Source organism: Streptomyces sp. NPDC098781 (genome assembly GCF_044759995.1).
In the GTDB taxonomy this organism is placed as follows: domain Bacteria; phylum Actinomycetota; class Actinomycetes; order Streptomycetales; family Streptomycetaceae; genus Streptomyces.
This window is the reverse complement of sequence record NZ_JBIWAK010000009.1, coordinates 1-115,343: the sequence shown is the minus strand read 5'-3', so window position 1 is coordinate 115,343 and position 115,343 is coordinate 1. Positions and strand designations below refer to the sequence as shown.

The window sequence follows — 115,343 nt, the reverse complement described above, 5'->3', positions numbered from 1 at the left end:
GCACGGTACGGGTGTTGGCCCGCGCCGACGAGTCGTCGTACGAAGGGGGCCGTATGGGCGAGGACCATCCACTGGTCTGGTGCCGTGAACAGGGAGCCGGACGCGTCTTCTACACGGCCCTCGGACATGCCGCCGACGCGTACGAGGACCCGGCCTTCCGGGCCCACCTCCTCGGCGGGATCACCTGGGCGGCGAACTCGGGGCGGGCGTAGGGGAGGTCCTCCTCTACTCGCCCCGTGGCCTGGGCATCGCGTGGAACTGGGGCCCGTAGGTGCCCCGGGTGCCGGGGACCGTGGTCTCCATCAGCTCCACGGCCGGGTCCTCCAGTCCCCGCATGGTGCGGATGCCCGCGCCCAGACCGCGGGAGCCGGCCCCGGCCCAGGCCGAGTCCAGGGAGTCGAGGACCGTGCTGTACATGGCGTCGAAGCGGAACAGCAGCCCTCCGACATGGGCCGAGGTGTTGCGGTAACCGCCCACCGGGACCGGGGTCATGGGGCGCACGTCGGGGAAGGGCACGGGCGGGCCGACGAACCTCCAGCCGTCGTCGGTGTGGCGCAGTTCCCTGCCGTGGTAGATCTCGCCGAAGGCGTAGTAGTGCGCCGGACGGTCGTTCGAGAAGGTGTCGAGCGGGGAGCTGGCCGTGCCCTCGCCCTGCTCCCTGATGATCTCGATGGCGTGCTCCACGTCGTCGAGGTCGCGCACCGGCCGCAGTTCGTCGGAGTCGATGTGCTGGGTCACCTGACCGCGCACCGACAGTTCCGGCCGCACGGTCCGGAACGCCCGCTGCATGGCGTCGTAGAACTCGCCGACCGTGGGGGAGGCCTGGGCGTTGCGGGCCAGCGACTCCTCGGGCGCCTCGATCGCCATCATCACGTCCCGCACGAAGGGCCTGGTGAGGCCCGACAGATAGACGGTCACCCCGGCCCGCACACCGCCCGGCAGCGGCCCCGGGTAGACGGGTGCGGCGGCCTTGATCTGCGGCCTGCCGCCCACCGCCACCAGCAGGTTGCAGACGATGCCCAGGTGGTACATCTCGTCGCCGACGATGCGCCGGATCATCCGGGCCACCTCGCTGCGGTGGTCCTTCACCGACCACCAGCCGCACAAGTACGGCGGAATGGTGGCCAGTTCGAGCCCCACGGCGACCTGGAGGGCCGACCTGAGCCAGGCGACCTGGCGAGCGTCCTCGGGGACGGCCAGCAGCCGCGCGACCGACCCGAGGCCGGCCGCGGCGAGCGGTGCGACCTCCGGCGCCGCTGCCGCCTGCGCGGGACCGGCGACCACGGTCGGTGCCCCCGCCGCCACCGCGGCCGACGCCAGGAAACTCCTGCGCCTGAACGGGGCAACCGCCGACTCGTCCGGCTCTTCGCTCATACCCGTCTACCTCGCCTCAGCTCATAGGGACGGTCCCGCCTCGGCTCCACGCACCGCACCCGGGACCCCTCCGACAGCTCGCGAAGCTAGCAGCGATCACCGCTGCCACCAGGGCACACGTGCCGAGCGGCGCATCGACCACCCTGTCGGGCCAACGCGGGCGCGTCAGGCGTGCGAGGCGGCCCCGTCTCGCGGCCCGGCCGTGCTGGACCGCCGCACCAACCGGGTCGACAGCTCTGTCCGTGTGCTCTCCGGCCGGTCCCCGTCCATCATCCGCACCAGCAGTCGCAGCGCGGTCGCCGCCATCTCCGACAGCGGCTGGCGGACGGTGGTGAGGGGCGGGGAGATCCAGCGGGCCTCCGGCAGATCGTCGAAGCCCACCACGCTCATGTCCTGCGGCACCCTCAAGTCCCGTTCCGCCAGCGCCTCGTAGACCCCGAGGGCCATCCGGTCCGAGCAGACGAAGACCGCCGTCGGCGGCTCGGGCAGGTCGAGGAGTTCCAGCGTCCGGCGGCGCGCGGCACCCTCGTCGAAGCCCGCGTGCCGGACGTACTCGGGGCGGTGCCGCACCCCCGCCGAGGCGAGCGCCGAGCGGTAGCCGGCCACCCGGGCGGCGCTGCACATCTTGCGGTGATGACCGGCGATCACGGCGATCCGTCGATGGCCCAGGGCCAGCAGATGCTCGGTCGCCGTCACACCGCCGTGCCAGTTCGCCGCGCCCACCGACACCACACCGGGCGGCGGTTCCAGCACCGGGTCGATCATCACGAACGGGATGCGGTGCTGGTCCAGCCAGGCGTACTGCGAGTCCGTCAGCTCGGCCAGGTTGAACAGTACCCCCGAGGAGCCGCGTGCGACGAGCTTGTCCAGCCAGCCCCGCTCCGGGCGCGCACCCCGCGTCCGGGTCAGCCCGGCGGACACCACGACCTCCAGGCCCGCGTCATGGGCCGCCGCCTCCACCCCGTGCAGCACGGCCCCCGACCACGAGGTGTCCAGCGCATGCACGACGAGGTCGACCAGCCCCGGCGTCTTCGCCGCATCGAAGCGGGGTCGGCGGACATAACCGAGCCGGTCCAGCGCCTCGGTGACCCGGCGGCGCGTCTCGGGGGCCACGTCCTCCCGGCCGTTGACCACCTTGGAGGCGGTCGGCACGGACACCCCGGCCGCGCGGGCCACGACCGCGAGGGTCGGACCGGCGGTCTCCCTCGCGCCGCCCGTACGGACCATGGGAAACCGCCTCTCTCCGGCCCGCCCGAGGGCCAGGGCCTGGAAAACTCACGACGACCGTGCCGCGGATCGTAAGCCGGGATAGTAAGCGCTTCCTGTCCGCGTTCCACCACCTTAGGTTCACCGCGACCGGTCCGGAAGGGGCGAGGGTTCGCAGGAGCGCGCGCGGTCCGCCACGACCGCCCCACCCTCACGCGACCCGCGTCAGATCCACCTCCCGCACCTCGTGCACGAGCGCACCCCCGCCCGCCACCCGCTCCAACTCCTCCACCACGATCCGCCCCAGGCGCTCCAACTCGTTGCCGAGCGAGCCGGCGATATGAGGAGTCAGAAACACATTGGGCAGTCGATACAGCGGCGACCCCGCGGGCAGCGGCTCCGGCTCGGTCACGTCGAGCACCGCGTGCAACCGCCCCGACACCAACTCGTCCGTCAGCGCCCCGGGATCGACCAACGCGCCCCGCGAGGTGTTGATCAGCACCCCGCCGTCCCGGATCAGAGCCAGCCGCCCCGCGTCCAGCATCCGATACGTCTCCGGAATGTCCGGCGCGTGCAGGCTGACGATGTCACTGCGCCGCAGCAGCTCCTCCAACGACACCGACTCCGCACCGAGTCCGGCGGCTTCGGAGGCCTCGACGTACGGATCGTGCAACAGCACCGTGAAGTCGAACGGCCGGAGCAGCTCCAGCAGCCGTCTGCCGATCCGCGACGCCCCGATGACGCCGACCCGGCGACCGACGTTTCCGGTCCCGGCGGTCTCTTCACGCGTCGGGTAGGTGTGCGTACCGCGGAAGCGCTCCCGGTGGCCGAAGGCGTCCTTCCCGGCGAGCAGGATCATCGCCAACGTGTACTCCGCGACCGGCAGCGCGTTGCCGGCCGCGGCACTGGAGACGGTGATCCCGGCCTTCCACAGCGCCTCGCCCACCAGGGGGCGGACCGACCCGGCGGCGTGCAGCACGGTGCGCAACCCGGGCGCGGCCGCGAGGACGTCGGCGTCGAGACGGGGGCACCCCCAGCCGGTGATGAGCACTTCGGTCCGGGCGAGGGCCTCGGTCGCCGCCGGGTCGGTGAAGTCCCGTACGACGAGCGTCGGATCGAGCTCGGACGCCTGTTCCAGCCGGGCCATCAGGGGCGGTGGGAACAACAGGGGGAGGTGCACCGGATCCATCGCGAACACGGCCCTCGGCGGGTGCGGGGTGGGCATGACTCTCCTGGGGCAGGGTCGACACACGGAAACGGAAGCAGTTCAGAAAGCGCCTTCTACCGTAGGTCCGCCGCGTCGGTCAATCGTGCGGGGTGAGTGCGGGAGCCCGCTCGCGTGGCCGTATCCGTGCACGGACGGTGACGGCCGCTCCCACCGGCAGGAACGCCGCGCCGGTACGCCGAACGGCCCTCTCACCCACCCATCCGCCGGAATATCGGGCCACAATGAGTTGCTCTGATCTTCACGGTGCACGAGCGCGGTGAGGAGGCTGGTGGACATATGACGGCAGTCCAGGCAGACCCCGTGGAACCCGTGGTGAGCACGCCCCACGGTGCCGTACGGGGCCGGTACGAGAACGGCGTCGCGGTGTTCCGGGGCATTCCCTACGCGGCGCCCCCCTTCGGCCCGCTCCGGTTCCGGCCGCCCGTGCCTCCCGAGCCCTGGGACGGTGTGCGCGACGCCGGAGCCTTCGGGCCGACCCCGCCGAAACCGCCGTACTCCGAAGCCTTCGCCCAGTATCTGTCCGACCCGGTCGTGCCCGGCGACGACTGTCTCAACCTCAACGTCTGGACCCCCGAGCCCGGCCCCGGCGCCCGGCTCCCGGTCATGGTGTGGCTGCACGGCGGCGCCCTGACCCGTGGCTCCTCGGGTGTGCCCGTGTACGACGGGCGGCCCTTCGCCCGCGACGGGGTCGTCCTCGTCTCGGTCAACTACCGGCTCGGCGTCGAGGGCTACGGCTACTTCCCCGACGCCCCGGCCAACCCCGGCCTGCGCGACCAGCTCGCCGCCCTCGAATGGGTGCACGAGTCCATCGCGGCGTTCGGCGGGGACCCCGACAACATCACCCTGTTCGGCCAGTCCGCCGGCGCGATCAGCATCGGCGCACTGCTCGCCGCACCGCGGGCCCAGGGCCTGGTACGCCGGGCGATCCTCCAGAGCGGGCCGCCCGAGGCCGCCGAGCGGGACAAGGTGCGGCGGATGGTGCGCCGCATGGCGAACCGGCTGAAGGTCCCGGCCACCGCCACCGCCTTCGCCGAGGTCGACCGTGAGCTGCTGCTGCGCACCCAGGCCGAGGTGGGCCGGCTCAGCAGCCCCGTGGTGGGCGGCCCGGCGTTCGGGATCGTCGTCGACGGCGACATCGTGCCCCGCGATCCCCTTCAGGCGCTGACGGAGGGTGACGCCGCGGCCGGCGTCGACCTGATGCTGGGCTGGACCCGCGACGAGTACCGGCTGTGGCTGGTGCCCGGCGGGCTCCTGGAGCGCGTCGACCGGCTCGGCGCGGTCGCCCTGGCGGGAGCCATGGCCCGCTGCCACGTCGGCGCCGACGTGCCCCGCGGCTATCGCGCCCTGCACCCGGAGGCCGGCACCGCCGAGATCGTCGGCCAGATGGTCACCGACCACCTGCTGCGCATACCCCTGCACCGCCTCGCCGACGCCCACCCCGGCCCGGCGTACGTGTACGAGTTCGCCTGGCCCTCCACCCTCCCCGACCTGGGCGCCTGCCACGCGCTGGAGCTCGGTTTCGTCTTCGACACCGGCGACGTCCCCGAGTCCCGCAAGCTGGCCGGCGAGGGCGCCCCGCAGGAGCTGGCCGAGGAGATGCACAAGACCTGGGTGCGGTTCGCGCGCGAGGGCGACCCCGGGTGGCGGGCCTGGGACGACTCGCATCCGGTGCGGATCTTCGGCGACGGCGCCACCCACACCGCGCACGGCCCGCGCGACGCCGAGCTCGCCCTGTGGAAGGCCGCCGTCGCACACCCGGAGCCCACGCCCACCACCCCGGCGGACGGCGCGCAGACCCGCGCCACCGAGATGCGGTCCGTCGTACGGCGGCTGCGGCTGCCCGGGGCGGTCCGCCGGCACTGACGGCGGGACGAGCCCCTCGGGGCCACGGCCGCTACCGCAGCGTCCGCGCGATGGCCCCGACGGCGTCCGGACCCACCCGGCAGCACCCCCCGATCAGCCGCGCCCCCGACGCCCGCCACCCCCGGACCCGCTCGGGAGCGAAGGTGGAGCTGCCGGCCCAGGCGCGGGCCTCGGCGTTCCAGGACTCACCGCTGTTGGGGTAGACGACCACCGGCTTGCCGGTGACGCGGGCGGCGATCTCCACGGCGGCCTCGACGTCGTCCGGCGCGCAGCAGTTCACGCCGACGGCGATCACCTCGTCGGCGTCGGCGGCCAGGGCGAACGCCTCCTGAAGCGGCTGCCCGGCGCGGGTGCGCTCCCCGGCGACGGAGTACGACAGCCAGGCCGGCACCCCGAGCCCGCGCACCGCCCGCAGCAGCGCCTCGGCCTCGTCGGCGTCCGGGACCGTCTCCAGCGCCAGCACATCGGGGCGGGCCCCGGCCAGCACCTCCAGACGGGGCCGGTGGAAGCGCTCCAGCTCGTCGACGCTGAGCCCGTACCGCCCCCGGTACTCGGAGCCGTCCGCCAGCATCGCCCCGTACGGCCCGACCGACGCGGCCACCCACAGCGGCCGGGTGATCCCGCCGGCCTGCGCCCGCCGTACCGCCTCACGGGCCAACTCCACGCTCAGGGCGATGAGTTCGGCCGCACGCTCGTGCCCGATACCGCGCCCCGCGAAGCCCTCGAAAGTGGCCTGGTAGCTGGAGGTGATCGCCACGTCCGCACCCGCCTCGAAGTACCCGAGATGCGCCTCGGTGATCGCCTCCGGCCGCTCCGCGAGCAGCCGCGCCGACCACAGTTCGTCACTCAGGTCGTGCCCGGCGGACTCGAGCTGGTTGGACATACCGCCGTCGAGCACGACGGTCCCGGTGGCGAGGGCTTCGGCGAGGGTGGTGGTGCTGGTCATGGGCTCGACGGTAGTCGAGGCGGGAGGCGTCCGCCGGGGCGGCTCCGGCGTCAGGCCGCGTGCCGCCCGCCCCGTCGTCGACCCCGTCGCCTCGGCTTGGCCGCCGGTACCGCGAGGCCCACGAGCAGCCCGGCGGCCAGCACGTACGGCCACCAGCCGAGGCCGCCGGCCGCCGCGCTCGCCGTGCGGGAGCCGGGGGAGGCGAGCGGGTCGTCCGCGGTGCGAGGGGTGGGGGAGGGGTTGGTGGTGATCGCCGTCAGGACCACGTCGTTGCCGTCGCCGCCCCGGTAGGAGATGCGGTAGGCGGTGTCGCCGAGCTGGACTTTCCTGCCCTCCGGGAGGCCGGTGAACGTGCCGGTCGTCCGCGCGCCGCCCCGGTGGTCCAGGACCGTGATCCTGCGGGCGGGTGCGGTTGCCCCGGCGGTGGCGGTGAGGTCCACGCTCCCGGCCAGGCGGACCGCGCCCGTCACCTTCAACGGGCCGTCGCGCAGCACCAGTTCGCCCTTCGCTGACTGCGAGTAGTTGCCCGAGACGGTCAATCCGCCCACGACCACGCCGTCGTTCGTCACGGCCCCCTTCACGGTGCCCTTGCCGGTCAGCCTCGTCGACAGCCGAAGACCCGAAGTCCCCGCGTCGAGGCGGGAGTTCGGGGAGGTGAGCGTGATCGCCTCGCTGCGGGCGAGGGTGGCGCCGTCGCGCAGTGCCAGCGTGCCCCGCTCGATCGTCGTCCGGCCGGTGTACGTCACCGCCGTGCCCGTCAGCGTGGTCGTCGCGGAACCCGACTGCGTGAGGGACCCATTGCCGCCGATCCGCGAAAGGACCAGCGGCCGGCCGACGTTGTTCAGCACCAGCGAGCCGTCGTTCACGACCTGGTGACGGGCGCCCCGCGTGTACAGCCCGCCGTCGCCGCCCGGTCTGCCGCTGCCCAGCCGCAGCACCGCGCCCTTCTCGACGGTCGTCGAGCCGTCGTAGTGCTGCACGGCGGCGAAGGTGACGTCGTTGCCCTTCGTGCCCTCGATGACGATGTCTCCGGCGCCGGGCGCGGACAGCGTGTCGTGGAACCTGCCGCCGCCGATGGGCGCGCCCAGCGTGACGGGGCCGTTGTAGTCGAAGGCGAGCCGCGAACGGGAGCGTGCCGCCAGCAGGTTGATGTAGACGGTCTCGGCGGTGCCGGGCAGGAAGAAGTCGTCCGTCGTCCCGTCGCCCCACTGGACGTTCGCGCCCTTGATGTTGGTGCCGCGCTTGTTGACGTTCTTCGGCGCGGGCGTCCAGTTCAGGGCCGGGTCGCTGAGCGAGGGATCGGTGTCGCCGCCCTGGTCCGACCAGCTGTACCGGCCGGTGAGGACGACCTTGCCGCCCGGCCGGGACTGGACGTTGATGTCGCTGCCGTACGCGCGCTGATAGAAGTCCATGCCCAGGGTGACCGTCCGGCCGAGCGGGGTGTCCACGGTCCAGGTGCCCTGGTTGAGGACCTTGCGCACGTTCGGCAGCGAGGCCGCGAACTCGGGCCGGCCGGCGTTCGCCTGTGTGCCGTTGTCGATCACTCCGGAGAACGGTCCGGACGTGAGGTCCCAGGTGCCCCACAGGAACCGGGGCTGGGTGATGAGGCCGGTGCCGCTGATCGTGCCCAGGTTGTAGGCGCTCTTCAGGGACAGGCGCAGGGTGCCGTCGACCCGGATGTTGTCCTGGTTGAGGCGGAACGCCGGGGTGCCGTAGGGGAAGTGGCCGATGAGCCCGGTCGTACCGCCGTCGCCGTACTGGAGGGTCGCCCCGCGTTCGACCGTGATCGCGGGCGGGTCGGGGCGGGCCGTGGTCACGTACGGGTGGTTGCCGCCGAGGACGCTCACCCTCTGCCGCTGCCGGGACTTCGGCAGCGTGAAGTCGCTGTCCCTGGTCAGGATCAGCGTCCCGGTGCCGCGCACGGTGAGCGTGCCCTCGCCGCGCAGGACGCCGTCGTACGTCGTCGTCCCGGGCGGCACCGACACCACCGTGTCGCCGCCCAGCGTCACGTCCCGGCCGGCGAGCACATCGGCGGTGACGTCGCGCGGGCCGGCGGCCACCGCGGGGGGAGCGGTGACGGTGAGGGCGGCCATCGCGGCGAGAGCGCCGGCTGCCGCCGCTGACTTGTGGGTGAGGCTGCGCACGTGATGGGAGACGGGTGGGACGGGGTCGGATAACAGAAATTCGCGACCCGCGGGGAAAGCGCTCTCCCTCGTCCCGTCGAACCCGTTGACCTCCTCGTTGCACGCCCTTACCTTTTCGGCGTTCGTAATGACAGATCATGTCCGCAATTTCGAACACTCCCCCCTGAGAACCCCGAGAGGCAGTCTCCGTATGAGCCGCGAAGACGACCTGCCCGAAGTCCAAGTCCCCAGCCGCAGACTGCTGCTGAAGAGCGCCGCGGCCGCCGGTGCCCTGACCGCCGCCGCGGCCGTCCCCGGCGTCGCCCACGCCGCGCCCCCGAGGCCGGCCCCCTACCGAAATCCCCTCGTCGAGCAGCGCGCCGACCCCCACATCCACCGGCACACCGACGGCCGCTACTACTTCACGGCCACCGCCCCCGAGTACGACCGCATCGTCCTGCGCAGCTCCCGCACCCTGAACGGGCTGTCCACGGCCGCCGAGTCGGTCATCTGGCGGGCCCACGCCACCGGCGACATGGGCGCGCACATCTGGGCGCCGGAACTGCACCGCATCGGCGGCAAGTGGTACGTCTACTTCGCCGCCGCGCCCGCCGAGGACATCTGGAGCATCCGCATCTGGGTCCTGGAGAACGCCCACCCCGACCCCCTCAAGGGCACCTGGGTGGAGAAGGGCCAGGTGAAGACCGCCTGGGAGACCTTCTCCCTGGACGCCACGACCTTCACCCACCGAGGCACCCGCTACCTCTGCTGGGCGCAGCACGAACCCGGCATGGACAACAACACCGGTCTGTTCCTGTCGGAGATGGCGAACCCCTGGACCCTGACGGGACCTCAGATTCGGCTGTCCACACCGGAGTACGACTGGGAGTGCGTCGGCTTCAAGGTCAACGAGGGGCCGTACGCCCTCAAGCGCAACGGCCGCGTCTTCCTCACCTACTCGGCGTCCGCCACCGACCACCACTACTGCGTCGGCATGCTGACCGTCGACGCCGACGCCAACCTCATGGACCCGGCGAGCTGGTCGAAGTCCCCGACTCCCGTCTTCACCAGCAACGACACCACCCGGCAGTACGGCCCCGGCCACAACTGCTTCACCGTCGCCGAGGACGGCCGCAGCGATGTCCTCGTGTACCACGCCCGCCAGTACAAGGAGATCGTCGGCGACCCGCTGAACGACCCCAACCGGCACACCCGCGTCCAACGCCTCGGCTGGAACCCGGACGGCACCCCCGACTTCGGCATACCCGTGGCGGACACCGTGAAGGAGAGCGACTGAGATGAGACGTGCGTACGCGGTGCTGCTCGCCCTGTGTCTGGCCCTGGCCGGCGCCCTCGTCACCGCCGCCCCCGCCCAGGCCGCACCCCAGACCGTCACCACCGGCACCCAGTTCACCGACACCTCCGGCAACCCGGTGCACGCCCACGGCGGCGGTGCCCTCAAGGTCGGCACGTACTACTACTGGTTCGGCGAGCACCGCAACGCCGACAACACCTTCCGGTACGTGGACGCCTACCGCTCCACCGACCTGAAGAACTGGGAGTTCAGGAACCACGTCCTGACCCAGTCGAGCGCGTCCGAACTGGCCACCGCCAACATCGAACGCCCGAAGGTCATGTACAACGCGGCCACCGGCAAGTTCGTCATGTGGATGCACAAGGAGAACGGCACCGACTACAGCGAGGCCCGTGCCGCCGTCGCCGTCTCCGACACCGTGGACGGCGACTACACCTGGCAGGGCAGCTTCCGCCCGCTCGGCCAGCACATGTCCCGCGACATCACCGTCTTCGTCGACACCGACGGCACCGGCTACATGGTCTCCGCCGCCCGCGAGAACTACGATCTCCAGATCTACCGCCTGACCGGCGACTACACCGGCATCGCCGCCCTGGTCGCGGACCCCTGGCACGGCGGTCACCGCGAGGCCCCCGCCCTGTTCAAGCGGAACGGCGTCTACTTCATGCTGACCTCGGGCGCCACCGGCTGGAACCCCAACCAGCAGCAGTACGCCACCGCCACGAACATCGCCGGCCCGTGGACCGCGATGACCAACATCGGCGACGCCACGACGTACGGCTCGCAGACCGCGTACGTCCTTCCCGTGCAGGGCACTTCGACCACCTCGTACCTCTACCTGGGCGACCGCTGGGGCAACTCCTTCGGCGGCACCGTCAACGACTCCCGCTACGTCTGGCTGCCGCTGACCTTCCCCTCCTCCACCTCGATGTCCCTGTCCTGGTCGCCGGAGGTCACCGTCGACACGGCCACCGGCACGGTCAGCGGCACGAGCGCCACGTACAACACGCTGATCGCCCGGCACAGCGGACGCTGCGCCGACGTCACCAGCCAGTCCCCGTGGGCGGGCGCCCAGATCAAGCAGTACGACTGCAACGGCGGCGGCAACCAGAAGTACTGGTTCAAGTCCGTCGGCGGCGGCTACTACCAGCTGATGACCCGGCACAGCTCCCTGTGCGTCCAGGAGAACGCGACCACGGTGACCCAGGAGAACTGCAACGCCTCCGCGACCGGCCAGCAGTGGTCGGTCAGGACCACGGGCAGCTATGTGAACGTCGTCTCCCGCGCCACCGGCGAGTGCCTGGACGTGAACGGCGCGTCCACCGCCAACTCCGCCGCCGTCATCACGTACACCTGCGGCAGCGGTACCAATCAGCAGTGGACACGCGGAACATGAGACGCCGTCAGGTGAGCAGGTCGATCGCGTCGACCGCCGTGCCCGCGCTGAGATAGCCGGTCGCCCCCGAACCGCTCACGACGTCGATCCTCAGCACGTTGTACTGGCCGGTGTCCGTCTTCCAGGCGGACGCCGGCACGCTGTACGTGAACGTGTGGTTGTTGCCCCGGTAGGAGCCGTTGGTCAGCGACCGGGTGCTCGGCTGGGTGGGCGGGGAGGGGATCGCGGACGTCCACGTGTCGTTGACCGTGATCTGGGGGCGGCCGTTGGCGTACGCCGTGGTCACCCCGATCCGCAGGGTGTGCGCGGCCGCCGCCTGGGCCGCCGTCAGCTTGAAGTACACCAGGATTCCGCTGTTGACGTCCTTCCAGAGGTAGCAGGGGAAGGACGCCGTCTCGTTGTTGCCGACGACCACGTTGCCGGTCCAGGACGCGGCCCGGACATCGGACGGGTGCGCGTACGTCATCAGGTCGGCGTTCTTGAAGCCGCTCGGCGTGCCGTTCCAGTCGCCGATCCGCCAGATCGCGCTCGCGTTCCCCGGGTCGTTCGACGACGGGATCGCGATCGTGTTGAGCGTGGTCGTGCCACCGGCCGTGACCGTCACCGACCCCGTGTACACAGCGAGTTCGCCCTTGAAGACGGTCAGCGTGTACGTCCCCGGCAGCACACCTCCGATGGAGAAGTATCCGTCCGAGGCGCGCGCCGAACCCCAGTACTGCGCCGCCGAGTTGGCGAGCCCGACCGTGTACGGGTACGCCGTGTTCCGCCCGGAGATCCCGACCCCCGCCACCTTGCCGCGCCCGCTCGCGCCGACGTACCCGGACATGCCGAGCGAGTCCGCCCACGGGGTGGTGAGCGTGCCCGGGAACAGCGCCGAGGAGGGCGCCCCGCCGTCGGTGAGGGCGATGACGTACGGGCCCTGGAGGCCGAAGCGCTGGGCCTCGGTCTGGTTCTGGCCGTAGTACAGGATCTCGTACAGGCCGCCGCCGTCCGCGCTCTGGTGCCGCAGCAGGGAGCGGTAGAACGGGCCGCCGGACGCCTTCTCGTGGTTGCTGCGCACGATCCACAGGCCGACGCCGCCGCCGGACCAGCCGACGTAGTCGTAGTCCGTCACCCGGAGCCTGGAGTAGTGCTTCGAGCGGGTCTGCCCGTCGGACTTCGCGAACACGTCCGAGGCCTCGACGGCGGTGGGCGCGTAAGTGTAGGAGTCGGGCTCGTCGTTGAGGAACAGGCCCTTCTTCACGCGCAGGATGTAGCGGGTCGCGGACACGGACGTGTCGGCCTTGTTCGTCCACAGGTAGACGTTGTTCTCGCCGCTGCGGGCCGCGTAGTAGTGCCGCAGCGTGCCGTACGCGACCGAGATCAGGATCGTCGAGCCCGACTGTGTGAGGGACACGGTGGAGGTGCCGAGGCCGGACTCGATGTGCGAGTTCATGCCGCCGTAGCCCTGGTACTCCGTGCCGCGGTGGACCAGCGAGGTCAGATCGCCGTTGGTCTTGCTGACCTTGAAGACCAGGTCGGCGCCGGTGTCGACGACGTAGTTCGAGCCGTCGTCGCTCCAGCCGAAGGCCGCGGCGCGCGCGGTGCCGGCGAGGGCCGCGGAGCCGGCGGCGGCCGTGGCGCCGAGGACGAAGGTGCGGCGGCGAACGGATCTGCCGTGGGATCCGGACATGGGGGTGCCTCCTTCGGGGCGTGGGGGTGCGGGTGCTGTGCAGAGTGACAGTTGAATCGATTTCGCGAAAGGGCTTGCGCTGGCTTGGTGCTGGGCAGTTCACGGAGTCGGTGCGGTCGTCTAGAAAGCGCTTGTGGAAGCGTGTACGGTCCAGGGCGCACGCCGGGTCCATCCGAGCGAGGAGTCGCGTATGAGACGTTTCACCATCGCCGCGCTGGTGGCGGCCACCCTGGGCACCGTGCTGACAGCGGTGCCGGCCCATGCCCGGGTGCGGGGCGACTGCACCGGCAGCACCTGCCACGTCGATGTCCCGCCGGGCACCTACGACGTCAAGGTCCGCCTGGGCGGCGAGGCCGCGTCGAGCACGAGCGTGACCGGCGAGACGCGCCGCGCCCTGCTCCCCGAGACGGCCGTCCCGGCGGGCGAGCGCGTCGTCCGGAGCTTCACGGTGAACGTCCGTACGCCCGAAGGTGAGCCCACCGGCCCCGACGGAACTCCCGGCCTGGACCTGGTGTTCGGCGGCTCCGCCCCCGCACTCGCCGACATCGAGGTCACCCCGGCCGCCCACGCCCGCCGGCTCTTCCTCGTCGGCGACTCCACGGTCTGCGACCAGCCCGGCGACCCGTACTCCGGCTGGGGCCAGCAGTTGCCGCGGTACCTCCGCCGGGGCCTGTCGGTCGCCAACTACGCCGACTCCGGCGAGAGCACGGTCAGCTATCTGGCCGACGCCCGTCTGTGGGGCACCGTGCGGGCGCGGATCCGCCCTGGCGACCTGGTCCTGATCCAGCTCGCGCACAACGACAAGACGACCGACGGGGCGACGTACCGCGCGAATCTGGAGACACTGGTGGCGGGTGTGCGTGAGAAGGGAGGCGAACCGGTTCTCGTGACCCCGATCGTCCGTCGCTGGTTCAACGCCGACGGCACGCTCGACAACGACACCGCCCTGCTCGTGAACGGCCTGGGCGTGGACCACCCCGCGGTCGTCCGCTCGGTCGCCGCCGCCCGGCACGTCCCCCTGATCGACCTGACGGCGAAGAGCAAGGCCCTGGTGGAGTCGCTCGGCGTCGAGGCGTCCAAGGCGCTGTATCTCTACAACGAGAAACGGGACAACACCCACACCTCGGCGCACGGCGCCACGGTGTACGCGGGCCTGGTGCGCGACGAACTCGTCGCCCGGCATCTGGTGCCACGGGGCCTGGTGCGGGTGGGATGAACCCCTGGGGCGCTCCGACCGGAACCGGGGCGCCCCAGGCCTGGACCGAGCCGCCCAGAGAGAGGCCCGATGGACCTGCCCCCCGACGACCGCACCCTCAGCCCCCGCACCGGCTACACCCGCGCCCACTGGGAGGCCGCCGCCGACGCCCTGCTCGCCGCCGTCGAGCCGTACGCCACCGAGGACCGCGCCCTCTACCACCTCCCCGGCGACCACGAGAGCTGGTCGGGGCGTCTCTCCGACGGCCTGGAGGGCTACGCCCGTACGCTGCTCCTCGCCGCCTTCCGCCGGGACGAGACGGCACTGGAGCGCTACGCCGACGGACTCGCGGCCGGGGTGTCCGGTGTCTGGCCCCGGATCGAGGACCGCGGCCAGCCGCTGGTCGAGGCCGCCTCGATCGCGCTCGCGCTGCGACTGACCCGGCCACTGCTGTGGGACCGGCTGGACGACCCGGTGCGGCAGCGGGCGGCGGCCTGGCTCGGGGACGCGCTGACCGCCGAAGCCTGGCCCTGCAACTGGGAGTTGTTCCCGGTGACCGTCGGCGGCTTCCTCGACGAGATCGGCCACGAGCCCGAAGAGTCCCGCAAGGCGATCGACCGGGGCCTGGCCCGCATCGAGGACTGGTACGTCGGCGACGGCTGGTACACCGACGGCGACGGCCGGAAGTACGACTACTACAACGGCTGGGCGATGCACCTGTACCCGGTGCTGCACGCCTGGCTCGCGGGCGACGCACGGCTCCTGGACCTGTACGGCGGCCGGCTCTCGCGCCATCTGGCCGACTACGCCCGGCTGTTCGGCGGCGACGGCGCCCCGCTGATGCAGGGCCGGTCACTGACGTACCGCTTCGCGACGACGGCGCCGCTCTGGCTGGGCGCGCTGAGCGGGCACACGCCCCTGCCCCCCGGTGAGACCAGACGGCTGGCCTCCGGCGCGCTGAAGTACTTCCTGGAACGCGGCGCCGTGGACGCCGACGGTCTGCTGACCCTGGGCTGGCACGGCCCCGACGAGACGGTCCTGCAAGGCTATTCGGGCCCCGCGTCCCCTTATTGGGCCGGCAAGGCATTCCTCGCCCTGCTACTCCCGGCCGACCACGAGGTCTGGACGGCCACCGAGGAGCCGGGCCCGGCCGAGCGCACGGACGCGGTGACCGCCGTCGCCGCGCCCAACTGGCTGCTCCAGTCCACGAGTTCGGACGGGCTGGTCCGGCTCCACAACCACGGCAGCGAGGACGTCCGCTACGACCCGTACTACACGCGCCTCGCCTACTCGACGGTGACGGCGCCCTCACCGTCGTACGACAACAGTGTGCTCGTCGGCGCCGATCCGGGCCGTACGGACATCGTGCCGCTGGGCGTGGGGGAGGGCTGGGTGGCCTCGCGGCACTCCGTCGGCGACGGGGTCCGGGTCACCAGCCTGGTCCTCGCGCGCGGGGCCGTCGAGGTGCGGGCCCATCTGGTCGCGGGCGCCGAGCCGGGGACGCCGGTGCGGGTCACCGGGTGGGCCTGCCGGGACGGCGTGCGCGCCGAGTTGCGCCCGGTCGCCGGCCTGAGTCGCGAGTCCTCCGGCGTGACCGGCGACGGAGCCACCCTCTTCGTCGCCCTCGTCCGTCTGACGGCCGAGCCGGATCCCGCGCCACTGGACGAGTTCGTGTCCGTGCGCGTCGACGACGAGGGCGGGATGCGCGTCCGCTGGAGCGACGGGCACGAGGTGCGGGCGCGGCTGACGGACGGGGAGGGCGTCAGCGTGCGGGGCTGAGCGGTCACGCCTCCGCGCCCGGCCGGCCGCTGTCCTGGAGGGCCGTGGTCCGCCCGGCGAGGATCGCGCGGTCGAGGCTTCTGGCGACGGCGGGCAGGTCTCTTGGGGCGCCGTCGGGGTCGGTGGGGCCCAGCCGGTCCAGCAGCAGCCGTGCCTCCAGCCGGTGGGCCTCGGCGTCGGCCAGGACGGCCGCTGCGTCGTCGATGTGGAGCGCCAGCTCGCCCAGCAGGCGGTCACGGTCGACGAAGTCGCCGAGGCCGCAGTCCAGGCCGTCGTCCTTGAGGCTGTCGGGGTAGGGGGCGCGGCTCCAGGCCCCGTCCTCGTACCAGTAGACGCACCCCAGTTCGTACCCTTCGAGCCGGTCGCGCAGCTCCCCGTGCGGCAGCCAGTCGGGGCAGCCCGCCAGCATGTCGATCGGCGGCCTGTGCCACTTCACGTCGCTCGACTCGTCCTCGCCGTAGAGCACGAACCGGCCCTCGCCCCCGCGCGACAGGATCCACCAGGTGCAGCCGCTGTCGTCCCGGTGCAGGCCCGCCCCGTCGATCCAGTGGCCGGTCCGGTGCACGGCCGGGCGCTCCTCCGCCTCGGTGGTCGCCTCGACGGCCGCGAGCAGCGCCCACCGCGCCCACAGCACCTCGCCCGGCGGAAGGTCCTCCGGGCGACCCGGTCGGTGAATGGTCATGCGTGCCCCCGTGCGCGCTCGTCGCGATGATGATCAGCGCAACGATACGGCCCCTGACCGAAGGCCGGCCGTGGGCGCCGGCTCGCTTCGGCCGGGACCGAAGTGACCCGGGCCTAACGTTTCCCTCGGGACGGACACCGCCCGGAAGAACGCCACCCGACGCCGCAGGGAGACCGCCGTGACCGCCACCTTCGCCCAACTCCACCACGGCGACGAGATCCTCCTCCTGCCCAACGCCTGGGACCACGCCTCGGCGCGCGCCCTCGCCGCCGAGGGCTTCCCCGCGGTCGGCACCACCAGCCTCGGTGTCGCGGCGGCCGTCGGCCTGCCCGACGGGGCGTCGGAGACCCGCGACGAGACCCTCCGCCTCGCCCTGGCCCTCGGCTCGGGGCCGTACCTCCTCTCCGTCGACGCGGAGGACGGATACAGCGACGACCCCGACGAGGTGGCGGAGTTCGCCCGGCAGCTGACGGCCGTCGGAGCCGTCGGCATCAACCTGGAGGACCGGCTCGGCCCGCCCGCGCTGCACGCGGCGAAGATCGCCGCCGTCAAGGCCGCCGCACCCGGCCTCTTCGTCAACGCCCGCACCGACACCCACTGGCTGGGCGGCGACACGTCCGAGACACGGGACCGGATCGACGCCTACCAACAGGCGGGCGCCGACGGGGTGTTCGTGCCGGGGCTTACCGAACCCCGGGAGATCGCCGCCCTGGTGAAGCACGTCGACCGTCCGCTCAACATCCTCTACAGCGCGGCCGGTCCGACCCTCCGACAGCTCGCGGACCTCGGCGTCCGCCGGGTCAGCCTCGGCTCGCTGCTCTACCGGCGGGCGCTCGGCGCGGCGCTGGAGACGGTCCGGGACATCCGGGCGGGACGCACGCCGGACGGGTCGGCCCCGTCGTACGGCGATGTGGACGCGCTCGCCCGCGGGAGCGACGCGACTCACAGCGGCCGCCGGTAGGTCCCTGTTAGCCTTGACTCTTTCCCGGGTATCACACCCTTTGGACTCATCACCGGCGAGGGACCGAGGAACCATGGCCATGGACATCCCCGGCGACAGGCGACTGGCGGCCGCCGTCGTGATGGACGACAGGCAGCGGGTGCTTCTGGTGCGCCGCAGTGAGAAGGAGCGGTTCCTGCCCCGGGTCTGGGGCGTTCCCTGCGGGAAGCTGGAACCCGGTGAGAGTCCCGAGGACGGTGCCCTGCGCGAGCTGAAGGAAGAGACCGGCCTGCTCGGCGAGATCGTCCGCAAGGTCGGCGAGTCGTCCTTCCTCAGCGACTACCGCGGCCACGAGATCAAGAACTGGCAGGAGAACTTCCTGGTCCGGCCGTTGACCAGGGCGCTCACCCTGCCCGAGCCCGACCAGGACGCCGCCTGGCTGGCCCGGGCCGAGCTGACCACCGTGGACATCGACGAGTACAACCTCGACATCGTCCGGCAGGCCTTCACGGAGTTCTGAGCCGGAGTCCTCCGGCAGGGAGTTCCTCACAGAGTCCGCAGTCGCTCCGCCAGCTCCCGCAGCGCCCCCAGATACTCCTCCGTCGTCAGCGGCACCTTCGCCACCGCGCCCGGATGCGGGCCGGCCGCCGTGAACACATCGGTGTGGCGCCGCCGTTCGGCACCCGTCTCCAGGAACAGCGTCACCGTCGGCGCGTCCGTGTCGCACCAGGCCCGGTGCAGGGTGTGCGCGGGCAGGGCGTAGGAGCTGCCCGCCGTGTACTGACCCACATGCGTCAGCCGCAGCCGCGCCCGGCCGGCGGGCCTCAGCACCCAGTCGGCCGACCTCTCCGCCAGCGACTCCGCGTAACGGGCCGCCGCGATACCGCCGTCGTCCGCGTCGTCGACCTCGTACAGCTCCATGGCCAGCCGGCCCCGCACGACATGGGAGGCCAGCGGCGAACGGTGGTTGTGGATGTCATCCTCGCCGATCGCGCCCGCACCCGGATGCCAGACATGCGCGCGCAGCATCTGCCGCGGACCGCCGTCGATCAGCAGCAGCTTGTCGAAGCCCAGGACATGACGGTACGACAGCCGGGCGCACGCCTCCGGGTCGCCGGCACCGGAAGCGAGTTCATTCACCAGCTCCAACAGCCGGTCGGGGGCGCCGAGTTCGGCCACGACGGCACGGGCCGCGGTCACCAGGTCGGGCTCGGGCAGTTCGCCGTCCAGCGATCCGGCCAGCAGCCGCCGCGCCGCCAGAACCTGCCGACCGCCCATGCACTCACCCTCCAACGCCCGCTCTCCCCATTCGAGTTGGGACCCGCACTCAGCCCTCCGGCTGATACATCCATACGGCATGCGCGCGCAGCGCCGAAAGACCTTGATAGGTCATCCACATCGGCCGCCGCAGCTCGGTGGTCTCGCTCCGCCCCCACAGCCAGATGCCGTCCGTCTGCCCCGCCCACACCGCGGCCACGGCACCCTCCAGCCGGACCCGCAGCTCCTCCTGAAGCCCCTCCGAGCGGGCGATCTCCAGGGCACCCGGCGTGAACAGGGCGCGGGCCACCCAGGAGGCGGTGAAGTGCCGTACGTTCAGCACCTCGTGGCGTGTGGGGTCGTCGGTGCGTGGGCGGCGCACCTCCTCGTGGAGGTTGGCCAGGTCCGGGCAGGTGTCGTGCGGCGCGTCCGGGCAGGACAGCAGCCAGCGGATGCCGTCCTCGCGGGCCGCGCGGGCGCGGGCGGCGCGCGCGTCGCCCTCCTCGCCCAGGACCCGGGCGGCCCGGTCCAGGGCGACGACCGCCTGCGCGGTGTGCAGCGGGGACGGCCTGCCGTACGGCGGCTGGAGACGGTAGCCCCAGCAGCGCAGATGGTCGCGGCGCGGGTCGCTGATCGCGCCGTCCGCGAGGGCCTCGCGCAGCGCGGGCAGGATCTCGGAGCGGGGCGCGGCGCGCAGCAGCCCGCGCAGCACCGTCGTCACGACATGGGTGGACTCCCGTCCGGCCCGGTCGAGTTGGCGGGTGAAACCGTCGGTGCACCGGTCCACCTCGGCCGTGAGCCGCTCGGCGGACGCGCCCGCGCGGGCCAGCGCCCCCAGCACCAGCGCGGTGACCTCGGGGCGCGCCTCTGAGCCCTGCGACCGCGCCGACCAGCCGCCGTCCGGGAGCCGCAGCCGCCACAGCGTGTCCACCAGTTCGCCGGTGCTCAGCCGGCCCTCGGGCACACCGAGGTCGAGCATGATGTGCAGGCCGTACGCGGTGCCGACCGGAGTGGGCCGCGACGGGGTGTCCTCGCCCAGGGAGTGCGGCCAGCCGACGAGGCGCCCGCGCTCCGGGTCGGTCACCACGGACACCTGGTCGACCAGGGTGTCGTAGGCGGCGGCGAACACCGCGGGGAGCGGCCCGGGTGCTCCCGGCGCCAGGGCGGCGGGTCCGACGGTGGTGACCCGTCCGCTGTCGGCGGCGGAGGCCGTCCGCGCCCGTAACAGCGCCGCCGCCAGCCAGGCCGCGACGAAGGTGCCGAGGCCGCTGACGCCGGAGATCACATACCGGGCGGCCGAGCCGTCGAGGGAGTCGGGCAGCACACTGAACAGGAACTGGAACACGCCGTACCCGGCGGCCGCGGCGCCCAGGCCGCCGAGCCAGCCGACGAAGCGCGCCGGAGGAGAGGTGTCCGGGGGTTCCTCGTCGGCGGTGGGAGGGGTGGGGCCGGGCCGACGGGACCTCAAGGGGCCGCGTCCGAGCTGCTGTTGGGACAAGACGCGCTCCCTCCCCCGTCGTGGCGGTGTGTGACCTCCGCGAAGCTTCCAGTCTAAGTGGTCAGGGTGACAACTGGGGCGGTCGCCCGTCGGGCTGCTTCCGTGGCCAGTTGGTGAGCGTCACGTGCAGGGCGTCGACAGCGCGCTCCCAGGACACCCGCACGTCCCGGGGAGCACCGAAGGCGCCGGTGGACTCCAGGGCACAGAAGCCGTGGAAGGTGCTGCGCAGCAGGCGGACGGCGTCGGTGAGGTCGGGTTCGTCGAGGCCGTAGGCGCGGAGCATGCCGTAGGTGATCTCGGCGGTACGGCGCATGGCGGGGGAGTCGGCGACGAGGGTCTGGTCGATCCGGATCTGGGTCGCCGCGTACCGTCCCGGGTGCCGCAGGGCGTACTCCCGGTAGGCGTCCGCGAAGGCGGCCAGCGCGTCCCGGCCGGCGCGCCCCGCCACCGCCACGGCGATCCGGTCGATCATCTCGCCGCCGGCCAGCAGCGCGACGCGCGTCCGCAGGTCCTGGAGGTTCCTCACATGCGAGTACAGGCTCGCGTCCTTCACCCCGAACCGCCGTGCCAGCGCGGACAGGCTGACGTTCTCGAACCCCACCTCGTCGGCGAGCTCGGCGGCGGCCGCGGCGAGCCGGTCGGGGGTGAGTCCTGCGCGGGCCATGGGGGTGTGTCCTCCGACTTCCTCCGGATGCGGAACCTAAAGCGCCTAGGCACGATCCTAGTGCTCTCGACCCGAGCCGGAGGAACGTCTCGCCACGTCACCCGATCGGCGCGTAGAGCACCCCCAACTTGTCGATCTCGTCGCCCGACCGTCCCGTGAACCCGACGATCTGCCGGCCCGACGGCGCGGTGAAGGTCTTCGCGTCCGATGTCGCCGTCCCGGAGGACAGGGTGCGGCCCTTGTCCGTGGTGAAGGCCGCCGAGAAGATCCGCGTACGGCCGTCCTTCTGGCCCTGCGTCAGCTTCACCGAGGTGAGGTGCTCGCCGGAGGTCAGGGTCAGGGACGTCGCCGTGCCGCCCGTGCCGCCGTGGGTGAGGGCCGGGCCCGCGTCGTGGGTCAGGGACACCGCGTCCAGGCGGGAGCCGCCGCGCAGGGTGAGGGTGCGGGGCGCGGGTGTGGCCGGGAGGTCGTCGGCGTCGTTGAAGGCCGTGCCGTGCGGGCCGCCGAAGAAGTCGCTCGCCCTCAGGGACGAGTTGAGGGTGTAGGAGAAGTCGACCGTGTGCGGGAAGTGGTCGGAGAGATGCTCGCCGTCCGCGCGCAGGAACTTCGCCCAGTCGTTGTGGTACTGGGTGGCGTTCAGGGTCAGCAGATCGCTGCCCCGGTACAGGACCTTGTCCACCACCTCGCACGCGTCGGTCGGGGCCGTCGCGTCGCACACCAGCGCGTCACTGCCCGCCGCCGGGGGTGTGCCGCCCCTGACCAGCTGGACCCAGGCGTCGGTGAGGCCGTTCTCGCCGGCCAGCGTGCGGATGTTGTCGCCGGTGCGCGTGTAGCGGGTGTTGGTGTCGCCCATGACGATCACCGCGTTGCCGGAGGAGTTGGCCTGGATGAAGTCCGACAGCTGCTCGACGTTGGCCCGGCGGGCGGCGAGTGCCGCGTCGTCCGAGTCGGCGTTGGTGTGGACGTTGTACAGGTCCACGAACACGCCCTCGGCCAGCCGCACCCGGGCCAGCGAGAAACCCTTCGGGGTGAGGCAGTTGGTGCCGGTGCAGTCCTTCCACTTCACCCGCTCGAAGTCCTCGAACGCAAGGTCCGAGAGGGTGTTGAGGCCGTCGCCGAAGCCCGCGCCACCGCTGGTCGCCGTGCGGTACGGGTGAGTGTCGTTGGCGTACAGCGACGCGTGGTAGTTGAAGTCCTCCTGCACGTTGACGATGTCGTACGGAGCCAGGCGCTGTCCGATGAGCGGGGTGTTCGTCTCGGGGTCGCTGTCGCCGAGGCCGAGGGGGAGGCCCGCGATGTTGTACGTCAGGACGTTGAAGGAGCCGGAGGTGGCGGCCGTCGCGGGGGTCGCCGCGGTGGCGGTGAGGCCGGTGAGGGCGAGCGCGGCCGCCGCGATCGTGCCGATCAGTCTTCTCATGGTGGGGGAGTCTCCGGGGATGACGAAGAAGTTGAACGCTGAAGGTGAGCGATGTTCAGGTTCGATGTCAACCAGGCTGACGTACAAGGGTCGTTGGGGAAACAGTGAGCGGCGGGGCGTTCCGCCGCGTCGGTGGCACTCGGTGGCCATGCGTCGCTTGTTCAATGTTCATGTTTCGCCTTGATCCTCCACAGGCGGCGTAACAGCGCCGTATGAAGGCAGCCGCCGGCACACAGCGGCATCCCAGGAGGCGTTCATGGGACACGGGCACTCGCACGGCCATCACCACCACGGGCACGACCACGACCACACGCACGAGGCCGGGGCCGCCGATCTGCCCGCCGCCTTCGACCCCTCCGTGCCCGACGAGGCCCTGACCCCGGAGCAGCAGTCGCGCCGTACCCTGCTGCGCCGGGCCGGTCTGATGGGTGCCGGGCTGGCCGCCGCGAGCGTCGTCGCCCCGACCGCCGCCGCTGCCGCCGCGCCGGCCGCGTCCACCGCCTCGGCTCCGGCCTCCGGCGGCCGCCGCGGCAACGGCTTCCTGTGGCTGGCCGGTGACCACCACATCCACACCCAGTACAGCAGCGACGGCAAGTACCGCGTCGTCGACCAGGTCCGCCAGGGCGCCAAGCACGGCATGGACTGGCTGGTCATCACCGACCACGGCAGCGTCACCCACGCCAAGATCGGCGTCGACAAGGTCAACCCCGACATCCTCGACGCCCGCGACGCCTACGAGGACACCCTGGTCTTCCAGGGCCTGGAGTGGAACATCCCGGGCGCCGAGCACGGCACCGTCTTCGTCCACCCCGGCAAGAACGAGGTCTCCGTCCTCAAGCAGTTCGAGACCGACTACGACGGCAGCGTCAAGGGCGCGAGCGACTCCACGCCCGCCAACGAGGCCCTCGCCATCGCCGGACTCGACTTCCTCGCCGAGCAGGTCCAGCGCCGCAAGGTCAAGGACGCGCTGATGCTCGCCAACCACCCGGCGCGGCGCGGTGTCGACTCCCCGCACGAGATCCGCAACTGGCGTGACGCGGGCCGTACCCGCCAGATCGCCATCGGCTTCGAGGGCGCCCCCGGCCACCAGGCCGCCGGCCTGCCCGCGCCGATGGGCCCGGGCCGCGCCCGCGGCATCTACGACAACAACCCCAGCGCCAACTCCTTCGCCGGCTACCCGCTGGAGAGCTACCGCACCTGGGGCGGCTTCGACTGGATGACGGCGACCGTCGGCGGCCTGTGGGACAGCCTCCTCGCCGAGGGCAAGCCGTGGTGGATCACCGCCAACTCCGACTCCCACCAGGTCTACGCCGACACCGCCGCGCGCGGCGGCGGCAACTTCGAGGCCAACGGCCGCTACGACGACCCGGTCTACGCCGGCCAGATCGACATCACCCAGGGCGACTACTGGCCCGGCCAGTACAGCCGTACGCACGTCGGCTCCGACGGCTTCTCCTACGCCGCCGTCATGGAGGGCATCCGGGCCGGCCGCATCTGGGTCGACCACGGCCGGCTGCTCAGCGGCCTCGACGTCCGCGTGACCGGCGGCCACCGCTGGGCCACGCTCGGCGGCGCCCTGCACGTCCGCAAGGGCACCGACGTCAAGCTGACCGTCGACGTGGCGATGGCCGGCGGCCCCAACTGGGCCGGGTTCGTGCCGAAGCTGGCCCGCGTCGACGTCATCCAGGGCGATGTCACCGGACCGGCCAAGGACAAGGACACCTTCACCGCACCGACGGCCAAGGTGGTCAAGTCCTACGAGGTGAACAAGTCGTCCGGCACGGTCCGCCTCACCTACGACCTCGGCAGGGTCGACCACCCCGTCTACGTCCGGGTGCGCGGCACCGACGGCAACCGTGGTGCCGTCGGCGCGATGGGCGCCGCCGTGGACCCGGCCGGCCCGGCCATCGACGTCGTCGGCGACGCCGACCCGTGGCGCGACCTGTGGTTCTACTCCAACCCGGTGTGGGTCCTGCCCTCGTGACACCGTACGTTCTGACCGTCGACGCGGGTGTCAGGGACCTCCGCTCCGCCGACCACCTGCTCCACTCCCTGGCAGCCGAACTCGCCCTCCCCGAAGGCACGTTCGGCTGCACCCACCTGGTGCGGGGAGAGCGCCCGCGGGTCGCTCTCTCCCTCACCCTCCCGTCCGAGCCGCTCCTGCGTACCGCCCAGGAGCGGCTCGTGGCCGGGGGGTACGAGGTGTCACCGGGGCTGCCGGACGCGGTGGGCCGGGCGGTTCTCTACCCGGGCGTGACGGCGCTGACCGGCACCCTGACGATCGCGGAGGTGCTGTCCCTGTCCGCGATCGACCGTGTGACGGTCCTGGGCACGCCGGGCCGACCCGCCGCCGACGCATGCGTCCTGACGGGCGATCACGTGCGCCCGCAGTGGCTCGACGGCCAACTCGTACTGACCGCGATGCCGGCGGTGGGCGGGACACTCGTACCGTTCGAGGTGCCCGATCCCACGCCGTGCTGCGCCGATCACTGAGGCGCTGTTCCGCGACGGCCGCCGACGCCCGTAGGGTGCCAGGCGTTCGATCGACGTCCGGTGCCGCGGACCGACGGGGGGCGGATGACGCACGAGGCGAAGCGCGAGGGACGGGCCGGCCCCGACCGTCCTCGCACGCCTCCCGCGTCCCCGTCGGACGACGCTCCTGTCAGCCGTTCACCCCCGTGTAGTGCCTCAGCGCCCACCGCCACAGGGCCCGGGCCCCCAGATACGCCACCAGCCCCAGCAGCGGCGACGACGCGGCCAGCCAGTGCGGGACCGCTGTGGCGTGGCCTGTCAGGGTCGCGGCCGGGAAGTATGCGACGAACGCCAGGGGGAGGGCGAAGGTGAGGAAGCCGCCGACCGCCTTCGGGAGGACGTTCAGGGGGTAGCTGCCGAAGGTGCCGAGGAGTTCCTCCAGCCAGCGGCCCCAGTAGTCGGCGGCCGGGTAGCGCAGGCACGCGGAGGCCACCGCCGTGAACAGGGCCGCCTCCAGGAGCATGCCGCCGACGACCGCGGCGATCAGGTAGAGGACCCGGCCCGCCGTCCAGTCCAGGGTGCTGCGGCTGAGCGCGCCCGCCATCAGGCCCGCCGCGACCGTCAGGTCGCCGATCGCGTTGGTGGGGAAGTGGTCGAGCTGGACTTGGCGGTGCACCGGCATCGGGCGCAGGAGATAGATGTCGATCCGCCCCTCCTGGACCTGGCGGCCGATGAAGTGCATCCGGCCCAGCAGCAGGACGAACAGACCGTGGGCGAGCATCCGGATCGCCGGGATCAGCAGCACGTCCGCACTGTCCCAGCCGCCCATCCCGGTGAACCGGGCCAACAGCACCGTCGCGAACACGATCACCGACATCTGCCAGATCGCGCCTATCGCGATGTTCAGCAGGAACTCGGCGCGGTACTCCATCGCGGCCCGGATGTTGAGCAGCGAGACGCGCCACACGATGCGCAGAGCCTTCAGCGACATCTCAGCCTCCCTGCGCGATCACGCGCCGCGCGGCCCGCCGCCACACCCACCGGGTGAACAGCGCCAGCACCAGCACCCAGCCCGCCTGGACCGCCAACTGGGCCCCGGCGTCGGACAGTTCGATCCGGCCGACGTAGATCGACAGCGGCACGCTCAGCGTCGCCTGGAAGGGGAGGAAGCCGCTCACCGTGATGAACCAGTCCGGGAAGAACCACAGCGGCGCGTACACCCCGGACAGCAGGTTCTGCGCGAAGATCAGGATCAGCATCGCGGAGTTGTTGCGGATGGTGAAGAAGCACATCTGGTCCAGCAGGAGCATGACGTAGTACAGGACGCACTGGCCCAGCAGCATGCTCACCGCGAACACCCCCGCCACGGCGGCCGACTCCGGGGGCTCCACCACTCCCGCGGCCAGACACACCGCGTATCCGCCCAGCGCCCACGCCAGCCCGTACACCTGCTCGCCGAGCGCGCGCAGCGCGTAGTAGCGCTGCGGCGGCAGCGGACGCAGGTACCAGTAGACGATCGTGCCGAAGTGCATGTGCTGGAGCACCGTGTCCCGGCCCGCGTGCTGGTCCAACTCGCGCAACCGGGAGGCCAGTACGGCCAGCACGGCATAGGTGACCGCCTGGTCGCGGGTCAGTCCGGCGGTCGTACCGGTGTGGGCGTACAGGCCACGCCACAGCGACGCCACCAGGACCACCTGCACGGTCAGCCGCAGCAGGACGGCGGTCATCCGGGGCGGTGTGTGCAGCTCACCGAGCGGCGTCACGCGGGCGGCCCGCCAGCCGTGCGGGACGGCGGCCACCTCAGGCTCCCTCCGCCGCGGGACCGGCATGGACGTACGCGGCGCGCATCACGTCCTCCAGGTCCGCCTCGTGCAGGGCCAGGTCGGTCACCTCGTACCGCTCGATGACGTGTTTCAGCGCCTGGTGCACGGTCGGCGCGTCGGGACCGTCCGGGCCGAAGACGGCCTGCGGGCCCTCGCGGCGCAGCAGCGCGATACCCGGCAGCGCGCCGACCTCGGCGTGCGCGTCGGCCAGTGTCACCCGCACCTGCCAGGTCGAGCCGAACTTGCGGCGGATCTCGTCGAGCGTGCCGTCCAGGACGAGCCGCCCGTGGTTGATGAGCACCACCCGCTCCGCGAGCCGCTCGACCTCCGTCATGTCATGGGTGGTGAGCAGGACCGTACGGCCGCGCTGGGCCACCTGGTGCCGCAGGAACTCCCGCACCTGCTCCTTGACCACCACGTCCATGCCGATGGTCGGCTCGTCGAGGAAGACCACCGGCGGGTCGTGCAGCAGCGCGGCCGCCAGGTCCGAGCGCACCCGCTGGCCGAGGGAGAGATGACGGACCCGGGTGCCCCAGAAGGAGGACAGGTCGAGGAGGTCGTCGAACTCCGCCAGGCGCGCCGCGTGTTCGGCCTTCGGCACCTCGTAGATGTCCCGCAGGATCGCGAACGACTCGCGCACCGGCAGGTCCCACCACAGCTGGGTGCGCTGCCCGAACACCGTGCCGATGTTACGGGCGTTGCGCTCGCGCTCCTCGTACGGCACCACACCCGCGACGCTGCACGAGCCGGACGTCGGGGTGAGGATGCCGGTGAGCATCTTGATGGTGGTGGACTTGCCGGCGCCGTTCGGGCCGAGCAGGGCCAGGAGTTCGCCGGGAGCGACGGAGAAGGTCACGTCGCGCACGGCATGCTTGGCGACCTTCTCCGGGTTGACGAGTGAGCGGAGCGCGCCGGCGAAACCGGGGCGGCGGACGGTGGTGTGGAAGGTCCGGGACAGGCGGCGTACCTCGATGCTGCCGGCCAAGTGGCTTCAACTCCCTAGCAAAGAGCGCAGGTCGCGGCCGGCCGGCAAGGCTGCCGGCCGGCCGCGGGCGACGTCACGACGATTGCGGAAAGTCGATCAATCGGTCGATCGATTCATGGTGTCCGCCTGGTGGTCTTCACTCGGCGGCCGAGAACACGAACGAGAACTCCGCCGGCTCGGCCTTGAGGAAGTACTGCGGCAGCGGACCCGGCCCGCACGACTGCGAACCGATGCCGTGCTGGCCGTGGTCGAGGTTGACCCACACGGTGTCTCCCGGGACCAGATCGGTGAGGTGCCGGGCGGCGTCCAACTGCTCGTTGGTCCAGGGCCGCGCGCTGAACCAGAACTCCGGCTCGCCCTCGATCCTGAGCCCGCCGAGCTCCACCCAGCGCACATCGGCCCGGGCGCCGTTCTCCTGCGGACGGACGTACGGCGTCTGGAGTTCCCCGACGCTCGCGTCCCACTGGAGATGCTTGGCCGCGGCCTTGGTGTCCGGGTACGCCTCGCCGCCACTGCCGAACCAGGCCGCGGCACCGGTGGACGCCGCCGGCAGCCCGAACCGTACGCCCAGCCGGGGCAGCGGCACCTTCCAGTCGCCCTCGGGGACGACCGACACGGTCAGCCGCAGCAGGGTTCCGTCGGACGTCCACCGGTACTGCGTGCGCAGGCCCACCTCCCGGGCGGCCGGCGCCACCCGGGTGCGGACCGTCAGCGCGTCGGCGTCGGCCGTCACGCCGTCCAGCCGGTGCCGCATCCGGTGCAGGCCCAGCTTCCGCCACAGCAGGCCGTACCGGGTGTCGTCCTGCCAGGAGGCACCGTCGTCGTTGTCGGTGGTGGCACGCCACACGTCGAGGCGCAGCCCCGTGACGTCCACCCCGCCGATGGACCGCAGGGTCCCGGTGCGGGCGTCGAACACCGCCGGGCCGAGCACGATCCGATCACCGTCGGCCGTCGGCCCGGCACCGGTGGCCGCCGCAAGCGGCGCACGCGGGGCGACGGTCCGCTGTGCCCACGCCACCTCATGTCCCCTGCCCGCCCAGGAGGTGTCCGCGGCGAGCAACGCACGCACGGTCCACTGGACCTCCTCGCCGTCGCCGTCGGGGGCGGGGGCGGGCAGCTTGACCTCGGCCGACTCACCCGGCGCGAGCGGCGGCACGGGGAGCGGGTGCGCGCCCGTGGGAGCTCCGTCGACCTGGTACGAGAACTCGAACTCCAGGTGGGAGAGGTCGGCGAAGTCGTACGCGTTCGTCACCCGTACCGTGCCGTCCGCCCCGTCACCCTCGATGCGGACCGGCTCGATGACCTTCTTGTACTCGACGAGCCCGGGCGAGGGAGTCCGGTCCGGGAAGACCAGCCCGTCGCAGACGAAGTTGCCGTCGTGCAACTCCTCGCCGAAGTCGCCGCCGTAGGCGTAGCCCAGCTCGGGGTGCTCGATGCCGTGGTCGATCCACTCCCAGACGAAGCCGCCCTGGACCCGGTCGTGGGCCTCGAACAGCCGCTGGTAGTCGGCGAGGCCGCCGGGGCCGTTGCCCATGGCGTGGCCGTACTCGCACAGGATGAAGGGGAGTTCACGGCGCCGGCCGGTGCCGCCGTCCAGGTGCCGACCGATCTTGTCGACCTCGGCGTGGGAGGCGTACATCCGCGAGTACACGTCCGTGTCCCGGCAGGTCGAGTCGCCTTCGTAGTGCACGAGCCGGGAGAGGTCCCGGCCGTGGATCCACTCGGCCATCGCGGTCAGCCCGCGACCGGTGCCGGCCTCGTTGCCGAGCGACCACAGGACGATCGACGGGTGGTTCTTGTCCCGTTCGACCATGCGGGCCGCGCGGTCCAGCAGGGCCGGGGTCCAGCGGTCGTCGTCGACGGGGTTGTCCCGCCACCCCTGCTCGGTGAAGCCGTGGGTCTCCAGATCGCACTCGTCGACGACCCACAGGCCGTACTCGTCGCACAGGTCGAGGAAGGCCGGGTGCGGCGGGTAGTGCGAGGTGCGCACCGCGTTGAGGTTGTGCCGCTTCATCAGCAGCACGTCCTCGCGCATGGTCTCCAGGTCGAGGGCACGGCCCTTCTCCGGGTGCCATTCGTGCCGGTTGACGCCCTTGAACAGGACCGCCTTCCCGTTGACCTTGATCAGGCCGTCCTCGAGGACGACCGTACGGAAGCCGATGCGCAGCGGCACCCGCTCGCCGGGCGTGATCAGCTCGCCGTCGTACAGCCTCGGCGTCTCCGCGGACCACGGCTCGACCGGGACCGTGACCCGCTCACCGGTCGCGACATCGATGTCGAGGCCGGGCACGGACACCCGCCCGTCGACGTCGGAGTCGACGCGCAGGGTGCCCTCGCCCGTGGTGTGGTCGTAGGAGGCGTGCACGAAGAAGTCGTCCGCGCCGCCTTCCGGGCGGTGCAGCAGGGTGACGTCACGGAAGATGCCGGGCAGCCACCACTGGTCCTGGTCCTCCAGGTACGAGCCCGCCGACCACTGGTGCACCCGCACCGCGAGCACGTTGCCGGCCGGCTTCAGCAGTTCCCCGACGGCGAACTCGTGCGGCAGCCGGGAACCCTTGAACTCGCCGAGCTCGGTGCCGTTCAGCCAGACCCGGGCGCAGGACTCGACGCCGTCGAAGCGCAGGACGGCGGTACCGTCGGTCGGCCACTCGGCCGGCAGGTCGAAGACGCGCAGGTGGTCGCCGGTCGGGTTCTCGGTCGGGACACGGGGCGGGTCCACCGGGAACGGGTAGAGGTGGTTGGTGTAGATCGGCCCGCCGAACGCGCCGTCGCCCTGGAGGACCCAGTGGCCGGGGACCGTGACCTCGGCCCAGTCCCCGGCGTCGTAGCCCTCCGCCGCGAACGAGTCGTCCTCGGCGTCGGCGGTCGCCGACAGCCTCAAGCGCCAGTCGCCGTTCAGGGACAGGGACTTCGCGTCCGAGACGGCGTACCAGGCACGGGGCGGCAGCGCCCCGGTCCCGGGGGAGACGTCCTCTACGTAGTCGACGGAGGGGGAGGTGCGGAAAGACATCTGTCTCCTTGCTCAGCCCTTGATGCCGGTCTGTGCGATCCCCTGGACCAGCCAGCGCTGGAGGAAGAGGAACACGAACACCAGGGGCAGGATGGAAATGGCCGTGGCCATGAAGATCAGGTGGTAGTTGACGGTCTGGTTGGTCATGTACGACGACAGCGCGACCTGGACGGTCCAGGCGCTCGGGTCCTGGCCGATGACCAGGGGCCACAGGAAGGCGTTCCAGCCGTTGATGAACGTGATCGTGGCGATCGCCGCGAAGAAGTTCAGCGAGTTCGGCACGACGACACGCCAGTACGCACCCCAGTAGCCGAGCCCGTCCACGCGTGCCGCCTCCTCCAGCTCCTTCGGGAACCCCAGGAAGTACTGCCGGAACAGAAAGCACGTGAAACCACTGAACAGGCCCGGAATGATGAGTCCCCGGTAACTGTCCACCCAGCCGAGGGACGACACGAGGACGAAGCTCGGTACGAAGGTGACGGCCGTGGGAACCATCAGGGTCGACAGCACGGCGTAGAACACCTTGTTGGCGTGTCGGTACGGGATGCGGGCCAGGCCGTAGCCGGCCATCGAGCAGATCAGCAGGATGCCGGTGGTGTGCAGGACGGCGACGACCACGGAGTTCCACAGGGACCGGGCGAAGTCGACGGTGGTGTCGTCGAAGGGCTCGGTGATGTTGCCCCACTGGATCTGGGTGGGGAACCACTTCCAGTTCTCGCCCGTGATCTCCGGGTCCGTCATCAGCGCGTTGCGGACGATCAGATAGAAGGGGATCAGGAAGAGGAGGGCCGCGACACCTGCCGCGACGTACAGGCCCGTGTTGCCGATGACGCCGCCGCCGCGCCTGTTCTTGGCCGGCTCGGTCGCCTTCCCGAGGTCGGGTGCTGTGGTGGTCACTTGGACTCCTCACCCCTTCCGAAACCCATGAGCCTGCCCTGGAACAGTGTGACCACGCAGATCAGGAGGGTCAGGACGACCGCGCCCGCGCTGCCCACGCCGTAGTTCTGGTTCTCCCCGAGGGCCATCTTGTACAGCTCGACCAGCGGCGGCTGGCCCCAGGTGGCCTTGGAGAGCAGGTTGAAGAACTCGTCGAAGGCCTGGTAGGCGGCGATGAGCAGCAGCAGGATCACCGCGGTCGAGGTCGCCCGCAGCTGGGGCAGTGTGATGTACCGGAAGGTCTGCCAGCCCGGCTTGGCGCCGTCGATGGCGGCGGCCTCGTACAGCTCCCGCGGGATGTTCTGGAGCGCCGCGAGGAACAGGATCATGTAGAAGCCCGACTGGAGCCACAGCCGTACGGTCACGATGACCAGCCAGTACCAGGGCGGGTCGGGGACCGCGAGCCAGGCGATGTTGTCGATGCCGAACCAGCCCAGGACGGTGTTCGCCAGGCCGAAGCGGACGCCGTTGAAGAGCGACATCTTCCAGATCAGCGCGGCCGCGACATAACTGACCGCGGTGGGCAGGAAGAACACCGACCGGAAGAACGCCCGCATGAACCGCAGCCGGTTGACCAGCAGCGCAAGGCCCAGCGACATGGCCCAGGTGGCGGGCACGATGAACGCGGCGAACACGGTGAAGGTGACCAGGGAGTTGCGGAAGTCGGTGTCGGTGAGGATCTGCCGGTAGTTGTCGAAGCCGACGAACTCGCTCGGCGTGACGGTGAAGCGTGCCTCGAAGAAGCTGAGCCAGACGCTCCAGCCGATGGGCACGAAGACGAAGATCACCAGGCCGATCAGGAACGGCCCGGTGAAGAGCCAGAAGTTGAGGGTGCTGTTCGCCCTGAGGCCCCGCCGCGGCCGGTGCTCGGAGACCTTGGCCGGGGCGGGGGAGGCGACCCCTTGTGTGGTGGTGGTCGACATGTCGAGATCCGTCCGGCGGCCTATCCGAAGAGCTTCTTGAGCTCGGCGCCGACCTTCTTCTCACACGCGGCGAGCTGTGCCTTCGGGTCGTCGTCCTTGCGGACGGAGTTCGCCATCACGTCGTTGAACGCGGCGATCATGGCCTGGGTCCAGCCGATGTTGTCGAAGTGGCCGAACTCGTTGAACAGCTTGACGCCTTCGGCCGGCAGACCGGACTTCAGCTTGGTCGCGGACTCGGCGAGGGAGGTGCGCGGCGGGATGTGGAAGCCGTAGGAGGTGGCGAAGTCCTCCTGGTACTCCTTCTGGTCGATCCACAGCCACTTGACGTACTCCTTGGCCGCGTCGACGTTCTTGCCCTTGGCGTTGACGAACATCGACCAGCCGCCGTTGTACACCGACTCCTTGCCGGCCGAGCCGACCTTCGGGAAGGGGAAGACGCCGATGTCGTCGCCGAGCGCCTGCTGCATGGCCGGCATGGCCCACATGCCGCACCACTGGATCGCGGTCAGGCCCTGGGTGAACGCCGAGGGGTCCCACCACTCGGTGGGGGCGCCGAGCAGCAGGTTGCCGCTGGTGAACAGCGAGCGCAGCTGCTTCAGGCCGTCCGCGACGGCGTCGGTGTTGAAGGCGGGCTGGTTGTCCGCGGTGAGGGTGTCCGCGCCTGCCGACCAGATCAGGTTGTGCTGGACCGGGGTGAGGTCGCTGCCGAGGAAGGCGCCCTTGACCTTGCTGGTGGTGAGCTTGTCGGCGGCCTCGATCAGCTCTTCCAGCGTGGTCGGCACCTCGACCTTCGCCTTCTCGAACAGCGAGGGCCGGTAGAAGAAGAACTGCGGGTCGTCGATCATCCGGACGCCGTATATCTTGCCGTCGACCGTGTGGGACGTGATGTCGGCCTGGTTGAAGTCGCTCTTGACCGGCTCGATGATGTCGGTCAGGTCCGCCACCTGGCCGCTCTTGATGAGCTGGATCTGCGGGTGGAACTCGAAGACGTCCGGCGCGTTCTCCGTCAGCAGCGCGGCGAACAGCTTCTGCTCGAAGTTGCTGCCGGTGATCCACTGGGTTTTCACGGCGGCCTTGTCGTAGGCCTTCGCGTACTTCTTGACGGCCTGCTCGACGCCCGCCTCGCCATAGGCGTGGAAGTACTGGGTGAGGCCGACGCCCGAACCCGACCCGCCCCCACGGCCGTTGTTGCCGCCGCACGCGGCGAGTCCGCCCGCGGCGGCCAGGCCCATCGCGGCCCGCAGTACGGTTCGGCGGTCCCAGTTGCTGTTGCTCAGTGCCGACATGTTGACGTCCTTGTCTGGAGTGCGGCTGCGACTGCGGCGATGCGCCCATGACGGGAGCGGCTCAGCGCCAGATGGCTCAAACGGGGGTGCGGTGCCGGACGTTAACCTTCGGCTAAGGCTTCGGCAAGGGGTTGGACGAAGTCTGCGTGAAGCGTTGCGCGACGTTCGGCATACCGGACGCGAGGGGGGTGCGGGCCGTCGTACCGGGAGCCCGCAACCCCCTTCGCCGACCGGGGAGTTACTGCCGGAACCAGGCCTGGTTGGCGCCGCCGTTGCAGGTGTACACGCCCACCCTGCTGCCGTCCGCGGTCGCCTGTCCGCCGACGTCGAGGCACTTGCCGGTGGCCTCGCTGACGGTCTGCCCGTTGGAGTTCAGCAGCCAGCGCTGCGCGGCGTCACCGGTGAAGTCGGAGGTGGCCGCCAACCCCGCGCTCCCCACCGTCAGATAGCCACCCAGGCCCTTCAGCGCGCCCCGCCGGTCGTACGACCACGACTGCTCGGCCCCGCCCGTGCAGGTGCCGATCGCCGCACCCGAGGCGTCCGCGGTCAGGCACTTGCCGGACTGCTCGCCCTGCCAGGCACCGGTGATCGCCGAGGAACCGGCGTACGGCTTCTGGTCGAGGACGTACGTCGTGATCGAGCGGGCCGGCAGTGACGCGGAGACGGTGCCGCCCTTCACTGAGGGCCTCGCGACGTTCGCCCAGTTCTCGTCGGCCGACGTACGCACCGCCTTCGCCGCCCGCAGCGGTGACCTGCTGTTGAAGTGCAGATTCAGCGCCGTATCGGTGGTGTTGTGGTTGTTGACCACGACCACCCACTTGCCGTCCCGGTCGTAGGCCGAGGCCTCCACACCGTCCGGCAGCCCCGTCACGCCGTGCAGGACCGAGCCCGGCTTCACGAACTTGCTGTACTGCCCGAGCGCGTAGTACCGCTTGGTGAAGTACAGCGTCTGGTTGCCGTTCGTCGCGTAGTTCGGGTCGTAGTAGATCAGGCCGTCGTTCCAGCCCTGGTCGTTCTTGGCGAGCGGGTCGGTGCCGATCATCTCGGACAGCGCGACCCACCAGTGGAACGCCGAGTCGTGCGCGGTCGCGAAGTCCTTGTGGATGATCCGCGACAGGCTCAGACCGCCGTCGATCGTGGGATCGTACTCCTGCGCCCAGCCCGTGCCGCCCTTGCCGAAGCAGCAGATCTCGGTGGACCAGGACGTCTTGCCCACCGACTTCGACGTCTCGTACACCCGCGCCCGGTCGGCGTCCGACGGGTTGTCGTAGGTGTGGTGGGCGAGCTTGTCGACGTACTGGGCGGTGCCCGGCTCGTCGATCCAGCGCGGGACCTCGTCGTTGAACTTCACCGTGCTGGTCGACTCGTCGGCGATGATGCCGGTCCGCTGCTGGCGCGCCCGCAGCTCCGCGCCCAGCGTGCGCACGATGTCGTCGCGCTGCGGCACGTCGACGAGCATGCCCTCCTGGCCGCAGGAGTCGAAGCTGTTCGTCGGCTCGTTGAACGGGCTGATGTAGTCGATCTTCACGCCCTGCCGGGCGAAGTGGCCGGTGACGTCCGTGACGTACCGCGCGAAGTCCTGCTCGTTCTCCGCCTTCAGATGGCCGCCGCAGCTCTTGCCGTTGGTCTTCCACTCGGCGGGCGCGCTGTTGACGAAGGCGATCAGGTCCTCGACGCCGTACGCGGCGGCGGCGTACAGGAACGTACGGCCCGCCTTGTCCTTGCTCCAGTCGTACGAGCCGTCGTCGCGACGGAAGTCCTCCGGCGCGCGCGGGGCGTAGGTCACGCCGGTCCCGCCACCGCCGATGTTGTAGCGGTAGGCGCTCAGGTCCAGACCGTTGGAGGAGAACAGCAGCCTGGCGACCCGGGCCTGGACCTTCGGGTCGAAGTTCTTCAGGTCGTTGACCCACCACGCGCCGGACGCGCCGATGTTGTCGATGGTCTGGGCGGCGTGCGGGGAGACCTCCGCCGCCGGGGTTCCTGCGGCGCCGGCGGGCGGGGCGGATATGAGGGGGCCCGCGACGGCGAGCGCGGCGGCGGCCGTCAGCAGAACCGATCTTCTGGGGCGGGGGGTTTCGGGGTGGGGGTTCCTGGAGCGGGGCAGAGTCACGTGCATCCCTTCCGTCGTCACGAAGGTGGTGCGGTACGGCTCCTTGCGGGGGTGGTGCGTTTCACGGCGGTCCTCTGTCCCACGGACTGGAGTGCGCCCTCCAGCGCGAACGTCGCCGCGCCGAGGCACACCGGGTCGGTGGGGATGGGGGAGAGCACGATCTCGGTGGCGGCGAGCGGCCGCCGCAGCGCGTGCCGGGCGACGGCCTCGCGCACCTCGTGCAGCAGCGGTTCGCCCAGGTTCGCGGCGACCCAGCTGCTCAGCACGACGACTTCGGGGTTGAACAGATTCACCAGATCGGCGATCCCGGCGCCCAGGTAGCGGGCGGTGTCCCGGACCACCTTGACGGCCACGGGATCCTGCGCCGCGACGCCGCGGGCCAGCGCGTCGATCGTCGCCGTCTGGTCCTCCGGGTGCAGCAGCGGGCTGTCGGCGGCCAGTTCGCGCAGATTCACCATGATCCCGGGCGCGCCGACATACGTCTCGACACAGCCGTGGTTGCCGCAGTGGCACAGCCGGCCGTCCAGCACGAGCGTCGTATGGCCCCACTCGCCGGCGCTGTTGCTCACGCCCCGGTGCAGTCCGCCGCCGAGCACGAGCCCGGCGCCGACACCGGTGCCGAGGTTGACCACGACGGCGTCCCCGCGGCCGCGCGCGGCACCGAACCACAGCTCGGCGACCGCGCACGCGCGCAGCGGGTTGTCCATGTAGAGCGGGTAGGCGACCTGCTCGGCGAGCAGGTCGAGCAACGGCACGTCGTGCCAGTCCCAGTTGGGCGCGTACTCGGAGACGCCGGTGTCCCGGTCCACCTGCCCCGGCACGCTCACGCCCACGCCGAGCACCCGCGCGCCCTCCACGCCGGCCTGCGCGACCACCGAGCCGACGGCGGCGGCGACATGGCCGACGACCTGCTCGGGGCGGCTCTCGCCGGGGCGCATGTCCTCGGCGGCGCGGGCCAGGACGCCGAGCGCGAGATCGAAGAGCTCGACGCGGACGTACGTCTCCGCGATGTCGACGCCGATCAGCGCGCCCCCGCCGGAGTTGACGGCCACCAGCCCCCGGGGACGGCCGCCGGCCGAGTCCTCGAACCCGACCTCCGTGATCATCCGGAGGTCGAGCAGCTCGCCCACCAGAGTGGCGACCGTGGCGAGGGACAGACCGGTGGCGGCCGCCAGCTCCTGCCGTGAGGTGGGCGAGGACGCGATGATCTGGCGCAGCACCTCGTAGCGGTTCGCGGTGCGGATGTCACGAGAGGTGCGCTTCACCGGAGGTGCCCCCGTCCCTTCAGTCCAGGCCGGGTCGTCGTCGGCACCGGCGCGGCGGCAAGGCTATGGGGTGCGCGGGCTTTCTACAAGGGGTTAGGAAAGGGGCTGTAGAAAGTCTTTCCGCTGGAAGCGCACGGTGTGGGGGGCTGACGCGAATCAGTCGGGCCGCGGTCGGGCCTCAGCCGGTCTTCCGTTGGGCTTCGGTCGGCCTCGGTCGCGCGTCAGGCGCCGAGGATATCCCGGACGAACGCGTTGGCGAACTTGCCCGCCGGGTCCAGCTCCCGCGCCAGCGCCCGGAAGTCGCCCAGCCTCGGATACCGACCGCGCACGACCGGGGCCGGCAGCGCGAACACCTTGCCCCAGTGCGGACGGGGCGCGAAGGGGTCCAGCGCCTCCTCCAGCCGCCGCACCACCGGCAGTACGGCAGCGGTGTTCTCGATCCAGGTGAAGTGCAGGGCCACGGTGTCCCGTCCGTGGGCGGGGCTGAGCCACTGCTCGTCGGCCGCGACCAGGCGTACCTCGCAGGTCTGGAGGACGGAGGCGACCGTCTCCCGGATGCCGTCGACCGCGCGCAGCGCGTCCAGGGCGTGCTCGCGCGGCAGCATGTACTCCGACTGGAGCTCGGCCCCGCTGCTGGGCGTGAACTCCGCCCGGAAGTGCGGCAGTCGCTCGTGCCACGGCCCCGGCACCCCGAACTGCTCCGTGCAGTTGACCGCGGGCATCCCCGGCACCGGGTGCAGCTTCTCGGTGGCGGGCGCCGCCCACGGGAAGTCGGGCAACGGCTGGTCGGTGCGCCGCTTGAGCCACACCTGCCGGAAGCCCGGCGCCCGCCAGTCGGTGAACAGGCTCACGCTGTACGCCGACGACATCACCGTCTCGAAGGTCGCCAAGTCCAGTGTGCCCAGGGGCAGTTCGGTGAAGAGGTGCTGCTCGACGGCGAAGGACGGCTCCAGGTCGAGGGTGAGCGCGACGACGACGCCGAGGGCACCCAGCGAGGTGACGGCGCCGCCGAAGCGCGGGTCGTCCCGGCCGACGGTCACCACCGAACCGTCCGCCGTGACCAGCTCCACCTCCCGTACGGACGTGGCCAGCGAGCCGTTGCCGATCCCCGAACCGTGGGTGCCGGTGGCGACCGAGCCGGCCACCGAGATGTGCGGCAGCGAGGCCATGTTGGGCAGCGCCAGTCCGTGCGCGTCCACCGCGCGGGCCAGTTCGGCGTACCGCACACCGCCGGCGACCCGTACCGTACGGGCCGCCCGGTCCACGTCGATCACCGGCGGCAGATCGGCGATCGACAGCAGGACGCCCTCGGGGCCCGGCTCGGCGATCCCGTTGAAGGAGTGCCCGCTGCCCAGCACCCGCACCTGCTCGCCGCCCGCGACCAGGGCGCGGATCGCGTCGACCGAGTACGGCCGGTGCAGTTCCTTGGCGGTGTAGGTGATGTTGCCCGCCCAGTTGGTGATCGTCTCGGTCATCCTCGCCGTCCTCCACAAGAGTGCCTGCGAGCCGACCCTCTCATCCGGGACTGCTTCTGGTGGAGACCGCTTTCCCGATCGGTTGGGCCGGGGAGACGCGCGGCTGTCGGTGGCGGCGGTTCGGCCGGGCTGGTGTGCGCGTTGTCGGCTCCGGGGGGCGGGGGAGGGGGATGCGCGCGGGGCGTGCGCTGCTGGAGTTGCCGGCGGTTCAGCCCAGCGCGATGGGCCGGTCTGCGCGGCCGGTTCGCTGTTGCCGGCTCGGCCCGGTCGTCAGGTGCCCGACCCGGGCGGCGGCCGGCGGACCGTTGGCCCCGTAGGGGAGGGGCGCGCGGATGGCCGATGTGTCTGGAACGGGGTCCGAGCCGGGCGCGCCAGGCCCGACCGGAGCCGCCTCCGACCCGTCGAACCACCTGCGGGGACCGCCCCGCGTGCACGGCCCGCGCGTCACCGTTGCCCGATCGGATCGGTCGGCTGATCCGCGCGGTCGGCGTCACCGTCGACCCGGCCCAGCCGTGAGGTGCCCGACCCGGGCCGCTCCGGGCGGTGTGGACGCGGTCAGGACGCTCGGTGGCGCGGCGCCGGGCGACCCGGCCGCGGCGGGCCGCACCTGCACCATCGGCCCTGGTGCTGCACCAGCATCATCGGCTCTGGTGCTGCACCCGCATCGTCGGCCCTGGTGGGGGGAGACCACCCCGCACCGACGGCCGATGGGTCCGGGACGCGTCCGATCGCGCCACCTTGCTGTAGGCCGCCGCGCCGCCCCCGGCTCGGCCAGAGCCGCTCCCCGCACCATCGGACACCCGCAGAAAGACCGCCCGCGCACAGACGGCCGATGCGCGCCGCCCAGGGCTCGATCATGCCGCCCCCGCACCCCCGGCCCGCCTGACACGCCCCCTCGGAGGCCCCCCGATGCGGCCTCCGCTCAGGCAGGGGCATACCGTGAGGAGTCGTACGCCTGACCCGGGAGGAGATTACGGATGGGCAGCCGCACCGCACTGGTCGAGGATCTGATGGAGCGATTCCCGCACGTTCCGCGGGAAGCCGTCTTCAAGGAGGATCTGCTCCGGGGTGGGGTCGCCTTCGACCCGTCCGCCCTCAGCGACAACGAGTCCGGCGAGGTCAAGCCGAAGTCGTACTTCATCTTCTCCTTCGACCACGGCACCCTGCCCGAGCTGGGCGAGGCCGCACTGCGCCGCCCCCCGGAGGAGATCATCCTCACCGGCGGCCCCTACGACCTGCGGCGCACCGTCGTCTCGGTGCGGGTGAACCCGTCGTCGCCGTATCGCGTGGCGGCCGGTGAGGACGGGATGCTCGGCCTCTACCTCGACGGCAAGCGGATCGCCGACGTCGGTGTGCCGCCGATGCCGGAGTACTACCGGCACACCCTCGCCAACGGCAAGTCGGTCATGGAGGTCGCCCCCACCATCCAGTGGGGCTACCTGATCTACCTCACCGTCTTCCGGGTGTGCCAGTACTTCGGCGCCAAGGAGGAGTGCCAGTACTGCGACATCAACCACAACTGGCGCCAGCACAAGGCGGCCGGCCGCCCGTACACCGGGGTGAAGGACGTCGAGGAGGTCCTGGAGGCCCTGGAGATCATCGACCGGTACGACACCGCCAAGGCGTCCACCGCCTACACCCTCACCGGCGGCGCGATCACCAAGACGGTCTCCGGCCGCGACGAGGCCGACTTCTACGGCCACTACGCCAAGGCCATCGAGGAGCGCTTCCCGGGCCGCTGGATCGGCAAGGTCGTCGCCCAGGCGCTGCCGCGTGACGACGTACAGCGGTTCAAGGACTACGGCGTGCAGATCTACCACCCCAACTACGAGGTGTGGGACGAGTACCTCTTCAAGATGTTCTGCCCGGGCAAGGAGCGCTACGTCGGCCGCGACGTGTGGCACAAGCGGATCCTGGACTCGGCCGAGGTGTTCGGGGCGCGCAATGTGATCCCCAACTTCGTCGCGGGTGTGGAGATGGCCGAGCCCTTCGGCTTCAAGACCGTCGACGAGGCCATCGCCTCCACCACCGAGGGCCTGCGCTTCTTCATGTCGCAGGGCATCACGCCCCGCTTCACCACCTGGTGCCCCGAGCCGACGACCCCGCTCGGCAAGGCCAACCCGCAGGGCGCGCCGCTGGAGTACCACATCCGGCTGCTCCAGGCCTATCGCCGCACGATGGAGGAGTTCGGCCTGTCCTCGCCCCCCGGCTACGGCCCGCCCGGCCCCGGCAACGCGGTGTTCTCGGTGAGCTCGTTCATGGACAGCCTGCCGGCTGAGGCCGAGGAGACGCCGGCGGTCTAGCCGATACACGCTGAGACACAGAGCGTCCGCGTCCGTACAAGTGGCTGCACTTGTAGGGGCGCGGACGCTCTGTCATGACATTTGAACACGGCGCTTGTCAGTTGTGTTGAAAACGTGAAAGGCTCATGTCCTGCCGCGAGGTTCCCCCCAACTCCATTGCCAATATGGCGAGTTGACCTCGCATGTGGATGCAGGAGACTCATGCCCGACCTGCCGACCCCCCAGGACGCCACCGAGGCAGCGCTGTTCTCCGAGTGCTGGGACGCCGTGCTGTCGTACGCCGACCTGTGCACGGCCGGGTCCTCGGCCGCCAAGCAGCTGGCCGCGGAGGCGTTCTCCGCCGGGATATGCGAGGCCCGTGAGGCCGAAACCGCCACCTTCCGCAGCGCCGGCCGCCGCCCGGCCCGGCTCCCCCGGACACCCCTCCTCCTGACGGCCGTACGCACCACCGCGGCCGCCTGGGAGGAGAACGGCCGCGGCCACGAACTCGACCCCGACCTGCGTCTGTGGCTCAACTCCGAGAAGGCCGCCCGCTACACCGGCCCCCCGCTCCAGCGCCCGCTCGCCCTGCGCGGACTGCGCGACATGCAGGAATCGGACGCCGCGCTGCTGTGGCTGGCCGAGGTGGAGGCGCTGCCGCAGACCGTGGTGGCCCGCCGGCTCGGCCTCGACCCGGCCACCGTCGCCGACGAACTCACCCAGGTCCGCGGCCTGTTCCGGGACCGCTGCCAGCGCAACCACCTCGACACACCGATGGACGCGCGGTGCCGCAGCTACGCCCGTCTGCTCGACGCCGTCACCCGCTCGAACGGCGCCGACACCCCCGACGACCTCTCCCGCCACCTCGCCACCTGTGTGCAGTGCGCCGAGGCCGCCGCCTGTCTGCGGCTGCACGGCGGCGGTCTGCCCGGGGCGCTCGCCGGCGGAGTGATCGGCTGGGGCGGCCTCGCCTATCTGGAGCGCCGCCGCCGGGCCGCCGAAGTCCGCCTCGGCGCCGGGCGCCCCGGCTCCGCGGATGCCGACGCCGGCCCGCCGAACCCCGCCGCGCACAAGGCACGCGTCGTGCGCAGCGGCCTGCTCGTCGCCGCCGTGCTCGTCTCCGCGCTCGCCCTCGCGGTGTCGATGATGCCGGGCGGCTCCACCGGCGACGGCACCGTGGCGGGCGGCGACCCCTCCGACCGCCAGCCGGTCGCCGACCCCGGCTTCTCCCTGCCGGTCACGGCCGCCACCCAGCCGTCCACGAACTCCCCGGAACCCTCGGCGAGCGCCCCCGACGCCGACGAATCGCCCGAGCCGAAGAACCCCGACCCGGGCCCCCAGGGCACGACGTCGACCACCGCCCGCGGGCAGGACCCGGACGCCGAACCGTCCGCGACCCGGCCGCCGACGTGCAGCGTCGACTACGACCTCGTCAACGAATGGCCCGACGGCTTCCAGGCCACCATCACGGTCACCACCGAACAGGCCCTCGACGACTGGCGCGTCGCCTGGTCGTTCCGGGACGGCCAGCAGGTCGGCCAGATGTGGGACGCGAGCTTCGCCCAGAACGGCTCCCGGATCACCGCCCGGGCCGCCGACTACAACAGGACGGTCCCCGCCGGCGGCACGCTCGCCTTCGGCTTCCTCGCGTCCTGGGAGGACGAGAACTCCCCGGGGCACGACTTCACTCTGAACGGACACGACTGCGCGTAAAACCGGTTGACGGCCCTTCCCGGGGCCGGGCTAGAGTGACGGAAGATCAGGCCGGTGGCCGGTGGCCACCACCGTCGAGCGAACTTGAGTGAGGAGGTGTCGACCGATGGCTGTCATTGCGACGAGCGCTGCCCGCATCCAGTTCATCAAGTCCACCTCCGTGGCCGCCGGCTGATCCCACCCTCTCCGCGTCCTGAGTACGCGGCGCCGGGGCCACCCTCGTGAAGGGTCACCCCTTGACTTCCACCTCCGTTTTCTCCGCGTTGGCTCCCTACGGCTGGGACTCCGCCTGGGCCGACGCGTTCACCCCGTACGACGCCGAGGGGCTGCTGCCCGGGCGCGTCGTGCGGGTCGACCGTGGGCAGTGCGATGTCGTCACCGCCGACGGTCTCCTGCGGGCCGACACCGCGTTCGTCACCCCGCACGATCCGCTGCGGGTCGTGTGCACGGGAGACTGGGTCGCCGTCGAACCCGCGGGCAGTCCGCGGTACGTACGGACGTATCTGCCCCGCCGGACCGCCTTCGTGCGCTCCACCTCCTCCAAGCGGTCCGAGGCGCAGATCCTCGCCGCCAACGTCGACCACGCCATCGTCGCCGTGTCGCTCGCCGTCGAACTCGACCTCGGCCGTATCGAGCGGTTCCTCGCGCTGGCGTGGGAGTCGGGCGCGCAGCCGGTCGTCGTGCTCACCAAGGCCGACCTGGTGCCGGACGCGGTGACGCTCTCCCATCTCGTCCAGGACGTCGAGACCACGGCGCCCGGAGTGCCGGTGCTCACCGTCAGCGCGACGCTGGGGGACGGGCTCGACGTCCTCACGGCGGTCGTGGGCGGCGGTACGTCGGTTCTGCTCGGACAGTCCGGCGCGGGCAAGTCCACGCTGGCCAACGCGCTGCTCGGCGAGGACGTCATGGAGGTCCGGGCCGCGCGAGACGTCGACGGCAAGGGCCGCCACACCACCACGACACGCAACCTGCTCGCCCTGCCGGGCGGCGGCGTCCTCATCGACACCCCGGGGCTGCGCGGCGTCGGGCTGTGGGATGCCGAGACCGGCGTCGGCCAGGTCTTCTCGGAGATCGAGGAGCTGGCCGGGTCCTGCCGCTTCCACGACTGCGCACACGAGAGCGAGCCGGGGTGCGCGGTGCTGGCCGCGATCGACTCCGGTGAGCTGCCCGTGCGGCGGCTGGAGAGCTACCGCAAGCTGATGCGCGAGAACCAGTGGATCGTCGCCAAGACGGACGCGAGGCTGCGGGCCGAGATCAAGAAGGACTGGAAGCGGAAGGGGGCGGAGGGGCGCGCGGCCATGGAGGCGAAGCGGGGGCACGTGCGGTGACGGTCCGGGTGTCCGCGGAGCGGGCGGTCGTCCTGGCCTTCGTGTCCGAATCCCGCTAGCACCACCCCCTCGGCACGGCGGACACTGGACACCGTGATGGACGAGGACACCAGGTACGAGGCGGTACGCAGCCGCGACGCGCGTTTCGACGGCGAGTTCTTCTTCGCCGTCGAGACGACCGGCATCTACTGCCGGCCCAGCTGCCCGGCGGTCACCCCGAAGCGGCACAACGTGCGGTTCTATCCGACGGCCGCCGCAGCGCAGGGCTCGGGTTTCCGGGCCTGCCGGCGGTGCCGCCCGGACGCGGTGCCCGGCTCGGCCGCGTGGAACGTGCGGGCCGACGTGGTCGGCCGTGCCGTGCGGCTCATCGGCGACGGAATCGTGGACCGGGAGGGCGTGGCCGGGCTCGCCGCGCGGCTCGGCTACAGCGCCCGGCAGGTCCAGCGGCAGCTCACCGCCGAGCTCGGCGCCGGCCCGGTCGCGCTCGCCCGGGCGCAACGCGCGCACACCGCGCGCGTGCTGTTGCAGACCACCGGGCTGCCGATCACGGAGATCGCGTTCGCGGCCGGGTTCGCCAGCGTGCGGCAGTTCAACGACACCATCCGCGAGGTGTACGCCTCCACCCCGAGCGAGCTGCGCGCCGCCGCACCGAGCGGTGGACGCCCCGCGCGGCCTGCCGCCACCCCCTCGGCCGGGATCCCGCTGCGGCTCGCGCACCGGGGGCCGTATCAGGCCGGTGCCGTCTTCGACCTGCTGGAGGCCGAGGCCGTACCCGGCGTCGAGCAGGTCTCAGGCCCCGCCGGCCGGCGCACCTACCGCCGCACCCTCCGTCTGCCGCACGGCAGCGGCATCGTCGCCGTCGAGGAGAGCGCGGGCGCCGTGGGCAAGGACACGCGTGCGGCGCATCCCGGCGGCTGGCTCGACGCCCGGCTCCATCTCACCGATCTGCGCGATCTGACCACCGGGGTACAGCGGCTGCGCCGGCTGTTCGACCTCGACGCCGATCCCTACGCCGTCGACGAGCGGCTCGGCGCCGACGCCCGGCTCGCCCCGCTCGTCGCCGCCCGGCCGGGACTGCGCTCACCCGGCACCGCCGACGCGGAGGAACTCGCCGTACGGACGCTGGTGGGGCCGCAGGCGGCCGAGGAACTGGTGCGGCGGTACGGCAAGGCGCTCGACGCGCCCTGCGCCGGCCTCACCCACCTGTTCCCGGAGGCAGCGGTCCTCGCCGGCGCCGAGCCGCACGGCCCCCTCGGTACCCTCACCGCGGCCCTCGCCGACGGTGCCCTGCGGCTGGACCCGGGCGCCGACCGGGACGAGGCGCAGGGTGCGCTGCTGGCCCTGCCCGGCCTCGACGCCCGTACGGTCGCCGTCATCCGCACCCGTGCCCTCGGCGACCCGGACGTCGCCCCACCCGGCGTCGACGCCCCCGACAGCTGGCGCCCCTGGCGCTCCTACGCCTTGCAACACCTGCGTACAGCAGGGGAGTTGGAGTAATCATGATCGTCACGACCCCCGTCCGCTGGACCGAGCTCGACAGCCCCCTCGGCCCCCTCCTCCTGACCGCCGACCCCGCCACCGGCGCCCTGACCTCCGTCTCCGTGCCGGGTCAGAAGGGCGGCCGTACCGTCCAGGAGGGCTGGCGGCGCGATCCCGCGCTCTTCCACGCGGCCGAGGAACAGTTCGCCGCCTACTTCGCCGGTGAACTCAAGGACTTCCAGCTGGAGTTGAGCACGGCGGGCAGCGAGTTCCGGGAGCGGGTCTGGGCCGCCCTCGACGACGTTCCCTACGGTTCCACCACGACCTACGGCGAGATCGCCGCGCGCATCGGCGCGCCTCGCGCCGCCGTACGGGCCGTCGGCGGGGCGATCGGCGCCAACCCGCTGCTGGTCGTGCGCCCCTGCCACCGGGTGATCGGGGCCGACGGGGCGCTGACCGGTTACGCGGGCGGCCTCGAACGCAAGATGCGGCTGCTCACGCTGGAGGGCAGGCTCTAGTCCGCCTCCAGCCCCCAGCTGCGCACCCACCGCGGATGGATGCGGATGACCTCCTCGCTGTAGTGCGGGCCCAGCCCGTGCGGACCGGTGAGGAGCTCCGCGTCCCCGCGGACCTCGATCCCGCGCACCCGCCACGGCCGTACGCTGGCCAGGTCGTCGACCACCAGGGCGACCTTGGGGTTGCCGCGCAGGTTGCGCCACTTCTTGGTGGTGCCCATGGCGCGTCCGCCGATCAGGATCGTCCCGTCGTCCTGCGGGAAGAAGCCGACCGGGTTCGCCTGCGGCTGCCCGGCCGGGTCCACGGTGGCCAGCCGTCCCAGTCGCTGTGACGTCAGGTACGCGCGTTCCGCCTCGCTGAAACCCGTCATACGGCCAGCGAAACACGCCCGCGGCGGCGGCGCATCAGCCGCTCGCCCTACTGCCGCGGACCTACTCCGCGTCCAGCCCCCAGCGCGGCGCCTCCCCGTTCGCCCGCACCGGCGCGATCGTCAGGTCCGGCCGGACGCCCCGGGGCGTGATCAGCGCCGAGTCGCCCGCGCGCAGGGCGATGTGGATCGCCCCGTCCCCGGCGTCCGAGTGGCGCAGCGGCCGGCCCCGGCCGTCCCGCACCTCGACGGGGCCCGTGATGCCGTGCCGGACCACGCAGGGTGCCCCCGCCTCGCTGGTCAGCCGTACCCAGCGGGTGACGCCGGCCTCGCGGACCGCCGACAGCAGGAAGGCACCCTGGGTGCGGAAGCCGTGGACCGTCACGTCCGCCCAGGCGGCCGGGACGGCGGGGAAGACGCGGATCGTGCCGCCCCAGGACTGGCAGACCATGTCGTGCAGGGACTGGGCCGCCGACAGCGGAGTCTCGATGACCGGGCCCGACTCCTTGTACATGGTGTTGGGCTGGACGAAGCGTGACATCAGCTCCTCCAGGTACCGCAACGCGTCCTCGCCCTTGCCCAGCAGCGCGGACATCGACGCCGCACCCGTGAAGGTGTAGCCCTGAAGGGCGCCCTCGAAGCCCACCCAATGGGCCAACGACCGTTCGATCAGGGCACGTTCCTCGGACGTGCGGCCGGTCAGCTCGTACAGCGGGTACACCGCGAGCAGATGCGAGTAGTGGCGGTGGGACTTCGCGAAGGGGATGTCCGCGCCGATCATGAAGCCGTTGGAGTCCGTCGGATAGGCCGCCCTGCGCGCCAGGACCTCGCGCCAACGCGGTGCCAAGGCATCGTCCACGCCCAGGAGTTCGGCCGCGTCGAGCAGGGTGCGGCAGCCCCAGGTCAGGAGCATCAGGTCGTAGTTGCAGTCCCGTGAGTCGCCGCCGTACTCCGGGGAGAACGTGGCCGGCAGATGCAGCTTTCCGTCCGGGCCCGGCTCCAGGAAGTGCAGGTAGTAATTGATCGCCTTGCGCAGCAGCGGGTAGAGGACATCCCGGAGGATCGACTCGTCCATGGTGTGGCGGTAGCTGAGCCAGACGTTGTGCAGTGCCCAGGTGAGGTTGCCGACCTCGGGGGTGGGCGGGTCCTGGCCCGGGATGCCGACGCCGTACCCGGTCAGCGGGTCGGCGGCGCTGTTGCGCAGGGTCGGGTCCGTGGTGCGCGGGATGCCGAGGGAGTCGGCGCGGTACGGGGGCGGCGTCTCCTGGGCCAGGTTGTCCCGGAGCTCGCTCAACGACCGGGTGATCGCGTCCAGTTCGAGGTGGTTGGAGCCGTGGATCAGCCAGTACTCCAGCTGCGCGTTGAGGTTCCACCAGGTGTTCGGCCACGGGGTGGGCTCCAGCCAGGGGCCGCTCGTCGCCATCACGGGGGCGTCGCGGCGTGCGGCGGAAGCGGTCTTGTAGAGCTGGATCCAGTAGAAGCGCTGCATCCGGGCGTCGGGCAGCGACAGGAAGCTCTTGCGGTAGTAGGCGTGCCACCAGGCGCGGTGCGTCACCGCCAGCAGGGAGTACGGCAGCGGGCTCGTCCGGCGTACGGCCGTCAGCGCCCGGTCCAGTGCCGTCGAGCCGGGGTGCGAGTGCGCGACATGGACGTACAGCGTGCGTGCCCGGCCGGTGCTCCGCTCCCGCCACGCCGTCACATGCTGTCCGCCCGCCAGCAGGGGCTGTACCGCCGCCGAGACACCGTCGTACTCGGCGACCTCGGCGGGCGGGTTGCCCCGGTAGCCGTCGGGGAGGGGCTTGAAGGCCGCCCGGGGGCTGATCGCTTCCGCCGGGTGGAAGACCCACCGGAAGTCGCGCTCTCCCGCGCTCGGGGTGACCTCGACGGCCAGGACCGAGCGGTCGTTGTGCACGAGGGCGCGCAGCGCGAGGGTGCCCCGGTCGGTGGTGAGCGTGCCGGTCAGCTCCGCGTCGCGCAGGCCGAGCCGCCAGTGCAGGCCGGTGATCGTGCCCACCGGCTCCAGCGTGAAGTGGCCGATCGGGAGCCGGGCCAGTCCGAAGAGCGAGCCGAACTCGGGGCGGTGGTCCTGGACCTCGGAGTGCTGGACGTTGAAGCGCACCGCGCGGGTGGCGGCGCCCGGCTCGGCGTAGATGCCGGAGCCGAGGAAGCCGTTGCCGAGGAACGGGCCCTCGTACCAGGTGGCCGGCATGCGCCGCCAGACGAGGTCGGCGTCGTCGAGGACGGCGCGCCAGGGGTCGGATTGGGCCTGCGTCCGGGTCTCGGGGACGGCGGCGCCCGCCTGCGCGGGCAGTCCGCCGGTGAGGAGGGTCCCGCCGAGCGCGGATCCGGTGGCGAGGACGGTACGTCTGGACGGGCGGGGCATGACGCCTCCATCTGTACGTCGATACATCGGAGCTATCTAGCGATGCAACGTAGAGAAGTGGCATGGAGTCGTCAATCGCCTGGAAGACACCCGATGTATAAGCGGCCGATGTATCCGACCGTCAGCCCCAGATCACGGCCCCCAGCCACGCCCCCGCGATCAACTGGCACGTGAACAGCTCCGTCAGCACGCTCGACCCGCCCGACCGCATCGCCGTCCGCAGCGCGGCCCGCGCCTCGCCGTGGCGGCCCAGACGCAGCCGTTCCCCGAGGTAGATGCCGCCCATGAAGCCCGGGATCGAGCCGAGCACGGGGACCAGGACGAAGCCCAGGAGGGACCCCACCCCGGCGTACACCACGATCCGGCGGCCGGCCCAGTTCGGGCGCAGCCGTCGCGGTGGGAGCGCCCAGCGCACGACCTGCGAGAGGAACAGCACGACGGTGGCGCCGACCAGCACCCACCACGCGACCGGCTGGGGATCCTCCAGCGCCCACCACGCGACCGCGGCCCACACCAGCCATGACCCCGGCACGCCGGGCACCAGCACTCCGCACAGGCCGAGCAGGAGGACCAGGCCGACCAGCAGGAGGTCCCACACTCCCATCTGACCAGACTGCCGGAGTCCACCGGAACGCGCAGATCAGCGATCACACCGTGGGGCCGGCCTCACCCCTGCCGGTCCCGTGCCACCCACCCCCGCTCGCAGGCGTGCCACCCCAGCTGCAACCGGGTCGTCACCCCGGTCAGCTCCATCAGCCGCTTCACCCGGCGCTGCACGGTCCGCAGCCCCAGGTCCAGCTGCTTGGCCACGCTCGCGTCGGTCAGGCCGGCCAGCAGCAGGGAGAGCACCTCGAGATCGGTGCCGTCAGGGCCGTCCGGCTGCTGTTCGGTGAGGCCGGCGGGGCCGAGGCTCAGCGGCAGGGCGTCCCGCCACACCGACTCGAACAGGCCGAAGAGCAGCTCCAGCAGCCCGCTCGCATGGACGACCAGCGCGGCCGGCTCCGCGGTGTGCGAGGTCAGCGGCACCAGGGCGAGCGTCCGGTCGGCGATCACCAGCTTGGTCGGGACCCGCTCCACCACCCGCACCCGCTCCTCGCGGCCGAGGGCGGCGGACAGCTCGGTGATGCCCTGCGGCTGGTCGAGGACCGAACGCTCCAGGACCACGCGGTAGCGCACACCGCGATCGGCGGCCCGCTCCTCCGCGTCGTTCTCCGTCCCCGTGACGGCGACCGGGCTGCCGGTGACCAGCGCGCACACCTCGTCGCTCGCGCCGAGCTGCAACTGGAGGAAGCGCTGCGACACCGCGGCCGCGCCGATCACCACCTCGACCAGGTCGTGCACGGCCGGCTCGGTCGCTCCCGCCCGGTACTCCTCGGCGAGCATCGCCGCCGCCAGTTCCGCCTGCTCCAGCTCGTGCCGCTGCTGGGTGAGCAGCGCGCCCAGCGCCACCCCGGGCGGAGCGGCGACCCAACGGCCGGGCCGGGCGGAGGACTGCGCCGCCAGCCCGTGCCGCTCCAGCCGGCGCAACGCCCGCTCGGTGTCGTGCTCACCGAGGGTCAGCCGCCGCGCGAGATCCGGTACGTCGGCCGCGCCCACGGACACCAGGGCCCGGTACGCCGACTCGTGCGTCTCGTCGAGACCGATGGCTCCCAGCATCTGGCCGCGCCCCTCCCCGAGCGAACACCCGTGTCCGGTCCGTGGCGGAAAACGGCCACGGCGCAAAACCGCCTCCGCACATCATCGCGGTACCACCCGCCACTCTGCCAAGGTGTCGCCACCGCAGCATCAACCACCGTCCGCATTGCCCGACTTGGGTCTCCTCGGCCTGCGCTTTCGCGTCCACGGGCAGGCGGCAGCACGGGAAGAGGGCGATCTTGGGGAGAGCGATATCGCGAACGGCACTGGGCGCGGCCACCGCCGTGATCCTGGCCGTGACGCCCGCCGTGCCCACGCACGCGGCCGACACCACGCCGAGACCGCCGACCGGTGCCCGGGCCACCCCCGGCGCCGGTTCCGTGGTCACCCTGGTCACCGGCGACCGCGTCCTCGTCACCCGGGACGGGGCCGTCGCCCTGCCCGGCCCGGACGGCAGCACCCCCTTCACCCAGACCCGCCGCTCCGGCGACGACCTGTACGTCTACCCCGAGGGCGCGACCGCCGCCCTCGCCGCCGGCCGCGTCGACGAGGAACTGTTCAACGTCACCGGCCTGGTCCGCCAGGGCTACGACGACGCGCACCGCGCGACACTGCCGCTGATCGCCACGTACGACCGCTCCGTCGCCCGCTCCGCCCCGCCCACCCCGCGCGGCGCCGAACGCGGCCTCGTCCTCGACCCGGTCGACGGAGTCGCCCTGGAAGCCGACAAGAAGAAGGCCGCCGACTTCTGGGCCGACATCACCGACTCCCGCTCCCGCGCGGCCGGCGACCTGAAGAAGCTGTGGCTCGACGCCAAGGTCGAGGCCACCCTGGACCGTTCGACCCGCCAGGTGCACGCCCCCGAGGCCTGGGCCGCCGGATACGACGGCAAGGGCACCGAGGTCGCCGTCCTGGACACCGGCGTCGACACCGAACACCCGGACCTCGAGGGCCGTGTCACCGCGTCGAAGAACTTCACCGACTCCCCGGACGCCGACGACCACGACGGCCACGGCACCCACACCACCTCCACCGTCGGCGGCACCGGCGCCGCGAGCGACGGCAGGAGGAAGGGCGTCGCCCCCGGCACCGCGCTCCTCAACGGCAAGGTGCTCGACGACTCCGGCTACGGCGAGACCTCGTGGATCATCGCCGGTATGCAGTGGGCCGTCGACCAGGGAGCCGACGTCGTCTCGATGAGCCTCGGCAACCCGGCGCGCACCGACTGCACCGACCCGATGGCCCAGGCCACGGAGGAACTCGCCAGGACGAGCGAGCACACCCTGTTCGTCGTCGCCGCGGGTAACACCGGCCCCGGCACCAACACGGTCTCGTCCCCGGGTTGTGCGCCGAGCGTGCTCACCGTCGGCGCCGTCGACCGGGACGACGCCACGGCCGTGTTCTCCAGCCGGGGCCCGGCGTACGGGTCGCACACCCTCAAGCCGGAGATCACCGCGCCGGGCGTCGGCATCTCCGCCGCGCAGGCGGGCGGACGCGGTGTGTACGCGTACCGGTCCATGAGCGGTACGTCGATGGCGACCCCGCATGTCGCGGGCGCGGCGGCCGTCGTCCGCCAGCGTCACCCGGACTGGAGTGCCCAGCGGATCAAGGCGGCCCTGGTCTCCTCCGCGGACGCGGGCATCCCCGGCGACGTCCGCGAGAGCGGCGGCGGGCGCCTCGACGTCCGGGCCGCGACCGACCAGAAGGTGCTCGGCGCACCCGCCCTACAGGCCGGCACCTTCAACTGGCCGCAGGACGCGAGCGACCGCACGACGGTCGCCGTGCCCTACACCAACACCACCAACAGGGCGGTGGAGTTGAAGCTGTCGGTGTCCGCCGTCACCGGCAACGACGGCTCCGCCGTCCGCTCACCCCTGGCCCGCCTCGCCGCCCGCAAGGTCACCGTCCCGGCGGGGACGACGGTCGAGGTCCCGCTGCGGATCGACCCGACGGCGACGCTCGAGCGGGCCCAGTACGGCGACGTCACCGGCCGAGTCCTCGCCACGGCCGACGGTGTCACGGTCGCCACGCCCTTCGCGCTGTACGTCCAGCCCGAGACGGTCACCCTGCGGGTGAAGCTGGTCGACCGGCTCGGCGAGGCCGCCGGCGGTGCCTCCTCCGTCGACCTGATCGGCACCGACGACGCGAGCGGGGAGCGCCGCTTCAACGAGGGGGCCGCGGACCAGACGTACCGGATCCGCCCGGGCTCCTACTTCCTCTCCGCCTTCGTCACGACTCCCGAGGCCGAAGGCACGCTCCTGGACTCCCTCACCTGTCTCGGCCGGCCCCAGCTGGAGATCCGGGACGACACGACCGTCGTCCTCGACGCGCGCAAGGCCCATCGCCTGAGCGTCAGGACCGACCGGCCGACCGAACTGCGGGGCGCCACCCTCGGGTTCGCCCGCAGTTGGGACGACACCTGGCTGCACGCGGGCACGGCGGCCGGCGGACGCGAACTGCGCGGCTACTACGCCGCCGTCACCGGCCGGGCCACCGACGGGGACTTCGAGTTCGACAGCTTCTGGCGCGCGGCGGCACCGCAGATCACCGAACTCGCCGTAGTGGGCGGCCGGTCGCTCCATCCGACCACCGCGTCCTTCAGCTCGGCCAACCTCGACGGCACCGGCCGCGCAGCGTTGTTCGACGCCAAGTCCGGTACGGCGGAGGAACTTTCGGGGGCCGCCGGGAAGATCGCGCTCGTCGGCGTCCCGGACGGCGGAAGCGCCTACGAGATCGCGACACGCGCGAAGGAGGCGGGCGCGCTGGCCGTCCTCGTGCACCGGGACGAGCCGGGCCGCTGGTACCCCTCGGCCGGATTCACGGGGGGCCCGCTGCCGGTCCTCGCCGTCCCGGCCGACGAGGCGAAGGCCCTGCTCGCGGCCAGGGACGTCACCCTGCGCTGGACAGCCACCGCCAAGAGCCCGTACGTCTACAACCTGGCCTTCCCCGAGCAGGGCCCGATCGGCGGCGACCGCGCCTACCGCGTCCGGGACCGCGAACTGGCGGCGACCACGGCGACGTACAGGTCTATGGCGGGCGGCGGCACCGACCACGTCGACCTGACGGCCATGACCCGGCCGAACGGACTGAGCGGCTACTTCGGCGCGCTGGAGACGGTCCCCGCCCCCTTCCGGCGCACCGAGTACCACTCGCCGGGGACGACCGGCTGGGAGCACGAGGTCTCCAGCAGCTTCCCCTGGGGCGAGTTCATGATCGACCCCAACCGGACATACGCGAAGGGGGAGCGGCGCGACGAGGAGTGGTACGGCGGTGTCCTCGCCCCCGCCGCCCCGCTCGACGCCGACGGCCGCCCCGCCCTCGCCGCCGAACGGCAGGGCGACCTGATCGGCGCGGCACCCGGCTTCTGGGGCGACGGACAACACCAGGGCGTGCAGGGGAGCTTCGGCGACATCGGGAGCATGACACTGCGGCGGAACGGCGAGACGGTCGGCGAAAGCCCGTACCCCTTCGGGGTGTTCACGGTCCCCGCCGAGGAGTCCATCTACGAACTCACCCTCTCCACGGCGAAGATCGGGCCCCCGGCGCGCGCCTGGAACCGCTCCACCGGCACGACCACGACGTGGACCTTCCGCTCCGCCCGCGACGAGGACACGTACTCGCAAGGCATCCCGCTGCTCTTCCCGCGGTACACGCTGCCGGAGGACGGGCTGAAGACGCTCCCCGCCGAGGACGGCCGGAAGATCACCCTCACGGCCACCGGCCACGCGGGCCACGAGCCCGGTGAGCTGACGCGGGCCCGGCTCGCCTACTCGTACGACGAGGGCGCGACCTGGACCGAGGCACGGACCGTGCCGAAGGACGACGGGACCTGGACGGCGGTGGTGAACCACAGCGGAGCGACAGGAAAGGCGGTCACACTCAGGACCGTCCTGACCGACGCCGACGGCGCCTCGGTCACCCAGATCGTGACCCGGGCCTACGACGTGCGCTGACGCGCGCGGAGGGGATCTGGGCCCGGGTCACCCAGCAGTCGCCGGGCGGTTCTCCCGTGGGGGGTGGAGCCGTCCGGCGACCTGTTTTTCCCCGGCGTTCCGCCGCTGTTTCGCAAGACTGTTCACCCTGTCACCCGACGAGCCGTCAGAGGTGGCGTTCGGGGGCCGGATTTTCCGGATGCCCCGTTTTCATCCGCGCCCCGCGGTGGACAATTGGGGGCATGAACCAGCAGGGGGGAAGGCCCACCGGCCGCGAGGACGACTGGTGGGGGCAGCTGTACGGTGACGTCACCGAGGACACGGGCCCGACGACGGCGCCCGACTCACTGGACGACCGGTTCGCCTCGGCCGCGGGGGCGGTGAACCAGCGGTCGGGAACGGGCACGCCGGTCCCCGCCCCGAGAGCGGACGCGGACGCCGTACGGCGTCCCCCGGCGTTTCCGGCCGGTCTGCCGAAACCGCCGGGATTCACGGTCGAGACACCCCCGGCCGACGCCTTGCCGCCGCCGCCGGCACCGGTCCCCGAGCGGCCCGCCCCCACGTCCGCGCCGCGCCCGGTCGACTACGTCGGCGACGGCCCGCCCACCTACGCCGCCGAACCCACCGCCCTCCCGCCGGCCGACCCGGACGACCTCGACGATCTGGTCGCCGACACCGTGCTCGACGGCGCCCACTACGGCACCTCCACCCTGCGGGCCGTCTCCCTGCGCGGCGACTCCGCCCGCTACCGGGGCGAACCCCGCCGCGACTCCCTGCTCACCGCCCGCTTCGGCACCGGCGACCACGCCCTGCTGCTCGTCGTCATGGCGACCGGCGCCCGCGCCACCCCCGGCGCGCACCGGGCCGCCGCCGAGGCCTGCAACTGGATCGGCCGGGCCATCGGCCGCAGTCACGCGCGGCTCGCGGAGGACATAAGGGCCGCGCGACGCGGCGACCTCAAGTCCGGGCTGCACCGCCTCACCGACCGCAGCCTCGGCAAGCTCCGCGCCAGCGCCGCCGAACAGGGCGTCGAACCCGAGGAGTACGCGGCGACCCTGCGCTGTCTCCTGCTCCCCGCCGACCCCGAGTGCCGCACCCGCGTCTTCTTCGGCGTCGGCGAGGGCGGACTCTTCCGGCTGCGCAACGGCGAATGGCAGGACATCGAGCCCCGTGTCACCGACGCAACCGGTGAACCCGTCGTCGGCTTCGGCTCACTGCCCGCCGAGACACCCGAGGGCGACCGCCTCACCATGGACCTCGGCATCACCACCCCGCCGAGCCCCTACGACGCGACCCCCGAGCCGCCCCGCGAGCCCTTCCGCTTCCGTGCCTCCGTCGCGCGCCCCGGCGACACCCTCCTGATGTGCACGAGCGGCCTCGCCGACCCCCTGCGCGGCGAACCCGAGCTCGCCGCCCGTCTGACCGGACGATGGTCCGGCCTCGAACCGCCGGGACTCGCCGAGTTCCTCGCCGACGCCCAGGTCCGGGTGAAGGGGTACGCCGACGACCGTACGGCGGCCGCGGTGTGGGAGGCGCAGTGAGCCGTCCGCGCTCCTACTCCTCCCACTCCACCCAGGCGCGGGTCGAGGTGTCGTAGGCGTAGTTCGGCAGCCCCTTGGTGCTCGTCGTCCGGAACGGGCGGCCGTGGTCGTCGACGCGGACCGTGCCGGTGCGGCCCTGCGACGACCAGTCCAGCTCCAGGTACCAGGTGCAGTCGCAGCTCACCGTCCGCGCGTCGACCAGCAGCACCTCCGGATCCTCGGCGGACACCCTGTACGGCAGGCGCATCGCCGGGATGGTGACGCCCGTGTCGTTGCCGTCCACCGGGCGGGCGATGGGCCGGTCCTTGTCCAGGTCGACGGAGAAGTAACGGGGCGTCAGCGCTCCGCCGCAGCCGTGGTCCATGGCGTAGTTGCTGCCCTCCATGGGCGCCGAACGGCCCACCACCCGTACCCGCAGCGCGTCCAGCACGACGGCCGTGGACGACCGGCCCTGCACCGTGATCCTCACCAGGGTCTGCTGCCCGTGCACGGCGTTCTGCGTCCCGGCCCAGGTCGCGGCGTCCTGCGGGTTCGGCGGCGGCGGGACCTGCCCCGGCGGCTTGGCGATGACGTAGTCGTGACCGCAGCCGGCCTGCCAGACATGGGAGTCGGTGCTCCAGGTGAGGGGCACACCGGTCGACGGCCGCTGCGGGGTGGCCTTCTTCGAGGGCCGGCCGGCGGTCTCGGTGGGCTTCGCCGGGGACTCCTTCGAGGCGCCGGCCGAGGGCGAGGCGGTGCTGGGGGAGGGGCTCGGGGAGTGGTCCGACTTCGGGCGCGGGGTGCCCGACTCGGTCGTACGGGGCGGATCGACGGCCTGGACGGAGTCGCCGCCCTCGGAGCGGTCGTCCGGGAGGGCGGAGAGACTGCCGAGGGTGGCGAGGAGGGCGGTGGCGACGGCCGCGGAAACCAGCAGCCGTCGGCGGTGGAACCAGGGCTGACGGGCGGGGCCGGCCGGTGCCGGGTCCTCGGTGGGAGTGCCGGCCGCGTCCGAGGGGGCCGCGTCCGCCGTGCCGGCAACCGCCGCGGGGGCGGCCGCCGGGCGCGAGCGCTGCCGCGCCGCCACCGCCAGGATCCAGCGGCGGTGCAGCTCCAGCCGCTCCTCAGGTGTCGCCCCGCACAGCGCGGCGAAGCGCTCCACGCGGGCGAAGTCGACGGGCACCGCGTCGCCGGCGCAGTAGCGGTGCAGCGTGGAGGTGTTCATGTTCAGGCGGCGGGCCAGCCGGTCGTAGCTCCGGTCGGTGCGTTCCTTCAGCCGTCTCAGTAAGGCGGCGAACTCCTGGACGTCGTCGTCCTGTGCTTCCGACACTGTTCTCCCGTGTCCTCCCCGTCCCGGGACGGCATCCCAGGCACTCCATGTACCTGCACGTCAGAAGGGCTGGGATGGTTCCACCGTCGCGGATCGGGCGACGGCGCTTGCGGCCCACCGCTGTGACGGCTGATGCTCTTGGTGTCGCCACCGACCAGGGGGCCGGACGGACCAACCGGCGTCGGTGACGACCCACTTCCGTGCGTTCATCCACTGACGCACTTCAGGCACTCATCTCATCCACGGGGGACACCCATGCCCAAGCGCACCCGAGCCGGCGTGCTCGCCGCAGTCGTCGTCGGCCTCACCGCAGGCGCCGCACTCTCCACCGCACCGGCCGGCGCCGCCACGAAGGCGCCCGCGCCGAAGTTCCTCGCGGCGTCCGAACTCCCGCCGCACCCCTCCTCCACCTGGACCGCCGGCAAGGTCACCGACGGCGTCCCGGAGGAGATGCAGTACTGCTTCGGGGAGGCCCTGCTCGCCTACGACTCCCGCTTCCGCACCTTCCGCACCGACCTGGACACCGGCGCCGAGCAGCTCAACATCGTCGTCGGCGACAACGCCAAGGCCAAGGCCCTCGCCACCCGGCTCGACAAGGAGGTCCGGCGCTGCGTCACCCGCATGGACGCCGACCCGGAGATCGAGGCCGACTACAAGGCCTACGGCACCCTGCCGGTCGAGGAGGGTGCCCGCGTCCACGGCTTCGCGACCCGGGCCTCGTGGGGCGCCATGGACATCCACCTGGTCTCGGTCGGCCGGGACGGCGGCACCGTCACCGTCGTGCAGTGGGGGCAGATGGGCGACTTCACGGACGCACCGGTGAAGGCCTTCAAGAAGACGACCACCACCGCGGTCGACAAGCTCTACTGACCGACCCGCCCCACGACCACCACAACAGCGGGGCCGCCCTCCCGGACGGGGGTCGGGCGGGCGGCCCCGCCTCGGTGCCAGGGACGGGCCGCCAGCCGAATCCGGGTCCGGGACCCGCGAGTTCCGGCCAGTTTCACAGGTTGCGGAAAGGTGGCCGGAGGCAGGCGGTTCGCTCTCCGTCGTGCAGGAGAGAGGTTCGCTCCGCCTACGGCCTCGACCGCTCCGCCGCTCGGTCGGGTACGGCACCGGTGCGGCAGGACGGAATCGGCGGTCGGGCCGATCCTCCCCGGGCGGGCCGCCCACGGAGGATCGGCCCGATGTCGTGCGGAACCGCGGTGGACGGCCCTCACGCACCGGGATGGGATGCACCGCCCCGCCTCCGCCCGCCGCGAGCGGGCCGACGTTCCGGAAGCCGGGCCGTGCCCGGTGAGGGACGCGGCCCGGCCGCGGCCTCCGGCCGTCCCGCGACGGCCGACGGGTGACGTTCCAGGTTTCATCCATTGGCCTGGACCGGCCCAATCGTGGCCGAACACCTGGTCGTTGACGATTCGACATGACTGGCGCCGATCCCACTGGGAATGGTTCCCGTGAACGTGTTCGAGCCAGGAGGGGAACCGACATCGGCACGCGGGCGGGGGTCATGAAAAGGCATGCACGAGGAGGCGGTCCCTTCATGTTCGGGGGCTCCTCGGTGGAAACAGTGGAGGACAGGGCCGCGAGCGCCGGGGATCACGCTCAGCCGCCGCAGCTCAGCCGCAGACTGGGGCGGGCGGATCTGCGGGCCGTACCGGAGACGCGCCGGGCGCTGCGCGAGCTGTTACGGCACTGGGGAAGGCCCGGACGATCGGACATAGCCGAACTGCTCACCAGCGAACTCGTCACCAACGCGATCGTGCACACCGACCGGGAGGCCCTGGTGACCGCGACGGTCGGACCGGACGGACTCCGGGTGGAGGTGCGGGACTTCGTGGCCCGGCTGCCCCGACCGCGCGTACCGGCCGCCGACGACGGTACGAACGGCCGAGGCCTGATCCTGGTCGAGTCCCTCGCGGACGCGTGGGGCGTACGGGCGCACGGGGTGGGGAAGGCGGTGTGGTTCGAGCTCGACGCGGACGCCGCGTGAGCCTTCGTACCGCCGCCTCAGGACAACGGGAAGGGGCGCGACCCGAGCCTCGGGTCGCGCCCCTTCCCGTCGATGAGCCGTGTGCTCAGCCGAACTGCTGCTCAAGGTCCTTGAGCTTGCGCTCCAGCGAGTCGAGCCGGGGCAGCGCCATGGTGTCGTCCTCCGCGGTGAGGTCGACGGTGACCGGGTCAGAGCCCTTGCGTACGGGCTGCAACGAGGGACGCGTACGCACGGGCAGCTGCTCCGGCGTGGATATGGCAGGCTCCGCGGCGACCTGGGCCGAGGCACGCTCCAGGGCCTGCGGCTCCGCCTGCCGGCCGCCGCCGCGGCCGATGAACCCGCGGTGGCCGCGGCTGATGGCCTTGAGCTGGGCGCGCTCCATGCGCTCCTGCTCGCGGCGGCGCAGTCGGGCCGTCTCCTTCTGCCGCTTGTCCTCGCGGACCTCGTCGACCGCCTCGTCCAGGCTGCGGACGTTCTCCAGCAGCATCAGCGACCAGGCCTTGTAGGTCTCGCGGGGCGCCCGCAGCCAGCGGACGATACGGATCTGCGGCAGCGGACGCGGCACCAGACCCTGCTCGCGCAGCGCGGCCCGGCGGGTCTGCTTCAGCGCGCGGTCGAACAGCACGGCCGCCGAGAGGGACATGCCGGCGAAGAAGTGCGGGGCACCGTCGTGGCCGAGGCCCCGGGGTGCGTGGACCCAGTTGAACCAGGCCGCGGCACCGGCGAACGTCCACACGAGTATCCGGGAGCCGAGCGCCGCGTCGCCGTGGCTGGCCTCGCGCACCGCGAGGACGGAACAGAACATCGCCGCGCCGTCCAGACCGAACGGCACCAGGTACTGCCAGCCGTTGGACAGGCCCAGGTTCTGCTCACCGAATCCGACCAGGCCCTTGAACGAGAGCGCGGCCGCGACCGCGGCGCAGCAGAAGAGGAGTACATAAGCGGCGGTGCCGTATATGGCTTCCTTGCGCCTGCGACGCTCCTCGTTGCGCTCCCACGAGTCCTCGGTCTTAGCGTGCTCCCCCGACCGCTTGCCGCGCGCGAGCACCGCCACCGCCGCCAGCATGCCCAGGAGCAGGACGGCGCCCGGAAGCAGCCAGTTCAGCGATATGTCGGTCAATCTCATCTGGGGTCCCTTGCATTGGGATAGGGCGTAACGCCCGCCATAGTGGCCCAATCCCGCTGGCCCTCAGGGGGTTTCGGGGCAAGAGGCCGCCAAGGAAGTGCAAGGGGATGCCCGGGGCGGCGTTCTGCTCGAACTGCCGCTTGAGGGGCAGGAGTTGAGTTCGAACAAGACTACCCGTGCGGGTGGTTCCACGGAAAGTTCCTGCGCGAAGTGAGGAATTTGTGAAACGCCTGTAACCGTAACGGGTGTCCCGCTCTCGGGTGATCTTACGGTACGGGGGCTTACGGCCGGGCCTGAGGGACCCTCAACTCGCGGCGGCCAGAAGCTTGGTGACCCGGTCGGCGTCGCAGGTGCGGGGGCAGGTGGCGCAGGTGTCCTCGGGGCGCACCGTGTAGAACATGCAGCAGCTCGCGCGGTCCCGGGTGGGCAGCGACTCGCCGTTCGGTCCGGTCAGTTCGCGGAACGCGGCCGAGCCGACGTACGGCTTCGTGGCGCCGGGCAGCAGGAGTTCCAGTTCGCGCCGGGCGCGGTCCTCCTGGCTTCCGCCCTCGCCCCCGCCCCCGCTGTGACCCTCACCTTCGCCTTCGTGTTCGCCGAGCAGGTGGGCGACGTACCAGAGGCCCTCGACGACCTCGTCGGTCGCCATGCCCCACAGGGCGCGTCCGCGTCGGCGCATGCGCGGGCCGAAGCCGGCGAGCACGGGTTCGAGGTGCTCGGCGACGGCGGCGCGCACCTCGGCGCGCAGTGCCTCCTCGTCGGGGACCACCCGCGCGCCGGGCAGGACGGCCGCCGGGTCGCCGGGGAGGCAGGCGAACGTGGTGGGGCGGGCGGCCAGGCGGCCGATGGCCAGGCCGGGGGCCGTGCGGTCGTACGAGACATGTGTCACGGGGAAGCGCGGGACGCGGCGGAGCAGGAACCACGGCACGGTGATCAGCAGGCAGGCGGGCCAGGCGTAGCGGTGCAGGCCGAAGCTGGCGACGACGTCGGGGCGGGCGGGCTGTCCGTAGTCGCGTCGTACCTGTGTGTCGTCCCAGGCCAGGAAGGTGTCCAGGTCGTCGCCGCCCTCGGCCAGGGCGGTCGCGGCGATCCATCCGCCGTGCCGGGGAAGCTGCTCCTGGGTGGGCGGCTGGGTGATGTCGAGCCCCGGGAGGACCTCGGTGAGACGGGTGTAGGCGTCTGCGAGGACTATGGGGGGCACGGACATGTGGACCGCCGATTCGGAAGGCTTCAGAGGTAAGGCTTACCTTACCCAAGATCGCTGCGGTTTGAACTGTCGCGTTCTGGGCCTATGGTGCTTGACGGGTGAGTAACAACCCGCCGTAATGACCCCGTAATGACCCCAAGTACCGACACGTCCGGAGGAGGACCCGTGAGGCAGGGCGCGCAGGGCTCCGCGGTGTCGGGAAATCAGGAGGGCCGGCGGGACCCGGAGGGCTCGGAGACTCGTCCGCAGGCGCTGCGGGTGCCGCCGCAGGGGTGTGGTGCGGAGGGCCGTGGCGCGGAGGGGGAGCGGGGGGCCGGTCCGGGTCGGAGCGACTCGGTGCCGAGCGCTCGTGGCGAGCACACGCACAGCGAGGTACCCATTCCGCGGCCGCGTCCGCTGGTGCAGCGGGCCTCGGTGCGCGGGCAGATCCTCGACGCGCTGCGGACCGCGCTGGTCACCGGTGAGCTGACGCCGGGGGCGGTGTACTCGGCGCCGGCGCTCGGGGAGCGGTTCGGGGTCTCCGCGACGCCGGTGCGCGAGGCGATGCAGCAGCTCGCGTTGGAGGGGGCCGTCGAGGTCGTGCCCAATCGGGGCTTCCGGGTGGTCGAGCGGGGGGCTCGGGAACTGGCGGAGCTGGCTGAGGTCCGGGCGCTGATCGAGGTGCCGGTGATGTTGCGGCTCGCGCGTACGGTGCCTTCCGAACGGTGGGTGTCGATGCGGCCGTTGGCCGAGGCGACGGTGCGGGCGGCGTCGACGGGGTGCCGGGCGACGTACGCGGAATCGGACCGTACGTTCCATCGTGCGGTGCTGTCCCTGTGCGGCAACGAACAACTCGTCCAGGTCACCGACGATCTGCACCGCCGGGCGCAGTGGCCGCTGGTGAGTGCGGTGCGGGTGCCGGGGCGTGGGCACGCGGACCTGATCGCCGACGCCGCGGAGCACACGGCGCTGTTGGATGCGCTGATCGCCCGGGATCTGGATGTGGTGCGGTCGTTGGTCGGGGAACATTTCGCGGGCGCGTGATGCCTGCGGCGGCTCCGGGCACTTTCAGCCCGTCCGGCGTGCGAGGACGAGCCCTTTCGGGGCGGATGGCGGTCCAGGGGGCGGAGCCCCCTGGTGGGGTCGCAGGGGCGGAACCCCCTGGTGATGCCCCCCGCCTCGATCACGCCGTCGCGGCCGGTGGCGTCAGTTGGCGGGAGAGCCAGGTCGGTACGCCGCCCAGGAGGCGGAACAGACGGCGGGCCTCCTCGCGCAGACGAGCCGCCTCCGGTTCGCTCTCCGCGTCGGCCAGGGACGCCAGCGCGGGCGCCGTACCCACCAGGTAGCCGAGTTCCTCCCGGATGCGCAGGGACTCGGCGAAACCGTGCCGCGCCTCGGCCAACTCGCCCTCGCGCAGGGCAAGTCCGGCAAGGTGGCGCCAGGTGAAGGAGAGCAGCAGCGGATCGGCGTGGGCGGTCGCACCCGCATGCGCCCGGCGGTACGCGGCGCGCGCTGCCTGCGGGGAGTGCGCCAGGTTCTCCGCCAGCAGCCCCCGGCGGAAGTCCAGCAGCGCCCGGCCCGCCGCCCCCGGCGCGATCAGCGCCGCCGCACGGCCGAGCGCAGCCCGCGCCTCGTCGGCCCGGTCGCGCACTCCGTGCAGGGTGGCGGCGTAGGCAAGTTGCCCTCGTTCACAAGCGGCCGCGCCCCGCTCGTCGTCACCGTGCGCGAGCGCCTCGGCCGTGCGGAGGGCGTCCTCCGCCTCCTCCCAGCCCTGCTCGGTGTAGAGACAGCGCTCCACCAGCAGTGACGCCCGTTGCAGCGCGGCCGGCGCGGTGACCGGCTGGAGCAGGGCCGCCGCGTCCGCCCAGCACGCGCGAGAGCGCAGCCGCCATACCGCGGTCTGGAGTGGATCGTCACCGGCGGTCGTTCCGTTACCAGACATGGCGGTATACGCCACCTCGCCCTCCCCGAGCACGCCATCGAGCTGTTGAGTGGTTGCGGCATCTCAGCACGAATCGTCGCGCGGGGCCAAGAGGGTGGGTGAAGGATTTCACAAAGTCGTGGGACAGCGACGGCACTTGGTGTCATCCGGCGGGACGGCCGGATGGGGTCAACTCATCCGCAATGCCAAGAAGAAATCAAGCTTGTCCTCCAGTCGGGACAGGTCCCGGCTCGTCAACTGCTCGATCCTGCCCACTCGGTAGCGCAGTGTGTTGACGTGCAGGTGGAGACGGGTCGCGCAGCGGGTCCAGGAGCCGTCGCAGTCCAGGAAGGCTTCGAGGGTGGGGATCAGCTCGGCTCGGTGGCGGCGGTCGTAGTCGCGCAGCGGGTCGAGGAGCCGGGCCGTGAAGGCCCTGCGCACGTCGTCCGGGACGAACGGGAGCAGCAGGACGTGCGAGGCCAGTTCCTGGTGGCCCGCCGCGCAGACCCGGCCGGGGCGCGCGGCAGCCACCCGGCGGGCGTGGCGGGCCTCCTCCAGGGCGCCGCGCAGCCCCTCCGCCGAGTGCACCGCCGCGCTGACACCGAGCGTGACCCGGCCGTCGCCGTCCAGGCCCGCGGCGAGCGGCTCGCGGACCGACTCCAGGAGCGCGTCGGCGAGGATGCCGGCCTCCGAGCCGTCGTGCTCCGCCGAGACCGCGGGGAGCGGGACCAGGGCGATCGCCTCGTCACCCGAGTGGGCCACCGCGATGCGGTCGGACGGCTCGGGGCCCGTCGCCAGCGGGTCGACCAGGATCTCCTCCAGGAGGGCCTGGGTGACCGGGCCCGCCTCGATGTCGCCCTCCTCCCATTCGACCCGGGCGACCACGACCTGCCAGTGCGGGGCCGATCCCAGACCGGGCAGTAGAACGGGCGCGGCGACCCTCAGGCGGGCGGCGATCTCGGCGGGTGCCGCACCCGTCTGGACCAGTTCGAGGACCTCCTGCGCGAGACGGCGGCGGACCGTGCGCGCCGCGTCCCTGCGGTCCCGTTCCACCGCGATCAGCTGGGTGACGCCCTGGAGGAGGTCGAGCCGCTCCTCGGGCCAGTCGCTCGCGTCCGCCGCGACCGCCAGCAGCCAGTCCGACAGCACCGTCTCGCGCACGTCCCGGGACGCCCGCGGGGAGCGGCCGCTGCTGCGGATCGGGAAGAGCGAGTACGTCGTGCTGCCGAGGGTCATCCGGTGCGGGCCGCGGCGGCCCGAGCGGGCGGCCGTCAGATGTTCCGCCGCCAGCTTCGGGTACAGGTCGGCGGGCAGCGCCGGGCCGCCCACCTTCGAGCCCGCGATCAGCCGGCCCGTCGGTGACAGCACCCATGCGCGCAGGTCCAGGTCCGAGCCGAGGAGGTCGAGGACGACGTCCGGGCCGCCACCCGCCGGGCCCGAGGTCATCATCCGGCGGTGCCGGTCCACCACGGCCGCCAGGTCCCCGGCCCGCTCGCCGCTGACCTGCCGTACGACATGCTCGGTCACCGTCGCGAACGCCACCGACTCGTGCACGGCGAACAGCGGCAGACGATGGCGGGCGCAGGCCACGACCAGGTCGTCGGGGATGTCGCCCAGCTCGGCCTCACCGGCCGCCAGGGCCGCCACACCGGCCTGCGCGAGGATGCGCACGAAAGGGTCGGAGTCCGCCGCGTTCCGACGCCAGGCCAGCCCCGTGAGCACCAGCTCGCCGCCGGAGAGGTAGCGGCTGGGGTCCCTGAGGTCGGTCGTCATCACGCCGCGCACGGTGCGGTCCAGCTCGTCCTCGCCGCCGAGCAGCTTGAGGCCCAGCGCGTCCGTGTCCAGCAGTGCGCGCAGCCGCATTTCGTCGCCGCCGTTCTTTGTCTCGAAACCTACGATGAATCTTGAAGGGTCTGTCGGATGGGCCTGCTCCGCGGGCCGATGGGCGGCGCCGGGGCGGTGCTCGTCGTCTTTCGGACGGTGTCCCAGGTCACAGGGCCGTGCCCGAAGTTTCCAGAGAAAGACGCGGAGGTTACTGGTGACCTCCGTTCATACGAATCTACAAGATGCCTACCTTGGCCAGCCAACTCCTTCATGGTTTCCGTGACTGACCCTGGTGGAGCACGGAGCTGTGTACTGACGTCAATGCGCGTTAACAGCACATGAACGAGCCGGGCTCGCCGCACCTGATCTGGCTCAAACCGTACGACCCCACGAGACGAAGAAGAGAGCCGGTCATGGACTTCCTTCGCCCCGCCAGCTGGGAGGAGGCGCTCGCCGCGAAGGCCGAGCACCCCACCGCTGTGCCGATTGCGGGTGGCACCGATGTGATGGTCGAGATCAACTTCGACCACCGTCGGCCCGAGTACCTGCTCGACCTGAACCGCATCGGTGACCTCTACGAGTGGGAGGTCGGCGAGGACAGCGTGCGGCTCGGAGCCTCCGTGCCGTACACCAGGATCATGGAGAGCCTGCGCGCCGAGCTGCCGGGCCTCGCCCTCGCCTCGCACACGGTCGCCTCCCCGCAGATCCGCAACCGCGGCGGCGTCGGCGGCAACCTCGGCACGGCCTCCCCGGCCGGTGACGCCCACCCCGCCCTCCTCGCGGCCGGCGCCGAGGTCGAGGTCGAGTCGGTGCGCGGCAGCCGCCGTATCCCGATCGACGAGTTCTACACCGGCGTGAAGCGCAACGCGCTCGCCGCCGACGAGCTGATCCGGGCCGTGCACATCAAGAAGGCCGACGGGCCGCAGCAGTACTCCAAGGTCGGCACCCGTAACGCCATGGTCATCGCCGTGTGCGCCTTCGGGCTCGCGCTGCACCCCGAGACGCGGACCGTCCGGACCGGCATCGGCTCGGCCGCTCCCACGCCCGTGCGGGCCAAGGCCGCCGAGGAGTTCCTGAACGCGGCGCTCGAAGAGGGCGGCTTCTGGGACAACGGCAAGATCATCACCCCGTCGGTGGCGAAGCAGTTCGCCGAGCTGTGCTCGGGCGCCTGCAACCCGATCGACGACGTCCGGGGCACGGCGAGCTACCGCCGGCACGCGGTCGGCGTCATGGCGCGCCGCACGCTGACCTGGACCTGGGAGTCGTACCGCGGCGAGCGCCGCCTCACGGAGGGAGCCGCGTAATGCGCGTCAACTTCACTGTCAACGGACGTCCGCAGGAAGCCGACGACGTGTGGGAGGGCGAGTCCCTGCTGTACGTGCTGCGCGAGCGGCTCGGTCTGCCGGGTTCCAAGAACGCCTGTGAGCAGGGCGAGTGCGGTTCCTGCACGGTCCGGCTCGACGGCGAGCCCGTCTGTGCGTGTCTCGTGGCCGCCGGACAGGTCGAGGGCCGCGAGGTCGTCACCGTCGAGGGGCTCGCGGACTTCGCCAAACAGCGCGCCGAGCACGGCGGTTGCGCCACCGGTGCCTGCGGCACCTCGCTCCAGGACGCCCAGCAGTGGGCCGCCAAGGGGCAGGACTCGCAGACCGGTGAGGGCACCGAACTCTCCCCGGTCCAGCAGGCGTTCATCGACGCCGGCGCCGTCCAGTGCGGCTTCTGCACGCCCGGTCTGCTGGTCGCCGCCGACGAGATGCTGGAGCGCAACCCCAACCCGACCGACGCGGACATCCGCGAGGCCCTGTCGGGCAACCTGTGCCGCTGCACGGGCTACGAGAAGATTATGGACGCGGTCCGCCTCGCGGCCGCCCGGCAGGGAGAGGCGGTCTGAGGAAGATGCCCACCAACGGCGCTCCCACGAAGATCACCCAGGGGTCCCAGACCAAGGGCGGCATCGGCGAGTCCACGCTCCGCCCGGACGGCACCCTCAAGGTCACCGGCGAGTTCGCGTACTCGTCCGACATGTGGCACGAGGACATGCTCTGGGGCCAGATCCTGCGCTCCACCGTCGCCCACGCCGAGATCGTCTCCATCGACACCGGCGAGGCACTGGCCACGCCCGGCGTCTACGCGGTGATGACCTACGACGACCTGCCGACCGACGTGAAGAACTACGGCCTGGAGATCCAGGACACCCCCGTACTCGCCCACGGCAAGGTCCGCCACCACGGCGAGCCGGTCGCCATCGTCGCCGCCGACCACCCGGAGACGGCCCGCCGCGCCGCCGCCAAGATCAAGGTCGAGTACCGCGAGCTGCCCGTCATCACCGACGAGGCCTCCGCCACCGCGCCGGACGCGATCCTGATCCACGAGGGCCGCGACGACCACCACATCGGCCACGTCCCGCACCCGAACATCGTGCACCGCCAGCCGATCGTCCGCGGCGACGCGGAGGAGGCGGCCAAGCGGGCCGACGTCATCGTCAAGGGCGAGTACACCTTCGGCATGCAGGACCAAGCCTTCCTCGGCCCGGAGTCCGGCCTCGCCGTGCCCGACGAGGACGGCGGCGTCCACCTCTACATCGCCACCCAGTGGCTGCACAGCGACCTCAAGCAGATCGCCCCGGTGCTCGGCCTGCCGGAGAGCAAGGTCCGGATGACGCTGGCCGGCGTCGGCGGCGCGTTCGGCGGCCGCGAGGACCTGTCGATGCAGATCCACGCCTGTCTGCTGGCGATGCGCACCGGCAAGCCGGTCAAGATCGTCTACAACCGCTTCGAGTCCTTCTTCGGGCACGTCCACCGCCACCCGGCGAAGCTCTACTACGAGCACGGCGCCACCAAGGACGGCAAGCTCACCCACATGAAGTGCCGGATCGTCCTGGACGGCGGCGCCTACGCGTCGGCCTCCCCGGCGGTCGTCGGCAACGCCTCGTCCCTGTCCGTCGGTCCGTACGTGATCGACGACGTCGACATCGAGGCCATCGCCCTCTACAGCAACAACCCGCCCTGCGGCGCGATGCGCGGCTTCGGCGCGGTCCAGGCGTGCTTCGCCTACGAGGCGCAGATGGACAAGCTGGCGAAGAAGCTCGGCATGGACCCGGTGGAGTTCCGGCAGCTGAACGCCATGGAGCAGGGGACCATCATGCCGACCGGGCAGCCGGTCGACTCCCCGGCCCCGGTCGCCGAACTCCTGCGCCGCGTCAAGACGATGCCCATGCCGCCGGAACGCCAGTGGGAGTCCAGCGAGGGCGCCGACGTACGGCAGCTGCCGGGCGGTCTGTCCAACACCACGCACGGTGAAGGCGTCGTGCGCGGGGTCGGCTACGCGGTCGGCATCAAGAACGTCGGCTTCTCCGAGGGCTTCGACGACTACTCCACCGCCAAGGTCCGTATGGAGGTCATCGCCGGCGAGCCGGTCGCCACCGTGCACACGGCCATGGCGGAGGTCGGCCAGGGCGGCGTCACCGTCCACGCGCAGATCGCCCGCACCGAGCTGGGTGTCACCCAGGTGACCATCCACCCGGCGGACACCCAGGTGGGCTCGGCGGGTTCGACCTCGGCCTCCCGGCAGACCTATGTCACCGGCGGCGCGGTCAAGAACTCCTGCGAGCTGGTCCGCGAGAAGGTCCTGGAGATCGGGCGCCGCAAGTTCGGCTCCTACCACCCGGCCTGGGCGACCGCCGAACTCCTGCTGGAGGGCGGCAAGGTCGTCACCGACGGCGGCGAGGTCCTCGCCGACCTGGTGGACGTGCTGGAGAACGAGAGCGTCGAGGTCGAGGAGGAGTGGCGGCACCGCCCGACCGAGGCCTTCGACCTGCGCACCGGCCAGGGCAACGGCCACGTCCAGTACTCCTTCGCCGCGCACCGCGCCGTCGTCGAGGTCGACACCGAGCTCGGCCTGGTCAAGGTGATCGAGCTGGCCTGCGCCCAGGACGTCGGCAAGGCGCTCAACCCGCTGTCCGTCCTCGGCCAGATCCAGGGCGGCACGCTCCAGGGCATGGGCGTCGCGGTGATGGAGGAGATCGTCGTCGATCCCAAGACCGCCAAGGTCAGGAACCCGTCCTTCACGGACTACCTCCTGCCGACCATCCTCGACACGCCGATCATCCCGGTCGACGTGCTCGAACTCGCCGACGACCACGCCCCGTACGGGCTGCGCGGCATCGGCGAGGCACCCACCCTGTCGTCCACCCCGGCCGTCCTCGCGGCGATCCGGAACGCGACCGGGCTGGAGCTCGACCGTACGCCGGTACGACCGGAACACCTCACCGGCACGGCGTAAGGAAAACCCTCAAGACCCTCCGGGCGGCGCTGGGAACGTCACACACTCCGCCGCGCCGCCCGGAGCACACCAGATCGTTCGTCTCGGGCCGTCCCCCGGGTCGTGCGGCCGATGCACCATCCCAAATCCCGTAGCCGCCGCCCGGCGGTTCCCCATACGGGTGTCCCTATGAACCTTGGGAGTAGGCCCACATGACCCAGCAGTCACTGGAGCCCACGACCACCGCCGATGACGCGGGTGAAGGCACCCGCCTCCCCGCCGGCAGGTCGTGGCTCGACCGGTACTTCCACATATCCCACAGAGGATCGACGGTCGCGCGCGAGGTGCGCGGCGGCATCACCACCTTCATGGCGATGGCGTACATCCTCCTGCTCAACCCTCTGATCCTGTCCGGCAAGGACGCGGCAGGGGACGTGCTCGCGCAGAAGGCGCTGATCACCGCGACCGCGTTCGCGGCGGCCTTCACCACCCTGCTGATGGGCTTCTTCGGCAAGGTGCCGCTCGCCCTCGCCGCCGGCCTCTCCGTCTCCGGGGTGCTCGCCTCGCAGGTCGCCCCGCAGATGACCTGGCCTCAGGCCATGGGCATGTGTGTGATGTACGGCGTCGTCATCATGCTGCTGGTCGTCACCGGCCTGCGCGAGATGATCATGAACGCGATCCCGCTCGCGCTCAAGCACGCGATCACCATGGGGATCGGCCTGTTCGTCGCCCTCATCGGTTTCTACAAGGCCGGCTTCGTGCACCAGGGCGAGGCCACCCCGGTCACCCTCGGTCCGGCCGGTGAACTGGCCGGCTGGCCCGTGCTGCTCTTCGCGGTCACCCTCCTGGCCATCTTCATGCTCCAGGCGCGCGGCATCCCGGGCGCCATCCTGATCGGCATCCTCGGCGGCACCGTACTCGCCGTCGCCCTCAACGCGTTCGACGTCATCGACCCGAAGCAGTGGGTCAGCGGCGCTCCCGAACTGCACGGCGGCGCGGTGTCCATGCCTGACTTCTCGGTCTTCGGCAACGTCGAGTTCGGCGGCTGGGGCGAGGTCGGCGCCATGACGGTCGGCATGATCGTGTTCACCCTGGTGCTCGCCGGGTTCTTCGACGCGATGGCGACGATCATCGGTGTCGGCACCGAGGCCAAGCTGGCCGACGACAAGGGCCGGATGCCGGGCCTGTCCAAGGCGCTGTTCATCGACGGCGCGGGCGGCGCGATCGGCGGCGTGTCCGGCGCCTCGGGCCAGACCGTGTTCGTCGAGTCGGCGACCGGCGTCGGCGAGGGGGCCCGTACGGGTCTCGCCTCGGTCGTCACCGGACTGTTCTTCGCGGCCTGTCTGTTCTTCACCCCGCTGACGGCGATCGTGCCGGGCGAGGTCGCGGCGGCGGCCCTGGTGGTCATCGGCGCCATGATGATGATGAACGCGCGCCACGTGGACTGGGCCGACCGGGCCACCGCGATCCCGGTGTTCCTCACCGTCGTGATCATGCCGTTCACGTACTCGATCACGGCCGGTGTCGCGGCCGGTGTCATCTCGTACGTGGCGATCAAGACCGCTCAGGGCAAGGCACGGGAGATCGGGGCGTTCATGTGGGCCCTGACAGCCATCTTCGTGGTCTTTTTCGCCCTCAATCCCATTGAGAGCTGGATGGGCGTGCACTAGCGAGTGCCCGACCCTCCGCACACAACCGCCTTAAGGAGACCGACAGATGCTGGACATCGCCGAAGAGCTGCACCGGTGGGTCGAGCAGGGACGTGACTTCGCCGTGGCCACCGTGGTGGCGGTCGGCGGCAGCGCACCCCGCCAGCCCGGCGCCGCGCTGGCGGTGGACGCCGACGGCACGGCGATCGGGTCGGTCTCCGGCGGGTGTGTGGAGGGCGCGGTGTACGAGCTGTGCCAACAGGCGCTGGAGGACGGCGAGACCGTCCTGGAGCGCTTCGGCTACAGCGACGAGGACGCCTTCGCCGTCGGCCTGACGTGCGGGGGCGTCATCGACATCCTCGTCACCCCGGTACGTTCCACCGCCCCGGCCCGCCCCGTGCTCGCGTCCGCGCTGCGGGCGGCCGCGAGCGGGGAGGCGGCGGCGGTGGCACGGATCGTGTCGGGGCCGGAGGAGCTGATGGGCCGCGCGCTTCTCGTCGGCGCCGACGGCTCCTACGACGGCGGCTTCGGCGCCCATCCCGAACTGGACCGCACGGTCGCGGCGGAGGCGGGCGCGTTCCTGGACGCCGGCCGTACGGGCACCCTGGAGATCGGTGAACAGGGCTCGCGCTGCGGGGCCCCGCTGACGGTGCTCGTCGAGTCCTCCGTCCCCGCACCCCGGATGATCGTCTTCGGGGCGATCGACTTCGCGGCGGCGCTGGTGCGGATCGGCAAGTTCCTGAACTACCACGTGACCGTGTGCGACGCCCGGCCCGTCTTCGCCACGAAGGCCCGCTTCCCGGAGGCCGACGAGATCGTCGTCGAGTGGCCGCACAAGTACCTGGAGAGCACGGACGTGGACGCCAGGACCGTCCTGTGCGTCCTCACCCACGACGCCAAGTTCGACGTACCCCTGTTGGAGTTGGCGCTTCGGCTGCCCGTCGCGTACGTCGGGGCGATGGGCTCACGCCGCACGCATCTCGACCGCAACGAGCGACTGCGCGAAGTCGGCGTCACCGAACTGGAGTTGGCGCGACTGCGGTCCCCGATCGGCCTCGACCTGGGCGCCCGCACACCCGAGGAGACGGCCCTGTCGATCGCCTCGGAGATCGTCGCGGCCCGGCGGGGCGGCAGCGGGGTCTCACTGACCGGCGCGCACACGCCGATCCATCACGACGCCACGTCCACCCCGGCGGGGCGGATCGGGTCGGTGGCCTGAGCCCCCGCCCCGCCCAGGTCAGTCCCCGGAGCAGCCGAAGATCCCTACGTGGCTGGGCTCATCACCGGTGTACAGGACGACGAACACACCGGTCCACCGCATCCGGCACTCGTCCAGGAGCGTTTCCATCCGGTCGGGCGGGGGCACCGCGCGTAGCGCCGCGTGCGACTCGGCCACCAGTTCCTGGAATCGTTCGGGCGTCGGCCGGTCGTCGCCGAAGTGGTGCACGACGCGGTCGGCCGGAAGGGGGCGCAGGGTGAAGCAGTCCTCCGGGACGTGGTCCGACGGTGCGGCCGTGGTGTGGACGACCCGCTGGATGTCGAGGATCGAGTGAGTGCCCTCCTCACCCATGAACTCCTCCTCGGCCCACAGTTCGTCGATCGACCCGTACTCGTCGTCGTGGCCGAACTCCTCCGCGAAGACCTGCTCGTGCAGTGCCGTCAAGGACTCCTCGACGCTGCCCCTGTACGCGGTGACGTACTCCCAGCCGCTGGCGCCCATGGTGTATCCCTCCCCCGTGATCCGTGAGAACGGTGCCACCCTAGGAGAGGGCACTGACAACGACCTCTCAGGCCTTGCGCAGCAACTGATTCACGGCCCGCCCGAACACATACCGTCCGGCCCGTGCCACCGCCTCGTCCAAACCGCCCGGCACGAACCGCACTCGCACCTCCTCCTGCCAGACCACCCGCGTCCGCCCACCCGGCCCGGGCCGTACCTCGATCTCGGCCCAGCCCGTGATCGATCGGCCGCGCTTCTCCAGCCGGCAGCGGCCCGGGGTGTCGTCGCCCGGGGGCTGCCACACCGTCACCTCCATCGGGTCGTCGAAGGCGAGCGGGCCGATTCCGGAGCGGGCGACGAAGCGGGTGCCCTCGCGCGTCGGCCCCTGTGTCGTGACGCGGACTCGGGTCAGGGGGACGACCTCGGCATGGCGGGGCCACTCCGTGAGGCGGCGCCACGCCTCCGTGAGCGGGAGCGGGACCGTGCGTTCGAGGAGGAAGTTCGCCACGGAGGCGATCCTACGGGCCGGTCCTCCGGGATCCGGGCTGGTCAGGGCGTGGGCGTAGACGGGTCGTGCCGTCGGTCCAGCCCCCTGTCGGCGGGCAGACGTACGCGAGGTGAACTCCCCTTCGGCCGCCCTGCCCACGCCGTACCCTTCCCCCCAGGAGCGGGCAAACCGCCCGCCTCAGGGGGAGTTGGTCGTCATGCCACTGAAGAGCTACGGCGTACTGATCGGACGAGCCGTCGACACCCGGCGCGAGGACGGCGTCGACTCGCCGCACTACCAGATCCACCTCACCGACGACGAGGGCACCCAGTACCGTGCCGCCGTCAACGTCCTGTCCCAGCAGCAGCCCTCCGAGCTGCTCTACTTCGTCAGCGAGGACTTCCGGCACCCGATCACGGCCCGTCTGGAGGGCCTGGCGAGCGGCTGGAACCCGCTGCCGCCCGGCCCCGGCGGCCCGAACCTCGACTTCGTGCGCGGCAACCTCTTCGACCCGGCCCTGATGCGCAAGCTGCCCCCGGACCTCGAAGGCCCGGACAACGACCTCGCCGACCTCCTCGACCACTCCGTACGCGCCGCGGTCGCCGACCAGGAGGCCCGCGTGTATCTGTTCGGGGAGCGCTGGGGGCCCGAGGCGAGGGTCAGGGACAAGATCTTCGGCTTCCTGCCCGGCAACGGCGTCCACGACATCCATATGAACCAGGGCAACAGCGGCCGCTTCCGCGGCGACGACGGCGTCTGGCAGGACGGCGGACTGCTCGTCCACTTCCCGTCCCGGTCCCGCTGGGTCGGCATCTTCCTCGCCTTCCAGAGCCAGTCCTGGAAGACGGACGACGCCACCGGCCACACCATCGAGGACGTCGACGGTTCCCGCCCGGTGCCCGGCACCCGCCCCGTCCGGATCGTCGCGGCGCTCGTCAATCCGCACGGCCCCGCCCCGGAGGCCGAGGCGGTCACCCTCCTCAACGCCTCGCCCGGCCCCGTCGACCTGACCGGCTGGCAGATCCAGGACCGGCTGGGCCGGCGGTCCCCGGTCCCACCGGGTCCCCTCGCGGCCGGCGCCTGCCTCACCGTCCGTCTCGGCGCCGGCGCGCAACTCGGCAACCACGGCGGCGAGATCAGCCTCCTCGACGCCGCCGAGCTCAAGGCGGACGGCGTCTCGTACACCGCCGAGCAGGCCGGCGGGGAGGGCTGGTCCGTCGTCTTCTGACCCCGCCAGGGGGCCTACGGCGAGCCGTCCGTGCTCCTGCCCGGCGGGCGCCCGGAGCCCTACGCGGCCTCCGCCCGTGCCCTGGCCCGTACCGCGTCGGCCGGATCCCAGCCCCTGCGCGGTGCGGAGGCCAGCAGCAGGCGGGTATAGGGGTGCTCGGGCGTGTCCAGGACCCGGCCGGTCGGGCCCTGTTCGACGACCGTGCCGCGGCGCATCACCAACGTCTCCTCGGTGATGTGCCGGACGACGGCCAGGTCATGGCTGACGAAGACGAGGGCCACGCCTGTGTCCCGCCGGATCTCGTCCAGCAGCCGCAGGATCTGGGCCTGGATCGACACGTCCAGTGCGGCCACCGCCTCGTCCAGCACCAGGACCCGCGGATCCACGGCGAGGGCACGCGCGATGGCCAGCCGCTGGCACTGACCGCCGGACAGCTCGTGTGGGCGCGCCCCCGCCTCCCGGGCGCCGAGTCCCACTTGGTCCAGCAGGGCGGCGATGCGTCCGTCGCCGGTGTCGCGGCCGTGCAGGCGCAGGGCGATGCGCAGACATTGACGTGCTATCAGGCGGGGGTCGAGGGAGACGTACGGGTCCTGGAAGACCATCTGGATCTCGCGGGCCCGCGCCAAGCGATGCGCCGCGCGTGCCCGGCCGAGAGCCGGCGGGCGGGCGGCGCGGTCCCGGCCCTCCACCGCGACCGTGCCCGAGTCCGGGCGTACCAGGCCGACCAGCATGCGGGCCACGGTGCTCTTGCCCGATCCGGACTCGCCGACGACGCCGAGCGAGCCACCGCGCGCAACGGTGAAGGACACCTGGTCGGCGGCGGAGACGCGGTCGCCGCCGGGCAGCCGGTACGCCTTCGTGAGGCGGTCGGCCACCAGCAGGGGCGCCTCAGGCCGGTCTTCGATCGCGGTCATGCGGGGCTCCTCTTGGCCAGGACGGTGGTGAGCGGCAACTCCGCGGCTTCCCTGGGCAGGTCCGCCAGCCGACGGCACGCGGCGGTTCCCGCGCCCGGGAGTGGGGCGGGCTGCGGTGTCCAGACCGCGCACTCGGCATCGGCGTGCGGGCAGCGGGCCGCGAACGGGCAGCCGGTGAACGCGTCGGACAGGGACGGCGGCCGACCGGGTATCGGCTCCAGCACGCGGTCGGTGTCACCGAGTTCGGGCGAGCAGGCCAGCAGGCCGCGGGTGTACGGGTGCTGGGCGTGGGTGAAGAGGCGGTCCGCGTCCTGCTGTTCGACCACGCGGCCCGCGTACATGACGTACACGCGGTCGCAGAACGCGGCGGCCAGCTGGAGGTCGTGGGTGATGAACAGCATGCCGAGGTCCCGTTCCGCGCGCAGGGTGCGCAGCAGGGCGAGGATCTCCGCCTGCGTGGTGACGTCCAGGGCGCTGGTGGACTCGTCGGCCAGCAGCAGCCGCGGCTCGGTGGCGAGCGCGCCCGCGATGACCACCCGCTGGAGCATGCCGCCGGACATCTCGTGCGGCCGCTGGCGAAAGCGCCGCTCGGGGTCGGACAGACCAACGGCGCGGAGGAGTTCGACGGCCCTGTCCCGTGCCGCGCGCCGGTCGCGCGAGCCGCCGGTGCGGACCAGCCGTTCGACGAGGAAGTCCCCGACCCGGCGCACCGGGTTGAGGGCGGAGCGCGGGTCCTGGTGGACCATCGCCACGGTACCGGCCCGGTGCCGGCGCAGTCCGGCCCCGCTCAGGCCGAGCACGTCCGTGCCGTCGACCAGTACCCGGCCGGCGACCGACGCCTCCTCGGGCAGCAGCCGCAGGACCGTCTTCGCGGTGGTGGACTTGCCCGAGCCGGACTCGCCGACGAGACCGACGGTCTCCCCGGAGCCGACCCGCAGACTCACGTCCGCGAGCAGCGGGCGGGCCGCGCCGGGCAGGCCCAGGGTGAGGTTCTGGATGTCGAGCAGCATGGCCGGTTACCTCCTGGTGCCGAGCCGGTCGGCGGCCCAGACCCCGACCACGTTGAAGGCCACCACGACGGCGGCGATGGCGGTGCCCGGCACCAGCGCGGGCAGCAGCGCGCCCTGGACGATGGCGGCCTGGCCCTCCTGCACCATCAACCCCCAGTCGGAGCTGGGCGGTTGGGCTCCGAACCCCAGATAGCTGAGGGTGGCCAGGCTCATCAGGGCCTCGCCGAACAGCACAACGAGATAGCCGACGATCGACCGGGCGAGGTTGGGCACCAGATGCCGTACGCAGATCCGCAGACCGCCCATGCCCTGCACCCGGTAGGCGTCGACGTACGGCTTGGACCGCTCGGCGAGCGCCACGCTGCGGGTGTACTTGGCGATCGTCGGGGCGAACGCGAGCCCGAGACCCAGCACAGAGGTGGTGATGCCCGCGCCGAACACGGCGATGATCAGCACCACGAACAGCAGCCCCGGGAAGGCGTACATCACGTCGGTCACCCGGGACACCAGCGTGTCCACCCAGCCGCCGTGCCAGGCGGCGACCGTGCCCAGGGTGACGCCGAGCAGCGCGGCGATGGCCAGCAACGCGAGCGGGGCGATCAGACTGGTGCGGGCGCCGTACAGGACGCGCGAGAGGAGGTCCTGTCCGGAGGCGTCGGTGCCGAGCGGATGGGCGCCGGTCGTGCCGACCAGGGACGACGACAGGTCGACGGCGTCGGGTGCGTACGGCGCGAGCAGCGGCGCGAACACGGCGGCCGGCACGACCAGGCCGAGGAAGACGGCCCCGGCGATCACCAGGACGGGACGGCGGCGGTTGCGCCGGCGGCGGGCCGGGAGCAGCGCGTCGGCGGATGCGGATACGGCGGTCATGCGGCGCTCCTCACGGCCTTCAGACGGGGGTCGAGCAGGGGGTGCGCGAGGTCCACGAGGGTGGTGACCAGGATGTAGCAGGCGACCATCAGCAGCAGGACCGCCTGGGCGACCGGGAAGTCATGGCTGTTGACCGCGCCGACCAGCAGGGATCCGATGCCGCTGAGCCCGAAGACGGTCTCGATGGCCACCGTGCCGGCCAGCATCCCGGCGGTGACCAGGCCGCACATGGTGACGACCGGGCCGAGCGCGTTGCGCAGGACGTGCCGGCGGATGATCCGCAGCTCCGGCAGCCCGGCCGCGCGGGCCACCTCCACATGGTCGGCCGTGCCCGCCTCGACCACCGCCTGCCGGGTGACCCGGGCGATGACGGCCACCGCGCCGAGCGCCATGGCGAGCGCGGGCAGGGTGAGGTGGTGCAGTGTCCCGGCGAAACCGTCCCCGCCGCCCGTCACCGGGAACCAGCCGAGCCGTACGCCGAAGAAGGCGACCAGCGCGATCCCGCCTACGAAGGAGGGGACGGACGCGGTCAGGGTCGTGGTCCCGACGACGGCCGAGTCGACCCACGTGCCGCGCCGGACCGCGGCGAGCACTCCCGCGCCCACACCCAGCACGACGAACAGGACCGTGGCGTAGCCGACCAGGACCAGCGTCGTCGGGAAGCGGGACGCCAGCAGGTCGGAGACCTGGTCGCCGTACTGGAAGGAGCGGCCGAGGTCCAGGTGGACGCTGTCCCACAGCCAGCGGCCGTACTGGACGACCAGCGGTTCGTCGAGGTGGTACTGCTCCCTGACGGCGGCCAGCCGCTCGGGGGTGAGCTTGTCGCGGCCCCCCGCCAGGAACACGGCCGGGTCGCCGGGAGCGGCGTACACGGCGGCGAAGATGACGAAGGACGAGGCCAGCAGCGTGGCCAGCAGCCCCGCGAGCCGCCGTCCGATCGAGGCGATCATCGGCGCTCAGCCCTTCTTCGCGCCGAGCTCGGCGGCCCAGGGGTAGTAGAGGTACGCCATCGAGGCGGGCGGACCGGTCAGCTTGTCGTCGATGACGAGCGCGGTCGGCACCTGCGCCACGGGGATCCAGACGGCGGCGTCCGCCCACCGCCGCTGCACGTCGATGGCGATCTCGGCACGCTTGGCGTCGTCCAGTGTGCGCAGGCCCTCCTCGACTGCGGCGTCGTACTCCGGACTGCTGAACCCGACCCAGTTGTTGGAGCTGTCCGACAGGCCGTTGTCGTAGAAGCCGAGCGGATCGCTCTTGGAGATGTACCAGTCGGCCACCAGGAGGTCGATGCCGGCGCGGGCCTCCTTGTCGCCGTAGAACTCGCCGTACTGGGCCGCCGGTACGGTCTTGATCTGGGCCTTGAGCCCGATCTGCGTCAGGGCGGCGCGCGCGGCGTTGGCGATGACCATGAGGCCCTGGCTGCTGTCGGTGCCGATGACGATCGGTTCGTCGGGCGCGTCCTCGGCGTTCCTCACCAGCTCCTTCGCCTTGGCCAGGTCGTCCGCGTCCGGGCTGGCCGGGGCATTGGTGAGCTGCTTCTGGGCGGCGGCGAAGGCGTCCTTGGCGTAGCCCCAGGCGCCGGAGCCGACCGGGGTGGCCCAGGGTTCGATCAGGCCACCGTAGCCGGACCTCGCGATGCCGGAGCGGTCGAGGACCAGCGAGAGGGCCTTGCGGATGTCGGGGTCGGCGAGGCCGCCGCGCTCGGTCGGGATGAGCGCGAGGGTGGAGGTGCTGGGGCCGAAGTGCTCGTCCAGGCCGTTCTTGCCGCGCAGGGCGGCCGCGGTGCCGATGGAGTCGGCGTAGGTACCGTCGGCGGCTCCGGTCGCGAGCGCGTTCACCATGGCGCTGTCGGCGGCCCAGCGGAACACGACCTTGCCGGTGAGGGGCCGCTCGCCCCAGTAGGAGTCGGCTTGGGCCAGGGTGATCGAGTCTCCGGACTTCCAGCCGGTCAGCTCGTACGGACCCGAACAGGCGTCGCCCTGACCGGGCGTGCCGAACTCCTTGCCGGCCTTCTCCACCTGCTCCTGGTTGTAGACGAAGCCGGCGTCACCGGCGAGCGCCTTGGTGAACAGGGCGTCGGGTTCCTTGAAAGTGATCGTGATCTCGTGCTCGCCGGTCCTACGCATCGCGGAGACGTTGCCGAACTCGTCCGACTGCTCCATCTCGGGCGCCGCGTGCCGCTTCAGGCTGAACAGCACGTCCTCGGCCGTCATCCTGGAGCCGTCATGGAAGGTGACGTCGTCGCGCAGCGCGAGGACCAGGTGGGTGGCGTCGGGGCGGGTCGCCTGCCGGACGAGGAAGGGGCGTACGGACATGTCGGGCTGGAGCTGGTAGAGGCGCTCGCAGACATTGGTCAGCACGGTACGGCCCGCGCTGCCGCCCTGGGTGTCGAGGTCCAGGGAGTCGGGCTCGTCCTCCAGCAGCCAGTTGACGGAGGAGACGGTGCCCGCGGCCTTCGGCGTGGTGGGCGCGAGTCTGAGGTCGGCGACGTCGGCGGCCTTGGCGCCGCTCGCGGCGGTGCCGGTGGTGGCGCCGCTGCACGCGGTGACCAGGGCCATCGCCCCGGCGACACCGACGGCGGTTGTCACGGTCTTGAACTTCATTGCTGGGGCTCCTGAACGGGGAGGGAGAACGGAGCGGGGGGTGTCGGACACTGGTGACGGGGCCGTCAGTTCGGGGCGTGGGGGCCGTCGTACAGGTTCCAGGGCAGGTGCTGGTAGTCGCGGTCGCAGGGGGTGCCGGCGGTGACGTGGTAGTCGCCGGCGGTGAGGTCGACGCAGGAGGAGACGAGGGTGGTCCAGTGCTTGACCTCAGGCTTGCGCGGGTCGGCGTGGGTGCACAGCGACTCGGGGTAGCCGAGGTGGTCCGACATGGTGTCCTTGATGAGCTTGCGGGACTCGTCGGCGCCGGGAGAGTCTCGCAGCCGGGCCAGGCCCGACTCGGCGCGGGGTACGCGCACGAGGGAGTCGGGGGAGATCGGGCGGTAGCCGTCGGCGAGGGCGGTGGGGATGCCCGCCTGGTAGTGGTTGCCGTGCACCAGGAGGCCGTCGACGGGATACAGCCAGCCGTGCCCGGCGGGGGTGGTCTCCAGGTCGATGGCGAAGCCCTCGCGGCAGGTGAGGAGGGCGTTGCTGGCGATGTGCGCCCTGGTGCGGCACAGCACCTCCAGCGCGTCGGTGATGCTCGCCTGGTCGAGGACGCTGCGCCGGACCACGGTCTGCGGCAGGCCCACGGCCTCGCCGAACCGCCCGCCGAGACCGTTGGCGTTGAGTGCGATCCCGGCCGAGTTGGCGCCCTGGCGGCCGATCTGGCCGGCCTCTACCTGCATGATCAAAGTGGGCTTGGGCGGCTGGACGATCCGGAGCATCACGACGGTGTCCGCGACGCCGGCCCGCCAGTCCCAGTTCTGCCCGGCCCACACATGTCCGTCGCCGCTGGCCGGCCCGTACGCGGCGAAGGAGGTGCAGCCCTCGGCGGGGTCCTCCTCCTCGTGCATCCGGACGAAGGAGTCGTCGTAGATGACCTCGCCCCGGGCGTTCAGGGCGAGCACGTCCAGCAGGTCCAGGCCGGCGCCTTCAGCGATGCCCTGCATCTCCTGGAGCAGGTCCGGGGCGTGCGCTCGGACGGGTTTGAGCCAGCGGGCGGCCCTGCCGGTCACCTGGCTCCAGGTCAGCCCCGAGGACGCGCCGAAGGCCTCCGCGTAGTAGTCGAGCGCGACCCTGAGCTGGGGCGCCACGGCCTCGCCGTACTGGCGCCCGCGGTTCAGGGGGTTCCCCGAGATCTCGATGACCGGCAGGGTCTGTTTCATCAGCGGGGCTCCTCGGGGACATGCCAGTGTTGTAATATCCGTTCCGAAAATTCATTGCCTTGGAACGAGATGCTCAGAGCGTAATGGCCGAAACGCGAGAGTCAATACCTGTAATGAAGAATCCAGAATCCGGTAGTGCGGGACCCGGGGGACTCACGCGGCTGCGGGCCGCCGTCCGTGACATGTGGGACGAGCTGTCCGCGTCGGAGCGGACCGTGGCCCAGTACCTCGCCAGCGCGCCCGCCGAGCACGTGATGTTCGCCAGCGCGCAGGAGCTCGGCGCGGCCAGCGGCACCAGCAACGCCACCGTCGTACGCGCCCTCCAGCGCCTGGGATACGCCGGGCTGCCCGCGCTCAAGCGGGAACTCGCCGCCGACTTCACCTCCGCGCTCGCCCCCGAGGTCCGGCTCCAGCAGCGCATCGCGCATGTCGGCCAGGACCTGGCGGGGATCTGGGACGACGTCTTCGACGAGACGCGGGAGCGTATCGAGCAGTGCCGGCGACTGACCGGCGCGGACGAGCTGAAGCGGGCGGTCGAGGCACTCGCCGAGGCGCGTGAGGTGCTCTGCTACGGCGTCGCCGCGTGCGAACTCGCCGCCCGGCATCTGGCGTTGGCCCTGGGCCGGATCGGGCGCCGGGCCCGCTTCGCCGGCGAGACCGGCTTCGCCCTCGCCGACCCACTGCTCGCGCTCGGGCAGGGTGATGCCGTGGTGATCTTCCAGCCGGGGCGGCGCCTGGCCGAGCTGAACGTCGTCGTCGAGCGGGCCCGCGCGGTCGGGGCCAGGATCGTCTTCGTCACCGACGAGCTGGGGGAGGTCTTCGAGGACCGGATCGACGCCGTCCTCACCGCGCCCCACACCCCGACCGGCAACACGAACGAGGCCCTGACCGGCCTGGTCGTCGCCGACGCCCTCGTGCTCGCCCTGACCACGCTGGACGAGGCACGGGCGGTGGAACACTCCCACCAACTGACGGCGCTGCGTGAGCAGTTGCTGGCGCAGAAGGAGCATCGTTCGCGCAGGACCTGAGGGCTGACGACGCGAGCCTCGTACACGCAGGACCGGCGCACAGGAATGGAGAAGGGCGCCTCACGGGCCCGTCAGCGGCTGCTCCGTCCAGATCACCTTGCCGGACGCCGAGTACCGCGTGCCCCACCGTTCGGCGAACTGGGCGATCAGGAACAGGCCCCGGCCGCCCTCGTCCGTCGTGGCCGCGCTGCGCAGGTGCGGGGCGGTGCTGCTGCCGTCGGACACCTCGCAGATCAGGGCGCGGTCGCGGATCAGTCGGACGCCGATCGGGCCGGTGGCGTGCCGCAGGGCGTTGGTGACCAGCTCGCTGAGGATCAGCTCGGTCGTGAACGCCTCCTCCGCCAGCCCCCACTCCGCCAGCGTCCGCGTGGCCGCCGCCCGCACCCGGGCCACGGCCGAGGGGTCGTCCGGGACCTCCCAGGACTGCGTGCGGTCGGGGGGAAGGAGCCGGGTCCGGGCGACGACGAGGGCGACGTCGTCGCGCGGCCGCTCCGGCAGCAGGTCCTCCAGCACCGCCTTGCACGTCTGCTCCGGCGTCCGGCCGTGCGTGGGCGGAGCCGCGGCGAGGGCCTCGCGCAGCCGGGCGAGTCCGTCGTCGATGTCCCTGCCCTGGTCCTCGACCAGCCCGTCCGTGTACAGCACCAGTCCACTGCCCTCCGGCAGCCGCAGCCGGGTCGCCTCGAAGGGCAGGCTGCCGCCCAGGCCGAGCGGCGCCCCGCCGGCGACGCTCAGGAACTCGACGCCGCCGTCGGGGTGCACGACGGCCGGCTCCAGGTGGCCGGCGCGGGAGAGGGCGCACTCCCCGGAGGACGGGTCGTACACCGCGTACAGGCAGGTCGCGCCAGTGATCGGCGCTGCCTCGCCGTCGCCCTCGTCCTGGTCGATCCGGGTCACCAACTCGTCGACGTGGCCGAGGAGTTCGTCGGGCGGGAGGTCCAGGGTGGAGAAGTTGATCACGGCCGTACGCAGCCGTCCCATCGTGGCCGCCGCGTGCAGTCCGTGCCCCACCACGTCCCCGACCACGAGCGCGACCCGCGCGCCGGGCAGTGGGATCACGTCGAACCAGTCACCGCCGACCCCGCCCTGCGCCGCCTGCGCGGGCAGATAGCGGTAGGCGACGTCGAGGGCGCTCTGCTCGGGCAGAACCTGGGGCAGCAGGCTGCGCTGGAGGGTGACCGACAGGGTGTGCTCGCGGGTGTAGCGGCGGGCGTTGTCGATGCTGACCGCGGCCCGCGCCACCAGTTCCTCGGCGAGGGACACGTCCTCCGCCTCGAACGGCTCCGGCCGCTCGGCACGCCAGAAGGTGGCCATCCCCATGATGACGCCACGGGCCCGCAGCGGAACCGTGAGCATCGTGTGCAGCCCGAAGTCGATGATTCTGCGGGCGTTGTCGGGATCCTGTTCCTGCCAGCCGGAGTACGTCGGCATGTCCGACTCCAGCACCGACTCTCCCGAGCCGAAGCCGAAGGCCTGCGGTGTGCCCCGGGCGAAGTGGATCAGCTCGCCGATCGGATAGAGCGGGCTGCCCTCGCGCACCCCCTGGAAGGCGACCCGGCGCATGTCGGTGCGGCCCCGCTTCGGCTCCTCGCCCCGCAGCACCGGATCCGCCAGGTCGACGGAGACGTAGTCGGCGAACCTCGGCACCGCGAAGTCGGCGAGCTCCTGCGAGGTGCGGGTGACATCGAGGGTGGTGCCGATCTCCAGCCCCGCGTCGTACAGCAGCCGCAGCCGCTCCCGTGCCACGTCCGCCTGGCCGGTCATGGTCCGCAGTTCGGTGGTGTCCCGCAGCGTCGCCACACTGCCGGGCGGACCGCCGTCCCGGTCGGTGGAGCGCTGGCTGACCGCCAGCAGCCGGCCCTGCGCCAGGTGCACCTCGTCGGTGGCGTCCCGCCCCGACGCGAACAGCCGGGCGAGGTCGCTGTCGATGCCCAGGGCGAGGCACGGCTGCCCCTCCGCGTCGGCGGGCAGCGCGAGCAGCCGACGCGCCTCGTCGTTGGCCAGCGCCAGCCGGCGCCGGCCGTCCAGGATCAGCACGCCTTCCCGTACGGAGTGCAGGACCGCGTCGTGATGCTCGTACATCCTGGTCATCTCGGCGGGACCCAGTCCGTGCGTCTGCCGCAGCAGCCGCCGGCTGACCAGCGCGGTGCCGCCGGTGGCGAGGGCGAGCGCGGCCGCCGCCGCGCCGAGCACCCAGGGCAGCTGGTGGTCCACCAGCCCGCCCACGCTGTCCAGCGTCACCCCGGCGGCCACCAGGGCGACGACCTTGCCGCCCTCGTCGGTCACCGGGACCACGGCCCGCACGGACGGCCCCAGGGTTCCGGTGTACGTCTCCCGTACCACCCCGCCTTCCGCGGCCGGGGCGATGGTGCCGACGAAGTGCTTGCCGATCTGCTCGGGGTTGGGGTGTGTGTAGCGGATGCCGTCCGGGGTCATCACGACGATGAAGTCCACGTCGGTGGCCTCGCGCACCGCCTCTGCACGCGGCTGGAGCGTCGCGCTCGGATCCGGGTCCGACAGGGCTTCGACGACCCCCGGCGCGTTGGCGAAGGACTCGGCGACGGCCAGGGAGCGATTGCCGGCCTCCCGCCTGCTGTCGGTGCGCACCTGGAGCACCAGGGCGACCACCGCGGCGACGACGAGGAGCACGACGATCGCCGCCTGGAGCACGAAGACCTGCCGGGCGACGGTACGCGCGCTCAACAGGGAGCGCAGGCGGCCGAGGAAACCGGCCATGCCCTATTTGTAACACCCTTCGAAGGGCCGGGCACGGCGTTCGGCGGAGCCGCTCAACGGCTCAGACCGGCGCCCCCGAGGGCACCGCCGGCACCTGGGCCGGTATACGGAGCAGCAGCAGGGCCGCGTCGTCGTGCAGCCGGCCGCCCACATGGGCCTGGAGTTCCGCGTGCAGTGCGGTGACGGTGTCGACCGGCTCGTCACAGGTGTGCCGGGCCAGCCCCTCCGCCAGCGGATAGAACTCCCGCTCGTGGTTGCGGGCCTCGGTGACGCCGTCGGTGTACAGCAGCAGTTGGTCACCGTCGGTGAAGGGCAGCACATGCAGCTGAGGGGTCTCGCCGGACAGGCTGCGCAGGCCGAGCGGCGGGGCGGGGCGGTCCGGGTCCACCGGGACGACGACGGAGTCGCGCACCAGCAGCGGCGCCGCGTGACCGCAGTTGACCACCTCCAGCTCCCCCTCCCGCGGATACCCGGCGACCACGGCGGTGACGAAGTCGTCGGGGCCCAGGTTGCGCGCCAGGCTCCGCTCGATGCGGGCGACGACGTCGAGCAGGTCGGGCTCGTCGTGGGCGGCCTCGCGGAACACGCCGAGCACCAAAGCGGCGGTCCCCACCGCGGGCAGCCCCTTGCCGCGCACATCGCCGACGATCAGCCGGACCCCGTACGGCGTGGAGACCAGGGCGTAGAGATCGCCGCCGATCCGCGCCTCCGCGGCGGCGGCGCTGTAGCGGACGGCCACCTGGAACGGCCCGACCGTCGCCGGTACGGGCTGGAGCAGGGCCTGTTGGGCGGCCTCGGCGACCGAGCGGACGGCGGCCAGCACCCGCTCCCGCCGCTCGCGCAGCGCGCTGCCCACGCCGCACGCCAGGGTGACGACCAGCAGGGCGGCCAGCGCGACCGCCAGCTCGCCGTCCGGGGCGCCGCCGCGGACGGCGAGGGACACGCCCAGGACGGTGGCCGCCAGGCCCACGCACAGGACGCCGCGCGGCCCGCTGGTGGTGGCGGCGAGCGCGGGGCCCGTGGCGAGCAGCGGCACCCAGGTGGTCCCGGAGCCGCCGACGAAGCCGACGAGCACGAGAACGGAGACGATCAGTATGGGCAGTACGGGCATCGCGGCGACCAATCGCCTCGGCCAGTGGTCGGGGCTGTGATCAGGGGCCTGGCTCATCGCTTGTCCGCTGTCCTCACCTGTGCGTGGGGGCATACGCGCCCGGGGGATATGTCTGCTTTATTCAGGAAATCGTGTTACCCCGGATGCGACAAGGACGGCGATTTCAGATAGTGAGCGACAGGCCCCGGGTCACGCGGCTCGCGGTCGGCAGCAGCCGCGCCCGGACCTCCTCCAGCCGGGTGCGCGTCTCCTCCAGCCGGGAGCGCCGGTCGGCCCGCAGGGAGACCCCGAGCGAGCCGATGGTGGTCCCGCTGTAGACCGGCACGGCGACACAGACCGTGCCGAGGGCGTACTCCTCCATGTCCGTGACCGCCGGGGCCATGGGGGAGGAGTCGAGGCGGCGCAGCAGCTCCGGGGTGTCGGTGATGGTCCTCGGGGTCAGGTCGGCGAGCTGGTGCCGGGACAGGTAGTCCTTGCGCGCCTCCTCGTCCAGCTCCCGCAGCACGGACTTGCCCAGCGCCGTGGCGTGCCCCGCGTCCTCGAACCCCACCCACAGGTCGACCCGGGGAGCGCGCGGACCGTCGACGATCTCGGCCACCCGGATCTCGCCCTCCTCGTAGAAGGTGAGGTACGTGGCGCTCGACAGCTCGTCCCGCAGCGCGCTCAGCGTGGGCCTGATCCGGCTCAGCAGGGACTGCGTATGGCCGGCCATGTGCAGCGACTGCAACCGGTCACCGAGGATGAACCCGCCGTCGGCGAGCTTGCGCACGTAGCCGTCGTGGACCAGCGTGCGCAGCAGGTGGTACGCCGTGGCCAGGGGAAGGCCCGTCTCCCGTGCCAGTTGCTTCGCCGGCGCGCCGTTCTCGTGCGCGCTCACCGCCTCCAGCAGGCGGAAGGCACGCTGCACCGAGCCGATGAGCGTAGGGCCGTCCTGAGCACCCATAGGAACCAGCCTGCGCCGCGAGCACCGCGTGGGCAAGGCGGATCCGCGGGCGGATCTACTGCACCCGGGCCACCAGCAGCGCGACGTCGTCGTGGTCGTCGGGATGACGCAGGCCGTACAGGAGCAGGTCGCAGGTCTCCTCCAGGGGCCTGTGGGGTTCGTCGAGGAAGCTGAGCAGGGTGTCCAGGCGGTCGTCGATGGGGTGGTGCCGGGTCTCGACGAGGCCGTCGGTGTACAGGACCAGCAGGTCGCCGGCGCCGAGTTGGACCGTGGTGGTCCGGAACGGGATGCCGCCGACCCCGAGCGGGGCGCCGGCGGGCAGGTCGAGCAGTTCGGGCGGCCGGCCGGGGTGGGCCAGGGCAGGCGGCATGTGACCGGCGTTGGCTATCTGGCACAGCCGGGTGTGGGGGTCGTACACCGCGTACAGACAGGTCACGATGTAGTGCTCCAGATCGCAGGTGATCTTGTCCAGGTGCTGGAGCACGGAGCCCGGGTCGAGATCGAGGTCGGCGTAGGCGACGGTGGCGGTGCGCAGCCGGCCCATGGTGGCGGCGGCGTCGATGCCGTTGCCCATGACGTCACCGACGACCAGCGTGGTCCGGTCGCCCTCCAGCGGGATGACGTCGTACCAGTCGCCGCCGACCTCGCTGGTGGCCTGGGCCGGCTGGTAGCGGGAGGCGAGTTCCAGGCCCGTGTGGTGCGGCGGGTGGTCGGGCAGCAGGCTGCGCTGAAGGGTGAGGGCGGTGTTGCGCACGCTCTGGAACCAGCGGGCGTTGTCGATGGCCACGGCGGCCCGGCTGGCCAGCTCACTGGCCAGGACCACGTCGTCCTCGTCGAACGGCAGCGGGTTGCGGGTCCGCTTCAGGTCGAGGGCGCCCAGGATCTCGCCGTGCGCGATCAACGGCACGGCGAGATACGAGTGCACGCCTGCGCGCGCCAGCAGCGACGTGGCCTCGTCGTCGCGCGCGATGCGCCGCAGATCGTCCTCGCCGACGTGCCGCACCAACACCGGCCGGCCGGTGTGCACGCACAGGGTGACCAGCCGGTCCCCGTCGTAGGCGGCCAGGTCGCCGGGCGGGTCGGCGGCGCGCAGGGCCACGCTCGGGTACGCCGCCTTGAGGGCCAGGGCGCGGAACAGCTCCGGGCCGTTGTCCGGTTGCCGCATGCGCCGGCAGGCGAGGGCGGCGTCCAGGATGTCGACGGCGACGACGTCGGCCAGGTCGGGTGTGGCGACCTCCGCCAGCTCGTGCGCGGTGCGGTCCACCTCCAGCGTGGTGCCCACGCGGGTGGAGGCGTCGGCGATCAGCGCCAGGCGGCGGCGGGCCCGGTCGGCCTCGGCGGCCGCGCGATGCCGTTCGGTGACGTCGACGAAGGAGATCGCCGCGCCCAGGATCCGTCCGCCGGGGTCCTCCAGCCGGTAGAAGGACAGCGACCAGGCGTGCTCGCGGTCGGGGTCGGAGGGCGGGCGGCCCACGTGGTACTGGTCGAGGAGTGGGGTGCCGGTGGTGAGGACCTGGCGCAGACAGGACTCGATGGTGTCGATGTCGGGCAGCGGCAGGGTCTCCCGCAGCCGGCGGCCCACGTGCTCCTCCGCCGGGGTGCCGTCGACGCGTTCCAGGGCCGGGTTGACCAGAAGAAAGCGCAGGTCGGGATCGACGAGAGCGAGGCCGATGGGGGACTGGTTGATCAGCCGCTCGCACAGGGCCAGGTCGGTCTCGACGCGCTGGAGCAGGGAGTGGTCGGCGGCGATGCCCAGGGCGTAGACGTCCCCGAGATCGTCCAGCAGCCGCATGTTGCGGAACTCCGTGAGCCGGGTGCTGCCGTCCTTGTGCCGCACCGGGAAGGTGCCGGCCCAGCTGCGGCCGGTCTCCAGCACCTCGGTGAACAACTGCACCACGGCCGGCAGGTGCTCGGGGTGGATGAACAGCCGAGTCGCGGGCGTGCCCAGCGCCTCCTCGGCGGTGTATCCGAACAGCTCCTCGGCCTGCGGGGTCCAGAACACGACGCGTCCGGCGGCGTCGACGACGACCGCGGCCACGCTGAGCACATCGAGCAGTCCGGTCGGCCGGGGCGGCTCAGCGCCGTACCCGCCACCGTCGAATTCCACGGAATCGGCCGTCATCCCAGCTCCTCACCGCCCGACACCCGAGTACCACGTCCACACCGAACGGCACCTCCATGCTCCCTCCCGGGGTGCGGGTTGCCCACTCCGGAGGGCGGATCCGCCGTCCGGCCGCCGCCGGCTTCGGGTCCTGACCTCGGCTCGGGTCGGGTCGACCCGTCGGCCCGTGCACATCCGGCGGACTAGCAGGAACATGGTCGTGTAGAGGACGGGACCCCCAGGGACGCTGCGTGAGGACCGATGGATGCTCCGCGAGAAAGGCCCGATGTGCCCACGTCCGCAGCACCGCGCGCGCTCTTCGACGCGTCCAGCGACGCGGCGGCGGTGGTGTCCGGACGCGGTGCCGTGCTCGGCTGGACGAGGGCCGCGGAGGAACTGCTCGGCTTCCCCGCGTCGGAGATCGTCGGCGGGTCCGCCGCGCGGCTGCTGGCGATCCCCGGTGACCCGGTCCGCGCCGCCGGTGTCGCCGAGCGCTGCCGGGCCGGCATGGGGTGGAGCGGGCACGTTCCGTTGCGGCACCGCGACGGCGGCCGCGTCGACGTGGACCTGCGGGTCTCCGCGTCCTTCCGGATGGGCGCGGACGAGTGCTTCCTGATCTCCGCGCGTGACCAGCGGCAGCCGTGGGCGGTGGGTGAGTCCGTCCTCGACGGCTTCCTGACCCGTTCCCCGGTCGGCATGGCCGTGATGGACACCCAACTGCGTTACGTCTGGCTCAACGACACCCTGGAACGCTTCGGCGGCGTCCCCCGCGAGCAGCGCCTCGGCCGCCGGCTCAGCGACCTGCTGCCCGGGCTCCAGGCGGACACCCTGGAGGGCCTGATGCGCAAGGTCCTGGACACGGGCGTCCCCGTCACCGACTACGAGTACGTGGGCTGGAGCTGGGCCGACCCGCGCCGCCAGCACGCCTACTCCACGTCGTTCTTCCCGCTCGTCGACGTCGACAACTCGACCACCGGCGTCTGCTACATGGTCTCGGACGTCACCGAACGCTGGAACGCCCGCCAGCTGCTGTCGCTGGTCAGCGAGGCCGGGACCCGTATCGGTACGACTCTCGACGTGCTGTGGACGGCCCAGGAACTGGCCGACTTCGCCGTGCCCCGGTTCGCCGACTTCGTCTTCGTGGACCTGCTGGAGCCCGTGCTCAGCACCGAGGGCCACGGCACATGGCTGACCGACGCGGGCCCGGCGCCCGCCCGACCGGTGATGCGCCGGGCCGGTCTGAGCTCGGTGCGCGAGGGCACCCCGGAGGCCGTGGCCCGGGTCGGGGAACGGGTCGACTTCGTTCCCCCGCCGCACGACGCGCACCTGCTCGTCCACGGCGATCCGATCCTCATCCCGGCCCTCGACCCGTCCGACAAGATATGGGTCGCCGAACAGCCCGCTCGAGCGGCCAGCATCCGCGAGTTCGGTCTGCACTCCCTGATCTCCGTGCCGATGCGCGCCCGCAACACCGCCCTCGGCCTCGCCACGTTCATCCGGTCGCTCAACCCCGTCTCGTTCCAGCCCGACGACGTCCTGGTGGCCCAGGAGCTGGTGGCCCGCGCGGCCCTCTGCGTCGACAACGCCCGTCGCTACACCCGGGAACACACCGCCGCGGTCACCCTCCAGCGCAGCCTGCTGCCGCAGGCCCTGAAGGGCGGTACGGCGCTGGAGGTGGCCTCCTCCTACCGGCCGGCCGACCCGACCGGCGGCGTGGGCGGCGACTGGTTCGACGTGATCCCGCTGTCCGGCGCCCGGGTCGGACTCGTCGTGGGCGACGTCGTCGGCCACGGCATCACCGCGGCGGCGACCATGGGCCGGCTGCGCACCGCCGTACAGACCCTCGCCGACATGGAGATGCCGCCCGACGAACTGCTGGCCCACCTCGACGACCTGGTGCTCCGGCTCAGCGAGGAACGCACCGACGGCGACCCGGGCGAGGCCGCCCAGCGCGGCACGGCCGGCTTCCTCGGCGCGACCTGTCTGTACGCCGTCTACGACCCGGTCACCCGGCGCTGCACGATGGCCCGCGCCGGGCACCCGCCCCCGGTCGTCGTCGCGCCCGACGGGCAGGTCTCCTTCCCCGAACCCCCGCCCGGACCGCCGCTCGGCCTCGGCGGGATCGCGTTCGAGGCAACCGAGATCGAGCTCGCCGAGGACAGTCTGCTCGGCCTGTTCACCGACGGCCTCGTGGAAGCCGCCGACCGCGACATGGAGCACGGCATGTCCCAGCTGGGCGAGTTGCTGTCCCGCCAGGACCTCGACCTCGACACCCTGTGCTCGTCGGCGGTGGGCGAGCTCGTTCCCGCCCCGCAGCCCGACGACATCGCCCTGCTCCTGGCCCGCACCCACGCCCTGGGCGACGAGCACGTCGTCTCGTGGGAGGTGCCCGTGGACCCGGCCGCCGTCGCCGACGTCCGGGCCCGCGCGACCCGCCAGGTTCAGGCGTGGGGCTTCGGCGAACTGGCCATGACGACCGAGCTGATCGTGAGCGAGCTGGTCACCAACGCCATCCGCTACGCCGAACCTCCCCTCCGCCTACGGCTGCTCCGCGACTCCCGCCTGACCTGCGAGGTCGCCGACGCCAGCAGCACCGCCCCGCGCCTGCGCCACGCCCGCAGCACGGACGAGGGCGGACGCGGACTGTTCCTGGTGGCCCAGCTCGCCCACCGCTGGGGCGCCCGCTACACGGCCGGCGGAAAAATCATCTGGGCCGAGCAGGAGATCCCGTAGGCGGACCGCAGCTCAGTGGCGGGCGTCCGCCGGAGCCCCTCGCACGCCGGGCCGTGCCGCACCGGGCCCCGTCCCCTCCCCGACAGCGGTGATGCCGGGCCCGGACCGTCCGGGCCCGGCATACACCTGGGCTGCACCAGCGAGGATCAGGCGCTCCTGGTCACCACTCCTTCTCCTGGTGCTTGGCGTGGGTGTCCTTCTTCGGGTGGTCGGGCTTCTTCGGGTGGTCGGGCTTCTCCGGGTGGTCGGGCTTCTCCGGGTGAGCGGGCTTCTCCGGGTGGGCGGGCTTCTCCGGGTGGGCAGGCTTTGACGGGTAGTCAGGCTTGCTCGGGTGGGCGGGCTTCGAGGGGTATTCGGGCTTGACCGGCTTGGACGGGTACGCCGGCTTGGACGGGTACTCCGGCTTGACGGGCTTGGCCGGGTAGGCGGGTTTCGCCGGGTATTCGGGCTTGACGGGCTTGCTCGGGTAGGCGGGCTTGGCGGGGTATTCGGGCTTGACCGGCTTGCTCGGGTACGCCGGCTTGGACGGGTACTCCGGCTTGACGGGCTTGGCCGGGTAGGCGGGCTTCGCCGGGTAGTCGGGCTTGACGGGCTTGGCCGGGTAGGCGGGCTTCGCCGGGTACTCAGGCTTGACCGGCTTCGCCGGGTACGCGGGCTTGGTGGGGTAGTCAGGCTTGACCGGCTTCGCCGGGTAGTCGGGCTTGACCGGGTAGGCAGGCTTGGCCGGGTAGTCGGGCTTTACGGGCTTCGCCGGGTAGTCAGGCTTGCTCGGGTAGTCCGGCTTGACGGGCTTGGCCGGGTACGCAGGCTTGGTCGGGTACTCAGGCTTGACCGGCTTCGCGGGATACTCCGGCTTGGCCGGGTAGACCGGCTTCGCGGGGTACGCGGGCTTGGTCGGGTAGTCGGGCTTGACGGGCTTGGCCGGGTAGGCGGGCTTCGCCGGGTACTCAGGCTTGACCGGCTTCGCCGGGTACGCGGGCTTGGCGGGGTAGTCAGGCTTGACCGGCTTCGCCGGGTACTCAGGCTTCGCCGGATACGCGGGCTTCGCCGGGTACTCAGGCTTCACCGGCTTTACCGGGTAGGCGGGCTTCTCCGGGTACGCAGGCTTCTCAGGGTGCGCCGGATACGCGGGCTTCACCGGCTTGGCCGGATAGGCCGGCTTCTCCGGGTGGACCGGCTTCACAGGATGCGCAGGCTTCTCCGGGTACGCAGGCTTCTCCGGGTGGACCGGCTTCTCCGGGTGCGCCGGGTAGGCCGGCTTCACGGGGTGCGCGGGCTTCTCCGGATGTGCCGGGTAGTCGGGCTTGACCGGCTTGGCGGGGTGCATCGGCTTGGCGGGGTGCACCGGCTTCCCCGGGTGGACCGGGTGGACCGGCTTCGCCGGGTACGCAGGCTTCGGCGCATGCGCGGGCTGGGCCGGCTTGTGCGGGTACGGCGGGTGTGGGGTCGCGTGGTCATCGGCGTAGGCGGTGCCCCCGCTCGCCAGGGCGGCTGCGGCGAGCGCGGCGGCCATTGCGGCCGGCGCCAGAACAGATCGCCATCTCGGCGATGTCGTCATCTTCCACTCTCCTCGACTTGGTTCAAAGCCTCGTGACGGCTGGTCAGCACCAAGAGCCGGACAGTGGAATGCATAGGAAATCGGCTGATATGAATAACGCGGCGACGGTCATAAGCCACCGGATGGTGTAGCGCGGGGAGGCCAGTTGGCCACGCGCACCGACCCGGTCGGCGGCACGCCGGCACTGACGGTTCGTCACCAACCGGACCGGCGAAGGCGCCACCTTCGAACCGCGGTGTCAGGCCGCCGGCCGTACCAGCCCGGTCTCGTAGGCGAAGGTCACCGCCTGGACGCGGGCGCGGGCGCCGATCTTGGTGAGGATGTTGCTGACGTGCGTCTTCACGGTGGTCGGGGCGATGGACAGCCGCTCGGCGATCTCGGCGTTGGACCAGCCGGAGGCGACGGCGATCAGGACGTCCCGCTCGCGCCCGGTGAGCGTGTCCAGCCCCGACGCGTACGGCCGGCTGCGCTCGCTGCGCTGTTCGCGGACGGCGTCGATGAGCGCGCGGGTCAGGGCGGGGGTGACGACGGCGTCCCCGGCCGCCACGACTCGGACGGCCGAGGCGAGTTCGTCGGGCGCGGCGTCCTCCAGCAGGAACCCGTCGGCGCCGGCGTGCAGGGCGGCGTAGGCGTACTCCTCGTGGCCGGCCGGGGTGAGCACCAGGATGCGAGGGGTGTGCGGACGCGTCCCCGCGGGTTCCAGGGCGCGCGGCGGACGCTGCCGCCCGGCGATGTGGCGGACGACGTCGATGCCGTCCGGCGCGCGGAGCCTGCCGGCCAGCAGAACGACGTCGGGACGCAGCGCGGCGCTCATCCGGACCGCCTCGCCGCCGCTCGTGGTCTCCCCGGCGATGTCGATGTCGGGTTCGGCGCCCAGGAGCATACGCAGGGCGAGGCGCTGGAGAGACTGGTCGTTCACCACGAGTACGGAGACCATGCCTGTCTTCTTCCTGATGGAGGCGGGTGGCGGCCTGCCCAGCGGAACGAAACGGTTTCGTTCACCAATCTAGCGTAGCTCCCGTAAAGGCGAAGTAGGCGACCGGTCAGGACTGCGCCCCGACCCCTCTCACAGGCCGAACAGCCGCACCCCGTTGTCGTGGCACACCGAGCGCAGCCAGTCGTCCCCCAGTTCCAGCCGCTCCAGGGCCACCAGCTGGTGGAGGTAGGGGTAGGGGATGTTGGGGAAGTCGCTGCCCAGCAGCATGCGGTCGCCGAGGGCGGCCAGCCGGGGCAGGGCCCGCTTCGGGAACGGCGCGAGGCGTTCGCTGAAGTCGGTGAAGGTCATCGTCGTGTCGAGCCGGACCTCGTCGTACCGCTCGGCGAGGTCGAGGAAGTCCTCGTACTCGGGCAACCCCATGTGGGCGATGATCAGGCGCAGCCGGGGGTGCCGGGCCAGCACATGCGCCACCGGACCGGGGCCGGTGTGCTTGCCGGGCATGGGGCCGGAGCCGCAGTGGATCACGACCGGTGTCCCGGCGTCGGCCAGCAACCCCCAGGTGGAGTCGAGGAGTTCGTCGGCCGGGTCGTACGCCCCCACCTGCACATGCGCCTTGAAGACCCGCGTACCCGCCTCGATCGCCGTGCGCACGTAGGTCTCGACCCCCGCCTCCGGGAAGAGGGTCGAGGTGTGCAGGCAGTCCGGGGTGCGGCGGGCGAAGTCGGCGGCCCAGCCGTTGAGCCACTCGGCCATGCCCGCCTTGTGCGGGTAGAGCATCGAGGTGAAGGCGCGCACGCCGAGGTCGCGGATCACGGCGACCCGCTCGGCCTCCTCGGCGCGGTAGGTGATGGGCCACTCCACCGCCCCGCCGGTCAGCTGCCCGAGCGAGTCGAAGTACTGCCACACCTTGTCCAGCACGCGCTCGGGCATGAAGTGGGTGTGCACGTCGACGAGCCCTGGCAGCCCCAGCTCCCGCCAGAACCGCCGCACCGCGACCGCCTCGTCGGCCTTGCTCCCGGCATCGGCGCTCGTCATTGGGTCGCTCGTTCGTGCGGTGTCATGGGGGAGATTCTCCCCAGGCCTCCCGGGGGTCCCGCAGTCGGGGGCTCCACGAGGTGGCCCCTCAGAGCCAGTCCCGCCGCTCGAAGATCGGGTCGGGTGTCGGAAGCGGGGCACGGGGGACGGCGCTGTGGCCGCACTCGGCGAAGTGGTCGAGGAAACGGCGGCGGATCTCGGTGGTACGCGCGGTAGGACTCCGGATGCCTACAGGGGTTGGGCGGCCAGGGACCGGGCGGGGTGACGGGGGCTGAGGAAGACGACGATGCCCTTGCCGTCGGGGGACGGGTGGGTGGCCTGGGTCCAGCCCTGGCCACGGTAGAAGGACATGGCCCGGGTCGACTGGACGGAGGTCAGCAGCCAGGAGCGGCCGTTGGGGGCGTCCTCTGTCACCGCCGCCAGCAGCTCTCCCGCGAGACCGGTACCGCGTGCCTCCGGTCGGACGGCGAGCTCGTCTATCTCGCGCGAGCCGCACAGCCATTCCTCGGTGTGCCGGGAGCCGAGGCCGGCGGCGGCCTGTGGGTAGCAGCGGTCGGTGGGGAAGGGGGCGGGGGTGGTCCAAGCGGTGCAGAAGCCGATGACCTCCGACGAGCCGCCGAGAGCGAGCGCGGCGGTGAATCCGGGGCGGCGTGCGTTCACCGGGAGCCGTCCGACGAACTCTTCCGCCTTCTCCTCATCCTCGTTCCAGGGCGGGACGCAGAAAGCGTCGACGTACACGGAGCGCAGGGCGGTGGTGTGGGCAAGGAAGTCGGCGTCGCCCTTGAAGACGTGGATGCTCATCAGGCCGCACCCACCAACGAGGCGGCCGGCCGCAGGGACGCGTACTCCAGGGGCGCCGACGGGTCGATCGACACGTCCAGCGGCGCGGGCTCGGCACCGGCGCGTACGAGCAGGTCGCCCACCGCGGCGATCATCGCGCCGTTGTCCGTGCACAGCCTCAGCGGCGGCACCCGCAGCTCGATGCCGGCGGCCCGGCACCGCTCCTCGGCCAGCGACCGCACCCGCGAGTTCGCGGCGACCCCGCCGACCACGACGAGCGTGCCGACCCCGTGCTCCCGGCAGGCCGCCACCGCCTTGCGGGTCAGTACATCTGCCACGGCTTCCTGGAGCGAGGCGGCACCGTCGGCGACCGGCAGCTCACGCCCGCCGTGTCGCTCGGCCCAGCGGGCGGCGGCCGTCTTCAGTCCCGAGAAGGAGAAGTCGTACGAGCCCGGCAGGGGGCGGGGGAACGAGACGGCGCGCGGATCCCCCGCACGCGCCACCCGGTCGATGGCCGGACCGCCGGGATAGGGCAGCCCGAAGACCCGGGCGACCTTGTCGAAGCACTCTCCGGCCGCGTCGTCGAGGGTGTCCCCGAGGTGGACGATCGGATCGCGGACGAGGTCACGGACGAGGAGGAGCGAGGTGTGGCCGCCGGAGACGATCAGCACCATGCAGGGATTCGGCAGCGGCCCGTGCTCCAGGGTGTCGGCGGCGACGTGACCGGCGAGGTGGTGGACGCCGTACAACGGCACGCCCAGCGCGTACGCGATGCTCTTCGCCCCCGCCACGCCTACCTGGAGCGCCCCCGACAGTCCCGGTCCGGTGGTCACCGCGACCGCTCCGATGTCGGACAACCGCAGCCCGGCCTCGTCCAGCGCCTGTTGGACGACCGGCCGCAGGGCGTGCAGGTGCGCCCGAGAAGCGATCTCGGGGACCACGCCGCCGAAGCGGGCGTGCTCGTCCATGCTCGACGCGAGCGCGTGGCCGAGCAGCCGTCCGTCCCGGACCAGCCCCGCGCCGGTCTCATCACAGGACGACTCGATGCCCAGCACGATCCGAGAGCCCATGGCCACCCCTTTCCTGCACCTTCAAAGCTATTGCAAGTAGTGTGCAATAAGAGCCGCAGGATGTGTACCCGAGCAAGGGTGTGCTGGTCATCGCCCAAACGCCGCGCCACCACCCGTACCTTCGGCTCCCGCCCCGGCACGTACGGCGCCGACCTGCTCCAGCTCATCGACTGCCGCGGCTGGCGCACCGACGCCGAGACCTCGCCGAGGTCTACACCGTCCGGGGCGGCTACGCCTACGGCCGCGAACTCGACGGCCGCTCGGCTCGCGAGGAGATGGAGAGACGGACAAGCGCATCGCGGTCGCCGCGAAGAGCACCGACACGCGTGAGCACGACATCGCCGATTCCGACGACTACTTCCGGGCCCGCGTCGTCAACCCCAAGTGGATCGAGGCGATACGCCGCCACGGCTACAAGGGCGCCTCCGAACTCGCCGCTACGGTGGACTACTTCGGGACCTTGAGGGCGGCGACTGAGACTTTCGGAGAGGCGCTGGAGTCGCTGGAAGTTCAGGCGCCGGCACTGCATCCGGCGCACCGGCCATAGACCAGCAGTGATCCCGACGCGTCCGGCCGTAGCCCGGTCAGCTCCTCGATCCGGCCCACCGCCTCCGTCAAGTGGTCCGTCCCCAGTGCCGCGACACGCCCGCACCGCCGACACACGGTGTGGTGGTGGGGCTCTCCGGTGAGGCCGTAGCGCATCGGACCGGGGCCCGGCACGGCGTGCACCAGCCCGACGGCCGTGAGGGTCTCCAGCGTCCGGTAGACGGTCGTCGGGTGGATGGCCTCTCCGGCCGCCGCCAGATGCGCACAGGCTTCCCCGACGGAGAGGTGGTGGTCGGAGGCCCGGAACAGGGCCAGTATCCGCAGGCGGCCCGGCGTGCACCGTAGTCCGTGCCGCCTCAGCAGGGCACGAGGTTCCGGCGGTGCCGTCGTGTGTGGCTCATCGCGGGTCTGTTGCGACAGTGAGAACGCCCCCTGGTCTGCGACGCGACCGTGGTCCTAGGACCAACGCCTGATCGGCGAGCGGCCATAATTGCTGTTAGCGTGCAACTGCACATCAGTGGCAATTATGTCGGAGGACGTTGGACATGGCGGTTTACACGCTCCCGGAGCTCCCCTACGACTACGCGGCGCTCGAACCGGTCATCAACCCGCAGATCATCGAGCTGCACCACGACAAGCACCACGCGGCGTACGTCAAGGGCGCGAACGACACCCTGGAGCAGCTCGCCGAGGCGCGGGACAAGGAGTCGTGGGGCTCGATCAACGGCCTGGAGAAGAACCTGGCCTTCCACCTCTCCGGGCACATCCTGCACTCGATCTACTGGCACAACATGACCGGTGACGGCGGCGGCGAGCCGCTGGAGAAGGACGGCGTGGGCGAGCTGGCGGACGCCATCGCCGAGTCCTTCGGCTCCTTCGCCGGCTTCAAGACGCAGCTCACCAAGGCCGCGGCCACGACGCAGGGTTCGGGCTGGGGTGTGCTGGCGTACGAGCCGCTCAGTGGCCGGCTCATCGTCGAGCAGGTCTACGACCACCAGGGCAACGTCGGCCAGGGCTCGACCCCGATCCTGGTTTTCGACGCCTGGGAGCACGCTTTCTACCTCCAGTACAAGAACCAGAAGGTCGACTTCATCGACGCCATGTGGGCCGTCGTCAACTGGCAGGACGTGGCCAAGCGTTACGCCGCCGCCAAGGAGCGCGGCGACAGCCTGCTGCTCGCCCCGTGACGCCGTAGCCGCGTCGTGGATGGGACGTCCTGCTCGTGATCGTCTTCTCAACCTTCACTTGCAGGCGGTAGGACGAAGGGCTCCTGCGAGGACGTGACTCGTGGGAGCCTTTCGGTTTCCTCGCGACAGCTCGTCGGGCCGTGGCTCAGCTGCGAGGAGCGAGCACCAGGATGTCGGTGTCGACCCGGCCCGCCTTGTCGTCGCGGGCGACGGCGGGGACGCTGTCGACGACCTCGAACCCTGCTGCGTGGGCATGCGGTTCGAGCGTCCGGCGGGTCCACAGGCGTTCTCGGACAGCGGCGAGAGACGCGATCGGCTCGCCGTCGTCGCGGATGCCCTCGGGTGCGAAGAGAGTGCGGGAGAAGTACGGGCCGGCCGGGTCGTGACGCAGGGCGGCGAACAGCAGGTGCCGTCTGCCCTCGTCGTCGGTGTAGTCGGTGGCCACGACGCCGTTGCGGCCGACGTAGGTCGTCAGCGCGGCCTCCGTGAGGACGGCGAAGCAGAAGACGCCGTCCGGTGCGAGCAAGGACCGGACCCGGTGAAGGAGACCGGTCAGCGCATCGGCTTCGGCGAACATGTTCACCGAGGTGTCGCCGAGCACAGCCGTCAGGTATCCGTCGCCCACATCGCCGTGGGTGTCGAACAAGTCCTGGTGCACGACCCTTGTACGAGCGGCGAGTTCGGGGTGCTCCGTCAGATGGGCGGCCAGTCGGGTGGTCGCGGCGCGCGAGCTGTCGATCGCCGTGACGGAGAGTCCCGACGCGGCCAGGGCGAGTGCCACTCGGCCCCTGCCGCACCCGATGTCGAGCACGCGGCCACCCTGTCGCTCGGCGATCGCCGTGAGGTGGTCGGTGTCCCAGCTCTTGGCGGCGTTCTGCTGGTGCAGGTAGGGCTCGAAGGGATCGTCGTAGAAGTCGGTGACGCGCAGGGCGGGCAGACGGTCGAGGAGATGCCGGAACGGGGGCAGACAGAGCTGCCGGATGTCGTCGCGAACTGGGGTCACGGTCGTTCTGCCACCTTGTCGGGCTCGGGCTCGGAGTCGGAGTCGGAGGAGGGCTCCCGGGCGGGGCCGGTCCTCGTCAGCGCCGCGTAGACCACGGTGAGGACAGTCAGGGCACCGGCGGCCAGCCACAGGGGCGCGCGTAGTCCGAAGGCGTCGGCGACGGCCCCTCCGGTGATCGCTCCGAGCGGCACGGCGGCCATCGAGAAGGTGCGGTTGGCGCTGTTGACGCGGCCGAGCAGCCCGGCGGGGACGAGGCGTTGGCGCAGGGTGACCGACAGGACGTTCCATACGGCGAAGGCGGCGCCGGTGCCGCCCCAGGCGAGCGCGGCCAGGGCCGGGGTCGGGAAGGCGGCCAGCGCGAGGTCGAGTGCGGCGGTCACGGCGATCGCCGCGATCTGTAGGGCACGGCGGTCGAAGCGGCGGACGAGTGCGGGCGTGGCCAGGGCACCGGCGACGCCGCCGATCGCGCCGACGGCGAGCATCACGCCGTAGCCGGTCTCCGACACGCCCATCGGGCCGCGGGCCAGCAGGACCAGAGTGGCTTCCCAGGCCATGGTGAAGAAGGTGAGCGCGGTGCCGGTGAGGACGATCGTGCGGACGTAGTGGGCCTGCCACAGCCAGCGCATGCCGGCCACGGCATCGGTGAGGACCGTGCGTACGACGCGGCCTTCGGACACGGCTGGGGTGACCGGGGTGGGCGCGGTGGTGCGCAGGCGGGCCAGCAGCAGTACGCCGAGGGCCATCGCGAGGGCGTTCAGGCCGAAGGGCAGGGCGGGGGAGAGGGCGAACAGCAGACCGCCCAGGGCCGGTCCGGCGAGGTCCTGGCCGACGCGTTCGGCGGTGATCAGCGCGCTGTTGGCCTTCTCCAGTTTCTCGTCGGCGACGACGCGGGGTACCAGGGACTGGGCGGCGTTGTCGTAGGCGGCCTCGCCGATGCCCAGCAGGAAGGCCAGCACGTACAGCAGGGTCATGGAGCGCAGGTCGGCCAGGAGAGCCACGGCCAGGGCCGCCAGGAGCGCAGTGCGTGCGGTGTTCGCCCAGACCATGAACCGCTCCGGTCGGCTGCGGTCGACGAGGGCGCCGATCGGCAGGCCGAAGAGGAACCAGGGCAGGAAGGCCACCGCGGTCAGGGCGCTGACCGCGAACGCGTCCCGGGTGGTGGCCGCGGCCAGGAGCGGCAGGGCCACCATCCGGATGCCGTCGCCGACGTTGGAGAGGGTGGCGGCGGCCAGGACGCGGGTGAAGCGGTTGTCGGCGGACGTCACCGGGGCGGCTCCGAGGCGCGGGTGTGAGCCAGGGCGGCGGCGAGGCGGCGTCGGGGCGCGGGCTCGGGCAGGGTCGCGTGGCGCTCGACGATGCCGGCCGCCAACTGGTCGGTGTCGACGGTGTCGAGGAAGGCGCGCAGGAGCGCGAGGCGTTCCTTGGCCTGGCCGGCGACGGTGTCGGGCGTGTCGGCGAAGCGCCACGGGAAGGTCTCGCGCAGTGCGGGTTCCGCGGCCGCCGCCTGGTCGAGGAGCTCGTGCAGGACATCGGCCCACATGGGCGGTGTGTCACCGCTGAAGGTGATGTGGATGGACTCGCTGTCGGTGGTCCAGGCATCGTGGACGACGCCGCGCGGGATGTAGAGCGACTCGCCGGGGTGCAGGTCGAGTTCGGCGATGACCGGGGTGTCGTACCGCTCGCGAGGCGCGGGCAGGGTGCGCGGCCACTGCACGGGGGGTGCCTGGAGGCGCCAGTGCTTCACGCCGTGCACCTGGCGGACCAGGACGGACATCGGGTCGTAGTGCGGGCCGGCGCCGCGCGAGTTCGCGGGGGTGAGGTAGGCCCCCGCGGAGGTGAAGAACCCGAGCTCGTTCGACAACTGCGCGCAGAAATCGGCCACTTCGGGGCTGTAGCGCACCAGTCCGCGCAGGACCACGGTCGCGCCGCGTTCCACCTCCCGCAGCACGGCGTGCGGGTCGGCGACGCCGTCGGCCTGGCCCGCTCCGGTGCCGGTGCGGTGGGTGAAGCGGGACGCGGGCACATAGCCGCCGTCGCTCATCAGCCGGACGTAGGGGATACGCAGGCCGCGGTTCACGATGAGGTCTTCGGCCAGGTCCGGCCCGAAGACGTCGTCGAAGCCGCCCAGGTCGCGGGAGTGCAGCGGGCTCGTCTCCCAGGCTTGTCGCAGGGCGTCGGTGTCGCTGACGAGGCGGTGCAGAGCCATGGCGCTCACTCCTGTTCGTGGTTCAGTCGGCCAGCAGCCGCAGACGGGGCGGATCGGTCAGGCCCAGGTGCGGGGCGAAGCGGGCGGCCCGGGTGGTGAGGTCGTCGACGCCGGTGAAGCCACGGTCGTAGAGGGCTGGGACGAGCGAGGCGGTGTTCCAGCGGCGCAGACAGTGCCGGTGCAGGGCCGAGTGGGAGACTCTGTGGAGGGGGTAACCGCGCTGTGTCAGCTGGGTACTGAGCTCTTCCGCTTCGGCGATCAGTTCTCTCAGCCGACCGGCGCCCGGCGTCGCTCGGACGGCGTCCGCGAGGACGGGCAAGGGCATCAGGCCGCAGGACCAGCGGTACGAGCGGACCAGGACGCGGGCGAGCACGGCGTCATCCGAGGCCGGTGCCTCCTCGTCACCCAGCCACATCCCGTGCTCTGCGGACAGGAGTCCCCGGTGGCGCGCGGTCTTGACGGCACGGCTCTCCAGCAGCCGGACGTCGTCCTCCTGAACGCCGGTGAGGAGGCGCAGCACGGTCCGCCGATGCAGGGCGGGATAGTCGTCGGCGTAGATCTGCGCGGCCGTCACAAGGGTGAGGGTGTCGGCATCGGCGGTGCGCCGCCAGTTCTCCATGTGGACGGTCGTCGGTACGGGGAGGGGTTCAGCAGCGGGCGGCGCCGGGTCGCGGGCCAGGCGGGTGAGCAGGGCATGGGCGTCCTGGGCCTTGACGTCCCAGGTCGCCGCGGGGCCCGCCACGGCCGTGCGTACCGTCTCGGTGGTCTGCGGGGACACGCCCTCGGCACGTTGGAGAATGCCCCGCCAGGTGCGGGAGGTGAAGGGAAGCTGTTCGGCGGCGGCTAGCAGGCGCACCTCGTCGTCAGCGGTGACGGCGCCTCGCCGTACCAGGCGGCGCAGTGCCACGCGGACCGAGACGAGGGCGACGGTCAGCGCACGGGATCCGGCGTCCGGTTCGGTGTGCACGAGGGCGACCTCGTCGTCGCGTTCGAGCAGTCCGGTGGCGTACAAGCGATGCACGATCCCGCTGCCCGTCATGCCGTACGGGCCGAGTTCCGCCGCCCGCAGCGCGCCCATGCTGGCCGCCCCGTACACGGCCGCCCCGCGTGCGATGACCTCGCAGATCTCCTTGTGCCGTACGGACGCCGACTGGAAGAACTGGCCGTCCAGGACGACCACCCGGTCGCCGGGCCCGGCCGGAGACGCCGTCAGGTCACCGTGCCGCACCGGCGGGTGGACCACCGCGTCCGGCAACAGGGCCCGTACGGCGTCAGCGTTCAGGGAGGGCCCGGCGTAGACGTGGGTGACGCTCATGCCGTATCGCCGCCCGTACGGGGCCTGCCCGTGCTCGCGCTGACATCGGAACGGTCGTCGAAGGCCAGGCCGGGGGCGATCACCTTGACGACGGGAATCGCGGTCGGGCTGGGCAGGGTCACACGGATCGGCTCGGTGCCGGTGCGGTCGGCGATCAGCGTGGCGAGGGTGCGTATGTCGGTGTCGAAGTCACCCGTGGTCGGGGCCGCCCACCAGGTCGTGGTGTGTGTGCCGAGGTCCTCGATGGCCCGGATACGGCCGTCGGAGGGGCGGTAGAGCAGCGGTGGGAGGTCGTCGCGGGCACCCGTGACGGCGGTCAGCCGGCTCTGGGCGGCCTCGGTCAGCGCACGGCTCAGGGCGATGGCCGGGTCGAGGTGGCAGCCGGCGCCGGTGTAGGTGACGGGGTGGTCCTCGGAGCGGATGCGTGCCTCGAAACAGGCAGGATGCCGCTCGGCGACCACGACCTCGACGGACACCTGAGCCACGGCATAGAGGTCGAGGAGACTTCGGCAGTCAGGGTCTTCGACGGAGTCGAGGTCGAGACGGGACCAGTCGCTTCGGGGCCGGGCGCGCAGCCGGGCCAGGGAGTCCCGTTCGCACAGTTCCGCGAGGGCGTGCGCGGTCGCCTCGGCGAGGGTGTTTCCGGAGGCCAGGCCGTTGCTGGTGGTGCGGAACAGCGGAGGCGTCCACTCGGCGCGGTAGGTGTGGTCGAGGCGGACGGCCGGCTCCGGTACCGGAATCGACGCGCCGCTCAGCAGGCCCTCACCCGCCAGCCAGGGCAGCGGCAGACCGTCGTGCAGCAGTGACCCCTCGGCCAGGTCGAGCCGGGTCAGGCGGTACGGCAGGTCAAGCGAGGCCGCGGGGCGGGGAGTTGACGGGGACGGCAGGTTCTCGGCGTGCCAGAGCTCGATCGCCTCCATCGCGGCCGACACGCGGGCGGCGTCGGACGTGAGTCCCTTGCCCTGAGAGACGGAGACGGTCCGCGAGGCCGGGCGGACGGCCTGGAAGACCGGGATGCCGATGTCGTCGAGACCGGTCACGTCGGCCACGCGAGTCACCCCGTACTGCCGGAGCTGGGGCCGGATGCGCTGCCAGGTCTCCTCGGGTGCCACCGCCCGGTGTGTCCCTCGGTGGTAGCCCTTGGCCGCCGTTCGGGCGCCGGTTGCCAGCACCGTTCCGTTCCCCCCGTCGGTCCGGATGGCCCGGGTGGAGCCGGGCGGTGTGGGTGGGTGCGGGGCGACGCCCATGGAACGGACGCTGTCAGGCGTGGCGGCGCTCCCGCACCCGGCTCATGTCGGCTGGGCCGATCAGGTGTGGTGCGCCACGCTCACCACGGTCTCCTCTTCGGTCTCCTCGACCTCGAAGACTTCAGCCAGTTCCTCGGTGGAGTACTGCATGCTGCACCTCCTTCCCCGGTCGGAGGTCCCCCGTACGGGGCCCCTCGACCGTCACTCTGGCTGACGCTTCACATTTCTGCAAGGATCTCGTTGTTGCAAGTACTGTGCAATAAGGGGGACTTGAGTGGCAGGAGTTGTGGTCCGGCGACTGGCGGCGGTCCTGGTGGCGGCCGGTGTGCTGGCGGCCTGTGGGGCGGAGTCCGGCACGAGTGACAGCGCGAAACAGGCTGAGGCATCGGGATCCGATGTCCGTATCGAACGGTGCGGGGAGGACATACGGCTGGAGCGGCCCGCCTCGCGTGCCGTGACGCTCAATCAGCACGCCACCGAACTGGTGCTGGCCATGGGGCTCGGCGACCGGCTGATCGGCAGCTCGCTGCTGGACAATCCGGTACGGGCCGATCTGAAGTCCGCCTACGACAAGGTGCCCGTGCTGTCGGAGAAGGCGTATCCGTCGAAGGAGTCGCTGATCGGCCTGGGGCCTGACGTGCTCATCGGTGGGTTCGGGCCGACGTTCAGCGAGGCCAACGGGCTGCCGCCGGACCAGCTCCGCTCCGCCGGGATCGGCCTGTTCACCATCCAGTGCAAGGGGCAGAAGCTCACCTTCACTTCGCTCACCGACACCGTCACGGCCCTCGGCACCCTCTTCGGCGAGCCGGACGCCGCCCGGCAACTCAACACCCGGCTCACCGATCAGTGGAAGGACGTGAAGGAGCAGGTCAAGGGAGCCGATCCGGTCGACGTGCTCGTCTTCGACTCCGGGCAGACCGCTCCCACCGTGGGAGGCGGGCAGGGCCTGGCCAACACCCTGGTCACGACGGCCGGCGGGCGCAATGTCTTCTCCGACCTGAAGTCCGACTGGGGCGAGGCCAGTTGGGACGAGGTCGTACGTCGCGACCCCGACGTGATCCTCGTCGTCGACTACTTCACGGCCGGGAACACCGCACAGGACAAGATCAAGCAGCTGCGGTCCGACCCCGTGCTGAGGGATGTGACCGCCGTGAAGGACAACCGCTTCCTCGTCGTGGGTCTGACGGGACTCGGCGCGCTCAGCCCGCGCAACCCCGAGGTCGCCGCCGACATCGCCGACGAGCTTCACCCACAGGGGTGAGGAGCGCGATGGCCGCCACGGCCCCGGCCGGAGCCGGAATCGCGAAACGGACGCCCCCGCCCACCGTCCGCCGGACGGCCACCCGATGGCTCCTGCCGGTCCTGATCGCCCTGCTGGCCGGCGGGGTCGTGGCCGGGGTCGCCCTCGGCCCCTTCCAGGTGCCGGTCGGCGCCCTGCTGCGGGTTGTCGCCGCGCACCTGGGCGGCGACGAGGTGACCGGGGCGGACGTCCGCTACGACACGATCGTGTGGCAGATACGGCTGCCACGGGTGCTGCTCGGAGCCCTGGTCGGGGCGGGCCTGGCGATGGTCGGCACGGTGTTGCAGGCACTGCTGCGCAACCCGCTCGCCGACCCGTTCGTCCTGGGCACCAGCTACGGCGCCGGGGTCGGCGCGGTCACCGTCACGCTGGCCGGGGCCGGTGTGGCGGGGGTGTACACCCTGTCCACGGGTGCCTTCGCCGGCGCGATGGCCGCGACCGTCGTGGTTTTCGCCGTCGCGCAGGCCCACCGCGGCACCGGAGCGGCCCGGTTGCTGCTGGCCGGCGTGGCGGTGTCCTTCGTCGGGCAGGCCGTCACCAACGTCCTGGTGATGATCGGCGACGACACCGGCGGCCAGGCTGCCAGGGCGGTGCTGTTCTGGCTGCTGGGCGGGCTCGGTGGGGCACGTTGGACCTCGCTGACCCTGATCGCCGCCCTGACCGCGCTCGCACTGCCCTTCCTGCTTCTGCGCGCCCGGATGCTGGACGCGCTGATGCTCGGCGAGCAGACCGCCGCGAGCCTGGGGCTGCGCCCGGCCCGGCTCCGTACCGAACTGTTCATGGTCACAGCGCTGTTGACGGGGGCCATGGTGGCCGTCAGCGGGGCGATCGGCTTCGTCGGCCTGATGATGCCGCTGTTCACCCGGCTGCTGCTGCGCACCGCCGAGAACGCGCGCGTCCTGCCGGTCGCCGCGCTGGCCGGGGCCGTGTTCCTGGTGTGGGCCGACCTCGTCGCCCGCCTCGTGCTCGCCCCAGCCGAACTGCCCGTGGGCGTGGTCACCGCACTGTGCGGCGGCCCGGTGTTCCTGTGGTTGCTGGTACACCGGGGCGGCGCACTCGCCGGGCCCGGCGGGGGAGGAGCGCAGTGACCGCGTCCGAAGCGGCCCGCTTGACGATCGGTGGGCTCCACGCCCGCCTGTCCGGCGTGACCGTCCTGCACGGCGTCGACCTGCGGGCCGAGCCCGGCGAGCTGCTCGGTGTCGTCGGCCCCAACGGGGCAGGCAAGTCAACGCTGTTGCGCTGCCTGTACCGAGCCCTGACCCCCGAGTCCGGCACCGTCCTGGTCGACGGCCAGGACCTCATGGCCATGGACCCCGCCACCTCCGCCCGCCACACCGCCGCCCTGCCGCAGGAGTCCGAGCCGGTCAGTGGGCTGCGGGTGCGTCGCGTGGTCGTCCTCGGCCGCACCGCCCACCTGAGCGCCTGGCAGACGCCCAGCGCCCGGGACCACAGGATCGCGGAGGAGGCGCTGGCCCAGGTCGGTGCGTCGGCTCTGGCCGACCGGGACATCGCCACCTTGTCCGGCGGCGAACGCCAACGCGTCCTCCTGGCCCGCGCCCTGGCGCAGCAGCCCCGTGTACTCGTCCTCGACGAACCCCTGAACCACCTCGACATACGGCATCAGCTGGACGCGCTGATCATGGTCCGCGGACTGGGCATCACCACCGTCCTGGCCCTCCACGACCTCGACCTGGCCCTGCGCTACTGCGACCGGCTGTGCGTGCTCGCCGACGGAGCGGTCGTGGCCGCCGGACCGCCGCGCGAGGTGCTGCGACCGGCCTTGATGGCCGAGGTGTTCGGGGTGAGGGCACGGCAGGTGGAGATCTCGCCGGGGGAGTACTCCCTGTGGTGCGAGCCTCTGGAACCGGCGCCGGATCTGGATGCGCCCGATGTGACTACGCCGGGCTCCGTAGCCGCGGATCTTGCCGCTCGGGGTCAGCACGCTCAGGACCTCGCCGCCCGGGGCCCGGTGACCCCGGACCTGCCGGCGCCGGACCGGCCGGCCCCGGACCCGGCCGCCCCGGATCTTGCCGCTCGGGGTCAGCACGCCCCGGACCAGGCTGCCCAGGGCACGGCGACCCCGGACCAGGCCGCCCCGGACCAGGCCGCCCCGGACCAGACCGCTCGGGACCCGGCCGCCCCGGATCTTCCCAACGGGGACCTGACCGCCCGGAGTCTGACCGCCTCCTTCGACCCTTCCGAGGAGGAGCCCGCGTGCTGATCTCCCTGCTCCACCACGCCAGACCCGGGCGCCGCCCGCTTCTCCAGAGCGTCGCCGCGGGCGTCGGCGTGTCCGCCTGCTACGTGGCCCAGAGCCTGCTGCTCACCCTCGCCGTGGCCCGGGGACTGCGCGAGGACTTCACCGGCGCCGTGTGGGCCTGTTGCGGTGCCCTCGCCCTCGTGGCCGTACGCGCTCTCCTCGTCTGGGTCCGCGAGGTCACCGCCGCCCGCGCCGCCGAGCGTGTCAAGACCGATCTGCGGCTGCGCCTGTACCGCCACTTGCTCACCCTGGGCCCGGCGCACGTGACCCGGCAGCGCACCGGGGCCGTCCTGACCACGCTTCAGGACAGCGTCGAGGCCCTCGACAGGTTCGTCAGCATCTTCCTGCCCCAAGTCCTCGTCTCCGTCCTCGGCGGACTCGGCATCGTCGCCGTCCTCGCGGTGATCGACCCTCCGGTCGCGCTCCTCGTAGCCGTCACCGCCGTCCTCGCGGCGGCCGTGCCCAGGCTGCTGCGGCACCGGATGCGCCGGATGCTCACGGACTTCATGCGCGGCTGGCGCGGCCTCAGCGCCGATTACCTCGACGCGGTCCAGGGCCTGCCCGCCCTCAAAGCCGTCGGCGCCGAGGGACACTTCGGCACCCGGCTGTCCCGTAGCGCCTGGGACTTCTACCGCTCCTCGCTGCGCTTCACCCAGATCGGCACGATCTCCGCGGGCTTCGTCGGTTTCTTCGCCGCCCTGGGCACCGCCGCCGCGGTCGGGCTCGCCGCGTGGCAGTACGCGTCCGGAGACCTCTCCGTCACCGCCGTCTTCGCCGTACTGCTGCTCTCCCGCGAGGCGTTCCGCCCGGTCACCGAGCTGATGGCCGCCTTCCACGCGGGCCAGGCGGCACTTCCCGCCGACGAGGCCATCCGCGAATTCCTCGCCACGAAACCCGTCGTCCCCGACACGGGCACCACTCCACCCGCCCGCACCGGCGCCCCGCCCCACCTGGTCTTCGACGACATCACCTACACCTACCCCGGCCAGGAGCACCCGGCCGTCGACCGCGTCGGCCTCACCCTCGAAGCCGGTACCACCACTGCCGTGGTCGGCCCGTCCGGCGCCGGCAAGTCCACGCTCGCCCGACTTCTGCTCCGCTTCGCCGACCCGGACCCCGGAAGCGGCCGCATCACCGCCGACGGCGTCGACCTGCGGGCCATGCCGCTGGCCGACTGGCACGCCCTGATCGCGGTCGTCTCCCAGGAGGTGTTCCTCTTCCACGGGAGCGTCCGCGACAACATCGCCTTCGGCCGTGCGGACTCCGCCCCGGAGGACATCGAGAAGGCGGCCCGCGCCGCGCACGCCCACGACTTCGTCACCGCCCTGCCCGACGGCTACGACACCGTCATCGGCGAACGCGGCCTGCGCCTGTCCGGCGGCCAGCGGCAACGCCTCGCCATCGCCCGCGCCCTGCTCGCCGACGCCCCGCTGCTCATCCTCGACGAGGCCACCTCCAGCGTGGACATCGCCGCCGAGCGCGCGGTCGTGGACGCCCTGGACCGGCTCCGCGAGGGCCGCACCGTCCTGGTGATCGCCCACCGCCTGTCCACCGTCGCCGACGCCGACCACCTGGTCGTCCTCACCGAAGGCCGGGTGGCCGAGGCCGCGCCCCCTGACCAACTCCTGGCCCAGGGCGGCGCGTACGCCCGACTTGTCGCGCGCCAGCGAGAGGGAGCCGCCCGATGACCACCAGTGTCCTGCCCGAGGGACAGGGATCGGCCCTGCGCACGCTCCTGCGCCCGCACCGCCTCCGCCTCGCCGCGGCGATCGCCTGCGGGCTACTCGACCAGGCCCTCTCCCTCACGGCCGCCCTCCTCGGTGCCGCCCTCGTCGGTCGCGCGCTGAACGGCACGCCGCCCGACGACCTCCTCCCCCAACTCCTGCTCCTGGCCGCCCTGGTGACCCCCAAGGTCCTCGCCGCCTGGGCCGAGTCCTACCTCGCCCACGACCTGGCCTTCCGCGTCCTGGCCGAACTCCGCGACCGCTGCTACCGGGCCCTTTCCGCCCTCACTCCCGGCTACCTCCTGCGCCGCCGCTCCGGTGACATCGGCGCCACCGCCATGGCCGACATCGAGCTGCTGGAGCTGTTCTTCGCGCACAGCCTCAGCCCGCTCGTCGTCGCCGCGTCCGTGCCCCCGGCCTGTCTCATCGCAGCCTTCGCCGTGGACCCGTTGCTCGGCGCCGCCCTCCTCCCGGCCGTGGTCCTCATGGCCACCGTCCCGTTCTGGCTGCGCCGCCGCTCCGCCGATCAGGGCCGGCGCATGCGCGAGGCCACCGGAGAGGCCGCCGCCGAAACGGTCGACGCCGTCCAAGGGCTCGCCGAGACCCTGGTCTTCGCCCGCCAGGAGCACCAGGCCGACCGCCTGCGCACCGCCACGGAACGGCTGGGCCGCACCACCCGCGCCCACCGCTCCCGCGGCGGCGTCGAGAAAGCGGCCGGGGACGCCATCGCCGCCATCGGCCTGATCGCCGTACTGCTCACCGCACTTGCCCTCGTCGACGCGGGCACCCTGCGCTCCGACCAGGTCCCGGTCGCCGCGGTCCTCGGCGCCTTCGCGTTCCTTCCGCTGATGACCCTCGTCGACACCTGGCGCGAACTCGCCGCCATCCGCGCCGCGGCCGTCCGCCTCACCGAGATCGTCACCGCCGAGCCGGACGTCACCGACCTCGCGAGCGACGAACCCGCTCCCACGGAGCGCATCGACTCCACGGTCACCTTCGACGACGTCCGCTTCCGCTACCGCCCCGAACTCCCGGACGCGATCGGCGACATCACCTTCACCCTTCCCGCCGGCACCACCGTCGCCCTCGCCGGACACTCGGGCGCGGGAAAGAGCACCTGCGCCTCGCTCCTCCAGCGGCACTGGGACCCGGCCGCCGGTTCGGTCACCATCGGCGGCCACGACCTACGCGCCCTGCCCTTGCCCCAACTCCGGCGCCTGGTCGCCGCGGTCCCCCAGGACACCTACCTCTTCAACCTCACGATCAGCGACAACGTCCGCCTCGCCCGCCCCGATGCCTCTGACGCCGACGTCGAGAAGGCGGCCCGCGCCGCCCACGCCCACGACTTCATCACGCGTGAACTGCCCCACGGCTACGACACCCTCGCCGGAGAACGCGGCGGCCAGCTCTCCGGCGGCCAGCGCCAGCGGATCGCCATCGCCCGCGCCCTCCTCGCCGACACCCCGGTCCTCGTCCTCGACGAGGCGGTCTCCAACCTGGACGCGGAGAGCGAGGCGGAGGTCGACCGGGCCCTGCGCGCCGCCCGCACCGGCCGCACCACCCTCATCGTCGCCCACCGCCCCTCCACACTCGCCACCGCCGACACCGTCGTACTCCTCGAAGAGGGGCGGATCGTGGACGTGGGCCACCACCAGGAGCTGCTCGCCCGTTGTCCGGCCTATGAGGCGCTGCTCAACCGGGAGACACAGGGGACCGAAGACAAGCGGCCGCCCGAGTTCCACGACCGCTGACCACGGCAGTTGCCTGGCGCCACAGTGGCGGGGCTCCCCATGCACTCTGTCAGCGCCTGCGATCGGCGTCGCATCCCCGCACGGCATCGCCTTTCGCGGCGATTACTCAGAGCCAGTCCTTGCGCTTGAAGATGACGTACAAACTGGTACATACGGCGACCATGAGGAGCACGGCGAACGGATATCCGAACGCCCAGTGCAACTCGGGCATGTGATCGAAGTTCATGCCGTAGATCGTCCCGACCAGCGTCGGCGCGAACAGGATCGCCGCCCACGACGAGATTCGCTTGATCTCCTCGTTCTGCTCGAACCCCGCCTCCGCCAGCGCCCGCATCTCCGCGTTCTGCTGCTGGGTGACCAGCGTCGCGTTGACCGTGAGGATCTCGGTGAGGGCCTGACGGAAACCGTCGACGCGTTCGCTGGTGTGGGTGACGTGGTCGGCCACGTCCCGCAGATAGCGCTGGAGTTCCTCGTCCGTGCCGTACTTGGAGAAGCCCGCCATCAGGCCGTGCAGCATGCCGACGAGCGGGCGGGTGGCGCGCTGGAACTCGACCATCTCACGCGAGAGTTCGTAGATACGGCGGGACACCGCGGGGTCGCCGCGGAAGACCTCGGTCTCGATCTCGTCGATGTCGATCTGGACGCCCGCGACCACCGGTTCGTAGCCGTCCACCACCGCGTCCAGTATCGCGTAGAGCACCGCTTCGGGGCCCAGCTTGAGCAGCTCCGGCGTCTCCTCCATGCGCCGGCGCACCGCCGACAGATCGGGGGCGGCACCGTGGCGCACGGTGATCACGAAGTCGGGGCCGACGAACACATGCAGCTCGCCGAAGTCGACCTCCTCGGGCGCGTCCAGATAGCGGGCGGCACGCAGCACCACGAACAGCGTGTCCCCGTAGCGCTCCAGCTTGGGCCGCTGGTGTGCCTCCATCGCGTCCTCGACGGAGAGGGGGTGCAGATCGAACTCGGCGGCCAGCGAGAGCAGCTCCGCCTCCGTGGGGCGGGCCAGCCCGATCCAGGCCATGCCGGACGGCTGCTCGCGCAGCTCGCGGAAGGTCTCGGCGAGGGTCGCGGGACTGGACACGCGCACACCGTCCCGGTACAGCGCCGCCTGCACGACGCTCGCCACCTCCGCCGGTTCCGACGCGGCGGGCGGCGCCGTGGGTGCGGGCGGCGGCGGCTCCGGTGGCTGCTGCGGGGTGAGGGCTCGGCGCCAGGCGGACTTCACCGGGTTCTTCGAGGCGGGGCGGGCACGTCGCTCGGACATCGCGGCTGCCTCCCGATCGGACGACGAGTGCGTGATCACGGAGCAGGATATACGGGGCGAATGACATGCGGTGGGGCGGGCGGGTCGATCCGGGATGCGAAGAGGGGTCGGAGATGCGGACCGAACCTGTCCGCAAGCCCCTCTAGCGTGCGGAGCATGACCCAGCGGACCATGGCGAGGACAGCGCGGACGCAGACGTCGGCGGCGAAGACGGCGACAGCGACGAACCCGGCCACACCACCCCGGACGAAGGCGGCGAAGGCGATGACCAGGACGGACCCGGTCCTCAGCACCCGTGCCCTCAACCGCGCCACCCTCGACCGCCAGCTCCTGTTGCGACGCTCACCGATGTCCGCCCTCGCGGCCGTGGAACATCTGGTCGGGCTCCAGGCGCAGGAAGTCAAACCGCCGTACTACGCGCTCGCCGCCCGTCTCGACGGCTTCACGCCCGAGGCGCTGTCCGGGCCGCTCGCCGACCGCTCGGCCGTCCGCATCGTCACCATGCGGTCGACGATCCATCTGCACACCGCCGACGACAGCCTCACCCTGCGCCCCCTGGTGCAGCCCGCTCGGGACCGCGAGATCAACTACTTCCGCAAGGGCCTGGTCGGCGTCGACCTGGACCGGCTCGCCGACATCGCCCGCGACCTGGTCGAGACCGAGCCCCGCACCATGAAGCAGCTGCGCGAGGCCCTGGGCGCCGAGTGGCCGGACGCCGACCCGCAGTCCCTCGCCGTCGCCGCCCGCTGCAAGCTGCCCCTCGTCCAGATCACCCCACGCGGGCTGTGGGGCCGCAGCGCCCAGGTCACCCTGACCACCGCCGAGCACTGGCTGGGCCGCCCCGCCGAGCCCGCCGCCGCGCCCGACACCGCCGTCCTGCGCTATCTGGCCGCCTTCGGGCCGGCCTCGGTGAAGGACATGCAGACGTGGTGCGGCCTGACCCGGATGCGCGACGCCTTCGAACGGCTGCGACCCCGACTGCTCACCTTCCGGGACGAGAACGGCGTCGAACTCTTCGACCTCCCCGACGCCCCGCGCCCCGACCCGGACACCCCGGCGCCGCCCCGCTTCCTGCCCGAGTTCGACAACCTGCTGCTCTCCCACGCCGACCGCACCCGGGTCGTGCCGCCCGCGAACCACGGCCGTACCTGGCAGGCGAACACGGTCTACTGCCCGTTCCTCGTCGACGGCTTCCTCGCCGGTGTGTGGCGGATCCTCGACGACGCCCTCGTCATCGAGCCCTTCGGCCAGCTCACCAAGCCCGAGCGGGCGGCGGTGACGGAAGAGGCGGCCCGAATGCTCCAGGTCATGCACCCGGACAGCGCGTACGACATCCGCTTCGGGACCGTCATCCCGTAGTGGTGCGCCGGTCCTCAGTCCGCCCGGCCGGTCACCGCCACCGTCACCCCGAGCCCGATCATGGTGAATCCGCCCGCTCCGCCGATCAGCGACAGCCGCCGGTCCGAGCGGGCGAACCAGGATCGGGTCGCGGACGCGGTCAGTCCCCACAGGGTGTCCGTGACCAGGCCGATCAGGATCGGGATCAGGCCCAGCACCAGCATCTGCAAGGGGACCCGGCCCGCCGACTGATCCACGAACTGCGGGAGCACGGCGGCGAAGAACACGATGCCCTTGGGGTTCGTGACGCCGACCAGGGCACCGTCGAGGACCGTACGCAGGTCGCCGCGGGCAGGCCGCGCCGAGGCCGGTCCGGTCGCCGACAGACGCAGTCGCCCGCGATGCCGGAAGGCCTGCACGCCCAGGAACACCAGATAGGCCGCGCCCGCCAGCTTGATCCCGAGATAGATCGCCATGGACCGCTCCACCAGCGAGCCGATGCCCACCGCGACCGCGACCACCAGCAGATACGAGCCGAAGACATTGCCGACGGCCGTCGCCACCGCGGTGCGGCGGCCGTGTGCCAGCGCCCGTCCGATGATGAACAGCACACTGGGGCCCGGGATCAGGATCACCAGCAGCGACATGGCCGCGAAGGCCAGCATGCGATCGGCGGACACCATGTCCCTCACCTCCGTACGATTCCGGCCATTCAAACCGGAGTCGTGCGGACATGGATAGGGGGCGGGGGGGGGGGGGGGGGGGGGGGGGCGCCCCCCCCCCCCCCCCCGCCCCCACCCCCCCCCCCCCCCCCCCCCGCCGGCCCCCCCCCCCCCCCCCACCCCCCCCCCCAACGGG

90 protein-coding genes and 1 pseudogene (1 of these 91 running past the window's edge) are annotated in these 115,343 nt (G+C 71.9%); 36 read left to right on the top strand and 55 right to left on the bottom strand.

All coding sequences use genetic code 11. From position 1 onward, the window contains the following. Positions 1–212: the end of a ThuA domain-containing protein gene (locus ACIQWG_RS31940; RefSeq protein ID WP_404101999.1), read on the top strand. It extends 442 nt beyond the left edge of the window; only the last 212 of its 654 coding nucleotides appear in the window; its start codon lies beyond the left edge, outside the window; its stop codon occupies positions 210–212. Between the two features lie 13 nt (positions 213–225). Here the strand turns inward: ACIQWG_RS31940 and ACIQWG_RS31935 are convergent, their stop codons facing one another. From ACIQWG_RS31935 to ACIQWG_RS31925, 3 genes are all read right to left on the bottom strand, one after another. Then, positions 226–1,374 (bottom strand): ferritin-like protein, encoded by a 1,149-nt coding sequence (locus ACIQWG_RS31935; protein ID WP_404101997.1) that lies wholly within the window; start codon positions 1,372–1,374, stop codon positions 226–228. A 165-nt stretch (positions 1,375–1,539) separates the two neighbouring features. Further along, entirely contained in the window at positions 1,540–2,601 is a 1,062-nt protein-coding gene (locus ACIQWG_RS31930; protein WP_404101996.1) for a LacI family DNA-binding transcriptional regulator, read from the bottom strand. Positions 2,602–2,791: 190 nt separating this feature from the next. Continuing rightward, positions 2,792–3,805: a hydroxyacid dehydrogenase gene (locus ACIQWG_RS31925; protein ID WP_404101995.1), complete on the bottom strand. Its 1,014-nt coding sequence runs from the start codon at positions 3,803–3,805 to the stop codon at positions 2,792–2,794. 279 nt (positions 3,806–4,084) lie between these two features. Between ACIQWG_RS31925 and ACIQWG_RS31920 the strand changes: the two genes are divergently transcribed. After that, the gene (locus tag ACIQWG_RS31920; RefSeq protein ID WP_404101994.1) at positions 4,085–5,671 is read left to right on the top strand and encodes a carboxylesterase/lipase family protein; all 1,587 of its coding nucleotides are present in this window, start codon (positions 4,085–4,087) and stop codon (positions 5,669–5,671) included. A gap of 31 nt (positions 5,672–5,702) precedes the next feature. Here the strand turns inward: ACIQWG_RS31920 and mmuM are convergent, their stop codons facing one another. Both mmuM and ACIQWG_RS31910 read right to left on the bottom strand, forming a co-directional pair. Next, positions 5,703–6,617, bottom strand: a complete 915-nt coding sequence (gene mmuM / locus ACIQWG_RS31915) for a homocysteine S-methyltransferase (RefSeq protein WP_404101992.1) — start codon at positions 6,615–6,617, stop codon at positions 5,703–5,705. Between the two features lie 50 nt (positions 6,618–6,667). Continuing rightward, positions 6,668–8,761: an autotransporter-associated beta strand repeat-containing protein gene (locus ACIQWG_RS31910; protein ID WP_404101991.1), complete on the bottom strand. Its 2,094-nt coding sequence runs from the start codon at positions 8,759–8,761 to the stop codon at positions 6,668–6,670. Positions 8,762–8,951: 190 nt separating this feature from the next. On the opposite strand from ACIQWG_RS31910, the gene ACIQWG_RS31905 reads away from it, so the two are divergent. Next, positions 8,952–10,037: a family 43 glycosylhydrolase gene (locus tag ACIQWG_RS31905; RefSeq protein WP_404101989.1), complete on the top strand. Its 1,086-nt coding sequence runs from the start codon at positions 8,952–8,954 to the stop codon at positions 10,035–10,037. Between the two features lies 1 nt (position 10,038). Next, positions 10,039–11,451: an RICIN domain-containing protein gene (locus ACIQWG_RS31900; RefSeq protein ID WP_404101987.1), complete on the top strand. Its 1,413-nt coding sequence runs from the start codon at positions 10,039–10,041 to the stop codon at positions 11,449–11,451. A 7-nt stretch (positions 11,452–11,458) separates the two neighbouring features. On the opposite strand, the gene ACIQWG_RS31895 is transcribed toward ACIQWG_RS31900, so the two are convergent. Then, positions 11,459–13,123 carry a rhamnogalacturonan lyase B N-terminal domain-containing protein gene (locus tag ACIQWG_RS31895; RefSeq protein ID WP_404101985.1) on the bottom strand — a complete coding sequence of 555 codons (1,665 nt, stop codon included), beginning with the start codon at positions 13,121–13,123 and terminating at the stop codon, positions 11,459–11,461. Between the two features lie 190 nt (positions 13,124–13,313). Here ACIQWG_RS31895 and ACIQWG_RS31890 point away from each other — a divergent pair, with 190 nt between their 5' ends. Together ACIQWG_RS31890 and ACIQWG_RS31885 are read left to right on the top strand one after the other, a co-directional pair. Continuing rightward, entirely contained in the window at positions 13,314–14,339 is a 1,026-nt protein-coding gene (locus ACIQWG_RS31890) for a rhamnogalacturonan acetylesterase (RefSeq protein WP_404101984.1), read from the top strand. Positions 14,340–14,408: 69 nt separating this feature from the next. Next, complete coding sequence (locus ACIQWG_RS31885; protein ID WP_404101982.1) at positions 14,409–16,097, top strand: DUF2264 domain-containing protein; 1,689 nt, start codon at positions 14,409–14,411, stop codon at positions 16,095–16,097. 4 nt (positions 16,098–16,101) lie between these two features. Here ACIQWG_RS31885 and ACIQWG_RS31880 read toward each other — a convergent pair whose 3' ends face one another. Further along, entirely contained in the window at positions 16,102–16,779 is a 678-nt protein-coding gene (locus tag ACIQWG_RS31880; RefSeq protein WP_404101980.1) for a hypothetical protein, read from the bottom strand. A 178-nt stretch (positions 16,780–16,957) separates the two neighbouring features. Here ACIQWG_RS31880 and ACIQWG_RS31875 point away from each other — a divergent pair, with 178 nt between their 5' ends. Together ACIQWG_RS31875 and ACIQWG_RS31870 are read left to right on the top strand one after the other, a co-directional pair. Continuing rightward, positions 16,958–17,740 (top strand): isocitrate lyase/phosphoenolpyruvate mutase family protein, encoded by a 783-nt coding sequence (locus ACIQWG_RS31875; protein WP_404101979.1) that lies wholly within the window; start codon positions 16,958–16,960, stop codon positions 17,738–17,740. 73 nt (positions 17,741–17,813) lie between these two features. Then, positions 17,814–18,239, top strand: coding sequence for an NUDIX hydrolase (locus tag ACIQWG_RS31870; RefSeq protein ID WP_404101977.1), 426 nt, complete (start codon positions 17,814–17,816; stop codon positions 18,237–18,239). A gap of 26 nt (positions 18,240–18,265) precedes the next feature. Here the strand turns inward: ACIQWG_RS31870 and ACIQWG_RS31865 are convergent, their stop codons facing one another. The 4 genes from ACIQWG_RS31865 to ACIQWG_RS31850 form a co-directional block, all read right to left on the bottom strand. Next, positions 18,266–18,997 (bottom strand): hypothetical protein, encoded by a 732-nt coding sequence (locus ACIQWG_RS31865; RefSeq protein ID WP_404101975.1) that lies wholly within the window; start codon positions 18,995–18,997, stop codon positions 18,266–18,268. A gap of 49 nt (positions 18,998–19,046) precedes the next feature. Next, on the bottom strand, positions 19,047–20,474 hold the full coding sequence (locus ACIQWG_RS31860) for a hypothetical protein (RefSeq protein ID WP_404101973.1): 1,428 nt from the start codon (positions 20,472–20,474) through the stop codon (positions 19,047–19,049). 61 nt (positions 20,475–20,535) lie between these two features. Further along, the gene (locus tag ACIQWG_RS31855; RefSeq protein ID WP_404101971.1) at positions 20,536–21,138 is read right to left on the bottom strand and encodes a WHG domain-containing protein; all 603 of its coding nucleotides are present in this window, start codon (positions 21,136–21,138) and stop codon (positions 20,536–20,538) included. A 97-nt stretch (positions 21,139–21,235) separates the two neighbouring features. Next, positions 21,236–22,555, bottom strand: coding sequence for a jacalin-like lectin (locus ACIQWG_RS31850; protein WP_404101969.1), 1,320 nt, complete (start codon positions 22,553–22,555; stop codon positions 21,236–21,238). Between the two features lie 256 nt (positions 22,556–22,811). Between ACIQWG_RS31850 and ACIQWG_RS31845 the strand changes: the two genes are divergently transcribed. Both ACIQWG_RS31845 and ACIQWG_RS31840 read left to right on the top strand, forming a co-directional pair. Beyond that, complete coding sequence (locus ACIQWG_RS31845; RefSeq protein WP_404101967.1) at positions 22,812–24,539, top strand: PHP domain-containing protein; 1,728 nt, start codon at positions 22,812–22,814, stop codon at positions 24,537–24,539. Next, a complete protein-coding gene (locus ACIQWG_RS31840; protein ID WP_404101965.1) occupies positions 24,536–25,048 on the top strand; it encodes a hypothetical protein in 513 nt (170 codons plus the stop codon). The genes ACIQWG_RS31845 and ACIQWG_RS31840 overlap by 4 nt, the downstream gene beginning before the upstream one ends. A 169-nt stretch (positions 25,049–25,217) precedes the next feature. Here ACIQWG_RS31840 and ACIQWG_RS31835 read toward each other — a convergent pair whose 3' ends face one another. The 10 genes from ACIQWG_RS31835 to ACIQWG_RS31790 form a co-directional block, all read right to left on the bottom strand. Then, the gene (locus tag ACIQWG_RS31835; RefSeq protein ID WP_404101963.1) at positions 25,218–26,018 is read right to left on the bottom strand and encodes an ABC transporter permease; all 801 of its coding nucleotides are present in this window, start codon (positions 26,016–26,018) and stop codon (positions 25,218–25,220) included. A 1-nt stretch (position 26,019) separates the two neighbouring features. Further along, positions 26,020–26,826: an ABC-2 family transporter protein gene (locus tag ACIQWG_RS31830; RefSeq protein ID WP_404101962.1), complete on the bottom strand. Its 807-nt coding sequence runs from the start codon at positions 26,824–26,826 to the stop codon at positions 26,020–26,022. A 1-nt stretch (position 26,827) separates the two neighbouring features. Continuing rightward, entirely contained in the window at positions 26,828–27,835 is a 1,008-nt protein-coding gene (locus ACIQWG_RS31825; protein WP_404101960.1) for an ATP-binding cassette domain-containing protein, read from the bottom strand. A 136-nt stretch (positions 27,836–27,971) separates the two neighbouring features. Continuing rightward, the gene (locus ACIQWG_RS31820) at positions 27,972–30,845 is read right to left on the bottom strand and encodes a glycoside hydrolase family 2 TIM barrel-domain containing protein (RefSeq protein ID WP_404101959.1); all 2,874 of its coding nucleotides are present in this window, start codon (positions 30,843–30,845) and stop codon (positions 27,972–27,974) included. A 12-nt stretch (positions 30,846–30,857) separates the two neighbouring features. Continuing rightward, positions 30,858–31,742 (bottom strand): carbohydrate ABC transporter permease, encoded by an 885-nt coding sequence (locus ACIQWG_RS31815; protein WP_404101957.1) that lies wholly within the window; start codon positions 31,740–31,742, stop codon positions 30,858–30,860. Then, entirely contained in the window at positions 31,739–32,704 is a 966-nt protein-coding gene (locus ACIQWG_RS31810; RefSeq protein WP_404101955.1) for a carbohydrate ABC transporter permease, read from the bottom strand. Before ACIQWG_RS31810 ends, ACIQWG_RS31815 begins: the two co-directional genes overlap by 4 nt. Before the next feature lie 20 nt (positions 32,705–32,724). After that, positions 32,725–33,990 carry an ABC transporter substrate-binding protein gene (locus ACIQWG_RS31805; RefSeq protein WP_404101954.1) on the bottom strand — a complete coding sequence of 422 codons (1,266 nt, stop codon included), beginning with the start codon at positions 33,988–33,990 and terminating at the stop codon, positions 32,725–32,727. A gap of 238 nt (positions 33,991–34,228) precedes the next feature. Continuing rightward, positions 34,229–36,106, bottom strand: a complete 1,878-nt coding sequence (locus ACIQWG_RS31800; RefSeq protein ID WP_404101952.1) for a glycoside hydrolase — start codon at positions 36,104–36,106, stop codon at positions 34,229–34,231. Positions 36,107–36,117: 11 nt separating this feature from the next. Beyond that, entirely contained in the window at positions 36,118–37,365 is a 1,248-nt protein-coding gene (locus ACIQWG_RS31795) for an ROK family protein (protein WP_404101950.1), read from the bottom strand. 221 nt (positions 37,366–37,586) lie between these two features. Beyond that, positions 37,587–38,840 carry an FAD-binding protein gene (locus ACIQWG_RS31790; RefSeq protein WP_404101949.1) on the bottom strand — a complete coding sequence of 418 codons (1,254 nt, stop codon included), beginning with the start codon at positions 38,838–38,840 and terminating at the stop codon, positions 37,587–37,589. Positions 38,841–39,817: 977 nt separating this feature from the next. On the opposite strand from ACIQWG_RS31790, the gene ACIQWG_RS31785 reads away from it, so the two are divergent. From ACIQWG_RS31785 to ACIQWG_RS31765, 5 genes are all read left to right on the top strand, one after another. After that, the gene (locus ACIQWG_RS31785; RefSeq protein WP_404101948.1) at positions 39,818–41,143 is read left to right on the top strand and encodes a radical SAM protein; all 1,326 of its coding nucleotides are present in this window, start codon (positions 39,818–39,820) and stop codon (positions 41,141–41,143) included. 201 nt (positions 41,144–41,344) lie between these two features. After that, complete coding sequence (locus ACIQWG_RS31780; protein WP_404101946.1) at positions 41,345–42,835, top strand: cellulose binding domain-containing protein; 1,491 nt, start codon at positions 41,345–41,347, stop codon at positions 42,833–42,835. A gap of 236 nt (positions 42,836–43,071) precedes the next feature. Beyond that, positions 43,072–44,163 (top strand): ribosome small subunit-dependent GTPase A, encoded by a 1,092-nt coding sequence (rsgA, locus tag ACIQWG_RS31775; RefSeq protein ID WP_404101944.1) that lies wholly within the window; start codon positions 43,072–43,074, stop codon positions 44,161–44,163. A gap of 96 nt (positions 44,164–44,259) precedes the next feature. Further along, positions 44,260–45,660 carry a DNA-3-methyladenine glycosylase 2 family protein gene (locus ACIQWG_RS31770; protein ID WP_404102518.1) on the top strand — a complete coding sequence of 467 codons (1,401 nt, stop codon included), beginning with the start codon at positions 44,260–44,262 and terminating at the stop codon, positions 45,658–45,660. Between the two features lie 2 nt (positions 45,661–45,662). Further along, positions 45,663–46,160: a methylated-DNA--[protein]-cysteine S-methyltransferase gene (locus tag ACIQWG_RS31765; protein WP_404101943.1), complete on the top strand. Its 498-nt coding sequence runs from the start codon at positions 45,663–45,665 to the stop codon at positions 46,158–46,160. Here ACIQWG_RS31765 and ACIQWG_RS31760 read toward each other — a convergent pair. From ACIQWG_RS31760 to ACIQWG_RS31745, 4 genes are all read right to left on the bottom strand, one after another. Next, positions 46,157–46,528, bottom strand: a complete 372-nt coding sequence (locus ACIQWG_RS31760; RefSeq protein WP_404101942.1) for a PPOX class F420-dependent oxidoreductase — start codon at positions 46,526–46,528, stop codon at positions 46,157–46,159. The genes ACIQWG_RS31765 and ACIQWG_RS31760 overlap by 4 nt on opposite strands. A gap of 61 nt (positions 46,529–46,589) precedes the next feature. After that, complete coding sequence (locus ACIQWG_RS31755; RefSeq protein ID WP_404101941.1) at positions 46,590–48,908, bottom strand: glycosyl hydrolase family 95 catalytic domain-containing protein; 2,319 nt, start codon at positions 48,906–48,908, stop codon at positions 46,590–46,592. Between the two features lie 121 nt (positions 48,909–49,029). Next, positions 49,030–49,512 (bottom strand): DUF456 domain-containing protein, encoded by a 483-nt coding sequence (locus ACIQWG_RS31750; protein ID WP_404101940.1) that lies wholly within the window; start codon positions 49,510–49,512, stop codon positions 49,030–49,032. Positions 49,513–49,574: 62 nt separating this feature from the next. Then, a complete protein-coding gene (locus ACIQWG_RS31745; RefSeq protein ID WP_404101939.1) occupies positions 49,575–50,564 on the bottom strand; it encodes a helix-turn-helix domain-containing protein in 990 nt (329 codons plus the stop codon). Between the two features lie 218 nt (positions 50,565–50,782). On the opposite strand from ACIQWG_RS31745, the gene ACIQWG_RS31740 reads away from it, so the two are divergent. Further along, on the top strand, positions 50,783–54,496 hold the full coding sequence (locus ACIQWG_RS31740; protein ID WP_404101938.1) for a S8 family serine peptidase: 3,714 nt from the start codon (positions 50,783–50,785) through the stop codon (positions 54,494–54,496). Positions 54,497–54,717: 221 nt separating this feature from the next. After that, complete coding sequence (locus ACIQWG_RS31735; RefSeq protein ID WP_404101937.1) at positions 54,718–56,016, top strand: PP2C family serine/threonine-protein phosphatase; 1,299 nt, start codon at positions 54,718–54,720, stop codon at positions 56,014–56,016. A gap of 13 nt (positions 56,017–56,029) precedes the next feature. On the opposite strand, the gene ACIQWG_RS31730 is transcribed toward ACIQWG_RS31735, so the two are convergent. Continuing rightward, entirely contained in the window at positions 56,030–57,322 is a 1,293-nt protein-coding gene (locus tag ACIQWG_RS31730) for a helix-turn-helix domain-containing protein (RefSeq protein ID WP_404101935.1), read from the bottom strand. A 255-nt stretch (positions 57,323–57,577) separates the two neighbouring features. Here ACIQWG_RS31730 and ACIQWG_RS31725 point away from each other — a divergent pair, with 255 nt between their 5' ends. Further along, entirely contained in the window at positions 57,578–58,192 is a 615-nt protein-coding gene (locus ACIQWG_RS31725; protein ID WP_404101933.1) for a hypothetical protein, read from the top strand. A gap of 673 nt (positions 58,193–58,865) precedes the next feature. After that, positions 58,866–59,315, top strand: coding sequence for an ATP-binding protein (locus ACIQWG_RS31720; protein WP_404101931.1), 450 nt, complete (start codon positions 58,866–58,868; stop codon positions 59,313–59,315). Between the two features lie 85 nt (positions 59,316–59,400). Here ACIQWG_RS31720 and ACIQWG_RS31715 read toward each other — a convergent pair whose 3' ends face one another. Beyond that, entirely contained in the window at positions 59,401–60,441 is a 1,041-nt protein-coding gene (locus ACIQWG_RS31715; protein ID WP_404101929.1) for a DUF2637 domain-containing protein, read from the bottom strand. Positions 60,442–60,745: 304 nt separating this feature from the next. Further along, positions 60,746–61,645 (bottom strand): (2Fe-2S)-binding protein, encoded by a 900-nt coding sequence (locus tag ACIQWG_RS31710; protein WP_404101927.1) that lies wholly within the window; start codon positions 61,643–61,645, stop codon positions 60,746–60,748. 165 nt (positions 61,646–61,810) lie between these two features. On the opposite strand from ACIQWG_RS31710, the gene ACIQWG_RS31705 reads away from it, so the two are divergent. Then, positions 61,811–62,668 (top strand): GntR family transcriptional regulator, encoded by an 858-nt coding sequence (locus tag ACIQWG_RS31705; protein ID WP_404101926.1) that lies wholly within the window; start codon positions 61,811–61,813, stop codon positions 62,666–62,668. A 139-nt stretch (positions 62,669–62,807) separates the two neighbouring features. Here the strand turns inward: ACIQWG_RS31705 and ACIQWG_RS31700 are convergent, their stop codons facing one another. Both ACIQWG_RS31700 and ACIQWG_RS31695 read right to left on the bottom strand, forming a co-directional pair. Further along, positions 62,808–63,581 carry a hypothetical protein gene (locus ACIQWG_RS31700; protein WP_404101924.1) on the bottom strand — a complete coding sequence of 258 codons (774 nt, stop codon included), beginning with the start codon at positions 63,579–63,581 and terminating at the stop codon, positions 62,808–62,810. A gap of 153 nt (positions 63,582–63,734) precedes the next feature. Then, positions 63,735–65,408, bottom strand: coding sequence for a PucR family transcriptional regulator (locus tag ACIQWG_RS31695; RefSeq protein WP_404101922.1), 1,674 nt, complete (start codon positions 65,406–65,408; stop codon positions 63,735–63,737). Between the two features lie 374 nt (positions 65,409–65,782). Here ACIQWG_RS31695 and ACIQWG_RS31690 point away from each other — a divergent pair, with 374 nt between their 5' ends. From ACIQWG_RS31690 to ACIQWG_RS31670, 5 genes are all read left to right on the top strand, one after another. Beyond that, positions 65,783–66,673: an FAD binding domain-containing protein gene (locus ACIQWG_RS31690; protein ID WP_404101920.1), complete on the top strand. Its 891-nt coding sequence runs from the start codon at positions 65,783–65,785 to the stop codon at positions 66,671–66,673. Then, on the top strand, positions 66,673–67,257 hold the full coding sequence (locus ACIQWG_RS31685) for a (2Fe-2S)-binding protein (protein ID WP_404101918.1): 585 nt from the start codon (positions 66,673–66,675) through the stop codon (positions 67,255–67,257). The genes ACIQWG_RS31690 and ACIQWG_RS31685 overlap by 1 nt, the downstream gene beginning before the upstream one ends. Before the next feature lie 5 nt (positions 67,258–67,262). Next, positions 67,263–69,647: a xanthine dehydrogenase family protein molybdopterin-binding subunit gene (locus tag ACIQWG_RS31680; RefSeq protein ID WP_404101916.1), complete on the top strand. Its 2,385-nt coding sequence runs from the start codon at positions 67,263–67,265 to the stop codon at positions 69,645–69,647. Between the two features lie 191 nt (positions 69,648–69,838). Continuing rightward, complete coding sequence (locus ACIQWG_RS31675) at positions 69,839–71,296, top strand: NCS2 family permease (protein ID WP_404101915.1); 1,458 nt, start codon at positions 69,839–69,841, stop codon at positions 71,294–71,296. Positions 71,297–71,342: 46 nt separating this feature from the next. Continuing rightward, on the top strand, positions 71,343–72,494 hold the full coding sequence (locus ACIQWG_RS31670; RefSeq protein ID WP_404101913.1) for an XdhC family protein: 1,152 nt from the start codon (positions 71,343–71,345) through the stop codon (positions 72,492–72,494). 18 nt (positions 72,495–72,512) lie between these two features. Here ACIQWG_RS31670 and ACIQWG_RS31665 read toward each other — a convergent pair whose 3' ends face one another. Both ACIQWG_RS31665 and ACIQWG_RS31660 read right to left on the bottom strand, forming a co-directional pair. Beyond that, the gene (locus ACIQWG_RS31665) at positions 72,513–72,995 is read right to left on the bottom strand and encodes a hypothetical protein (protein ID WP_404101911.1); all 483 of its coding nucleotides are present in this window, start codon (positions 72,993–72,995) and stop codon (positions 72,513–72,515) included. A 67-nt stretch (positions 72,996–73,062) separates the two neighbouring features. Next, on the bottom strand, positions 73,063–73,503 hold the full coding sequence (locus ACIQWG_RS31660) for an SRPBCC family protein (protein WP_404101909.1): 441 nt from the start codon (positions 73,501–73,503) through the stop codon (positions 73,063–73,065). Positions 73,504–73,699: 196 nt separating this feature from the next. Between ACIQWG_RS31660 and ACIQWG_RS31655 the strand changes: the two genes are divergently transcribed. Further along, positions 73,700–74,710 carry a DUF2278 family protein gene (locus ACIQWG_RS31655; protein WP_404101907.1) on the top strand — a complete coding sequence of 337 codons (1,011 nt, stop codon included), beginning with the start codon at positions 73,700–73,702 and terminating at the stop codon, positions 74,708–74,710. A gap of 59 nt (positions 74,711–74,769) precedes the next feature. On the opposite strand, the gene ACIQWG_RS31650 is transcribed toward ACIQWG_RS31655, so the two are convergent. From ACIQWG_RS31650 to ACIQWG_RS31625, 6 genes are all read right to left on the bottom strand, one after another. Beyond that, complete coding sequence (locus ACIQWG_RS31650) at positions 74,770–75,624, bottom strand: ABC transporter ATP-binding protein (RefSeq protein ID WP_404101906.1); 855 nt, start codon at positions 75,622–75,624, stop codon at positions 74,770–74,772. Further along, positions 75,621–76,634, bottom strand: a complete 1,014-nt coding sequence (locus ACIQWG_RS31645) for an ABC transporter ATP-binding protein (protein ID WP_404101904.1) — start codon at positions 76,632–76,634, stop codon at positions 75,621–75,623. Before ACIQWG_RS31645 ends, ACIQWG_RS31650 begins: the two co-directional genes overlap by 4 nt. A gap of 6 nt (positions 76,635–76,640) precedes the next feature. Further along, on the bottom strand, positions 76,641–77,504 hold the full coding sequence (locus tag ACIQWG_RS31640) for an ABC transporter permease (RefSeq protein ID WP_404101903.1): 864 nt from the start codon (positions 77,502–77,504) through the stop codon (positions 76,641–76,643). Further along, positions 77,501–78,454: an ABC transporter permease gene (locus ACIQWG_RS31635; protein ID WP_404101902.1), complete on the bottom strand. Its 954-nt coding sequence runs from the start codon at positions 78,452–78,454 to the stop codon at positions 77,501–77,503. The genes ACIQWG_RS31640 and ACIQWG_RS31635 overlap by 4 nt, the downstream gene beginning before the upstream one ends. Before the next feature lie 6 nt (positions 78,455–78,460). After that, positions 78,461–80,107: an ABC transporter substrate-binding protein gene (locus ACIQWG_RS31630; RefSeq protein WP_404101900.1), complete on the bottom strand. Its 1,647-nt coding sequence runs from the start codon at positions 80,105–80,107 to the stop codon at positions 78,461–78,463. A gap of 65 nt (positions 80,108–80,172) precedes the next feature. Next, the gene (locus ACIQWG_RS31625; RefSeq protein ID WP_404101898.1) at positions 80,173–81,312 is read right to left on the bottom strand and encodes a C45 family autoproteolytic acyltransferase/hydolase; all 1,140 of its coding nucleotides are present in this window, start codon (positions 81,310–81,312) and stop codon (positions 80,173–80,175) included. Between the two features lie 113 nt (positions 81,313–81,425). Here ACIQWG_RS31625 and ACIQWG_RS31620 point away from each other — a divergent pair, with 113 nt between their 5' ends. After that, on the top strand, positions 81,426–82,340 hold the full coding sequence (locus tag ACIQWG_RS31620) for a MurR/RpiR family transcriptional regulator (protein ID WP_404101896.1): 915 nt from the start codon (positions 81,426–81,428) through the stop codon (positions 82,338–82,340). A 60-nt stretch (positions 82,341–82,400) separates the two neighbouring features. Here ACIQWG_RS31620 and ACIQWG_RS31615 read toward each other — a convergent pair whose 3' ends face one another. The 4 genes from ACIQWG_RS31615 to ACIQWG_RS31600 all read right to left on the bottom strand — a co-directional run bounded on the left by ACIQWG_RS31615 (position 82,401) and on the right by ACIQWG_RS31600 (position 89,249). Beyond that, positions 82,401–85,073, bottom strand: coding sequence for a SpoIIE family protein phosphatase (locus tag ACIQWG_RS31615; RefSeq protein ID WP_404101894.1), 2,673 nt, complete (start codon positions 85,071–85,073; stop codon positions 82,401–82,403). A gap of 61 nt (positions 85,074–85,134) precedes the next feature. Beyond that, complete coding sequence (locus tag ACIQWG_RS31610; RefSeq protein WP_404101892.1) at positions 85,135–86,241, bottom strand: PP2C family protein-serine/threonine phosphatase; 1,107 nt, start codon at positions 86,239–86,241, stop codon at positions 85,135–85,137. A 106-nt stretch (positions 86,242–86,347) separates the two neighbouring features. After that, positions 86,348–87,127: an IclR family transcriptional regulator gene (locus tag ACIQWG_RS31605; protein ID WP_404101890.1), complete on the bottom strand. Its 780-nt coding sequence runs from the start codon at positions 87,125–87,127 to the stop codon at positions 86,348–86,350. 55 nt (positions 87,128–87,182) lie between these two features. Then, positions 87,183–89,249 carry a SpoIIE family protein phosphatase gene (locus tag ACIQWG_RS31600; RefSeq protein ID WP_404101889.1) on the bottom strand — a complete coding sequence of 689 codons (2,067 nt, stop codon included), beginning with the start codon at positions 89,247–89,249 and terminating at the stop codon, positions 87,183–87,185. Positions 89,250–89,489: 240 nt separating this feature from the next. Here ACIQWG_RS31600 and ACIQWG_RS31595 point away from each other — a divergent pair, with 240 nt between their 5' ends. Then, the gene (locus tag ACIQWG_RS31595) at positions 89,490–91,961 is read left to right on the top strand and encodes a SpoIIE family protein phosphatase (protein ID WP_404101887.1); all 2,472 of its coding nucleotides are present in this window, start codon (positions 89,490–89,492) and stop codon (positions 91,959–91,961) included. Positions 91,962–92,121: 160 nt separating this feature from the next. On the opposite strand, the gene ACIQWG_RS31590 is transcribed toward ACIQWG_RS31595, so the two are convergent. The 5 genes from ACIQWG_RS31590 to tsaD form a co-directional block, all read right to left on the bottom strand. Then, on the bottom strand, positions 92,122–93,519 hold the full coding sequence (locus ACIQWG_RS31590; RefSeq protein ID WP_404101885.1) for a hypothetical protein: 1,398 nt from the start codon (positions 93,517–93,519) through the stop codon (positions 92,122–92,124). A gap of 238 nt (positions 93,520–93,757) precedes the next feature. Continuing rightward, positions 93,758–94,456, bottom strand: coding sequence for a LuxR C-terminal-related transcriptional regulator (locus tag ACIQWG_RS31585; protein ID WP_404101883.1), 699 nt, complete (start codon positions 94,454–94,456; stop codon positions 93,758–93,760). Positions 94,457–94,585: 129 nt separating this feature from the next. Then, positions 94,586–95,491, bottom strand: a complete 906-nt coding sequence (locus tag ACIQWG_RS31580; protein ID WP_404101881.1) for an amidohydrolase family protein — start codon at positions 95,489–95,491, stop codon at positions 94,586–94,588. 228 nt (positions 95,492–95,719) lie between these two features. Then, the gene (locus ACIQWG_RS31575; protein WP_404101879.1) at positions 95,720–96,292 is read right to left on the bottom strand and encodes a GNAT family N-acetyltransferase; all 573 of its coding nucleotides are present in this window, start codon (positions 96,290–96,292) and stop codon (positions 95,720–95,722) included. After that, positions 96,292–97,341 carry a tRNA (adenosine(37)-N6)-threonylcarbamoyltransferase complex transferase subunit TsaD gene (tsaD, locus tag ACIQWG_RS31570; protein WP_404101877.1) on the bottom strand — a complete coding sequence of 350 codons (1,050 nt, stop codon included), beginning with the start codon at positions 97,339–97,341 and terminating at the stop codon, positions 96,292–96,294. The genes ACIQWG_RS31575 and tsaD overlap by 1 nt, the downstream gene beginning before the upstream one ends. A gap of 57 nt (positions 97,342–97,398) precedes the next feature. Here tsaD and ACIQWG_RS31565 point away from each other — a divergent pair. Continuing rightward, a pseudogene (locus ACIQWG_RS31565) lies at positions 97,399–97,882 on the top strand (cobaltochelatase subunit CobN); the annotation flags it as partial. Here ACIQWG_RS31565 and ACIQWG_RS31560 read toward each other — a convergent pair. After that, positions 97,852–98,247 carry a Fur family transcriptional regulator gene (locus ACIQWG_RS31560; RefSeq protein ID WP_404102516.1) on the bottom strand — a complete coding sequence of 132 codons (396 nt, stop codon included), beginning with the start codon at positions 98,245–98,247 and terminating at the stop codon, positions 97,852–97,854. The pseudogene ACIQWG_RS31565 and the gene ACIQWG_RS31560 overlap by 31 nt on opposite strands. 185 nt (positions 98,248–98,432) lie before the next feature. On the opposite strand from ACIQWG_RS31560, the gene ACIQWG_RS31555 reads away from it, so the two are divergent. Next, positions 98,433–99,074: a superoxide dismutase gene (locus ACIQWG_RS31555; protein WP_362754896.1), complete on the top strand. Its 642-nt coding sequence runs from the start codon at positions 98,433–98,435 to the stop codon at positions 99,072–99,074. Positions 99,075–99,219: 145 nt separating this feature from the next. Here the strand turns inward: ACIQWG_RS31555 and ACIQWG_RS31550 are convergent, their stop codons facing one another. Genes ACIQWG_RS31550 through ACIQWG_RS31530 form a run of 5 tightly spaced genes read right to left on the bottom strand, consistent with a single transcriptional unit; the run spans position 99,220 to position 104,770 of the window. Next, positions 99,220–100,077, bottom strand: coding sequence for a class I SAM-dependent methyltransferase (locus ACIQWG_RS31550; protein WP_404101875.1), 858 nt, complete (start codon positions 100,075–100,077; stop codon positions 99,220–99,222). Next, the gene (locus ACIQWG_RS31545; protein WP_404101873.1) at positions 100,074–101,342 is read right to left on the bottom strand and encodes an MFS transporter; all 1,269 of its coding nucleotides are present in this window, start codon (positions 101,340–101,342) and stop codon (positions 100,074–100,076) included. Before ACIQWG_RS31545 ends, ACIQWG_RS31550 begins: the two co-directional genes overlap by 4 nt. Further along, the gene (locus tag ACIQWG_RS31540) at positions 101,339–102,283 is read right to left on the bottom strand and encodes a JmjC domain-containing protein (protein WP_404101872.1); all 945 of its coding nucleotides are present in this window, start codon (positions 102,281–102,283) and stop codon (positions 101,339–101,341) included. The genes ACIQWG_RS31545 and ACIQWG_RS31540 overlap by 4 nt, the downstream gene beginning before the upstream one ends. Before the next feature lie 22 nt (positions 102,284–102,305). Then, on the bottom strand, positions 102,306–103,598 hold the full coding sequence (locus tag ACIQWG_RS31535) for a TfuA-like protein (protein WP_404101870.1): 1,293 nt from the start codon (positions 103,596–103,598) through the stop codon (positions 102,306–102,308). Beyond that, complete coding sequence (locus ACIQWG_RS31530) at positions 103,595–104,770, bottom strand: YcaO-like family protein (protein WP_404101868.1); 1,176 nt, start codon at positions 104,768–104,770, stop codon at positions 103,595–103,597. Before ACIQWG_RS31530 ends, ACIQWG_RS31535 begins: the two co-directional genes overlap by 4 nt. Before the next feature lie 349 nt (positions 104,771–105,119). Between ACIQWG_RS31530 and ACIQWG_RS31525 the strand changes: the two genes are divergently transcribed. Genes ACIQWG_RS31525 through ACIQWG_RS31505 form a run of 5 tightly spaced genes read left to right on the top strand, consistent with a single transcriptional unit; the run spans position 105,120 to position 111,880 of the window. Further along, a complete protein-coding gene (locus ACIQWG_RS31525; protein WP_404101867.1) occupies positions 105,120–106,106 on the top strand; it encodes an ABC transporter substrate-binding protein in 987 nt (328 codons plus the stop codon). A gap of 8 nt (positions 106,107–106,114) precedes the next feature. Continuing rightward, positions 106,115–107,233, top strand: a complete 1,119-nt coding sequence (locus tag ACIQWG_RS31520; RefSeq protein ID WP_404101865.1) for a FecCD family ABC transporter permease — start codon at positions 106,115–106,117, stop codon at positions 107,231–107,233. Continuing rightward, positions 107,230–108,366 carry an ATP-binding cassette domain-containing protein gene (locus ACIQWG_RS31515; protein WP_404101863.1) on the top strand — a complete coding sequence of 379 codons (1,137 nt, stop codon included), beginning with the start codon at positions 107,230–107,232 and terminating at the stop codon, positions 108,364–108,366. Before ACIQWG_RS31520 ends, ACIQWG_RS31515 begins: the two co-directional genes overlap by 4 nt. After that, entirely contained in the window at positions 108,360–110,093 is a 1,734-nt protein-coding gene (locus ACIQWG_RS31510) for an ABC transporter ATP-binding protein (protein ID WP_404101861.1), read from the top strand. Before ACIQWG_RS31515 ends, ACIQWG_RS31510 begins: the two co-directional genes overlap by 7 nt. Next, a complete protein-coding gene (locus ACIQWG_RS31505; RefSeq protein ID WP_404101859.1) occupies positions 110,090–111,880 on the top strand; it encodes an ABC transporter ATP-binding protein in 1,791 nt (596 codons plus the stop codon). Before ACIQWG_RS31510 ends, ACIQWG_RS31505 begins: the two co-directional genes overlap by 4 nt. 106 nt (positions 111,881–111,986) lie before the next feature. Here ACIQWG_RS31505 and ACIQWG_RS31500 read toward each other — a convergent pair whose 3' ends face one another. Then, on the bottom strand, positions 111,987–113,147 hold the full coding sequence (locus ACIQWG_RS31500) for a magnesium and cobalt transport protein CorA (protein ID WP_404101857.1): 1,161 nt from the start codon (positions 113,145–113,147) through the stop codon (positions 111,987–111,989). Between the two features lie 264 nt (positions 113,148–113,411). Between ACIQWG_RS31500 and ACIQWG_RS31495 the strand changes: the two genes are divergently transcribed. Next, positions 113,412–114,506: a winged helix DNA-binding domain-containing protein gene (locus tag ACIQWG_RS31495; protein WP_404102514.1), complete on the top strand. Its 1,095-nt coding sequence runs from the start codon at positions 113,412–113,414 to the stop codon at positions 114,504–114,506. A gap of 14 nt (positions 114,507–114,520) precedes the next feature. On the opposite strand, the gene ACIQWG_RS31490 is transcribed toward ACIQWG_RS31495, so the two are convergent. Next, positions 114,521–115,168 carry a LysE family translocator gene (locus ACIQWG_RS31490; protein ID WP_404101855.1) on the bottom strand — a complete coding sequence of 216 codons (648 nt, stop codon included), beginning with the start codon at positions 115,166–115,168 and terminating at the stop codon, positions 114,521–114,523. Between the last annotated feature and the right edge of the window lie 175 nt (positions 115,169–115,343).

Bases quoted from the DNA above. Each gene is read 5' to 3' on its own strand.
- ACIQWG_RS31540 (WP_404101872.1), bottom strand. From the start codon at position 102,283: ATGGCTCTGCACCGCCTCGTCAGCGACACCGACGCCCTGCGACAAGCC.
- ACIQWG_RS31895 (WP_404101985.1), bottom strand. From the start codon at position 13,123: ATGTCCGGATCCCACGGCAGATCCGTTCGCCGCCGCACCTTCGTCCTC.
- ACIQWG_RS31500 (WP_404101857.1), bottom strand. From the start codon at position 113,147: ATGTCCGAGCGACGTGCCCGCCCCGCCTCGAAGAACCCGGTGAAGTCC.
- ACIQWG_RS31750 (WP_404101940.1), bottom strand. From the start codon at position 49,512: ATGGGAGTGTGGGACCTCCTGCTGGTCGGCCTGGTCCTCCTGCTCGGC.
- ACIQWG_RS31885 (WP_404101982.1), top strand. From the start codon at position 14,409: ATGGACCTGCCCCCCGACGACCGCACCCTCAGCCCCCGCACCGGCTAC.
- ACIQWG_RS31520 (WP_404101865.1), top strand. From the start codon at position 106,115: ATGGCCGCCACGGCCCCGGCCGGAGCCGGAATCGCGAAACGGACGCCC.
- ACIQWG_RS31590 (WP_404101885.1), bottom strand. From the start codon at position 93,519: ATGACGACATCGCCGAGATGGCGATCTGTTCTGGCGCCGGCCGCAATG.
- ACIQWG_RS31630 (WP_404101900.1), bottom strand. From the start codon at position 80,107: ATGAAGTTCAAGACCGTGACAACCGCCGTCGGTGTCGCCGGGGCGATG.
- ACIQWG_RS31790 (WP_404101949.1), bottom strand. From the start codon at position 38,840: ATGACCGAGACGATCACCAACTGGGCGGGCAACATCACCTACACCGCC.
- ACIQWG_RS31835 (WP_404101963.1), bottom strand. From the start codon at position 26,018: ATGTCGCTGAAGGCTCTGCGCATCGTGTGGCGCGTCTCGCTGCTCAAC.
- ACIQWG_RS31925 (WP_404101995.1), bottom strand. From the start codon at position 3,805: ATGCCCACCCCGCACCCGCCGAGGGCCGTGTTCGCGATGGATCCGGTG.
- ACIQWG_RS31820 (WP_404101959.1), bottom strand. From the start codon at position 30,845: ATGTCTTTCCGCACCTCCCCCTCCGTCGACTACGTAGAGGACGTCTCC.
- ACIQWG_RS31920 (WP_404101994.1), top strand. From the start codon at position 4,085: ATGACGGCAGTCCAGGCAGACCCCGTGGAACCCGTGGTGAGCACGCCC.
- ACIQWG_RS31675 (WP_404101915.1), top strand. From the start codon at position 69,839: ATGACCCAGCAGTCACTGGAGCCCACGACCACCGCCGATGACGCGGGT.
- ACIQWG_RS31650 (WP_404101906.1), bottom strand. From the start codon at position 75,624: ATGACCGCGATCGAAGACCGGCCTGAGGCGCCCCTGCTGGTGGCCGAC.
- ACIQWG_RS31785 (WP_404101948.1), top strand. From the start codon at position 39,818: ATGGGCAGCCGCACCGCACTGGTCGAGGATCTGATGGAGCGATTCCCG.
- ACIQWG_RS31725 (WP_404101933.1), top strand. From the start codon at position 57,578: ATGCCCAAGCGCACCCGAGCCGGCGTGCTCGCCGCAGTCGTCGTCGGC.
- ACIQWG_RS31760 (WP_404101942.1), bottom strand. From the start codon at position 46,528: ATGACGGGTTTCAGCGAGGCGGAACGCGCGTACCTGACGTCACAGCGA.
- ACIQWG_RS31855 (WP_404101971.1), bottom strand. From the start codon at position 21,138: ATGGCCCGCGCAGGACTCACCCCCGACCGGCTCGCCGCGGCCGCCGCC.
- ACIQWG_RS31930 (WP_404101996.1), bottom strand. From the start codon at position 2,601: ATGGTCCGTACGGGCGGCGCGAGGGAGACCGCCGGTCCGACCCTCGCG.
- ACIQWG_RS31605 (WP_404101890.1), bottom strand. From the start codon at position 87,127: ATGGGTGCTCAGGACGGCCCTACGCTCATCGGCTCGGTGCAGCGTGCC.
- ACIQWG_RS31625 (WP_404101898.1), bottom strand. From the start codon at position 81,312: ATGAAACAGACCCTGCCGGTCATCGAGATCTCGGGGAACCCCCTGAAC.
- mmuM (WP_404101992.1), bottom strand. From the start codon at position 6,617: ATGACCAGCACCACCACCCTCGCCGAAGCCCTCGCCACCGGGACCGTC.
- ACIQWG_RS31755 (WP_404101941.1), bottom strand. From the start codon at position 48,908: ATGCCCCGCCCGTCCAGACGTACCGTCCTCGCCACCGGATCCGCGCTC.
- ACIQWG_RS31495 (WP_404102514.1), top strand. From the start codon at position 113,412: ATGACCAGGACGGACCCGGTCCTCAGCACCCGTGCCCTCAACCGCGCC.
- ACIQWG_RS31505 (WP_404101859.1), top strand. From the start codon at position 110,090: ATGACCACCAGTGTCCTGCCCGAGGGACAGGGATCGGCCCTGCGCACG.
- ACIQWG_RS31810 (WP_404101955.1), bottom strand. From the start codon at position 32,704: ATGTCGACCACCACCACACAAGGGGTCGCCTCCCCCGCCCCGGCCAAG.
- ACIQWG_RS31635 (WP_404101902.1), bottom strand. From the start codon at position 78,454: ATGATCGCCTCGATCGGACGGCGGCTCGCGGGGCTGCTGGCCACGCTG.
- ACIQWG_RS31610 (WP_404101892.1), bottom strand. From the start codon at position 86,241: ATGAGCCAGGCCCCTGATCACAGCCCCGACCACTGGCCGAGGCGATTG.
- ACIQWG_RS31640 (WP_404101903.1), bottom strand. From the start codon at position 77,504: ATGACCGCCGTATCCGCATCCGCCGACGCGCTGCTCCCGGCCCGCCGC.
- ACIQWG_RS31575 (WP_404101879.1), bottom strand. From the start codon at position 96,292: ATGAGCATCCACGTCTTCAAGGGCGACGCCGACTTCCTTGCCCACACC.
- ACIQWG_RS31595 (WP_404101887.1), top strand. From the start codon at position 89,490: ATGGATGCTCCGCGAGAAAGGCCCGATGTGCCCACGTCCGCAGCACCG.
- ACIQWG_RS31710 (WP_404101927.1), bottom strand. From the start codon at position 61,645: ATGTCCGTGCCCCCCATAGTCCTCGCAGACGCCTACACCCGTCTCACC.
- ACIQWG_RS31620 (WP_404101896.1), top strand. From the start codon at position 81,426: ATGAAGAATCCAGAATCCGGTAGTGCGGGACCCGGGGGACTCACGCGG.
- ACIQWG_RS31800 (WP_404101952.1), bottom strand. From the start codon at position 36,106: ATGCACGTGACTCTGCCCCGCTCCAGGAACCCCCACCCCGAAACCCCC.
- ACIQWG_RS31715 (WP_404101929.1), bottom strand. From the start codon at position 60,441: ATGAGATTGACCGACATATCGCTGAACTGGCTGCTTCCGGGCGCCGTC.
- ACIQWG_RS31655 (WP_404101907.1), top strand. From the start codon at position 73,700: ATGCCACTGAAGAGCTACGGCGTACTGATCGGACGAGCCGTCGACACC.
- ACIQWG_RS31735 (WP_404101937.1), top strand. From the start codon at position 54,718: ATGAACCAGCAGGGGGGAAGGCCCACCGGCCGCGAGGACGACTGGTGG.
- ACIQWG_RS31900 (WP_404101987.1), top strand. From the start codon at position 10,039: ATGAGACGTGCGTACGCGGTGCTGCTCGCCCTGTGTCTGGCCCTGGCC.
- ACIQWG_RS31690 (WP_404101920.1), top strand. From the start codon at position 65,783: ATGGACTTCCTTCGCCCCGCCAGCTGGGAGGAGGCGCTCGCCGCGAAG.
- tsaD (WP_404101877.1), bottom strand. From the start codon at position 97,341: ATGGGCTCTCGGATCGTGCTGGGCATCGAGTCGTCCTGTGATGAGACC.
- ACIQWG_RS31770 (WP_404102518.1), top strand. From the start codon at position 44,260: ATGGACGAGGACACCAGGTACGAGGCGGTACGCAGCCGCGACGCGCGT.
- ACIQWG_RS31665 (WP_404101911.1), bottom strand. From the start codon at position 72,995: ATGGGCGCCAGCGGCTGGGAGTACGTCACCGCGTACAGGGGCAGCGTC.
- ACIQWG_RS31580 (WP_404101881.1), bottom strand. From the start codon at position 95,491: ATGACGAGCGCCGATGCCGGGAGCAAGGCCGACGAGGCGGTCGCGGTG.
- ACIQWG_RS31745 (WP_404101939.1), bottom strand. From the start codon at position 50,564: ATGCTGGGAGCCATCGGTCTCGACGAGACGCACGAGTCGGCGTACCGG.
- ACIQWG_RS31720 (WP_404101931.1), top strand. From the start codon at position 58,866: ATGTTCGGGGGCTCCTCGGTGGAAACAGTGGAGGACAGGGCCGCGAGC.
- ACIQWG_RS31670 (WP_404101913.1), top strand. From the start codon at position 71,343: ATGCTGGACATCGCCGAAGAGCTGCACCGGTGGGTCGAGCAGGGACGT.
- ACIQWG_RS31765 (WP_404101943.1), top strand. From the start codon at position 45,663: ATGATCGTCACGACCCCCGTCCGCTGGACCGAGCTCGACAGCCCCCTC.
- ACIQWG_RS31695 (WP_404101922.1), bottom strand. From the start codon at position 65,408: ATGCGGCTGCGCGCACTGCTGGACACGGACGCGCTGGGCCTCAAGCTG.
- ACIQWG_RS31805 (WP_404101954.1), bottom strand. From the start codon at position 33,990: ATGTCGGCACTGAGCAACAGCAACTGGGACCGCCGAACCGTACTGCGG.
- ACIQWG_RS31555 (WP_362754896.1), top strand. From the start codon at position 98,433: ATGGCGGTTTACACGCTCCCGGAGCTCCCCTACGACTACGCGGCGCTC.
- ACIQWG_RS31905 (WP_404101989.1), top strand. From the start codon at position 8,952: ATGAGCCGCGAAGACGACCTGCCCGAAGTCCAAGTCCCCAGCCGCAGA.
- ACIQWG_RS31490 (WP_404101855.1), bottom strand. From the start codon at position 115,168: ATGGTGTCCGCCGATCGCATGCTGGCCTTCGCGGCCATGTCGCTGCTG.
- ACIQWG_RS31535 (WP_404101870.1), bottom strand. From the start codon at position 103,598: ATGAGCGTCACCCACGTCTACGCCGGGCCCTCCCTGAACGCTGACGCC.
- ACIQWG_RS31880 (WP_404101980.1), bottom strand. From the start codon at position 16,779: ATGACCATTCACCGACCGGGTCGCCCGGAGGACCTTCCGCCGGGCGAG.
- ACIQWG_RS31685 (WP_404101918.1), top strand. From the start codon at position 66,673: ATGCGCGTCAACTTCACTGTCAACGGACGTCCGCAGGAAGCCGACGAC.
- ACIQWG_RS31600 (WP_404101889.1), bottom strand. From the start codon at position 89,249: ATGACGGCCGATTCCGTGGAATTCGACGGTGGCGGGTACGGCGCTGAG.
- ACIQWG_RS31645 (WP_404101904.1), bottom strand. From the start codon at position 76,634: ATGCTGCTCGACATCCAGAACCTCACCCTGGGCCTGCCCGGCGCGGCC.
- ACIQWG_RS31680 (WP_404101916.1), top strand. From the start codon at position 67,263: ATGCCCACCAACGGCGCTCCCACGAAGATCACCCAGGGGTCCCAGACC.
- ACIQWG_RS31845 (WP_404101967.1), top strand. From the start codon at position 22,812: ATGGGACACGGGCACTCGCACGGCCATCACCACCACGGGCACGACCAC.
- ACIQWG_RS31890 (WP_404101984.1), top strand. From the start codon at position 13,314: ATGAGACGTTTCACCATCGCCGCGCTGGTGGCGGCCACCCTGGGCACC.
- ACIQWG_RS31865 (WP_404101975.1), bottom strand. From the start codon at position 18,997: ATGGGCGGTCGGCAGGTTCTGGCGGCGCGGCGGCTGCTGGCCGGATCG.
- ACIQWG_RS31850 (WP_404101969.1), bottom strand. From the start codon at position 22,555: ATGAGAAGACTGATCGGCACGATCGCGGCGGCCGCGCTCGCCCTCACC.
- ACIQWG_RS31780 (WP_404101946.1), top strand. From the start codon at position 41,345: ATGCCCGACCTGCCGACCCCCCAGGACGCCACCGAGGCAGCGCTGTTC.
- ACIQWG_RS31585 (WP_404101883.1), bottom strand. From the start codon at position 94,456: ATGGTCTCCGTACTCGTGGTGAACGACCAGTCTCTCCAGCGCCTCGCC.
- ACIQWG_RS31615 (WP_404101894.1), bottom strand. From the start codon at position 85,073: ATGGCCGGTTTCCTCGGCCGCCTGCGCTCCCTGTTGAGCGCGCGTACC.
- ACIQWG_RS31870 (WP_404101977.1), top strand. From the start codon at position 17,814: ATGGCCATGGACATCCCCGGCGACAGGCGACTGGCGGCCGCCGTCGTG.
- ACIQWG_RS31935 (WP_404101997.1), bottom strand. From the start codon at position 1,374: ATGAGCGAAGAGCCGGACGAGTCGGCGGTTGCCCCGTTCAGGCGCAGG.